The following is a 115,343-nucleotide window of genomic DNA, read 5'->3' as shown; positions in this document are numbered from 1 at the left end:
TGCTGGGGCGCGACGTGACCGTCCAGCCTATGCTGGCGCTGGGCGCCAGCCTGTTCCAGAGCGGTTTTGCCGACTATGCCGTCACGGGCCGCGATGGCGTCGTGGTGGTCAAGGATGCGCATGTCGATGTGAAGATGCCCGTGCTGCGCTTCAATCCCGCCACGGGCCACACGGTGGCGAGTGGCACGGATCCGGCTGCCGCGCTGGAACTGTGGACGCCGGAGCTGTACCAGGAAGATGCGCGCAAGGCCCGTCTGACGCAGCGCGCCGGCGCCGACCTGTCGCTGACGGCCGGCAGCCCGCACGTGAAAGGGGATCTGGCGGTGGCGCAAGGCGCCGTCGTCACGGTCGATCCGGGCCGCCAGATCAGCCTGACGGGCAATGCGCAGATCACCATCGATGGCCGGCTCGAAGCCTGGGGTGGCAAGATCGCCGTCCTGCCCGGCACGTTTGGCACGGGCAATGATGTGGATGTACCGAACGGCAAGGGACAAGCCACGTCGATCTGGATCGGCGACAGGGCCGTGCTCGATGTCGCCGGCCGCGCCACGGTCGCCACCGACATGCGCGGCGACCGCTATGGCCGTGCCGACAAGGGCGGCAGCATTGAAATCGGCGCCCGCTACAAGGCTGATGCGGCCAGCGTCGACGCGGCCGATGCCTTTGTCGTCGTGCGTCCGGGCGCGCTGCTTGACGCCAGCGGCGCGCAAGCCACGCTGGACTTGCCGAACCAGGGCGCCGTCAACGTGGCCGGCAACGGCGGTTTGATTTCGCTCAGTTCGTATAACGGCATCTTTGCCGACGGCACCCTGCGCGCCGTGGCCGGTGGCACCGGTGCGGCCGGTGGCACCCTGGCGCTGGCGCTGGACACGCCCAATTATGGCAAGGTCAACCGCTACAACTTGCAAGGCGACAACGTGGACAACGCGGTGCGCGTGCCGCGCGAACTGCAGCTGGCGCAGGTGCAGGGCGACAGCGCCTTGCCCGAGGACTTGCGCGCCGGCCAGCAGGATGCGGCGCTGCGCTACGGCAGCGCGCGCCTGGGCGCCGACCGCGTGCAGGCGGGCGGTTTCGACAACCTGGCCCTGCATGTGAACGGCATGCTCAGTTTTGACGGCGACGTCAAGCTGTCGCTGGGCCAGAGCCTGCGCCTGAGCGCCACCTCGCTGGGGCTGGCGCAGCAGCCGCCGCAGCCGGATGCCGATGGCCAGGACAAGGCGGGCAGCCTTGCCAGCCAGGTGCACCTGGCGGCGCCGTATGTGCGCCTGGGTACGGCCGTGCGTGCGCAGAAGGACGATTACATCGTGCCCAATGCCGTGAAAGGTTCGAAGAACCTGGGCAAGGGACGCGGCATCCTGGGCGTGCCGCTGGTGGCCGAGGATTCCCTGCTGCAGATCGATGCGGGCATGCTCGATATCGCGGGCGAGGTCAACATGGGTACGCGCGGCACCATTGCGCAGAGCAGCGGCGCCGACCTGGTGGTCGAGCGCGATGCCTTCGAGCAGCTGACCCTGAACAGCCGCGGCGACATGCGCCTGTCGAACAGCGCCGCCCTGTACCAGCCCGGCAACGCCACCCTGGTGGCCGCGCAAATCTACCCGGCCACGGGCGACAGCGGCATGGTCACGGTGGGCCAGCAGAGCGGCATCGACGAATACGGCAACCTCCGCGTCACGCTCGATCCGCTGCGCACGCTCAATATCGGGCGCAGCGGCGACGGCGCCACGCCGAACCAGCCGTTCTCCGTGTTCGGTACCCTGAGCCTGATTGCGCCCACCATCAACCAGCACGGCGTGCTGCGCGCGCCGCTGGGCCAGATCAACCTGGGCGCCGAAGGCTTTGAAGCCAATACGGGCCGCGTCAATCTGTTGCCTGGCAGCCTGACTTCGGTCAGTGCGAAAGGCTTGACGATGCCGTACGGCGGCACGCTCGATGGCTTGAGCTACCTGTATGACGGCAACGATGTCGTGTTCAAGGGCGTGGGCAACGGCCCCGAGATCGCCTTGACGGGCGCCGCCATCGACGTGCAGGCCGGCGCCGTGCTCGACCTGTCGGGCGGCGGCACCTTGACGGGCGCGGCCTTCCTGGCCGGACGCGGCGGCTCCACCGACGCGCGCCTCAATCCGCTGGTGCAGATGAAGCCGAACGGCGGCTTTACCTTGCCCGGCCTGAATACCAACCCCGTGTACGCCATCATTCCCGGCGTGCAGCCTGACGTGGCGCCGTTGACGGCCGAGCAGGGCGCGGGCAAGCCCGCCGCGGGACGCCAGATCACCATCGGCGCGGGCGTGCCCGGCCTGGCGGCCGGCACCTACACCCTGCTGCCGTCGAATTTCGCCCTGCTGCCCGGTGCTTTCCGCGTGGAACTGAATGGCCTGGCCGGCGCCGTCGAGACGGGCGGCACGATTGCCATGCGCAACGGCTCGTTTGCCACGGCGGCGCAGACGGGCGTGGCGGGCACGGCGATCCGCGACGTGGTGGCGCAACAAGCCATCCTGACGCCGGCCGACGTGCTGCGCAGCTATTCGCAATACAATGAAACGGGCTATGCCGCCTTTGCCGTGGCGCAAGCCACGCGCGACGGCGTGCCGCGCGCCGCGCTGGAGCGCGATGCCAAGGGCGTGCGGGTGCAGCTGATCGCCCCATCCGTGCACAGCGTCAAGGATAACCAGACGCCGTTGATGATGGATGGCAGCGCCCTGTATGCGCCGGCCGAGGGCGGCTTCGGCGGCTCCCTGTTGCTGGGCACGGGCAACCATGCGTCGACGCGCTACGAAGTGCTGGCCGACGGCACGGCGCCGCTGGCCGATTTCGATGGCGTGTCCGTGCATGCGTCGCAGATCAATGCCTTCGGTGCCCAGCGCGTGGGCATCGGCGGCTTGCCGCGCGTGAACTACAGCGAATTTGGCACGGGCAGCAACCAGCGCGCCAATATCGCCGCCATCAACGAATCGGCGGGCGGCATCGTGCTGCGCGACGGCGCCGTGCTGAAGGCGGCCGAAGTGTTTCTGGTGACGGCGAGAAAAGACGGCGGCATCATCCTGGAGCAGGGCTCCGGCATCAATACGCTGGGCCGCGGCAAGGCCGCCTGGGATTCGCGCGACGGCTATGTGTACGAGCCCATGGGCAGCGTGCTGGCCGTCTCGAACGGCTGGCTGGACATGCTGCCGACCGCGGCGCCGTCGTCCGAATCGTATGGCCCCGGCATCATCGATATCGGCGCCTGCGCCAAGGCGGGCGGCGCCTGCAGCGGCAGCACCTCGCTGTATTCCGAGGGCACCATCGCGGCCGTGACGGAGCGCGTGTTTACCCTGCGCGACAACGTGCGCTACGGCACGCGCAACCTGGTGCTGGGCATGGGCTCCATCAATGTCGGCAGCGAGGCGTCCCTGGCGGACGCCAGCACCCGCGGCGCCTTGCCCGACGGCCTGGCGCTGAACCAGGGCGTGCTCGACCGCCTGCTGCGCGGCGACACCAGCACGGGCGCACCGGCGCTGGAAAGCCTGGGTTTGACGGCGCGCAATTCCTTCAACTTCTATGACTCGTCGCAGCTGTCGACCATCGACGCGGCCACGGGCAAGTCCTCGCTGTCGCGCCTGGTGCTCAATACGCCGGCCATCTACGGCTATGGCGGCACGGACGCGCTGGCGCGCATCCACACGGATACCCTCGTGTGGCAGGGCGCGACGAATGCGCCCGGCGCCGTCGTCGCCAATGGCCCCGGCACGGGCAGCGGCCGTTTGCAGGTCGACGCCAGGCGCATCGAGTTCGGCTTCACGCCGGACAGCCGTCCCGATACCATCCATAACCTCGACCGTTTGATGCTGGGCTTCGGCCAGGTGGCGTTGAATGCCAGCGAACAGCTGACGGCCAACAACAAGGGCAGCCTGTCCGTCTACCAGTCGCTAAGCGCGTGGGATACGGCCACCAATGGCTACCGTTACAGCGGCGGCGATTTGCTGATCAGCACGCCGCTGTTGACGGGTGCGGCCGGTTCCGTCAACCGCATCACGGCGGGCGGCGACCTCAAGGTGAGCGCACCGGCCGGCGCTACCCCCGCCACCCCTGTCACGCCGACGAATGCGGCGCTGGCCGGCGCCCTGGGCGCGGAAGTGGCGCTCAGCGGCAACAGCGTCAGTGTCGATACCTCGGTGGTTCTGCCAAGCGGAAAGCTGACCCTGTCGGCCGAGCGCGATGTATTGCTGGGCGACAAGGCCAAGCTGGACCTGGCAGGCCGCAAGATCGATTTCTACGACACGAGCAAGTACAGCTGGGGCGGCGACGTGATCCTCGACAGCCGCGCAGGCGATGTTCGCCAGGCGGCCGCTTCCGTGATCGACGTGTCGGCCGTGAATAACCGCGCCGGCAAGCTGAGCGTGGTTGCCACGGGCGACGCGGCGGGCACGGCCGACTTGCGCGGCAGCCTGCTGGGCGGCGCCAGCGGCCATTATGACGCGGGCGGCACCCAGGTAGCCTACGCGGCTGGCGGCGTGGAACTTCGCGCCCAGCATGTTGGCGACTTCGCCGGCCTGAACCAGCGCCTGAACACGGGCAAGGTGTTCGGCAGCCGCAGCTTCCAGCTCAAGCAGGGCAATCTGACCATCGGCGACGAGCTCAAGGCGCGCGAAGTGAGCGTCTCCGTCGATGGCGGCAGCTTGACGGTGAGTGGCCGCATCGACGCCAGCGGCGAACAGGTGGGCAGCATCCGCCTGGCCGGCCGCGACGGCGTCACCATCCAGTCCGGCGCCGTGCTCGATGCGCACGGCACGGTGCTGCGCACGGACAGCTATGGCCAGGTGATCGAGGCGCCGAACCGCGCCGTGATCGAACTGGCCGCGCCAGGCGGCCGCCTGAGCCTGGAAAACGGCGCGCGTTTCGACCTGCGCAGCGGAGACAAGGGTGGCAACTATGGCAGCATCGACCTGAACGCACGGCGCCTGGGCGGCGCCACGGGCGACGATATCGACATCGACGCGGCCGGCGCGCTGAACATCGCCGGCGCGCGCACCATCAACGTCAACGCCTTCTGGCAATACAAGGATGCCCCGGCCGGCACGGGCAAGGATGCGGACGGCCGCAGCTACCAGAGCATCAACCAGGCTTACCTGGACGAGAAACACGCGGACAGCCAGGCCTTCATGGCCCACGCGCTGGCCAACGGCAATTTGATGAACAACAAGCTGCACGGCTTGCGCGGCGACGCCAACGCCTTCCACCTGCGCCCTGGCGTCGAGATCGTCAGCGCCACGCCAGGCGGCGACCTGCATATCGATGGCGACATCGACCTGTCCGGCCACCGCTATGACGGCGTCAATCCGCTGGCGCGCCTGAGCGGCGTGTACGGCTCGGGCGAGGCCGGTGCGCTGGTGCTGCGCGCCGGCGGCAAGCTCAGCGTCTTTGGCAGCATCACCGATGGTTTCGATACCAGCGCCCTGCCAGTCACGGTCGATGACAAGGGCTGGCAGCTGTTGAAAGGCCGGCTGCCGTGGGGCGGCGAGGTCGTCGTGCCGCAAGCGGGCCTGGTGACCCTGGCCGAGGACACGTATTTCAAATCGGGCACGAGCGTCAATTTCGCCGTGCCGATGAAAGCCATGGAGTTGCGCAGCGGTACCTTGCTGGCGGCGCGCGCCACCTTGACGGCGGAGTTGAACCTGCCGGCCGGCAGCGTGCTGGGCGGCGCCGTGCGCAATGCCGACGGCAGCGTGCTGTACGCGGCCGGCACGGTCTTGCCAAAGGCGCTGACCTTGTCGAGCGGGATGCAGCTCGATGCCGGCCTGCGCCTGCCTGGCGCGGCCAGGGTGGCGGCCATGCTGTGGCCGGCGAACGTGGCCCTGCCTTTCCCCGAAGGCAGGCCGTGGGATGTGGCCGATGCCACGAATGCCGTCAATGGCGTGGTGCTGGCCTCGGCGCTGGCGCTGGACAAGGGCAGCGTGCTGCCCGCCGGCACCGTGGTCAGGCTGCCGGGCGACGTCACCATGGTGTCGCTGCGCAGCGCGGATGGCAGCGGCAGCCAGGGCCGCAACCTGGCGCTGGCGCCCATGCTGGCCCAGGGTTCGCAAGCGTGGTCGCTGCGCCTGGTGGGCGGCGCCGATACGGCGGCGGCCGACACGCGCGCGCTGAAACCGCATGCGAAGGACGCCCATCTGATGCTGGCCGATGCGCATTACGGCATGGCCACTGTCCGCGAGCTGGTTCCAGGCACCGGCTTGCCCGCACAGTATGTATGGGGCGACGATGCCGGCCTGTTTGGCGAGATACCGGGCATGCCGATCGACCTGGCCAACTTTGCCAGTGAAGAAGTGCTGCTTGGCTTCAATGAATATGGCGCAATCGTGGTCAAGATTGCCGATGGCACGGAGCCTCAATACGTGCACGTGACTGCGCCGGCGCGCCAGCCCCTGTTCAGCGTGCTGCGCACGGGCACGGGCGACCTCGATTTGCTGGCCGCGGGCGACTTCGACATGCGTTCGCTGTATGGCGTCTACACGGCCGGCACGCAGTCGGCCTCGCCGCTGGTCAATGGCAAGGATCTGTTCAACCTGCCGCGCGGCCTGAACGCCAAGGGCCAGCTGCTCGGTGCGCTGGGCACGGACTTTACGCCGTTTGTCGATGGCGGCAGCCAGAGCCTGTACCGCGCCTGGTATCCCGAGCATGGCGGCAATCTGCTGCTGCGCGCCCAGGGCGACGTCAAGGGCGACACGCTGGGCACCTCCACGCAACGCCGCGAGGATGCCATCGGCTGGCTGCGCGCGCAGCAGGACAGCAGCGACATCGGCACCTGGCTGTGGCGCCAGGGCAGCGGCAGCACGGCGGGCGGCGTGCCGACGGCATGGTGGATCAATTTCGGCACCTATGTCGCGCGTCCCGAAGGCGTCGACCTGTTCTCGGGCTTGCCGGGGCTGTCGGGCTTTACGGGCATCGGCACCCTGGGCGGCGGCAATCTGCTGCTGCAGGCGGGCGGCGACGCCGGCATGCTGGCCTCGCGCGCCGATCCGGGCGGCGAGTTCGCGCCGCGCAGCCAGGGCCTGAACGTGGCCGTGGGCAGCACGGGCAGGGTGACGCCGGACGGCAAGCTGCTGCTGACGGGCGGCGGCGATCTCGATATCCGCATCGGCGGCGGGCTGAACCCCGTGGCCGAGGTGCGCAGCTTCGACAGCAATAGCGACCGGCCGAACCCGAACACGCGTTTCGAACGCCAGGTGCCTGGCCTGAACAGCACGCTCACCAACCTGCGCGGCGCACTGCGCCTGGAAGCGGGCGCCGTGGGCGGCATCGAATTGCGCTTCGACCGCGCCGATCCGACGGAATCGCGGCCGTACGAAACCTACACGGCGGGCACGGCGATCGCCAGCGGCGGGCCTATCCTGGTGCCGGGCGACAGCGGCGTGCGCATCGATGCGCGCGGCGACGTGGTGCTGGGCGGCGTGGCCGATGCGGGCCGCGTGAAGCAACTGGGCTATGGTTCGCCGTTCAGCTACCAGGGCGTGGAGCGCACCGGCGAAGGCTGGAGCTGGTTCTCGCTGTGGACGCCGGCCACGGCCATCGACCTGTTCAGCGCGGGCGGCAACCTGACGCCCACCTCGTCCTGGATCAATGCGATGGCCGGCGACAACCATGCGCCGACGGACGGGCGCTTCGTCATGCCGTCCGTGCTGCGCGCCGTGGCCGCCAGCGGCAGCTTGTACTACGGCAATGCCAGCCTGGGCAGGCTGGGTGATGGCGGCAAGGTGGACATGCCGCAAAACGGCGTGATCCTGGCGCCGTCGCCGGTGGCGCCGCAATTTGTCAGGACGGGCACGGGCCAGCTGGAAATGCTGGCCGCCGACTCCATCCATGCGGCCGGTTATCCGATCACGCCATCGGGCGCCGACCCGCGCCTGCTGCCGAATCCGTTCAATCCGGGCTTCGTCGGCGCGCTGGGCAATGTCTGGTTCGGCCTGCTGCCGCTGCATAACGTCAGCGCCGATGCGTTGGCGCCGGGGGCATTGAAATGGTTTGGTACGTCGTCGAATGGCGCCAGCGATGCCAATCAACAAGTGTATCCGCTGTTCAGCATGACCCCGCCGACGGTCTCCGACTATGTGCCGGCAGGCCAGTTGCCCGCGCACTTCTATGCCAATAGCGGCGACATCGTCGGCCTGCGCACGGGCGGTATCGTGTACCGGGGCAACCTGAAGGGCGTCAGCGGCGCCCTTGGCCTGTGGTACGAGGGCGGCGGCGCCGTGGCCGTGCGTGCCGGACGCGACATCGTCAACTCCGGCACGCCGCTCGGCAACGTCGAGAGCGTACCGGACGGCGCAGCGGGATGGACCGGCCAGCCCTTTGCCAACAGTCCCGAGCTGCCGGAAAAGCCGGTCGTCTTCGGCAGCTCGTCGGCGCGCGGCAACCTGTTCGTGCACCGCCATGCCGACGACGTTTCCGTCGTCAGCGCCGGCCGCGACATCCGCTACAGCACCTTCTATGTGGCGGGGCCGGGCCAGCTCAATGTGAGCGCCGGGCGCGATTTGTACATGGCCGACAAGGCGGAATTGCGCAGCCTCGGCTCCATCGTCCATGTCGGCCAGGACAAGCGCGGCGATGGCGCCGGCATCAGCGTGGCCGCCGGCGTGGGCCGCAATGGTCCCGACTATGCGGCCTTCGCGGCGCGCTACCTGGACCCGGCCAAGCTGGCCGACCCGGGCAAGCCGCTGGCCGACCAGGCCGGCAGCGCCGTGTACGTCTACGGCGGCAAGCTGACCCTGGCCGACTGGCTGCGCGGCCAGTTCGCCTACGGCGGCGACGAGGCGGGCGCTGCCGTCTTCCTCGGCACGAAGCAGGCCGAGCTGGAGAAAGCTGGCCAGCAAACGGGCGGCGTGCGGCGCGACCTGGCGCGCGAATACGCGCAGGTCAGCCAGCTGCACCTGGTGAACTGGCTGACGACGCGTTTTGGCGGCGACAGCGGCCTGGGCATCCGCTACGACCCGGCCACCGATGCGCGCAGCTTCTTTGCCGCCTTGCCGAAGGAACAGCAGCAGGTCTACCTGAGCAATGTCTACTTCGCCGAGCTGAAGGCGGCCGGGCGCGAGTACAACGATCCGGACGGCGTGCGCCGCGGCAGCTATCTGCGCGGCCGCGAAGCCATCGCCACCCTCTTCCCGACGCAGGACAAGGCGGGCAAGAAGATCGAGTACCAGGGCGACCTGACGATGTTCAGCAGCGCGCTGTACACGGTCAACGGATACGGCGGCGTGTACACCAAGCGTCCCGTCGCTGGCGTGCGCTACCTGAGTCCGCAGGAATGGGCCGAGGCGGGCCGTCCCGACTACAACGTGCCTTACGTGACCGTCAACGACACCGGCATCCACACGGATTTCGGCGGCGACATCGGCATCACGGTGCCGGGCGGGCGCGCGCTGATCGGCGTGGACGGCGGCTATGCGCCGGGCGAAGGCTCGGGCGTGCTGACACAGGGACAGGGCGAGATCCAGATGTATGCGAAAGACAGCATCCTGCTGGGCCAGAGCCGCATCTTCACCACCTTCGGCGGCAACATCCTGGCCTGGTCGGCCACGGGCGACATCAATGCGGGCCGCGGCACCAAGTCCACCGTTGTCTACACGCCGCAGCGCCGTACCTACGACAGCATCGGCCTGGTCAGCCTGTCGCCGAGCACGCCGACGACGGGCGCCGGCATCGCCACCCTGAACCCGATCCCGGAGGTGCCGCCCGGCGACATCGACCTGATCGCCCCGCTGGGCAGCATCGACGCGGGCGAGGCGGGCATCCGCGTCTCGGGCAACGTCAACCTGGCGGCCTTGCAGGTGATCAATGCGGAAAACGTTCAGGTACAGGGCAAGTCGGCGGGCCTGCCGACCATCGCTTCCGTGAACGTGGGCGCATTGAGCAACGCCAGCGCGGCCGCCACGCAAGCCGTGACGGCGGCGCAGGACGTGCTGCAGCGCGAACGGGCCGCCACGCGCCAGGCGCAACCGTCGCTGTTCACGGTGAAGGTGCTGGGCTTTGGCAACGAGCAGGCGGACGAGGGCGGTGTTGGCAAGCACCAGGGCGGCGAACCGCAGGCGTCCAGCTATCAGCCGGCCGGCGTGGTGCAGGTGCTGGGCGCGGGGCCGTTGACGGCGCCGCAGCTGCAGGCGCTCACGCCGAACGAGCGGCGCGGCCTGCAACCGTGAGTTTTATGAACATTTGATGACATTCGGCAGTCGCCGCGCGCGGCGGCTGTCTAGGCATCAGTAGATCAGCATTAGCAACAAAAAAACGCCGGCCCAGCGCCGCAACACAGGGCAACCGTTTGATTTTAAGGTGAATGGAAGATGCGTGAGATGAAAAAACAGGGCAAGGGGGCAGCACCCGCGGCACCCGCGACCGCCTTGACGATGCTGTGCCTGGCCATGCTGGCGCTGCCCGGCATGACCTGCGCGCAGGACGCGGTGCCGGCAGCCGCTCCCGTGGCCGCGCCGGAACGGCAGGTGACGATCGAGGAATATCTGGTGCGTGGCAATACCGTGCTCGATGCGCGTGCCATCGAAGAGGCGGTCACGCCCTTCCTGGGACCGGGCCGCACCTTGAAGGACGTGGAAGGGGCGCGCGACGCCCTCGTTGCGGCATATCAAGCCCGCGGCTACCAGTCCGTCTACGTGGACTTGCCGGAGCAGCAGGTGGAGCAGGGCGTGGTGGTGCTGCAGGTGAGCGAAACCAAGGTGGGGCGCTTGCGCGTGGTCGGCGCGCAATACAACTCGCCGCTCGACGTGCGCCAGCAAGTACCGGCCCTGACGGAAGGCAAGGTGCCCGACTTTACCCAGGCGCAAGTGGAGCTGACGGCCCTGAACCGCGGTCCCAAGCGCCAGGTGATGCCGCTGGTCAAGCAGGGCAGCCTGCCCGGCACCATGGACGTGGACTTGAAAGTCGAGGACAGCAGCCCGTGGCGCGCCAGCGTGGGCTTGAATAACGATTACAGCGCCGATACGAAAAAGTTGCGCACAAGCATGTCGGTCGGCCACGACAACCTGTGGCAGATGGGGCATAGCGCCACCATCAGCTTTTTCGGCACGCCGGGCGACCTGAACCAGACCAAGGTGTGGTCCGCCTCGTACGTGGCGCCGATCGGCACGCAGGGCTGGAGCCTGGAAGCGACGGGCTACCAGTCGAACAGCAACGTGGCCAGCACGGGCGGCACCAGCGTGCTGGGCAAGGGCCACGCGCTGGGCATGAAAGTCAACTACACGGTGCCCAACAGCGGCATCTGGTGGCACAGCTTTAGCGCCGGCATCGATTTCAAGGATAACCAGGAAGCGCTGCAGCTGAATGGCGCCGGCTCGAGCATTCCATTGAAGTATGTGCCGCTCAGCGTGGCCTACAACGGCTTTGCGCAGACGGATGCGGCGACGTACGGCCTTGGCCTGTCGCTGGTGGCCGGTACGCGCGCCGCGTTCGGCTACGGCAGCAACAGCGCCGCCTACGACAACAAGCGCTACAAGGCTACACCCAGCTTCCTCGTGCTGAAGGGCGACGCCAACGCCACCACTACCCTGGGCAGTGGCGCGCAGCTGCATGGGCGCATGTCGGGCCAGCTGGCCGATGCGGCGCTCGTGTCGGGCGAACAGATGGCCGCCGGCGGCGCCAATTCCGTGCGCGGCTACCTGTCGGCCGAAGCGACGGGCGACTACGGCGTGTCGGGCACGGTCGAATGGCGCACGCCCCAGCTGACGTATTTCAGCCGCCTGGAAAACTGGCGTTTGTTTGCCTTTGCCGATGGCGCGCGCCTGCGCCTGCGCGATCCGATGATCGAGCAGAAAGACCTGTTCGGCCTGGCCTCCGTGGGCGTGGGCAGCAGCTTCCAGTTCCTGCGCTACCTGAATGGCCGCATCGATTTTGCTTACCCGTTGCGCGATGGCCCGCGCACGCACAAACACGTGCGCCGCATCAATTTCAACCTGTCCGCCAGCTACTGACGGGCCAGCTCACCAGCACTGCACTTTTTTAGACTTTTCTTCGGAGAATCACTGTCATGCAACGTTTTCTTTTTTTGCTCACGATCCTGGGCACGCTCGTTCCCGGCCTGGCGCATGCCTGGTGGCAGCCCGACTGGGCTTACCGCAAACCCGTCACCGTCGACGCGGGCCCGAAGGCGGGCGCCGTGGGCGGCGATCCCGGCCGCATTCCCGTGCTGCTGCGCTTGCATTCGGGTAACTTCAACTTCGAAGGCGTCAGCGACAACGGCGCCGACCTGCGCTTCGTGGCGGGCGACGATAAAACGGTGCTGAACCACCAGATCGAACAGTTCAACCCGCTCTTGGGCATCGCCCTGATCTGGGTCGATGTGCCGGCCCTGACGGCCGGTACGCAGCAGCAGCTGTGGATGTACTACGGTAATCCGAAGGCGCCCGCTTCCGGCAATGGCCAGCGCACGTTCGACCCCGATTACAGCCTCGTGTACCACTTCACCGAGCCTGGCGTGCCTTCGCGCGACAGCACTGCCTACGGCAACCATGCCCAGACGGCCGTGCCGGCGCTCGATGGTTCCGTCATCGGCGCGGGCGCCCGCCTGGGCACGGCACCTCTGATGCTGCCTGCCTCGCCTTCGCTGGCGCTGGCCGCCGGCGCGCCGTTCACCTTTTCCGCCTGGGTACGTCCCGATAACCTGGGCCCGCAGCAAGTGCTGTATGCACGCCGCGATGGCGCCAATGAATTGCTGATCGGCGTAGACCAGGGTGTGCCTTTCGTGCAGGTGAATGGCCAGCGCAGCAAGCCCGGCCAGCCGATCCAGGCCGCGCAATGGTCGCACCTGGCCGTCAAGGCCGACAAGAACAACGTGGCCCTGTACGTAGGCGGCCGTCCGGCCGTGTCGCTGGCCACCGCGTTGCCAGCGTTCACCACCGCCGCCTCGGTGGGCGCCGATGCGCCGCCGGTCGCTGCCGGTACTTCCACCCTGAACAATTTCACGGGCGCCATCGACGAGCTGCGCCTGTCGCGCACGGCCCGCGCCGACGCCCTGCTGCTGGCTGACGCCGTTTCGCAAGGTTCCGAATCGCGCCTGGCCGTGTTTGGCGCCGATGAACAGCAAGCGGGCAAGAGCCATTTCGGCTTCATCATCGCCGCCATGCCGCTCGACGCGTGGATCGTCGTCGGCGTGCTGGGCCTGATGATGGTCTTGTCGTGGATCATCATGATCGGCAAGGGCCGCAGCTATGGCGCCATTTCGCGCGCCAATGCGCAATTCATGCAGTCGTTCCACGAAGCGGCCGGCGCGCCGCTGGACCACCTGGCGCGCAACGGCAAGCTGAGCGCTTCCGTGAAGACGGATTCCTCGCTGTGGCGTTTGTATGACGTGGCCATCGACGAGATGCGCCGCCGCCATGACCGCGGCTATGACTTGAACGCCGTCTCGAATGCGACCATCGGCGCCATCCGCGCCGCCATGGATGGCGTGATGGTGCGCGAAAGCGAACGCATGTCGAAACGCATGATCTGGTTGTCGACCACCATCGAAGGCGCGCCGTACGTCGGCCTGTTCGGCACCGTGATCGGCATCATGCTGGTGTTCGTCGTGGCGGCCATGGCCGGTGCCGTGGATATCAACTCGGTGGCGCCGGGCATGGCGGCAGCGCTGCTGTGTACGGCTGCCGGCCTGGGTGTGGCGATTCCCGCGCTGTTCGGCTACAACTGGCTATCCTCGCGTTCGGACGCCATCGTCGCCGATATGGCCGTCTTCGTCGATGAATTCGCCACGCGCCTGGCTGAAGAGCAGGGCGACGGACGCCAGATGCGTCCCGTGCTGCAACAGGCGTGAGGGGCGCATAACCATGGCCACCTCCGCCAAGTTTACCCCCCGCAAGCGTAGCGGCGGCATCAACATTACGCCCTTCGTCGACGTGCTGCTGGTGGTGCTGGTGATCTTCATTTTGACCAGCAACGCCAGCATTCCCGGCATCAAGGTCGACCTGCCCAAGGCCAGTTCGGCCATGGCGCTGGAAAAACCGAAGACCAAGGCCATCACCATCGACAACGCGGGCCAGATCTTCCTCGACGCCTATCCCGTCACCTTGCCCGAGCTGGAAGAGCGCTTGCGCACGGAAAAGGCCTTGACGCCCGACTTCCCCGTGATCGTGCGTGGCGATGCCGCTGTGCAATACGCGAAAGTGGTCGAAGTGCTGGACTTGCTGCGCCGGATCGACCTGAACCAGGTGGGCCTGGTGACCGGCAAGCCGGCATGAGGAGCGCAAGGTGAAGCGTGACGACATGATGAAGATGGCCGCCTCGGAACCGTCGGGCGTGGCGCAGTGGTGGCGCCGCTGGGGCGGCGTGGCCGGCGGCGCGCTGCTGGCCGGCGCGCTGGCCGCGCTGCTGGCCGGCGCGCTGGCCGCGCTGGTCTGGTATTTGCTGTCGGACACGGCGGCCACCAAGCGCGAAGTGGCGGCTCCGCCCATGCTGATGCTGCCCCCTCCGCCGCCACCGCCGCCGGAACCGGAAAAACTGCCGGAACCGACGCCGGACAAGGTGGTGCCGGAAGTGTCGGAGCCGGAACCGACGCCGGCCGACAAGCCCATGGATGACGCGCCGGAAAGCCCGTCGCCGGACAAGGGCGACCCCGTCACCATCGACGGCGCGGCGCAGGCCGGCAGCGACGCCTTCGGCATCCAGGCCGGGCGCGGCGGCGGCATGACGGGTGGCGGCGGTGGCGGCGGCCTCGGCGCGGGATCGTATGGCCGCTATGTAGCCAACGCGCTGCAGCTGGCCTTTGCCCGCGACCCGCGCACGCGCCAGCTGGCGTTTGCCGACATCCGCGTCGACCTGTGGCTCGATACGGAAGGCAAGACGACGAAGGTGCAGCTGGTGCAAGGCACAGGCAATGCGCAGACGGATGAGCAAGTGCTGGCCATGGTGCGCGATTTCCGCGCCGACGAGCGGCCACCGGCGTCCCTGCGTTTTCCGGCCCGCGTTTCCATTAAAGGTCGGCGCCCGTAAGCGCATGAACTAATTCCTCATTTACCGAAAGAAGCGATGAATTCCTTATTTTCTCCCTCACAGCACCTGCGCCGCCTTCCGCTGGCGCTGGCTGCCCTGGCCCTGAGCGTGGCGGCAGGCGCGGTACAAGCGCAGACGGCACCTGCCGACAGCACCATGGTCAAACTGATCCGCGGCCTGATCCAGAGCGGCGCCCTGAACAAGGATGCCGGCGAGGCGCTGCTGGCGCAGGCGCAGAGCGAAGCACTGGCGCAAGCGCAAGCCCGTCCGGCTGCCGCGCCGGCGGCCCTGGCGCAGGTACAGCCGGGCGATGTGCGCGTGCCGTATATTTCGCAAACCGTGCGCGAGCAGATCCGCGACGAGATCAAGGGCCAGGTCATGGCCGAAGCAAAAGCGGGTGGCTGGGCGGCGCCGAATGAAACGCCGGCCTGGACCAAGCGCATCCGCCTGGAAGGCGATGTGCGCGCGCGCTATGAATCGCGCTATTACGACATGGCCAACAGCAATATCGAGATCGACTGGCGCTCGCTCAACAGCGGCAGCGGCTACGACGTCAATTCGAACACCAACCTGGCCCTGCCGGCGCTGCTCAACACGCGCGAAGACCGCAAGCACTTGCTGCGCGCGCGCGCCCGCCTGGGCATCCTGGCCGACATTTCCGACACCACGCAAGCAGGCATCCGCCTGGCCAGCGGCAATGACGACAGCCCCGTGTCCACCACGCAAACCCTCGGCGGCGGCCTGGGCAAGAAAAACATCTGGCTGGACCAGGCCTGGCTGTCGTACCAGCCCGCTTCCTGGCTGAAACTGACGGCGGGCCGCTTCGACAATCCGTTCGTGTCCGGCGACGAACTGTTTTCCAGCGAACTCAATTTCGACGGCATCGCCGCCAAGGTGCAGCAACCCCTCGGCGACAGCAAGGACGTCACCGTCTTCGGTACCCTGGGCCTGATTCCGCTCGAGTATTCGTCCGACAATGCGCCTAGCCGCAGCCAGGCAAAAATGTCCAGCGAAAACAAGTGGCTGCTCGGTGCGCAAGTGGGCGCTTCGTGGAAGATCAATAGCGACCATCAATTGCGCGGCGCGTTGGCCTACTACAACTTCCGCAACATCAGCGGCGAGTATTCGCAGCCGTGCGCCCTGTACGCGGGCGCCGATGGCTGCAGCACGGACTGGTCGCGTCCGTCGAGCATGCAAAAGGGCAATAGCTTGATGCTGTTGCGCAATATCGCCTTGAATCCGCTGGATCCGGCGAATACGCCGCAGCCGCAATTCGTGGGCCTGGCCTCGAAATTCCGCCTGGCCAACCTGAATGCGCGCTGGGATAGCAAGGTGGCCGGCGGCACGGACTTGCGCATCGAAGGCGATTATGTGCGCAACATGGCTTACGACAAGAACGCCATGTGGGCGCGCGCCAAGGGCGGCATCATGAATAACTTCGGCGGCACGGGCGGCGTGTCGCAAGCCGATTTCAGGAGCGGCGGCAATGCCTACATGCTGCAGGCGACCCTGGGCAAGGCCAGCCCGGCCGCGCGCGGCGACTGGAATGTTTTACTGGGCTACAAGCGCATCGAACCGGATGCCTTGCCTGACGCCTACAACGATTCCACTTTCCACCTGGGCGGCACGAACGCGCGCGGCTACTACCTGGGCGGCGCGTACGCGCTCGACAAGAATACCTGGCTGAATGGCCGCTGGACGTCGAGCCGCGAAGTGTTCGGCTCGGCGCTGTCGATCGACACCCTGCAAATCGAATTGAACGCGCGTTTTTAAGGAGCCACGATGTTGATATCCAACAAAATGCGCTTGCCTTTGCTGCTGCTGAGCTTGCTGGCCGCCGGCACGGCCCAGGCGCAGGGACAGAGGGGGCAGAGCATGGAAGAGCGCCTGCGCGCCGAGTTGCGCAATGTCACGGCGCAATTGCAGCAGACGCGCGGCGAGCTGGAATTGCTCAAAGCCAAGGGCGCACCGGCCGCCAAGGCGGCGCCCGCTGCGCCTGCCAGCGATGGCTTGAAAAAGGAGCTGGCGCGCAGCCAGTCGCAACTGGCGCAGGAGCGCGCGCAGCGGGAAAAACTGGGCGAGCAGCAACAGCGCAGCGCTGCCGCCGCGCAAGAGGCAACGGCCAACCTGGCGCAGTACCGCCAGGCCAGCGAGCAGCTGGCCGCCACGGGCAAGCAGCTGGAAGCGGAGCGTGCGCGTCTCGACGGCGAAGTGACGTCCCAGCGGGGCGCCCTGGCGCGCTGCGAAAGCAAGAATGCCCAGCTGTATGCGGCCGGGCAGGACATCCTGCAAGCGTATGAGGGTCTCAATGTGCTGGACGTCATGCAGGCGCGCCAGCCGTTCGCCGCGCAAAGCCGGGTAAAACTCGAGCAAATCGCCCAGCAGTATGGCGACCAGCTGTATCAGGGCCGCTTTGATGCGCGTCAAACAGAAACACCGGCCGCGCCCGCGCCGGCCCCCCAATAATTTTATTTTGAAATGAATGGAATGACGATGGAACACACCAACAACTTGCTGACCACCCTGAACGCGGAACAAACGGCCGAGGCCATCAAGGCGGCCGGCTGCGCCGTGACCAGCATCGAACACGACGGCGTCGTGCGCCTGCACAGCGCCAGCCATGGCATCGGCTTTCAGGTGCTGTGGGGCAATGAAGCAGCGCCTGGCCAGTATGCGGATCTGACCCTGAGCTGCCCGCTGCGCGTGCAGGGCGGCGACTTGCCGTCCGGCTTGCTGGCCGAATGGCACCGCAGCAAGCGTTTTGCCCGCGTGGCCCAGCATGGCGATTTCGTCGTGCTGGAAATGGATGTGCTGGTCGCCGGTGGCGTCAGCCGCGAGTACCTGAATATCAATCTGCAACTGTGGACGCAGATGATGGGCCAGTTCTTCTTGTTTTTGCGCAACTTTACGCCGGCCGATACGAGCACCACACCGGTAGTCGAGGCCGTCAGCGTGGCAGAAGAGGAAACTGTGCCGGCCTGATAAGCGGGCCAATGGCGGTGAAAAAAGGCCCGTGACGGGCCTTTTTTGCCGCCTGCGGGTCCCAAGTGTCGTATTAAATACTTATTTTTTAGGCATCGCGCATTAAAACTGCTCAAAGAGCGTGTGTGAATCAAGCCAGCAACGGCTGTATGGCGGATAATATTGCCTGTTGCCGATTTGGATACGACCTTTACACAAAAATGCGCCCCATGGATTTTACCCGCGACGAAACCAGTGAAACCCCAGTTGCCCCGGCCAGTGCGCCGGGAGCGCCTTTGCCGTATGCCGTCGCCACCTGGCTGCAGCGGGTGGAGGCTGCCGCCCATCCGAAAGCCGTGCTGACGATTGCCGAGCCGGACCCCAAACTCAACGCGCATCGCTTGATCTACGTGCTGGCGCCCACCAGCGGTGGCCGCCACGTGGCCCTGTGCCTGTACAAGGCGCGGCTGCGGCCGAATGGCGACGTGGCGGCGGCCAGTCCCATCAGCGAGATCTTTTCGCTGCTGTCGGCGCCCCCCACATTCCTGACACCGGCCGACGAAGACCTCGTGCGTTTCTTCGTGGCCATGCGCAGCGGGCAAAATTCGCAGACGGGCAGCGCCACGGAGCCGAAGGGCAAGGTGGGCGCGGCCCTGCTGAAAATGCTGGCCGAGCAAGATAAACTGTTGTGGGCCAATTCTTGGGCCGACGTCGGCAATGGTCTCGTGTACCCGTTGAAGGAAGGTCCCGTGCGTCCCGCCCGCCTGTTCTGGCGCGACGAAGGCAAGACCATGCGCCTGGGCTGGCAAGTGGACCCGCCGGAAGGCGCGAAGCATCATGGCGCTGATCAGATCGACTACATGCTGCCCACCGATCCGCCGTGGTACATCGACAACCTGTCGTGCGGCGTGCTGGAACTGAACCAGGGCGGCTCCGATATTTCCCTGGCCGACTTGCAGGCGCTGGTGGCGCAGGCGCCGCCGTTGAACGCGAACGACAAGGTGCGCGTGTCGCAACTGCTGCTGGCGCAGGGCTTGCAGCATCTGATGCCGCTGCCGCAGCCGCTGCCGCAGCGCTTGCGCAAGGATGTGCCGGCGCAACCGGTCTTGCTGCTCGATAGCGCCATGCTGGCCGATGGCAGCGCGCAGCGCTGGAGCGACTTCGCCGTGCTGTCCTACGACTACGATGGGGAACGCGTTTCGTTCGACCCGTCGCAGCGCGTGGTGCGGCAAGTGGGCGAGGTGACGGAAATTATCCAGAGAAATACGGTCGACGAGGCGCGCGCGCTGGCCACCCTGGCCGAGCTGCAATTCAAGAAGCCTGGCTCCGCGCCCTTGAGCGGTTTGAAGGGGGCCCTGCAACTGCCTTCCCAGGCGGAATGGCTGCGTTTTGCGGAGTCCGGCATCGACGCCTTGCGGAAGCAGGGCTGGATCGTGGAAAAGACGGCCAAGTACCGCTACGACGTGAGCGACGTGGGCGACTGGTATGCGGAAATCGACGACCAGGATCCGGACAGCGGCAACGCCTGGTTCGAGCTGGAACTGGGCATCGTCGTCAATCACGAAAGAGTGCCGCTGCTGCCCGTGCTGGTGCAGCTGATCCGCAACGCGCCCAACGATTTCAACCCGAAAGTCATCGAAGCGCATGCCGACGATGACCAGATGCTGGCGACCTTGCCGGACGGCACGCGCGTAGCCCTGCCGTGGGGCCGTGTGCGCCCCATCCTGAACACGCTGGGGGAACTGTATTTCAGCGACAAGATCAAACATGCGGTGCGCATGTCGACCTTGGACGCGGCACGCCTGGAAGAGCTGGCGCGCGGCCTGGAGATGCAATGGACGGGCGGCGAGCAGCTGCGTGCCATGGGCCGCAAGCTGAGCCAGTTCGGTTCCGTGCAAAAAGTGGCGGCCCCGGCCGGCTTGCAGGCGACCTTGCGCGATTACCAGGCCGATGGCCTGGCGTGGATGCAATTCCTGCGCGACCACGACTTGGCCGGCATCCTGGCCGATGACATGGGACTCGGTAAAACCGTGCAGACCTTGGCGCATATCCTGGTGGAAAAGGAAGCGGGCCGTTTGACGCATCCGGCGCTGGTGATCGCACCGACGAGTTTGATGGGCAACTGGCAGGACGAGGCGGCAAAATTTGCACCCAGCCTGAAGGTGCTGCTGCTGCAGGGCAAGGACCGCGCCCAGCAATTCGACCAGATTGACCAATGCGACCTGGTGCTGACCACCTACGCCCTGTTGCCGCGCGATGAGGAAACCTTGCGCGAGCACGATTTCCACCTGGTCATCCTCGACGAATCGCATTACATCAAGAATACGCGCAGCAAGGCGGCGCAAAGCGCGGGCCTGCTGCGCGCGCGCCACCGCCTGTGCCTGTCCGGCACGCCGCTGGAAAATCACCTGGGTGAACTGTGGTCGCAATTCCACTTCCTGCTGCCGGGCTTGCTGGGCGACGAGAAGACGTTCAACACCCAGTTCCGCCATCCGATCGAGCGCCAGGACGATCCGCTGCGCCGCATGCTGTTGAACCGCCGCATCAAGCCTTTCCTGCTGCGCCGCACGAAGGACAATGTCGCCAAAGAACTCCCGCCGAAGACGGAAATGGTGCGCAAGGTGGAATTGACGGGGCCGCAGCGCGACCTGTATGAAACCGTGCGTCTTGCGATGGATCAAAAAGTACGCGAAGAAATCGACAAGAAGGGCGTGGCGCGCAGCCAGATCGTCATCCTCGAAGCGCTGCTGAAACTGCGCCAGGTGTGCTGCGATCCCCGTCTGGTGAAATCCTTGCCGGCGAAGAAGCAGTCGGCCGGTTCGGCCAAGCTGCTTGACCTGATGCAGATGGTGGAAGACTTGCTCGACGAAGGGCGCAAAATTCTTGTGTTCTCACAATTTACCAGCATGCTGGAATTGATCGAGGAAGAACTCGAGTCGCGCGACATTCCCTACGCCTTGCTGACGGGCGAAACGAAAGACCGGGGCGCGCAAGTGGCGGCCTTCCAGCAGGGCGCCGTGCCGATCTTCCTGATCAGCCTGAAAGCGGGCGGCGTGGGCCTGAACCTGACGGCGGCCGACACGGTCATCCACTACGATCCGTGGTGGAATCCGGCGGCGGAAAACCAGGCCACGGACCGCGCCTGGCGCATCGGCCAGGACAAGCCCGTGTTCGTCTACAAATTGATCGCGAAGGGCACCTTGGAAGAAAAAATCCAGCTGCTGCAGCAAAAGAAATCGGAACTGGCGCAATCGATCCTGGCCGAAGGCGAATCGCAGAAGATGGCCCTCACGCAGGAAGACTTGCAGCAGATTTTCGCCCCGCTGGAAGATTAACGGCGCCGCGCGCTTATACTTGGCGATTCTTTCTCGCCAGGTATACCGCATGCTGCCCTTTCTCCTTTTGCTGCTGGCCGGCGTCATCCTCATGGCGCTGCGTTTCGTCCAGTTGCGCCGCGCCCTGCTGCGCGCGCGGGCGGGCGAAGCGCAGTTCCGCCTGCTGGCCGAAAACGGCCGCGACGCAGCCTTCCTGCTCGACGCCACGACCCTGGAATTACTCTACATCAGCCCCGCCGCGCAGCGCCTGACGGGCCACGACCTGGCCGCCTTGCGCGAACACGCGGCGCGCCTGGCGCAAGACGTGCCGGCCCGGCTGCAGCGCTGGCGCGATGGCGATACCAGCCGCTTGACCTTGCTCCGCGAAGTGGAATTGCCGCACGCCGACGGCCACCTGCTGGCGCTGGAAATCAGCTCGAGCATCGTGCCCGCGGCGGCCGGGCGGGGCGTGACCTTGGCGGGCACGGTGCGCGACGTCAGCGCCGTCCAGGCGCAGGAAGCCGAGCGGGAAAAGGAGCAGAAGCGCTTCGCCTCGATGCTGTCGCATGAATTCCGCACGCCGCTGGCCACCATCGACGGCGCCATCCAGCGGCTCGTCTCGACTTCCACGCAAGCGGACGAGGCCACGCGCAAGCGCTACGTGAAAATCCAGATGGCCGTCGACCGTTTGTTGTTCATGATCGACGACTACCTGTCACCCGAACGCATGGCGGCCATCGGCCGCGAGCGGGCCGCCGACGGCATCGCGCCGCTGGCCTTGCTGCAGCAGGCGGCCGCCACCGTGCCGGCCAGCCACCGCGTGCAGCTGGAACTCGACGAAGACTTGCCGGCCCGGCTACGCTGCGACGTGCCCGGCATGGCCCTGTGCCTGAAAATCCTGTTGGACAACGCCGTCAAGTTCAGCCCGCCGGGCAGCGCCATCGCCGTGTCGGCCAGGCTGGTGCCCGAGGGCGGCGTGGCGCTGTGCGTGCGCGATGCGGGGCCTGGCTTGCGGGAAGAAGAACTGGTGCGCCTGTTCGAGAAAGGTTTCCGTGGAACCTATGCCACGCATCCCGGTGCGGGCCTGGGACTGTACATGGCGCGCGCCGTGGTGGACGTGCATGGCGGGAGTTTGCAGGGGCATAATCTGCCCGAAGGCGGGGCACTTTTCCGGATTTGGCTGCCGCTTCCTGTCTAGACAAGGAAAAGCCTTGCTTCCGCTGAAGGCAACCGTGATAATTCCTTGACGTAAACCTATTGTGCCGTCCATCATGGTGTAGAAGTGCATGGCATGGTTTGCCCTCGGTGTGCTCACTAACGGAAGAATGGCGTAGCAATGACGAAAATACTGATCGTCGAAGACAATCTCGACTACGCCGAAGACATGGCGGAGTTCCTCGTTGAGCTCGAACACGAAGTCCATATCACCAGCTCCGCTGGCGGTATGTGGACTGCGCTCAGCCATGGCAATGTCGGCGTGGTCGTGCTGGACCTGGGCTTGCCCGATGAGGATGGCTTCAACGTCATCCCCCGCATGCGCCAGCTGTATCCGCAAATCGGCGTGCTGGTGCTGACGGGGCGTGTCGCTTTCGACAGCCGCATCCTGGGCTTGCGCCTGGGCGCCGACCACTATCTCACCAAGCCGATCAAATTCCCCGAACTGGCGGCCCACATCGAAGCGCTCGACCGTCGCGTCGGTCCGCAAGATCCCGTGCCCGAGCCAGGCAAGTGGACCTTGAAAGTAAGCGCCCGCCAACTTGAATTGATGGGTTCAGTCATTGCCCTGACGGAAAAGGAATTCAACTTCCTGCACCTGCTGACCATCAACACCCGCCCCGTGCCGCGCGACGTCATCGTGGCCGGCATGGGCGGCGAAGATCCCGATGCGGGCCGCCGCGTCGACATGCTCGTGTACCGCCTGCGCAAGAAAGCCAAGACGGGCCTCGGCCAGGACTTGCCGCTACGCAGCGCGTATGGCGAGGGCTACAGCCTGTCGGCCAGTTTCAACCTGTCCTGATGATCTTGTTGCGCCGCCCGCAAGTGGTCGGCGCAATAAAAGGGGCAGAGTCAACCGGTTTTCCTAGTATTTCAAATAAAACAGGGTCAGAGTCGCGCCTTGTGCAGTAAGTGTGTAAAATCAAGGCCTTAGCCTATCTTTACCGATTCTGCCATGGCCCGTTTGCCCCGCCTCATCATTCCAGCACTGCCCCATTACGTGATCCAGCGCGGCAGCAACCGCCAGCCCGTGTTCCAGGACGCGGCGGACTACGCGCAATTTCTTTCCTGGCTGAAAACGGGGGCAAAAATGTTCAAGGTGGCCATCCACGCCTATGTTTTATTGCCTGATCAGCTACATTTGCTGGCCACGCCGGCCGATGCGACGGGCCTGGGACAGCTGATGCAGTGGTTGGGACGCTATTACGTGCCGTATTTCAACCAGAAATACGGCCGCGAAGGCGCCTTGTGGCAGGGACGCTACAAAACGTCCGTCATCGATCCCGACAATTTCTTCCTCACTTGCTGCCGCTACCTGGAATGCGTACCCGTGCAAACGGGCCTGGCGGGCCAGGCGCTCGATTACAACTGGTCCAGCTATGCCCACCATGCGGGCGTGCGTCCCGATCCCGTCATCACCGACCATGCGCTGTACTGGGCGCTGGGAAACACGCCGTTCGACCGCGAGGCGGCGTATCTGCACCTGTGCGAGCAAGGCCTGGGCAGCAGCCAGGTCAAGGTGGTGGAACAGGCTGTATTAAAGGGCTGGCCGCTCGGTTCCGACGCGTTCAAGCAGGCGCTGGAGCAGAAAATGCAGCGGCAAGTGCTGCCGGCCAAGCGGGGCCGTCCCCGCAAAATCGTGGCCGAGGCGGACATTAATTGAAACCCATTTGCATTTAAAACAGAAAATGGTTCCTTTCTTATCTTTTATTGAAATCGCCACGACTATGTCCCTATTAAATTTTTAGAGCGACGAAATCGAATTTAATTCGACTCCGACCCTAATTATTCTGGTTGAGTTTTTTGTTGCGTTGCACTACTCTAGTTTTTCGATAGTCATATGCAGCGGAGAAGCCCATGAAAGCGCAAGGCCTGTACGACCCAGCCAATGAACACGATGCCTGCGGCGTCGGTTTCGTCGCCCATATCAAGGGCAACAAGACCCATTCGATCGTCGAACAGGGTTTGCTGATACTGAAAAACCTCGATCACCGGGGCGCCGTGGGCGCCGATGCGCTGATGGGCGATGGCGCCGGCATCCTGATCCAGATTCCTGACCAGTACTACCGCGAAGAAATGGCCAAGCAGGGCGTGGAATTGCCGCCGCCTGGCGAATATGGCGTGGGCATGGTCTTCTTGCCGAAGGAACATGCGTCGCGCATCGCGTGCGAACAGGAAATCGAACGCGCCGTGCGCATCGAGGGACAGGTCGTGCTGGGCTGGCGCAACGTGCCCATCGATACGGACATGCCGATGTCGCCCACCGTGCGCGCCAAGGAACCCGTCATTCGCCAAATCTTCATCGGCCGCGGTCCGGACATCATGGTCACCGACGCGCTCGAGCGCAAACTGTATGTGATCCGCAAATCCTCGGGCCACGCCATCCAGGCCTTGAAGCTGCTGCACGGCAAGGAATTCTTCGTGCCGTCGATGTCGGCCCGTACTATTGTGTACAAGGGCTTGCTGCTGGCCGACCAGGTGGGCGTGTACTACAAGGACTTGCAGGATGCGCGCTGCATCTCGGCCCTGGCCCTCGTGCACCAGCGTTTCTCGACGAATACTTTCCCGGAGTGGCCGCTGGCCCACCCCTACCGTTTGATCGCCCATAACGGCGAAATCAACACGGTGAAAGGCAACTTCAACTGGATGCGCGCGCGCGAAGGCGTCATGAAGTCGGCCGTGCTGGGCGACGACCTGCAAAAGCTGTTCCCCCTGATCTATGAAGGCCAGTCCGACACGGCGTGCTTCGACAATGCGCTGGAACTGCTGCTGATGGCCGGCTACCCGATCGCCCAGGCGATGATGATGATGATTCCGGAAGCGTGGGAAAACCACACGACGATGGACGACAACCGCCGCGCCTTCTATGAATACCACGCGGCCATGATGGAACCGTGGGACGGCCCCGCCGCCATGGCGTTTACGGATGGCCGCCACATCGGCGGCACCCTGGACCGCAACGGCTTGCGTCCGGCACGTTACATCGTCACGGACGACGACCTGGTGGTGATGGCGTCGGAATCGGGCGTGCTGCCGATCCCGGAATCGAAAATCATCCAGAAATGGCGCTTGCAGCCTGGCAAGATGTTCCTGATCGACCTGGAAGCGGGCCGCATCATCGACGACCAGGAACTGAAAAACACCTACGCCAACGCCAAGCCATACAAGGCATGGATCAACTCGGTGCGTATCAAGCTCGACGAGATCAAGATGGCCGAAGGCCAAGCCAAGCAAGACCGCGCCCAGGGCGAAAAAGAGCAGCCATCGTTGCTCGATCGCCAGCAAGCGTTCGGCTACACGCAGGAAGACTTGAAATTCCTCATGGCACCGATGGCCGTGGCCGGCGAAGAGGCGACGGGCTCGATGGGCAATGACTCGCCGCTGGCCGTCATGTCGAACAAATTGAAGCCTTTGTATAACTACTTCAAGCAGTTGTTCGCGCAAGTGACGAATCCGCCGATCGATCCGATCCGCGAAGCGATGGTGATGTCGCTCGTTTCCTTCATCGGTCCGAAACCGAACTTGCTCGATACCAACAACGTCAACCCGCCGATGCGCCTGGAAGTGGCGCAGCCCGTGCTGGGCTTTGACGACATGGCCCGTCTGCGCAACATCAGCGCCCACACGGGCGGCAAGTTCAAGTCCTACGAACTGGACATCTGCTACCCGCTGGCCTGGGGCAAGGAAGGCGTGGAAGCCTGCCTGGCGTCGCTGTGCGCGGAAGCCGTCGACGCCGTCAAGTCGGGCCACAACATCCTGATCGTCTCGGACCGCGCCATTTGCGCCGACCAGGTGGCGATCCCTGCGCTGCTGGCCACCTCGACCGTGCACCAGCACCTGGTGAGCAAGGGCTTGCGCGCCTCCACCGGCCTGGTCGTGGAAACGGGCTCGGCCCGCGAAACGCACCACTTCGCTCTGCTGGCCGGCTACGGCGCGGAAGCCGTCCACCCGTATCTGGCCATGGAAACCCTGGTCGAGATGGCGCACGGCTTGCCGGGCGACAAAGCCATCTATAACTACACCAAGGCGGTCGGCAAGGGCTTGATGAAGGTCATGTCGAAGATGGGCATTTCCACGTATATGTCGTACTGCGGCGCGCAAATCTTCGAAGCCATCGGTTTGAACAAGTCGCTGGTGGACAAATACTTCAAGGGCACGGCCTCGAACGTGGAAGGCATCGGCGTGTTTGAAGTGGCGGAAGAAGCGCTGCGCCTGCACGCGCTGGCCTTCGGCAACGATCCCGTGCTGGCGGACAAGCTCGACGCGGGCGGCGAATACGCCTTCCGCGTGCGCGGCGAAGACCACATGTGGACGCCGGATGCAATTGCCAAGCTGCAGCATTCCACGCGTAGCAACAATTTCTCCAGCTACAAGGAATATGCGCAAATCATCAACGACCAGAGCCGTCGCCACCTGACCCTGCGCGGCCTGTTCGAGTTCAAGCTCGACCCGACCAAGGCCATCCCGCTCGACGAAGTGGAACCGGCCAAGGAAATCGTCAAGCGCTTCGCCACGGGCGCCATGTCGCTCGGCTCGATCAGCACGGAAGCGCACGCCACCCTGGCCGTGGCCATGAACCGCATCGGCGGCAAGTCGAACACGGGTGAGGGCGGCGAAGATCCGAACCGCTACATGCAGGAATTGAAGGGTATTCCGATCCGCCAGGGCGACACCATGGCCTCCGTCGTGGGCGCCGAGCAGATCGTCGTCGATATTCCGCTGCAGGAAGGCGATTCCATGCGCTCGCGCATCAAGCAGGTGGCGTCGGGACGTTTCGGCGTCACGGCCGCCTACCTGAACTCGGCCGACCAGATCCAGATCAAGATGGCGCAGGGCGCGAAACCGGGCGAAGGCGGTCAGTTACCTGGCCATAAAGTGTCCGAATACATCGCCAGCCTGCGCTTTTCCGTGCCGGGCGTGGGCCTGATTTCGCCGCCGCCGCACCACGATATCTATTCGATCGAAGATCTGGCGCAGCTGATCCATGACTTGAAGAACGCCAATCCGCGCGCCTCGATTTCCGTGAAGCTGGTGTCGGAAGTGGGTATCGGCACGGTGGCTGCCGGTGTCACCAAGGCGAAAGCCGACCACGTGGTCGTTGCCGGCCATGACGGCGGCACGGGCGCCTCGCCACTGTCGTCCGTGAAACATGCGGGCACGCCGTGGGAGTTGGGTCTGGCCGAAACGCAACAAACGCTGGTCTTGAACGGCTTGCGCAGCCGCATCCGCGTGCAGGCCGACGGCCAGATGAAGACGGGCCGCGACGTGGTCATCGCCGCTCTGTTGGGCGCCGACGAGATCGGTTTCGCCACGGCGCCGCTGGTGGTCGAAGGCTGCATCATGATGCGCAAATGCCACTTGAATACCTGCCCGGTGGGCGTTGCCACGCAAGATCCGGTGCTGCGCGCCAAGTTCTCGGGCAAGCCCGAGTATGTCGTCAATTACTTCTTCTTCGTTGCCGAAGAAGCCCGTCAGTTGATGGCGCAGCTGGGCATCCGCACGTACGATGAACTGATCGGCCGTGTCGACCTGCTCGACAAATCGAAGGCGATTTCGCACTGGAAGGCGCAGGGCCTGGACTTCTCGGCCATCTTCTACAAGCCGGAAACCCCGGACGGCCAAGCCTGCCGCCACGTGGAGTTCCAGGATCATGCGCTGGAAAAGGCGCTCGATCACAAGCTGATCGCGCAAGCGCGCGCGGCGCTGGAAAAGGGCGAGCGCGTCTCCTTCATCTCGCCCGTGCGCAACCTGAACCGCACGGTGGGCACCATGCTGTCCGGCGAAGTGGCGAAGAAATACGGTCACGCCGGCTTGCCGGACGACACCATCCACATTCAATTGCAAGGCACTGCGGGCCAGTCGGCCTGCGCCTTCCTGGCGCACGGCATTACGATCGACCTGGTGGGTGAAGGTAACGACTACGTGGGTAAAGGCTTGTCGGGCGGACGCATCATCGTGCGGCCGAATACGGAATTCCGTGGCTGGGCCGTGGACAACATCATCATCGGCAACACGGTGCTGTACGGCGCCATCGCCGGCGAAGCCTTCTTCAATGGCGTGGCCGGCGAACGCTTTGCCGTGCGCAACTCGGGCGCCACCACGGTGGTCGAGGGCCTGGGCGACCATGGCTGCGAATATATGACGGGCGGCACGGTCGTGGTCCTGGGCAATACGGGACGCAACTTCGCGGCCGGCATGTCGGGCGGCATTGCCTATGTGTATGACCCGGCGGGCGACTTTGCCAGCAAGTGCAACACGGCCATGGTCAGCCTGGACAAGGTGGTTTCTGCCGGTGAACAGCACCTGGACCGCGATGCCTGGCATACGCAGCACCGCGATGGCGTGCCGGAAGCTGACGAGGTCATCCTCAAGCGCCTGATCGAGCGTCACTTCAAGCACACGGGCAGCACGCGCGCCCGCGTCTTGCTGGACGACTGGGCCGCGGCGCGTGGCAAGTTCGTGAAAGTCTTCCCGAACGAATACAAGCGCGCACTGATTGAAATGGCCGCTGACGCCGCCATGGAAGTGCAAGCCGTCGCCGCCTGAGCCAGCTAAGCTCATTGCCAAATGAATGACCAGGGAGCGGCCCAGCCGCTCCCCGCCAGCCAAATACAAAGGAAACATCGTGGGTAAAATTACCGGCTTCATGGAATTCAAGCGCCAGGACGAACACTATCTGGAGCCTGCCGCGCGCCTGAAGAACTACAAGGAATTCGTCTTGCACCTGTCGGACGCGCAAGCGACCGTGCAAGGCGCGCGCTGCATGGATTGCGGCATTCCCTTCTGCACCACGGGTTGTCCCGTGAATAACATCATTCCCGACTGGAATGACCTGGTGTACCGCGGCGCCTACCGCGAAGCGCTCGACATCCTGCATTCGACGAATAACTTCCCGGAATTTACGGGCCGCATCTGCCCGGCGCCGTGCGAATCGGCCTGCACCCTGGGCATCCATGAAGATCCGGTCGGCATCAAGTCCATCGAACATAAAATCATCGACATGGGCTGGGAACACGGCTGGGTCACGCCGCAGCCGGCCCCTTTCAGTACCGGCAAGAAAGTGGCCATCGTCGGTTCCGGTCCTGCCGGCCTGGCGGCGGCGCAGCAGCTGGCGCGCGCCGGCCATGCCGTCACCGTGTTTGAAAAGAGCGACCGGGTCGGTGGTTTGTTGCGTTATGGCATCCCCGACTTCAAGATGGAAAAGTCGCACATCGACCTGCGCGTGAAACAGATGGAAGCCGAAGGCGTGGTCTTCCGCACCAGCGTGCTGGTGGGCAAGGATTTCCCGGCCCACGTCAACAACTGGGCCAAGGAAACCATTTTCCCGGAAGACCTGGAAAAGGAATTTGACGCCGTCATCATGGCCGGCGGCGCCGAGCAGCCGCGCGACTTGCCCGTGCCGGGCCGCGAACTGAAAGGCGTGCATTTCGCCATGGATTTCCTGCCGCTGCAAAACAAGGTCAACGCGGGCGACAAGCTCAAGGACCAGATCAAGGCCACGGGCAAGCACGTGGTGGTGATCGGCGGCGGTGACACGGGTTCCGACTGCGTCGGCACCTCGAACCGCCATGGCGCCGCCTCGGTGGCCCAGTTCGAACTGATGCCGCAGCCGCCGGAACAGGAAAACAAGCCGCTCGTCTGGCCGTACTGGCCGACCAAGCTGCGCACCTCGTCCTCGCACGAGGAAGGCTGCGAGCGCGACTGGGCCGTGGCCACCAAGCGTTTCGAAGGCAAGGGCGGCAAGGTGGAAAAGCTGATCGCCTGCCGCGTTGAATGGAAAGACGGCAAGATGAGCGAAGTGCCGAACTCGGAATTCGAGATGAAAGCGGACCTGGTCTTCCTGGCCATGGGTTTTGTTTCCCCTGTGCAACAGGTGCTGGAAGCGTTCGGCGTCGATACGGATGCGCGCGGCAATGTCAAGGCGACAACGGATGGCGCCGGCTGCTACCAGACCTCGGTGCCGAAAGTCTTTGCGGCCGGCGACATGCGCCGTGGCCAGTCGCTGGTGGTCTGGGCCATCCGCGAAGGACGCCAGTGCGCGCGCGCCGTCGATGAGTTCCTGATGGGGGCATCCCTGCTGCCGCGCTAATTAACGAGCAATTGTTCGTTTTTTGCCAGGGCCACGGCGCGGATCGCGACGTGGCCTTTGTTATTTTTACTTGTCAAGTCAACAGCGGCGAAGGCGATCGGGCAGGGACGCGATGTGCGGGCCAAATTTCCACTACAATATCTGACTTTCGATTCATTAGTGTTGTATTCTTCCCCTTTACGGGGCTGTCCCTAGGGGTGTCTCAGCAGAGGTTGGCGTTTCTGCACTACAATACGCCATTAAAATAGTGAGCTTCGTCGTGCCAAATCTTGTTGAGATCCGTGATTTACACTTTGCCTATGGAGAACGTTCGATTTTATCGGGCCTTCAAATGGATTTCCCACGTGGAAAAGTTGTGGCCGTCATGGGTGGCTCCGGCAGTGGCAAGACGACCGTACTGCGCCTGATCGGCGGGCAGTTGCGCCCCAGTTCCGGCTCCGTGAATGTGGACGGCCAGATCGTGCATACCTTGGGGACCGACGAGCTATATCAGCTGCGCCGCAAGATGGGCATGCTGTTCCAGCACGGCGCCCTGTTTACGGATTTGACGGCGTTCGAAAACGTGGCGTTCCCCCTGCGCGAACACACGGACTTGAATGAAGAGCTGATCCGCACCCTGGTGCTGATGAAGCTGCACGCCGTGGGACTGCGCAATGCGGCGCAATTGAAGCCGGCCGAGATCTCGGGCGGCATGGGCCGCCGCGTCGCGCTGGCGCGCGCCATCGCGCTCGACCCCGAACTGATCATGTATGACGAGCCGTTCGCCGGCCTGGATCCGATTTCCATGGGCGTGACGGCGAATTTGATCCGCAATCTGAACGATGCGCTGGGCTCCACGTCTATCCTGGTATCGCATGATGTGAAGGAGTGTTTCGCCATCGCTGATTATGTCTATTTTCTGTCATCGGGCAAGATCGTGGCGCACGGCACGCCGGCCGAGATGGCCGTGTCGACGCATCCGTACGTCAAGCAGTTCGTCAATGCCGAGGCCGATGGTCCCGTGCCGTTCCATTACCCGGGCAAGTCGCTGGCCGACGACCTGGGCCTGCAGACGGGGGGCGGCCGATGATCGCGCGTTTCCTGGCGGCGATCGGAGCATGGTTGCGCAATTCGGTACAAGACCTCGGCTTCGCCGTGCGGTCGTTTTTCATCATCATCGCCTCGTCGGGCGGCCTGTGGCGCCGTCCGCGCCTGGTGATTGAGCAACTGTTTTTTATCGGTAACCGCTCGCTGGTGATTACCGCCGTCTCCGGCCTGTTTGTCGGCATGGTGCTGGGTTTGCAAGGCTATTACACCTTGACCACGTACGGCGCCGAGCAGTCGCTGGGCTTGCTGGTGGCGCTGTCCCTGACGCGCGAACTGGGTCCGGTCGTCACGGCGCTGCTGTTCGCCGGCCGCGCGGGCACCTCGCTGACGGCGGAAATCGGCCTGATGAAGGCGGGCGAGCAATTGTCGGCCATGGAAATGATGGCCGTGAACCCGATCCAGCGCGTGCTGGCGCCCCGTTTCTGGGCCGGCGTGATCGCCATGCCGATCCTGGGTGCCATCTTCACGGCCGTCGGCATCATCGGCAGCTACCTGGTCGGCGTGGTGCTGATCGGCGTCGATGAAGGCTCGTTCTGGTCGCAGATGCAGGGCGGCGTGGATGTCTGGAAAGAAGTGGGTAATGGCACCATCAAGAGCCTGGTGTTCGGTATTGCGGTGACCTTCATCGCGCTGTTCCAGGGATACCAGGCACAGCCGACGCCGGAAGACGTCTCCGGCGCCACCACGCGCACGGTGGTCATCTCGTCGTTGATGGTGTGGTGGCTCGATTTCATGATGACGGCGTTGATGTTTAGCAAGTAATTGCCGATCAGCGACAAACAGCGGGCCTGGGCAAGATGTTGCGCAGGCGGCAGCAAGTAAAAATTATTTAGGATTGTTTATGCAACGTAAATCTTTGGATGTCTGGGTCGGCTTGTTCGTCTTGCTGGGTGTGGCGGCATTGATGTTTTTGGCGCTCAAGGCCGGCAATATGAGCTCGCTGTCTTTCAGCAAGACGTATACCATTACGGCCAAGTTCGACAATATTGGCGGCCTCAAGCCGCAGGCGCCCGTCAAGGGTGCTGGCGTGGTGGTGGGGCGCGTGGCGGAGATCCGCTTTGACGACAAGACCTACCAGGCGTTGGTGAAACTCGACATCGAAGATGGCTATAAATTTCCGAAAGACAGCTCGGCCAAGATTTTGACGGCCGGTTTGCTGGGTGAGCAATATATCGGCCTGGAAGCAGGCGGCGATCTGGCGAACCTGGCAGAGGGCGACAAGATCGCCCGTACTCAATCGGCCACAGTGCTGGAAGACCTGATCAATCAGTTCATCTACAGCAAGGCAGCGGAAGGAAAGGACAGCAAATGAGCGAGTCGACCAAGCAATCCCAAGGCAGCCTGGCGCGTATCGGCCTGGCCCTGGCCATCGCCGCCAGCGTAAGCGCTTGCGCCACCGGCACCAATCCGCGCGACCCGCTCGAGGGTTACAACCGCGCCATGTTCAAGTTCAACGACACCGTCGACCAGGTGGCCCTGAAACCGGTCGCCACGGCCTACAAGACGGTCACGCCATCGTTCGTGCAAACGGGCGTGGGCAACTTCTTCGGCAACTTGTCCGATGTGTGGAGCGCCGTGAACAACTTGCTGCAAGGCAAGGGCGAGGCGGGCTTGCAAGACGTCGTGCGCGTCAGCATGAACTCGACTTTCGGTATCCTCGGCTTGATCGACATCGCGTCGCAGGCGGGCATTCCCAAGCATAACGAAGATTTTGGCCAGACCCTGGGCTGGTATGGCGTCCAGCCTGGTCCGTACGTGATGCTGCCGCTGCTGGGCCCATCGACCGTGCGCGACACGGTGGCCCTGCCGCTCGATATCACGGGCGACCCATGGCGCTACAAGGATCCGGTCAATGTGCGCAATATCGGCACGGTGACGCGCGTGGTCGACAAGCGCGCCGCGCTGCTCGACGCGACCAACCTGATGGAAGCGGCCGCGCTGGACCGTTATGAATTCATCCGCGACGGCTTCCTGCAGGCGCGCGAAAGCAAGGTTTTCGATGGCGATACGGATCGCCGCGACCGCAAAGTGCCAAAAAACGACACCAGCGATTATGAGCCGGAGTACGAGGCAAAACCGCAACCGGCCAGCGACGTCCCTGCGGCCACGGCCGCCGCGGTTGTGACACCCGCGGACCTCGTAACATCTGGTAGCAATACCGTTGCCGCCGAGACCAAGCCGCAGGAGTAGACTGCGCTACAGGAACACCACGGCTGCGATCAACGCCAGCCGGTGCATAGCAACACCATGAAAGGTAGAACCATGAAATTGATGAAACAACTGCTGGCGATGGCCACCATCGCCTTTGCCACCGCCGCCCAGGCCGCCCCCGCCGTGGAAGCGCCCGACGTATTGGTCAAACGCATCAGCCAGGACGTGATCGACACGGCCAAGAACGACAAGGCCATCCAGGCTGGCGATATCAAGCGCGTCACCGAATTGGTGGAAAGCAAGATCTTGCCGTACGTGGATTTCCAGCGCATGACGGCCCTGGCCGCCGGCCGCCACTGGCGCGATGCCACGCCCGACCAGCAAAAGCAGCTGGCCGCGGAATTTCGCACCTTGCTGATCTACACGTATTCGGGCGCCCTGTCGCAGATCAAGAACGAAACCGTGGAATTCAAGCCGCTGCGCGCCGACCCTAGCGACACGGAAGTGGAAGTGCGCTCGCAAGTGAACGTGGCGCGCGGCGAACCCGTGCCCCTGAACTACCGCGTGGCGAAAACCCCGTCCGGCTGGAAGATCTATGACATCAACGTGCTGGGCGCGTGGCTGGTGGAAACCTACAAAAGCAGCTTTGCCAGCGAGATCAGCAAGGGCGGCGTCGATGGCCTGATCAAGACCTTGTCGGCGAAAAACAAGGCCCTGGCCAGCCGTCCCGCTGCCAAAGCCAAATAATCGGCTATCATATAGCTCCTGACCCAGCTCCAGACCAGCGCAGCCCGACGCCATGCCAGACTCTCTCGACACCTTGCAGTCCCTGACTTCCCTGACCGTGCACAATGCCACTTCGGCATTGGAGCAGGGTCTGGACGCCATTCGCTCGGGGCAGACGAAGTTTGACTTGCGCAACGTCAAGGCCGTCGATTCGGCAGCCGTCTCCGTCATGCTGACGTGGCAACGCGCCGCGCAGGATGCCGGCGGCGTGCTGGAGCTGAAAAACCTGCCGAACAACCTGAAAAACCTCACCAAGCTGTATGGCGTGTGCTCGCTCGTTTCGAGCACCCTGAGCGCCGACGACTGCGCCAGCGCCGGCGGCCACGCCGAACGCAGCCCGTCCGACCTGCATCATCATTGATCCTGTCCCACTCCCCGCATCAGCAGTAGCTTTCAAGCCGGCAGGCCAGCAGCGCCGCCGGATTGATCTCCAAGTGTTCCACGAATTTTCCAACTATAATTGACTGTTGCGCCGTCCTCGCCTGAAGGCGGCGCCCTGCACCGGCCTGCCGGCCTGGATGTCTCCGGCAACTGGCGCATCACACCAGACGCATTACACTTGAAACAAGCACATGACCGCAATTCAAATAACGAATGTAGAAAAGAGCTATAAATCGCTCAAGGCGCTGGGCGGCGTGTCGCTGGCCATCGAGGAAGGCGAATTTTTCGGCCTGCTCGGCCCGAATGGCGCCGGCAAGACGACCCTCATCTCCATCATCGCCGGCCTGATACGCCCCGACGCGGGCACCGTCAAGATCCACGGCCACGATGTCGTCACGGACTTCCGCAATGCGCGCCGCAACCTGGGCGTGGTGCCGCAGGAACTGGTGTTCGACCCGTTTTTCACCGTGCGCGAAACCCTCCGCCTGCAGTCCGGCTATTTCGGCCTGCCGAACAACGACAAGTGGATCGACGAGGTCATGGAAAACCTCGACCTCACCGGCAAGGCCGACACGAATATGCGCGCGCTGTCCGGCGGCATGAAGCGCCGCGTGCTCGTGGCCCAGGCGCTGGTGCACAAGCCGCCCGTCATCGTGCTCGATGAGCCGACGGCCGGCGTCGACGTGGAACTGCGCCAGACCCTGTGGAAGTTCATTTCGCGCCTGAACCGAGAAGGCGGCCACACGGTCGTCCTGACCACCCACTACCTGGAAGAGGCGCAGGCCATGTGCCAGCGCGTCGCCATGCTGAAAACCGGCAAGGTGGTGGCGCTCGACACCATGTCGGCCCTGATCCGTCGCATCGCCGGCTCGCAGCTGCAGGTGCACCTGAAACACGGCGCCCTGCCGGCCGACCTGCAGCACCTGGTGCTGCACCCGGAAGAACAGCAGGCGCCGAACAAGTTCAGCCTGCGCGTCAACGAATACAGCGAAGTCGAGAAAATCCTCGCCCGCCTGCGCGAAGCGGGCGCCGAGATCGATGAAATGCAATTGCAACAAGCCGACCTGGAAGATATCTTCTTGCAGATCATGGATAAAGGTACCGTATGATTTCGACAGGATTTCGCACCCTCGTCTACAAAGAGACGCTGCGCTTCTGGAAAGTGGCGACGCAAACCGTGGCCGCGCCCGTGCTCACGTCGATGCTGTACCTGCTGGTGTTCGGCCATGTGCTCGACGGCCGCGTGGAGCCGAGTCCCGGCGTCAGCTACACGGCCTTTCTGATTCCCGGCCTGGTGATGATGAGCGTGCTGCAAAACGCGTTCGCCAATTCCTCGTCCTCGCTGATCCAGTCCAAGATCACGGGCAACCTGGTGTTCGTGCTGCTCACGCCCCTGTCGCACTGGGAAATCTTCTCGGCGTATGTACTCGCTTCCGTCGCGCGCGGCCTGGCCGTGGGCTTTGGCGTCTTCGCCATCACTTGCTGGTTCGCCGACCTGTCGTTTGTCGCGCCGCTGTGGATCGTCGTCTTCGCCTTCCTGGGCGCCGCCATGCTGGGCACCATGGGCTTGATCGCCGGCATCTGGGCTGAAAAATTCGACCAGCTGGCCGCCTTCCAGAACTTCCTGATCATGCCGGCCACCTTTTTGTCGGGCGTGTTCTATTCGATCCATTCGCTGCCGCCGTTCTGGCAGACGGTGTCGCATTTGAATCCCTTCTTCTACATGATCGACGGCTTCCGCTACGGCTTCTTCGGCGTGTCCGACGTCAGCCCGTGGCTCAGTCTTTCCATCGTCGCCGGCTTCCTCGTGATCCTGGCGCTGGCATCGATTCGCCTGCTGAAGAGCGGCTATCGTTTGCGCCACTAATTGCGGCATATCACATCACTACATTATTCAATATCAAGGACTTATCGTGACCACCACTCCAGAACTGATCCACGGCTACCTGTCGGCCGGCCTCGAATGCACGCACCTCGAAGTGGAGGGCGATGGCCAGCACTTCCAGGCCGTGATCGTTTCGCCCGCGTTTGCCGGCAAGCGTCTGATCCAGCGCCACCAGATCGTCTACGCGGCGCTGGGCGACCGCATGCGCGAAGAAATCCACGCGCTGTCGATGAAAACCCTGACACCTGAAGAATTCCAAGGATAAGCACATGGACAAGCTCCTCATCAACGGCGGCAACCGCCTGAACGGCGACATCGCCATCTCCGGCGCGAAGAACGCCGCCCTGCCCATCCTGTGCGCGGGTCTGCTGACCGCGGGTGACCTGGACCTGACGAACGTGCCGCATCTGCACGACGTGGCCACCATGTTGAAACTGCTGGGCCAGACGGGCCTGAAAGTGCAGCAGGACGGCGACCGCGTGCTCCTCAACGGCAGCGCCATCGATACCCTGGAAGCGCCGTACGAACTGGTGAAAACCATGCGCGCCTCGATCCTCGTGCTCGGCCCCCTGCTGGCGCGCTTCGGCGAAGCCAAGGTGTCCTTGCCGGGCGGCTGCGCCATCGGTTCGCGTCCCGTCGACCAGCATATCAAGGGCCTGGAGGCGCTGGGCGCCGAGATCCGCATCGAAGCGGGTTACATCTACGCCAAGTGCGCCAAGCTGAAAGGCGCGCGCATCGTCACCGACATGATTACCGTCACCGGCACCGAGAATCTGCTGATGGCCGCGACCCTGGCCGAAGGCGAGACCATCCTGGAAAACGCCGCCTGCGAACCGGAAGTAACCGACCTGGCGCACCTGCTGGTGGCCATGGGCGCGAAGATCGACGGCATCGGCACCAGCCGCCTGGTGATCCAGGGCGTGGACGCCCTGCACGGCGCCTCGCACGCGGTGATCGCCGACCGTATCGAAACGGGCACCTTCCTGTGCGCCGTGGCGGCCACGGGCGGCGATATCACCCTGCGCAATGTGCGCACAGATATCCTCGACGCGGCGCTCGACAAGCTGCGCGCCATGGGCCTGACGATGACCTTCGGCGCCGACTGGATCCGCGCCGAGATGTCGGCCCGTCCGAACCCCGTCAGCTTCCGCACCACGGAATACCCGGGCTTCCCGACCGACATGCAGGCGCAGTTCATGGCCGTGAACACCATCGCGAATGGCGCCAGCCGCGTCACCGAGACGATTTTCGAGAACCGCTTCATGCACGTGCAGGAAATGAACCGCCTGGGCGCCGACATCACCATCGAAGGCAACACGGCCATCATCGCCGGCGTCAAGCAGCTGCGCGGCGCGCCCGTGATGGCGACCGACCTGCGCGCTTCGGCGTCGCTGGTGATCGCGGCCCTGGCCGCCGATGGCGAAACGCTGATCGACCGCATCTATCACCTCGACCGCGGCTACGACCGCATGGAAGTGAAATTGTCGGCCGTCGGCGCAAACATCGTGCGCATCAAGTAAAAACAAGAAAAGGAACGAGCATGAACGGATCGAACAACGGTGACAGCTCCCAGCTGATCCTGGCGCTCTCGAAGGGCCGCATTTTTGAGGACACCATGCCGCTGCTGGAAGCGGCCGGCATCAAGGTGCTGGAAAACCCGGAGACCTCGCGCAAGCTGATTTTGGCCACCAACGATCCGAACGTGCGCGTCATCATCGTGCGCGCCAGCGACGTGCCGACCTACGTGCAGTACGGCGCGGCCGATTTCGGCGTGGCGGGCAAGGATGTCTTGCTCGAACACGGCGGCGAAGGCCTGTACCAGCCGATCGACCTGAATATCGCCGCCTGCCGCATGTCGGTGGCGGTGCAGGCCGGTTTTGACTATGAAAAGGCCGTGCACCAGGGCGCGCGCTTGCGCGTGGCCACCAAGTTCGTGCACACGGCGCGCGAGCATTTCGCCGCCAAGGGCGTGCACGTCGACCTGATCAAGCTGTATGGCTCGATGGAGCTGGCGCCGCTGGTCGGCCTGTCCGACGCCATCGTCGACCTGGTCAGCACGGGCAGCACTTTGCGCGCGAACAACCTCGTCGAGGTCGAGCACATCATGGAAATTTCGTCGCGCCTGGTGGTCAACCAGGCTGCGCTCAAGCTCAAGCGCGAGCGCTTGCAGCCGATCATCGAGGCGTTTGAACGCGCTTCGCAAACTAATTCGCAAGCCTAGACTTATTCAGTAGCAGAAAGCCGATTATGCCGATACAGATACGCAAGCTCGATTCAAGCCAGGATGGTTTCCAACAATCGCTCGACACCTTGCTGGCGTTCGAGGCGGGCACCGATGCAGCGATTGAAACGTCGGTCGCAAAAATCCTGGCCGATGTGAAAACGCGCGGCGATGCCGCCGTACTGGAATACACCAACCTTTTCGACCGCATCCCGCATGGCGGCGCGGCGGAAATGGCGGCGTTTGATATTTCGCAAGCCGAATTGCAGGCAGCCCTGAACGGCTTGCCGTCGGCCCAGCGCGAGGCGCTGCAGATCGCCGCGCAGCGCATCCGCGCCTTCCACGAACGCCAGCGCGAGGAATTGCGCGGCTTTAGCTACACCGAGCCCGATGGCACTGTGCTGGGACAGAAGATCACGCCGCTGGACCGGGTCGGCATCTACGTCCCGGGCGGCAAGGCAGCGTATCCATCGTCCGTGCTGATGAACGCCATTCCCGCGCACGTGGCGGGCGTGGGCGAGATCATCATGGTGGTGCCGACGCCCGATGGCGTGAAAAACCAGATGGTGCTGGCCGCCGCCGCAATCGCCGGCGTGACGCGCGTGATCACCATCGGCGGCGCGCAAGCTGTCGGCGCGCTGGCGTATGGCACGCAGACGATCGCCGCCGTGGATAAGATCGTCGGCCCCGGCAACGCCTATGTGGCTGCCGCCAAGCGCCGCGTGTTCGGTATCGTCGGCATCGACATGATCGCCGGGCCGTCGGAAATTCTCGTGCTGTGCGACGGCACGACGGACCCCGACTGGGTGGCGATGGACCTGTTTTCGCAGGCCGAGCACGACGAACTGGCGCAGGCGATTCTGCTGTGCCCGGACGCCGATTACATCGCGCAAGTCGAAGAGAGCATCGCCAAGCTGCTGCCGACGATGCCGCGCCAGGCCACCATCAGCACCTCGCTGCAGGACAGGGGCGCGCTGATCAAGGTGCGCAGCATGGAGGAAGCGTGCGAGATCGCCAACAGCATCGCCGCGGAACACCTGGAAATCTCGGCGGACAACCCGCAGCAGTGGGCCGAGCAGATCCGCCACGCGGGCGCCATGTTCCTGGGCCGCTTTTCGTCCGAGTCGCTGGGCGACTATTGCTGCGGTCCCAATCACGTGCTGCCAACGTCGCGCACGGCGCGCTTTTCGTCGCCGCTGGGCGTGTACGACTTCCAGAAGCGCTCCTCCATCATTTACGTGAGCGAAGCGGGCGCGCAAACCCTGGGCCGTGTCGCCGCCACGCTGGCATATGGCGAAGGCTTGCAGGCGCACGCGCGCAGCGCCGAACTGCGCCTGAAGCCGCAGCCATGACGAAGTTGGCGGAGCAGCCGGACTGGGTCAACCGGGTCTATTGCGAAGATGCGCTGGCGGGGCTGGCGCGCATTCCCGATGGCTCGGTGGACCTGATCCTGACGGATCCGCCGTACAACCTGGGCAAGGATTACGGCAATGCCTCGGACCAGCAGTCGGTGGCCGACTACCTGCGCTGGACGGAACAGTGGATCGATGCGGCGCTGCCCAAGCTGAAGGCCAACGGCAGCCTGTACATCTTTCTGACCTGGCGCTATTCGCCGGAGATCTTCGTCATGCTGAAGCAGCGCATGGCGATGATGAATGAAATCATCTGGGACCGCCGCGTGCCGTCCATGGGCGGCAGCGTGCGCAGCTTTTCATCGGTGCACGACACCATCGGCTTCTTCGTCAAGCGCAAGGATTACTACTTCGACCTTGACGCGGTGCGCATCGCCTACGACGCGGCTACCAAGAAAGCCCGTTCGCGCTCGATCTTCATCGGCGCGAAATGGCTGGAAGTGGGCTACAACCCGAAAGACTTGTGGAGCGTGTCGCGCCTGCACAAGGAACATCCGGAGCGGGCCGACCACCCGACGCAAAAGCCGCTCGAAATCATCGAGCGCATGCTCAAGGCGTCGTGCCCGCCCGGCGGCGTGGTGCTCGACCTGTTCATGGGCAGCGGCACCACGGCCCTGGCGGCCAAGCGCTGCGGGCGCGATTTCGTCGGCTTTGAATTGAATCCCGATTACTGCGCCATCATCGAACAACGGCTGGCGGCGCTGACGCAGGAGCTGGCCGCACCGGCCACATTGGCCGCGTCCAAGCCCGCCAGGGCGGCGGCGAAAAAGTCGGCGGCTGCCAAGAAGCCGGCTGCCGTGAAAAAGCCGCCCGCCGTGAAAAAAGCACCGGCCCGCAAGGCGCGCAGCGCCGCCGTGCCGGAAGACGTCGTCATTTAATTTCATCAGGAGTGTTTGCAGCATGTCTTTCCTCGATCAGCTAATCAGCAACACCGTGCGCTCCGATGTGCGGGCCGTCAAAAGCTACCAGGTCGCCGATGCCAGCGGTTACATCAAACTCGATGCGATGGAAAACCCGTATCCGCTGCCGCCGCAGCTGCGCGAGGAGCTGGGCGCGCGCCTGGCCGGCGTGGCGCTGAACCGCTATCCGCCGTCCTACGCCAGCCTGCAGGCGGCCATTTGCGCCAGACTCGGCGTGCCCGCCGGTTACGACGTCATGCTGGGCAATGGCTCCGATGAACTGATTTCCATCCTGGCCATGGCGTGCGCCCGCCAGGAGCCTGGCCAGCGCGCCGTGCTGCTGGCGCCCGTGCCGGCCTTCGTCATGTATGCGCGCTCGGCGCAGTTTGCCGGCATGGATTTTGTCGGCGTGCCTTTGCAGGCGGACTTCAGCCTGGACATGCCGGCCATGCTGGCGGCGATCGAACAGCATCGCCCGGCGCTGGTCTTCCTTGCGTATCCGAACAACCCGACGGGCAACCTGTTTGCCACTGCCGACATCGAGCGCATCCTGGCGGCCCTCGGCGACACGGGCATCGCCGTCGTCGACGAAGCGTATGAACCGTTCGCGCAGCACAGCTTCATGGGCCGTTTGCCTGAATATGAAAACCTGGTGGTGATGCGCACCGTGTCGAAACTGGGCCTGGCCGGCATCCGCCTCGGCTACATGTCGGCCGCGCCGGCCCTGCTGGCGCAATTTGAAAAAGTGCGCCCGCCGTACAATGTGAATGTATTGACGCAGGCGGCGGCCGAATTCGCGCTCGATCACCTCGATGTGTTGAATGCCCAGGCGGATTTGCTCAACAGCGCTCGCGACGATTTGGCGCTGCGCCTGGCGGAATTGCCGGGCGTAACGGTCTTCCCCTCGAAGGCAAATTTTCTTCTGATTCGTGTGGCTGATTCCGACGATGTTTGCGCAAAACTGCTTGCCCGCAGGGTTTTAATTAAAAATATGAGTAAAATGCATGCTGCGCTGGCCAATTGCCTGCGCATCAGCGTCAGCACCCCGGAAGAAAATTCCCTTTTTTACGATGCCTTCAAGGCATCCCTCGTTTAGCCTATCGCCAGAGCCTCCCATGAACCGCACCGCAGAAATCACGCGCAACACCAATGAGACGCAAGTTCGCGTCGCCCTCAACCTGGATGGCACGGGCCAGCAAAAGCTGAACACCGGTGTGCCCTTCCTCGACCATATGCTGGACCAGATCGCCCGCCACGGCTTGATCGACCTGGATATCGAAGCGACGGGCGACGTGCATATCGACAATCACCATACGGTGGAAGACGTGGGCATCACCTTGGGCATGGCCGTAGCCAAGGCTATCGGCGACAAGAAGGGCATCCGCCGCTACGGCCACGCGTATGTGCCGCTGGACGAGGCGCTGTCGCGCGTGGTGCTCGATTTCTCGGGCCGCCCGGGCATCGAATACCACATCCCGTTTACGCGCGCCATGATCGCCGGCTTCGACGTCGACCTGACCCTGGAATTTTTCCGCGGCTTCGTCAACCATGCGGGCGTGACATTGCATATCGACAACTTGCGCGGCACGAATGCCCACCATCAGTGCGAAACCGTGTTCAAGGCCTTTGGCCGCGCGCTGCGCATGGCTGCCGAGCTCGACGAGCGCGCGGCCGGCATCATTCCATCGACCAAGGGCAGCCTGTAAGCGCCCGCGAACCACTGTAGATTCCGAGATCAAACATGAATAAAATTGTGGTGGTGGATTACGGCATGGGTAATTTGCGCTCGGTGGCGCAGGCCTTGCGTGCCGTAGCGCCGGAAGCCGACGTGCGCATTTCCGGACTGGCGCAAGACATCGACAGCGCAGACCGCATCGTCTTGCCGGGCCAGGGCGCCATGCCCGACTGCATGCGCAGCCTGCGCGAATCAGGTGTACTGGAGGCGCTGCTGCGCGCCGCCGACAGCAAGCCCGTGCTGGGCGTGTGCATCGGCGAGCAAATGCTGTTCGACGGCAGCGAAGAGGGCAATGCGGCCGGTCTGGGCTTGCTACCAGGCAAAGTCGTGCGCTTCCAGCTCGACGGCCAGGTGCAGGAAGACGGCTCGCGCTTCAAGGTGCCGCAAATGGGCTGGAACCAGGTGCGGCAAACGGCGTCCCATGTCATGTGGGATGGCATCGCCGACAACGCGTATTTTTACTTTGTGCACAGTTATTTTGCTCAACCTCAAGAGGCGGCGCACACGGTGGGCGAGACTGTCTATGGCGCGCCGTTCGCCTGCGCCGTCGCCCGTGATAATATTTTCGCGACACAGTTTCACCCTGAAAAAAGCGCTGCCGCTGGCTTGCAGCTGTACAAGAACTTCGTTCACTGGCAACCTTAACGTTAGCTCTCCGGCTTTTTTTCCGCCTCTCACTCACTCTAGACCACACTGACCATGCTGCTTATTCCCGCCATCGACCTGAAAGACGGTCACTGCGTACGCCTGAAACAAGGCGATATGGAACTTGCCACCGTATTTTCCGAAGACCCGGCCGAGATGGCCCGCCATTGGCTGATGCAAGGCGCGCGCCGGCTGCATTTGGTCGACCTGAATGGCGCTTTTGCCGGCAAGCCGAAGAACGAAGGCGCCGTCAAGGCCATCCTGAAGGCGGTGCAAGATTTCGCCGTGGAAAATGACATCGAGGAAATCCCCGTGCAGCTGGGCGGCGGCATCCGTGACCTCGACACCATCGAGCGCTACCTCGACGCCGGCATCACCTACATCATCATCGGCACGGCGGCCGTGAAAAGCCCCGGCTTCCTGCACGACGCCTGCGGCGCCTTCCCGGGCCACATCATCGTCGGCCTCGATGCAAAAGATGGTAAAGTGGCAACGGATGGCTGGAGCAAGATGTCGGGCCACGAAGTGATCGACCTGGCGAAAAAATTCGAAGCCTACGGCGTCGAATCGATCATCTACACGGACATCGGCCGCGACGGCATGATGGGCGGCATCAATATCGACGCCACCGTCAAGCTGGCGCAAGCCGTCAAGATCCCCGTCATCGCCTCGGGCGGCCTGCACAATATCGGCGACGTGGAAGCGCTGTGCGCGGTCCAGGCCGAAGGTATCGAAGGCGTGATCTGCGGCCGTTCCATCTATGAAGGCACGATCGACCTGGCGCAGGCGCAGGAACGCGCCGACGAACTGACCGACGCCGCCGTTTAAGCCTGCCCGGCCGGGGCGTGCGCGTGCATGCCCTGGCCTGGTGACAATCTGGATACCATCATGCTTGCAAAACGTATCATCCCCTGCCTCGACGTGACAAATGGCCGCGTTGTCAAAGGCGTCAATTTCACGGAATTGCGCGACGCCGGCGATCCGGTGGAAATTGCCCGCCGCTATGATGAGCAGGGCGCCGACGAAATCACTTTCCTCGACATTACCGCCTCGAGCGACAACCGTGGCCTGATCTTCGACATCATCGAAGCCGTCGCGTCGCAAGTGTTCATTCCGCTGACCGTGGGCGGTGGCGTGCGCGTGGTGGAAGACGTGCGCCGGCTGCTCAACGCGGGCGCCGACAAGGTCAGCATCAACACCTCGGCCGTGACGAATCCCCAACTGGTGTTTGAGGCGTCGCAAAAGCACGGCTCGCAATGCATCGTCGTCGCCATCGACGCCAAGCAAGTGTCGCCCGGCAAGTGGGAAGTGTTTACCCATGGCGGGCGCACGGCCACCGGTCTGGACGCCTTCGAATGGGCGCGTAAAATGGAAAGCCTGGGCGCCGGAGAGATATTGCTCACCAGCATGGACCGCGACGGCACCAAGGTCGGCTTCGACCTGGGTCTGACGCGCGGCGTGTCCGACGCCGTCAGCATTCCCGTGATCGCCTCGGGCGGCGTGGGCGGCTTGCAGGACCTGGTCGATGGCATCAAGGTGGGCCGCGCGGACGCCGTGCTGGCCGCCAGCATCTTCCATTATGGCCAGCACACGGTGCAGGAAGCCAAGCGGTTCATGGCGCAGCAGGGCATTCCCATGCGTCTGGCGTAAATATCAGCAGTAAATATAGGCAGGATAGAAGAACATGCAAAACGGAACCATCGTAGCAAGCAATGCCAAGTGGCTGAAAAAGGTCAAATGGGACGAGCACGGCCTGGTGCCCGTGATTGCGCAGGAAGCGGGCAGCAATGACGTGCTGATGTTCGCCTGGATGAACCGCGACGCGCTGGCGCGCACGGTGGAGCTGGGCGAAGCCGTATACTGGAGCCGTTCGCGCAAGAAACTGTGGCACAAGGGCGAAGAGTCCGGCCACACGCAAAAGGTGCTGGAAATCCGCCTCGATTGCGACGAAGACGTGGTCTTGCTGAAAATCGAGCAAGCGGGCGGCATCGCCTGCCATACGGGCCGCCATTCGTGCTTCTTCCAGAAATTCGAAGGCGACGAGAAAACGGGCGAATGGCAAGTCACCGACCCCGTCCTGAAAGACCCTGAGACGATTTACGCGGAAAGCAAGAGCAAATGAGTGAAACCCTGAAGCGCCTGGCCGCCGTGATCGAATCGCGCAAGCTGGCCAACGGCGGCGACCCCGCCACCTCGTATGTCGCGCGCCTGTTTGCCAAGGGCGACGATGCGATTTTGAAAAAAATCGGCGAAGAGGCCACGGAAACGGTGATGGCCGCCAAGGATGCGCGCCGCGACAACGACCCGTCGAAGGTCCTGTACGAATGCGCCGACCTGTGGTTTCACAGCTTGGTGATGCTGGCGCAGTTCGACCTGACGCCGCAGCAGGTACTCGACGAGCTGGCGCGCCGCGAAGGCCTGTCCGGCCTGGAAGAAAAGGCGGCACGCAAGGATGAGTTGCGCGACGCCGGCGAAACAGACAAACACTGACCTACTGGAGCGTGCGTGGATAACTGTATTTTCTGCAAGATTGCTGCAAAACAAATTCCTTCGTCCATCGTGTATGAGGACGAGGACTTGCTGGCCTTCAAGGACATCAACCCGGCCGCCCCCGTGCACCTGCTGTTGATCCCGAAGCGCCACGTGGCCAGCCTGTCCGATTGCGACGACAGCCATACGGACATGCTGGGCAAGCTGCTGCGCCTGGCGCCGAAGCTCGCTGCCGAGTTCGGCTGCGCCGTCACGTATGACGCCGATGGCACGCCTGCCGGCGGCTTCAAGACCATGATCAACAGCGGCCCGAACGGCGGGCAAGAGGTGTATCACCTGCACATGCATGTGTACGGCGGTCCCCGCCCCTGGCGCGGTCAACACTGATTTCGCTGCGCGCCGGGTTCACGTGTATACTACCGGCATTGGTCGACGCTATTCGGGCACCGTCCCGCAAGGAGAATGTGATGGGTTCATTGAGTATTTGGCACTGGGTGATCGTTCTGGTCATTGTGATGCTGGTCTTCGGCACCAAGAAACTGGGCAATATCGGCGGTGATATCGGCAAGGCCGTCAAAGGCTTCAAGGATGGCGTCAAGGGCGAAGATGACGCTCCGGCAGCCAATACCCCTCCTGCTGCGCCATCGCAAGTGGCCGACAAAAGCACCATCGACGTCGAAACGAAAGAGAAAAGCAAGTTCTGATAGCGTGGCGGGGCGCTTGCCTCGTCCGGTAACAGCCCTTGTCCGCTTATGATCGATCTCGGTCTCTCTAAAATCGCCATCATCGGCGTGGTTGCGTTGATAGTCATCGGCCCTGAAAAGTTGCCGAGAGTGGCGCGCATGGCCGGTACCCTGTATGGCCGCGCGCAACGCTACCTGAACCAGGTGAAATCCGAAGTTTCGCGCGAAATTGAAATGGAAGAGCTGAAAAACCTGCAGAAGGAAGTGCAGGATGCGGCCCATTCCGTCAAGCAAAGCGTGGAGAAATCCATGCATGGCGTGGAAAACTCGATCTCCGGCAACCTGGCCGAGGTGGAAAACGCCTGGCGCGGCGATGCCAGCTCGTATGAGGGGCATCACGATGCCCATGAAGCCATGCTGCGCGCCACCAACGATGACCTGGCCCGCAAGGCGCGCGAATTCCGCCGCAAGAAGCTGGTGCGCAATTCCGCCATCCCTGGCTGGTACAAGCAGCGCCATGGCGGCAAGCTGCACGTGCAGTCGGCCGCCGCCCGCGTGGCGCGCTTCCGTCCGCGCGCCAGTTCCTCCTCCTTTTACTCATGAGTAGCAAATCCCCGGTGGAAGAAACTTTTATCTCGCATCTGGTCGAGCTGCGCAACCGCCTGGTCAAGGCTTCGATCGGCATCGCCGTCGTCTGCGCCGTGCTGTTTTACTGGCCCGGCCCATCGCATATCTATGATTTTATTGCGGCGCCGATGATCGCCTCGCTGCCGGCCGGCTCGAAAATGATCGCCACCGGCGTCATCTCGCCGTTCCTGGTGCCGATGAAAGTGACCCTGGTGATCGCCTTCATCGTCGCCTTGCCCTGGGTGCTGTACCAGATGTGGGCGTTTATTGCCCCCGGCCTGTACACGCATGAAAAGCGCCTGATCGCGCCGCTGGTCATTTCGTCGTCCCTGCTGTTCATCGCCGGCGTGGCCTTCTGCTATTTCTTTGTGTTTGGCCGCGTCTTCCACTTCATCAGCGACTTTTCGCCATCGTCGATCGCGGTAACGCCCGATATCGAAAACTACCTCGATTTCGTCATGTCGATGTGCCTGGCCTTTGGTGCCACCTTCGAGGTGCCCGTGGTGGTGGTGATCCTCGTGCGCATGGGGCTGGTTTCCATCGCGAAACTCAAGGAAGTGCGTCCCTACATCATCGTCGGCGCCTTCGTGATTGCCGCCATCGTCACGCCGCCGGACGTGGTCAGTCAGTTCTCGCTGGCCATCCCGATGTGCCTGTTGTTCGAGCTGGGCCTGCTGGTGGCACCGATCTTCGTCAAGGCAACCCAGGCGCCGGAAGAAGCGTCCTAGACGGTCTACAATACTCGCAAGCAAAAGCCGCTGACCTCCTTCGGGAGCAGCGGCTTTTTTATCATCAGGGAAGTTGGTGAATGCTTACTGCAGCATCAATTTGCTGAGGATGCCCAGGTTGAGCAGGATCAGGGTGCTCATCATCCAGTACACGTGTTTCATGTCGGCGCCATGGCGCAAGTCCAGGCGTTCCAGGCGGGCGTCGAATTTTTGCTCCAGGGCATCTATTTTGGTATCGAATTTCAGTTCCAGCGCATCCACTCTGGTATCGACCTTTTGCGCCACCAGCTTGATTTCCCCCAGCAGATTGCGCTCCAGCGCCGCCAGCTCGCCATGCACGACCACGGCCGAACCCAGTACTTCACCCAGCGCCGTGGCATGGGCTTCCGCCTGCTGCGTGGGTACGCCGGCCGAGGCGAGGCGTTTGGCGTCATCGAGGGTGTCGAACTGGATGGGCATATGCATGGACGCTCCTGATATCCAGCCTAGCAGGAAAATCGGCAATTGCCAGTGAGGAGTACGGTGGCGCCTGCCTTCCCATGAGCTTAGTGGACCGGCACGCCGGTGCTTTGCGGCAGCGCAAACGCATGCAAAAAGGGCGCCGCGGCGCCCCTTGCAAGGAAAGGATGCGTACGAGTTAATTCATCAGTTCCTTGATGACTTTCACGGGGGCACTGCCGTAGCTGAGGAATTGCTCGTGGAAATCTTTCAGCACGAACTTGTTGCCCAACGCTTGCTTGCGCTGTTCGCGCAAGTCCATGATTTCGCTGTAGCCGCTGAAATAGCTGGTCAGTTGCACCGAACTCAGCTGCACGCGGCGCCATTTTTCCTTGGCTTCACGCTGGGTCTGGAAAGCTTGGCGGGTCAGCAGGTCGAGCGCCTGTGCTTCCGTCATGCCCAGCACGTGCACGCTGTAGTCGAGGATGGTGTTGGTGACGCTGCGCAAGTTCCACTTCGAATACATCAGCCACATTTCCGGCGCGTTATTGCCATAGCCCGATTCGAGCATCATGCGTTCGCCATACACGGCCCAGCCTTCGATCATGGCGCCGTTGCCGAAGATGGACTTGACCAGCGAGGGCGACTTGTTGGCGTACACGAGCTGCGTGTAGTGGCCGGGAATGGCTTCGTGGATATTCAGGATCTGCAAGATCCAGTGGTTGTATTCGCGCAAGCTGCTTTCCGCCTGTTCCGGCGTTTCGCCGTCGAGCGGCGTCACGTTGTAATAGGTGCGGTCCTGCGGACGGTACGGGCCGGGCGCTTCGATGCTGGCGCCGGCCACGCCACGCTGGTAGGCGGGCGTTTCACGCACGACCAGGGGCTTTTTCGGATCCATCGTCAGCAGGTTGTGGCTGGTCACCCATGCCTGCAGCTCGGGAATCTGGCGACGGATTTCCGGCACGAAATCGGCGGCCGCGACGTGGTTGCTGGAGAGCTTGTCGATCACCATGCCGATCTTCGCCGTGCGGTCCGCCGGCTTGACCGTGGCGCCCATGGTTTTCGCCCACAGCTCGTCGGACAGGCTGTCCATGTGCTCAAGCAACTTTTCGCGCGCGGCCAGGGCCTTCTGGTACATCTGTTCGGCGCTCACGCTGGCCTGGATATCGTAGGCAAATTTCTGTTCGTACAGCTCCTTGCCGATGCGGAAGGAGCGCGCGTTGCCGTTCTGCGCCAGCGCGGCATCCTGTTCCGTCAGCCAGGCCGCGTAGCCTTGCACGGCCGTGCGGGCCGCGGCGATGCGCGCGTTGTACAGCTGTTTTTCCGTCGGCGTCAGGATCGAGCCCTGTGCCGTCTTGTTCAAGTCATCGAGCACGCTGAGCACGCCTGCGCTCTGGGCGATGGCCAGCTGCGTGTGTTCGCGCGTGGGATTGACGATGCTGGCGCGCGCGGCCGCATAGTATTGCGGCACGGTGGCGATGCGCTTGAGCAAGGTGCGCAGGCGCTGCGGCTGGGCCGCGTATTCCGTGTTCAGGATGAAGTCGATGGAACCGGCCACGTTGTACTGGGCGGGATTCCATTCGAATTCGCGGAAGGTGGTCAGGTACCAGCGGTCCGATTGCAGTTTATTCGTCAGCAAGGCCAGGTCGGTACGTTGCTTGTCCGACATTTTGCTGGCATTCAGCTTGCCGAACTTGCCCAGCCATTCTTCGATGAAAGCCAGTTGCTTCTGGCGGCTGGCCGCGTCGGGAATGCTCAGGTTGGCGGCGCCATCGTACTTGCCGACGGAAATCGCGCTTTCCGGATCCAGGCGCCACAGGGCCGTGAGGAACTGGCCGCTGAGGTTATTCATGGAACGGTCGCTGCTGTTCTCGCTGGCGACGGCCGCGACCGTGGCTGCCGTGGCGGCGCTGACGACGGCCGCCTTCTTGGCGACGGTTTTTTTCTTGCTGCTGCTGGTGCTGGCCTTGCCGTTTTTCTGCGGCTTCTTGGCGGCGCTGGCCGGTGTCAGGGTAAATGCCATCATCAATGCGGCGAGCGCAACTTTATTTTTTATCAGCATAGTTTATCTCTTGAATATTTTGCCGTTTGTCCTCATCAGAGAATAATAAACTGATAATACAAGTAACAAACAACTATTGAAAGGTTGGCCTTGCTTACCTGGGCGGCCCAAAGATTAGCATTAATTGCCGTCGCTGCGCAGTTTTTTGCGCCGGAGCGCGCGACGCTAGACGACGATGGCGCTGTCGCGCAGCAGTTCCTGATGGTGCGCATTGATGGCCGCCACGGCATCCTTGCCGCGCGCCATGCCGGTGGCGTGGATTTCGATATCTTGCGTGTAGCGCTGGCTGACGCGCACCGTATAGGACTGGAACAGCCAGCTCCAGAAGTTCGTTTCATAGACGGCTTCATCCATGTCGCGCCATTTCACGCCCGTGAGTTTCTTTTTCCACGGCAAGATACCGGAGGCCAGCCACACGCCCGCCTCGTCGTAGTACAGCTGGTAGCTGCGGATCGTCAGCAGGCGGTAGCCGACGATCAGGGCCGAGCCGATCAGCACGACGAAGGCGGCGCGCGCGTTGTACTTGAAGGCCAGCGGCAGGGCGGCAAAAAACAGCAGCACGGCAATCATGAAAGTGCTGACGTAGGCGGTCCAGGATTTGCCGCACAAAAAGGTGGCGCGCTGGCCGGCGCTGGTGGCGATATAGTCGGTCATGGCGTGGGAGAGCAACAGGGAAAATGGATCATCGCATGGAACGCGGCTTCGCCGTTCATTTTTTCAACCCCTCTTGGAGCATGCCCAGCATGTCATTGGCCGACATGCGCGCGGCCGCGTCGCTGCCTTCTAATAAACTGTCGGCCAGGTCGCGCTTGTGCTGGTGCAATTCGACGATGCCTTCCTCGATCGTGTGTTTCGCCACCAGCCGGTAAATGGTGACGGGACGCAATTGCCCCATGCGGTGGGCGCGGTCCGATGCCTGGTCTTCCACGGCCGGGTTCCACCACGGGTCCATGTGGATCACGTAATCGGCCGCCGTCAGATTGATGCCCATGCCGCCCGCTTTCAGGCTGATCAGGAAAACGTCGCCCTCACCCGCCTGGAAGGCATCGACGCGGCGCTTGCGCTCCTGCATCGGCGTGCTGCCGTCGAGATACTGGTAACTGACGCCATGCTGCTCCAGGTGCTGGCGAATGAGGGTCAGATGGTCGACGAACTGGCTGAAGACGAGGACCTTGTGGCGGTTTTCCAGCAAGCCCGACAGCAACTGGGCGAACGCGGCCAGCTTGCTGCTGGCCAGGCCCAGCTCGGGCGCCACGAGCTGGGGATTGCAGCAGGCGCGGCGCAGCTTCATGATTTCCGCCAGGATCTGGATGGCTTTTTTTGACGCCGGCCCTTCCACCATGGCCAGCTTTTCCAGCGCTTCGCGGCGCAAGGATTCGTACAGGGCCGTTTCCTGCGGCGACAATTCCACCTCCAGCACGATTTCCGTGCGCGACGGCAATTCCGACAGCACTTGCGTCTTCGTGCGGCGCAGGATGAAGGGCGCGATCAGGCGGCGCAGCCGCAGGCGCGCGCCGGCCGCCGCCCGTTTATCCTGATCTTTCTCAATGGGACCGGCGAAGCGCAAATTAAACTGGTCCAGGGTCCCCAGCAAGCCGGGATTGATGAAGCGGAACAGGTTCCACAGTTCGCCCAGGTGGTTTTCCAGCGGCGTGCCGCTGGCCACCATGCGGAAGTCGCCCTGCAGGGCCATCACGGCTTGCGAGCGCTTGGTGGCGCCATTCTTGATCGCTTGCGCTTCGTCGAGCACGATCGTATGCCAGCGCACGCCGGCAAACAGCGCCGCTTCCTGCTGCAGCAAGCCGTAGCTGGCCACCACCACGTCGAAGGGCCGCAGGGTGTCGAGCATGTCGGCCCGGTCACCGCTGCCGAACAGTTTGATGTTCAAGGTGGGCGCGAAGCGCTGCGCTTCACTGATCCAGTTCATGCACACGGACGTGGGGGCGACGACGAGGGTGGGGCCGTTGGGCGCGCGCGCCAGGATCAGGGCCAGCGCCTGCAAGGTTTTACCTAAGCCCATGTCGTCGGCCAGGCAGGCGCCCACGCCCCAGTGCGCCAGGCGCGCCAGCCATTCGTAGCCGGCCAGCTGGTAGTCGCGCAAGTCCGCCTGCAAGGTGCTGGGCAGCTGCGGCTGATAGTCATCGAGGGCGCGCAGGCGCAGCAAGTGTTCGCGCCACAATTTGTCGGCCTTCACGCCGCCCGCATCGTTGGCCAGCTCTTCCAGCGCGAAGGCGGCCAGTGGGTGGATGTGCACGCCATCGGCATGCGCTTCGCCATACGCGGCCAGCTCGGACAGCCGACGGTGCAATTCGTCGCTGAGCGCCAGGAACTGGTTGTCGCCCAACGCCACGAAGCGGCTTTTATTGTTCTGCATCAAATCGAGCAGGGCGCGCAAATCCATCACCTTGTCTTCGTCGATCTGCACTTCGCCGCTGGCGGCAAACCAGTCTTTTTCGCTCTTGATGTTCAGGCGCATCTGGCCGCTGTCGATGCGTTTCGACACGCGCATGGTTTCGCCTTCCGGCCACGCCAATACCATGCCGGCGGGATCGAGCGCCTGCAGCTCCACCAGCAATTGCAAGCCCAGCGCAGGCTGGCCCAGCAGCCACTCGCCATGCTCTTCTTCCGCCTCTTCCAGCACCAGACATTTCCCGATGAGCTGACGCTGCGCTTCGCGTTCCGCATTCAGGTCGCGCCGCGCCTGCACGGCCCGGCCCGCCACGTCGGCAAACACGCTTTCGGCGCCGCTGCCGGGCGCGTAATAGGCGCCGTTGTCGAGCAGCGGGCGGACCAAGATCTGCATTTTCAGGCCTTGCTGGTAGGGCAGCAGGTGCACGTGCAGGCGGTGGTCGGCCGTGATCGCTTCCGCGTCGCCGGCGCCGCCGCCAATATCGGACTGCACCGTGACCATGGACGAGATGGCGCCGATGGCCTGCATCACCTGTTTTTCCGCATGCAGGGGCACGGACAGGCCCAGGCCCACGATGGCGCCGATGCGCCGGTGCTCATCGAGGATATGTACCACGCGCAAGCGCGTCGGCGTCTCGCGCTGCACCACGACATTGCTGCCGTTGTCGGGCAGGGGCGGCTGCATGCCCAGCCACAGCTGCCCCTCGTGGGATTTGATCAGGAGTTCCGGCGCGCCGGCGATCAGTTCCACTCTTGTGTCGGGGTGATCGAGCCAGAAGACGAGCGGGTGGCCCACCAGCAAGATGGCAGCCTTGTCCAGCTCGACTTCATAGCGCGGTGCCGACGAATAGTATTGTTTAAAAGGCGCGATGCTGCCCGCCGCGCGCGCGTCCTGCGGCGTGAGGAAATCGATGTCGCCCGCCTCTTCGGCCAGGCGTTTGAGGCCCATGGCGCGGCCCTTGCTCCAGCCGCCGCGCGCGTCGCGCTTCTGCTCGCGCACTTCCACGGCCGTGAGGCCAAAGCGCGGGTCGAACGCCACCAGCCAGACGAGGCGCGAGACGCCGCCCAGCGCTTCGGCGGGCGCGTTCTGCTGCAGGTTGATCAGCGCGCTCAACTGGCGCTGCCACGCTTCCTGGCGCTCGAACCACGGCGCCATGTCCGTCAAGCCATGTTGCGCCCGTTTTGCCGTGGCATAACGCTCCTGCTGCGGCTCGCCCATCAAGCCCAGCAAGCCGGCCGCCTGCGCGGCGATCAGGTCGTAGCCGGCCGCGTCCGCTTGCTGCACCAGCGACCGCAGCTGGTCCTTGCGTTCGCTCAATTGCGGTAGCGCCAGCCAGTAGTACAGCAAGCCCTGGAACAGTTGCGCCTGCAGTGCCGTTTCCCAGCTGCGCGTGGGGATGCTTTCCGCCAACTGCACGCCGGCGCGCACCAGGCGCAAGGTATTGAGTTGCTGGTAGACGATGCTGTCGTGGTTGGGCTGTGCGTGCAGGGCGATATCGAGATAGGTTTCCGCGCTTTTCAGCAGCTTGGCGTCGTTGCCGCGCAGCAGTGCAAGTACATACAGGTGGCCGCCGATGCCCGTAAAGCACAGCTTGCGCTTGCCTGCTTCCTTGCGCAGTCCTTTCAAGGCTGTCTCGAAGCCCGCCACGGCGTGTGCATGTTCGCCGCGTAACAGGGCGATGCTGCTGTCGACAAACAGCGCCTGCGGCCCCTGCTGGCCCGCCAGGTAGCGGGCGGCCGCGTCGAGTTCGCCGCATAGCAGGGCATCTTCGGCCAGGGCCAGCGGCAAGGCAGCGCCGATATGGTCGCCGGCGGCCGCCTGGCGCGCATGGTGGGCGCGCGCGTACGTGCGGATGGCGTGCGCCGTGGCCGGCTCGCGCGGCGCATTGCCCAGCAGTACGGCCAGGATGTCATCCTGCAGTTGCGGCATGACAAAAGACAACATTTCCGGTTCGAACGGGCGGCCGAAAATCTCGATCAGCGGATGCAGCTGCTGCGCTTCATAGCACGCCATGCAGGCGGCCAGGATGGCGGCCACGTGGCGCACCTCGTCATTGCGCAAGAGGGCGATGCGCAGGCGCGCCACGCCTTGCCGGTAGCTGCGCAATTCCACATAGCCATCCCAGTTGCGGCGCACGGGATTGATCAGCTCGATGGCCTGGCACAGGTCGCGAAACACCAGGTGCTCGATGGCGGCGCGCATGGCAGGCCAGCGCAGCCTCGCTTCGCAGGCAAAGCCCCGTCCCACCACCTCGCTGGCCAGCGCCAGACGCGTCAGCCGCTGCAGCATATTGGTCACCACCAGCAGGGAAAACGGCGTGCCGTCCGGTTCGACGACATTGGCGCGCTGCAAGTGTTCATACACGGCATGCTTGCCCACCGGTTCGCCCGTGATCGCCAGCAAGGCCAGGATCATCTGTTCATGCTGCTCCAGAGCGGCGAATTCGTCCAGCAGATGTTGTTCTACATGTTGCTCGTTCATGCGGGCAAATTGGCGATATGCACGGGCGGCTCGCCGGCCGCCACGGGCAGGCCGAACACGCGCTGGTAGAAATACAGTTCCGCGTCCAGGGTGCGCACGATGTTTTCCGCCTTGCGGAAGCCGTGGCCCTCGCCTTCGAGCGGGACATACGCGACGGGTACGCCGCGCGCCTGCAAGGCGTCGACCATCAGCTGCGACTGCTGTGGCGGCACGACCTTGTCGTCGAGGCCCTGGAAGAAGATCATCGGGCGCGACAGTTTATCCGTGTGGTGGATGGGCGAGCGCTCAAGGTACAGCGCCTCGGCTTGCGGCTGCGAAGCGATCAGGTAGTCCGTGTAGCGCGATTCGAACTTGTGCGAATCGTTGTCCAGGCCCTTCAGGTCGGACACGCCATAGTAACTGGCGCCCGCCTTGAAGACGTCGTGGAAGGTCAGCGCGCACAGGGTCGTCAGGCCGCCGGCGCTGCCGCCGCGGATGATCAGGCGCTCGGGGTCGGCCAGACCGTTGGCGGCCAGATAGCGCGCGCCGGCGATGCAGTCTTCCACGTCGACGATGCCCCATTGCCCGCGCAGCGCGTCGCGGTATTCGCGGCCGAAACCGCTGCTGCCGCCATAGTTGACGTCAAGCACGCCGATGCCGCGGCTGGTCCAGTACTGCGTCGCCAGCTTTAATGTATTGCTGGCCATGCTGGTGGGGCCGCCATGGCTGATGACGATGACGGGCGGCAAGGTTCCTGCCGGCGCCTGCACGTCGCCATTGGTGGGCGCATAAAAGAAGGCGTACGCCGTGCGGCCATTGCTGCTAGGAAAACTCAAGCTGCGCGGCACGGACAGATAAGCGAGCGCGGGCAGCGCCGTGATCGACTGCGCCAGCACTTCCAGCTCATGGTTAGCCAAATCGATGCGCGCCAGTTCCAGCGCAATGGTGGGGCTGCCGCCCAGCAGTGCGACGAAGCCGGGGCCCACGCGCAGTTCGCGGATTTCCTGGTAGGGGTGGGGAATCGGCTCGAGTTTGGCCGCCGCCACGTTCAGCTGCGCCAGGTAGCTGATGCCGGCCTGGATATACGTGCAGACGATCTCGTCGTCGGACAGAAAACCGTACATGCTGCCACCGAAGGTCCAGTGCGGCGTGGCAAATTCCGCTTCCATCGGGCACAGCGCCTCGATGTTGGCGCCGTGCAGGCGGTACAGATTCCACCAGCCACTGCTGTCGGAAACGAAGTGCAGCAAGCCGTTCGGCGACCATTCCGGCTGGCAAATCGACTCGCGCGCGCCGCCGGCGATCAGGCGTGGCGAACCGAGGCTGCCATCCGCGTGCACGTCGGCCAGCCACAGTTCCGTGCCTTGCCACGGCAGGCGCGGGTGGTCCCAGCTGATCCAGGCCAGCTGGCTGCCGTCCGGCGACAGGCGCGGCGCCGCATAAAAATCGTGGCCGCGCGCCAGCACCGTTTCGCGTCCGTCGAAGCCGACGGCGGCCAGGCAGTTTTCCGGAAGGGCATGACCTTCTTGCGGATGCTGCTCGCGCACGGCGATCAGGCGGGAGCGGGCCGCATCGACAACGAAGTCCGCATGGCGCGTGCTGCCGCCCGTGGTAAACGCTTCGGGTGCGTCGTCGCCGGCCACACGGTACAGGCAGTTGTCGGCGAAATGCGAGAAATACACGGTATCGCCGGCAACGGCATACGCGCCTCCGCCATACTCATGCACGCGGGTGCGCACATTGAAGGGCGCCGGCGTCAATTCATCGACACGCGCGCCGCGCTGGCGCAGCAGGGTGTTGCGGCCCGCCTCGCTGGCGCGCCCGGCCAGCCAGAACACGTCGGTCCCATCCGCACCGCCCAAGGCCAGCTGCGTCAGCGGCGAGGCGCCGGCGGCCACGATGGCCGCGCTGATCGGCGATGGCCAAATGCCATAAGGGGTGCTGGATGCGGTCGAGGTCATGCGGGCTCCGTATAGTGAGGGGATCAAGGGCCGCCAGGCAGGGTCAGGGCGCGCGGCGGCGTGCATCATCATAATGGAAGGGCAGGCACAACGAAAGTCATCGCTGTGCGCGGCAATTGCTGCAAAGCGGCACCGGAATCAATGAAATGGCGGCGATTGGATGCGATAATACCGCTTCTCCAAGCTATTGATTGCCTTCCATGCCACAATTTGCTCCGCTCCAGAATGATACTTTCCTGCGCGCCCTGCTGCGCCAGCCGACCGAGCACACTCCTGTCTGGCTGATGCGCCAGGCGGGCCGCTACCTGCCCGAATACCGCGCCACGCGCGAGCGGGCCGGCTCCTTCCTGGGCCTGGCAAAGAATCCCGATTACGCGACCGAAGTGACCTTGCAGCCCCTGGAGCGTTTCCCGCTCGACGCGGCCATCCTGTTTTCCGACATCCTGACGGTGCCTGACGCCATGGGCCTGGGCCTGTATTTCGCCGATGGCGAAGGCCCGAAGTTCGAGCGCCCGCTGCGCACGGAACAGGACGTGAAGGCCTTGCAAGTACCTGACCTGGCATCGCTCGACTATGTCTTCAAGGCTGTCACGCAAATCCGTACGGAACTCAATGGCCGCGTGCCGCTGATCGGTTTTTCCGGCAGCCCGTGGACCCTGGCGTGCTATATGGTGGAAGGCGGCGGCTCGAAAGAGTTCCATACCATCAAGAAGATGCTGTACAACCGCCCGGACCTGATGCATCACATCCTGGCAATCAACGCCACCTCCGTGGCGCAGTACCTGAACGCGCAAATTGATGCCGGCGCGCAAGCCGTGATGATTTTCGACTCCTGGGGCGGTGCGCTGGCCGATGGCGCCTACCAGGAATTCTCGTTGGCCTACATGCAGCAAGTGGTGGCGCAATTGAAACGCGACAAGGATGGCGTCCAGATTCCCGCCATCGTGTTTACCAAGGGCGGCGGCCAGTGGATCGAGCAGATCGCCGACATCGGCGCCGATGCCGTGGGTCTGGACTGGACCGTCAACCTGACGCGCGCGCGCCAGCTGGTGGGCCATAAAGTGGGCTTGCAGGGCAATCTCGACCCGGCCATCCTGTTCGCCAGCCCCGAGCAGATCCGCGCCGAAGTGGCGAAAGTGCTCAACGCCTTTGGCGCGCCCTCGGCCGGCACGGGCCACGTATTCAACCTGGGCCATGGCATTTCCCAGTTCACGCCGCCGGAATCCGTGGAAGCCATGGTGGAAGCCGTCCACAGCATGAGCCGCGCCATGCGTAGCGGCCAGTAAGTATCCGTTTTCCCCTGGCGCAGGGGCGGAAAAGGCAGGCTTTCCAGCGGAAGCCTGCCTTTTTCTTTGCTGCGCCCCAGCAAGAAATACCGACTTATGCACAATTTTTTTTGCTGCGGAAATAAGAGGCAGTCGAAAAGCCATGCCCGGGGATGCTCTGCAAGTGCTTGATTATTAAGAAATAAAAAATACCTTGTCCGGCGGACTTTGTTGCTATTGATAAGGTTATTCTTTCGTTTGCCTGCCTTATTCCTTCATTGTCCACAAAGTTATCAACAGATTCTGTGGATAAAATTGAAAAGTATTTTGTTAACCGATACTTAGCGCCGATGTTCAGGTTTCACCTGAAGTGCATGTTGCACTGCATGATAATTGAACAATGTTTCGCCGCTCAGTGCGTAAAAACGAACGCTTGCCCGGCAATTGTCAACTTTGCCGCATGCCACCGGTATTTTTCCCGCTCGGGCGCCTCAAAATGGCGCTGATTTCTGTATAAATAAATTACAAATGGTTCAGTTATGCACAGCGGCGGAAATGCCCCCCGGTTTTCCAGCCTCCCGGGCATCAATTTTTAAGCCTTTGATTTTAAATGGTTAATTTTTCTTGCGTGCCGCTCTTGACGGCGATCGAAATTTTCTATCCACATTTTTCTGAAAGTTAATTTTGCTTTGTCCACAAAGTTATCCACAGAATTTTCTTCAGGCACGATGACACGCTGTCCTGCCTGCCGTTAGGCGTTTGAGGGATGAAACAAGTATCATGGCCCGCTGGCTTGATGCCGGACTTCCCGTGCGCCATTTACCCTGCGGCGCGCTTTTTTATTGAGATAGGCCCACCCCCCATGTCGCAGTGCATTTTGACGTCGTGCATCCTGAAAATCGCGCTCGACACGCCCTTGAACGCCCTGTTCGACTACCGCTGGAACGCGGCGGCGGTAGACGCGGACGCCGGCGCGGACGCTGCCGCGCCGTTGCCGCAAGTGGGGCAGCTGGCGCTGGTGCCGTTCGGCCGGCGCGAAGTGATGGGACTGATCGTCGGCGTCTCCGACAGCACCGACGTGCCTGCCGCGAAACTGAAGGATGTGCTGGCCGTGCGCAGCCAGCTGGCGCCGTTGTCGGAACAATGGCTGGCGCTGGCCGCCTTTGCCGCCGATTACTACCAGCGTCCGCTCGGTGAAGTGGCCTTGCCGGGTCTGCCGAAGAATTTGCGCGTGCTGACCACCGTGGCGCTCGACCGCGCCATCAAGAAGCTGGGCAAGCTGGCCGACGCGCACGACGGCACGCCGCTGAACATGCCGGCGCTCAACCCGGCGCAGCAGGAAGCGGCGGACGCCATCGGCGGCGCCCGGGGTTTCAAGCCGACCCTGCTGTATGGCGTGACGGGCAGCGGCAAGACGGAAGTGTATCTGCAAGCCTGCGCCCAGGTGCTGGCGCGCGAGGACGATGCGCAAATCCTGATCCTGGTGCCGGAAATCAACCTCACGCCCCAGCTGGAAGGCAATATCCGCGCGCGCTTTCCCGGCGTCATGCTGGCGACCCTGCACAGCAGCCTGTCCGAAGGCGAGCGCATGCTGCACTGGCTGGCCGCCCACCAGGGCCAGGCGCGCATCGTGCTCGGCACGCGATTGGCCATCCTGGCGTCCTTGCCGAAATTGAAATTGATCGTCATCGACGAGGAACACGATCCGTCCTACAAGCAGCAGGAAGGCTTGCGCTATTCCGCGCGCGACCTGGCCGTGTGGCGCGCCTGGCAATTGCAGATTCCCATCGCGCTCGGTTCGGCGACGCCCTCGCTGGAAAGCTGGCACCACGCACAGACGGGGCGCTACCGCAAGCTGGAATTGCGCGAGCGGGCCGTCAAGAACGCGGTATTGCCGCGCGTCAAGATTTTGGACATGGAGCGCGACAAGCCGAAAGATGGCCTGACTTCGCATCTGGTAGCCGCCTTGAAACTGCGCATGGAGCGCGGGGAGCAGTCGCTGCTGTTCCTGAACCGGCGCGGCTATTCGCCCGTGATCTGTTGCGAATCGTGCGGCTGGATCAGCAATTGCACGCGTTGCACCTCGTTCATGGTGCTGCACAAGCCCGAACACCGCTTGCGCTGCCACCATTGCAGCCTGGAACTGCGCATTCCCCGCCATTGCCCCACCTGCGGCAACGTCGACCTGCAGCCGCTGGGACGCGGCACGCAGCGGGTGGAAGAGGGCTTGCAGCAATTGTTTCCAGAGGCGCGCATTTTGCGCATCGATGCCGATTCCACGCGCAAGAAGGGCAGCGCACAGGAAGCGTTCGACACCGTGCACCGGGGCGAAGTCGATATTTTGATCGGCACGCAGATGGTGGCCAAGGGGCACGATTTCAAAAAGCTGACCCTGGTCGGCATCCTGAATCCGGACACGGCCCTGTTTTCGCAGGATTACCGGGCCAGCGAACGCCTGTTCGCCCAGTTGATGCAGGTGGCGGGCCGAGCCGGGCGGGCCGCGCAGACGGAAGGGGGCAGCGTATCCGAGGTGCTGATCCAGACGCGCTATGCGCGCCATCCGCTGTACGACGCCGTCGTCAACCACGATTACGACCACTTCGCCACGACCTTGCTGGAAGAGCGGGCGCAGGCGGCGCTGCCGCCCTACCTGTTCCAGGCCCTGCTGCGCGCCGAGGCGCCCGAGCTGGCGACCGCCATCGAGTTCCTGCAGGCGGCGAAAGAGTGCATGGAACACCCGCAGGTGACCATCAATGACCCGATTCCCATGAGCATGACGCGCGTCTACAACGTGGACCGCGCCCAGCTGCTGCTGGAATCGCCCTCGCGGCCGGCCCTGCAGGCGTTTTTAAAAGAATGGCTGGCGGAACTGCGCGCCATGAAGTCACGCGTGAAATGGTCGCTGGAAGTCGACCCGCTGGATATTTGAATTAATGCACTGAGTTAGTTCAGATAGTCGCGCGCCGACTTGACGATCTGCTCGGACAGCAGCTTGGTAAACGGCGTGTCCAGGGTCCACGCATGCCAGCTCAGCGGCACATCCAGGGTGCTGCCCGGCATCAGCTCCACGAGACGGTCTGTTGCCAGCCCCTGGGCGGCCAGGCGCTGCGGCATCAAGCCATAGGCGAGGCCATCCTGGACGCAGCCGCGGCGCGCCGCTTCCACGGGTAAGGTGTGGTGCGGAAACGGTTCACGCATGCTCAATTGTTCAGCAAGGAAACGCGCCAGCAAGCCGTGCTGGCCCACGACGGCCGGTGCCAGTTGCACCGCTTCGGCAATAAAACCATCGCCGAACCAGTGGCCGGCAAACATGGGTGTAGCCACGCACACATAGCGCAAGGTGCCCAGCGGCGTGACGCTGGTGGCGGCCGCCGCGTCGATCGCTGTGCCGGACTCGGCTGCCACGCAGCCAAACACGGAGCCGTCGCGCACCATCTGCAAGGCGCTGTCGCTGTCGGCCAGGCGCACGTCGAGCTGGCAGCGCGGCGGCGCCAGCAGGGCGGACAAGGTGTCGGGGAACCACGTGGCCAGGCTGTCGGCATCGATGGCGATGGCGATTTCCGGCATGCTGACGCTGTTGCCCAGGTCGATGTCGAGCGATGCTTCCATCAGCTTGACGTTGCGATGGTGCACGATCAGGCGCTGGCCCAGGCCCGTCGGCACGGCTGGCTGGCCACGGATGATCAGCAGGCGCCCGCTGGCGTCTTCCAGCGCCTTGATGCGCTGCGAGACGGCCGACTGGGTGATGCCCAGCGCCAGGGCAGCCTTGTCGAAACTGCCATGGCTGGCGACGGCGTCCAGCACGGCCAGCGCGCGATAATCGAGTGATCCCATTAGCTCAGCTTATAAATTTTGAAAATGATTAATTATACTAATGCATATATTGCTGCAAAGTAAAACTTTATTTTCGGCAAACGGGTAGTATCGAACGCTGTGAGCAACCTCAGTGGATGGATAGCACGATGAAGACGATACGAGTGGATGTGGCCGTGATCGGCAGCGGCACGGCCGGCATGACGGCGCACAAGGCGGCGCGCATGCAGGGCAAGCGCGTGCTGATGATCGAAAGCGGACCGTACGGCACGACCTGCGCCAGGGTCGGCTGCATGCCCAGCAAACTCTTGATCGCGGCGGCCGAGGCCGCCCATGCCGTGGCTGCCGCACCCGGTTTCGGCGTGCATCCGGGGCCCGTGCGCATCGATGGCCGGCAAGTGATGGCCAGGGTGCGTAGCGAGCGCGACCGCTTTGTCGGCTTCGTGCTCGACGGCGTCAACGCCATCCCCGACGAGGAAAAACTGCGCGGCCACGCGCGTTTTATTTCTCCCGGCACCTTGCAGGTGGATGAACACACCATCGTTGAAGCTGGCAGCGTGGTGATCGCCACCGGTTCCACGCCCAGCGTACCGCCCGAGTGGCAGGCGGCCGGCGAGCGTGTCATCACCAGCGACGCCGTGTTCGAGTGGACGGACTTGCCGCAATCGGTCGCCGTGGTCGGCAGCGGCGTGATCGGCCTGGAATTGGGCCAGGCGCTGGCGCGGCTGGGCGTGCGCGTGACCCTGTTTGCGCGCGGCAATAAAGTCGCGCAACTGACGGATCCGCTGGTGCTGCGCGAGGCGGATGCCGTGCTGGCGCGCGAACTCGATATCCGGTTCATGACCAAGGTCGCGCACGTGGAAAAAACGCCGGACGGCAGCGGCATCCTGCTGACCAGCAGCGATGGCGCCGGCGTGGAAAAAACCGAGCAGTTCGAGTATGTGCTGGCCGCCATCGGCCGCGCGCCGAACGTGGACAAGATCGGCCTGGAAACGGCGCAAATCGAGCTCGACCGCCACGGCATTCCCCTGCATGACCCGCACACCATGCAGTGCGGCAAAAGCGCCATCTTCATCGCCGGCGACGCCGACAACGAACTGCCGCTGTTGCCCGAGGCGGCCGACGAGGGCCGCATCGCCGGGGAGAACGCGGCCCGCTTTCCTGACATCAAACCTGGCTTGCGCCGCACACCATTGACGATTGCCTTCACGGAGCCGCAGATCGCCACTGTGGGCGCCACGTACCAGCAATTGTGCGTGAGCCATGCGGGCCGTTTCGCCGTGGGCGCCGTGTCGTTCGGTAACCAGGGCCGCAGCCGCGTGATGCTGCAAAACCAGGGCTTGCTGCGCGTGTATGCGGAGTTTGGCAGCAAGCGCTTTCTCGGCGCCGAGCTGATCGGCCCACGGGCGGAACACCTGGGCCACTTGCTGGCTTGGGCGTGCCAGGCGCAGCTGACGGTGCCGGCCATGCTCGACATGCCGTTCTACCATCCCGTCATCGAGGAAGGCGTGCGCACGGCCTTGCGCGAGCTGGCGCTGCACCTGGAAAAAGACCCGGAACACGCGCCCGGCTGCGCCGATTGCTCGCCTGGCGTCTGATGCAATTTTTGTATTTAAACAATTTTGTAGACAAGCGCACATGATTGCGCGATCATCGCTGCCACATTGAAATATTGATTAAAAGCAAAAAACATTTCAATTGGTTCATGCCCACGACTTCCTGATGGTAAAAAGGGTAGCGGCTAGCGATGACGGAGACGATGTGAAAATTCGGCGCATTTATGCGGGAGAACTCGCCCTCGGCGTGGCTCTGCCCTGGGACGTGCATGGCGAAACGGGCGGCTTGCTGGCCAGGCTGGGCCATGTCATCAGTAGCGAGAACCAGATCGCATTGCTGCTGGCGCGCGGCGTCATCGCCGATGCCAGTGCGGACGTGCCGCGCACGGCCACGGAGGCGCCATCGGCCCTGCGCATGCTGAACCTCGTCACCGCAGGCCTGGGCCTCGTCTTGCCGGCCATTGCCGCCGGGCAGGCGGACAGCCACCTGTCCCTGCCGGCGCTGGCGCAGCTGGTGGAAGAGGCCGTTGCACTGGACGCCGACGTGGCACTGGCCTGCATCCTGCACAACCAGGGCGCGGGCGACTTTGCCGTGCGCCACAGCGTCGACACGGCCGTCATCACGGCCTTGCTGGCGCGCGCCCTGAAACTCGACGACGCCGTCGTGCGCAGCGTGGTGCTGGCCGCGCTGAGCATGAATGTGGGCATGCTGGAACGCCATGCGGATTTCCAGCACAAGGCGGGTCCGCTGGACGCCCAGGAACGGGCCTATTTGCGCGCCCATCCGCAAGCCGGTGTCGACCTGCTGCGCGCGGCGGGCGTGACGGACGCCGTCTGGCTGCAGGCCGTGCTGCAGCACCATGAAAATATCGATGGCAGCGGTTATCCGCTGGGCACGCAAGGCGAGGCGATCGGCATCGGTGCGCGCCTGATCATGCTGGCCGACCGCTATTGCGCGCGCGTCTCGAAGCGCAGCTACCGCCAGCCCTTGCTGCCCAACGTGGCCCTGCGCGAAATGCTGATGGCCGACAAGGCCACCCTCGATGCGCCGCTGGCGTCGCTGCTGGTGCGCGAGCTGGGCATCTACCCGGTCGGCACCTTCGTCAAACTGTTGAATGGGGAAATCGGCGTCGTCACGCGCAAGGGCTTGAATGCCACCACGCCGCATGTGCAGTCGCTGATCGGCCCGCGTGGCGCGCGCCTCGAGGTGCCGCTGCGGCGCGACACGCGCGTGGACTTGCACGCCATCCGCGAAGTGCTCAGTGCGGAGCAGGCGGGACTGCAGTTTCGCCCTGATCAGCTGTGGGGCCGCAGCGCCAGAGTTTGATTTAGTTCAGCAGACCCGCATCCAGCCGTCCTTCGGCTGCCAGTTCGCGCATGATGCGCACGGTGTCGATGTCGGATTCCTTGTAGGCGGAACGGCGGAAGTCGTCGTACAGGGCGTTGGCCGCATCGGTGGCCGCGTCGTGGCCGTCGTCGTATTGGAAGCGCACCCACAGGCTCGCTTCGTCGGGCATCTCGATGGTCATGATCAATGACGAGGCGCTGATGTCCTTTTGCGCCGGCACTTCGTAGCGCACCTGCAGTTGCGGTATCAGCACCACCCTGTCGTTGATGACCAGCTCGCCATAGCGCAGGCTGCGCGCGAAACCGGCATCGCTGCGCTCGCTGATCTGGCATTCATCAAGGTGCGGCACGAACAGCTTGGGCGACTCGGCGCGCAAGACGAGGCCGCGCCAGACCTGTTCCAGGCTCAAGGTGTCGATCAGCGGGTTCAAGGGATCGTTGATTTCAATCAGGTGTTCAAATTTCATGGGACTGCCATTCGGTAAGTGGGCGCGCACGGGCGATATAGGCGGAATGGTACTCCAGGCGTGGCATCGCCGCACGCATTGAATCGGCCAAGATGGCGGCATATGGTGATATATCAATGCCATTGCCTGTTTTTCGGGCATGTCCCATCGTGCAAAAGGCGGGCGCGACGCTGTTACAATGGGCTGCTGTTCCCTGCGGAAATACCCTGATGTCCAAAGCACCACAGTTCGGTCTGAATGCGCCCCAAAGCGAAGCGGTTACCTACCTCGACGGCCCTTGCCTGGTGCTGGCGGGCGCCGGCTCGGGCAAGACGCGCGTGATCACGCAAAAGATCGCTCATCTGATCGAAGATCGGGGCTATGACCCGCGCACCATCGCCGCGCTGACCTTCACCAACAAGGCGGCGCTGGAAATGCAGGAACGCATCGCCAAGCTGTTGAAACAGCCGCGCCAGGCCAAGCAGCTGACGGTGTCGACCTTCCACTCGCTGGGCGTGAAGATCCTGCGCCAGGAAGCCAATGGCGTGGGCTTGAAAGACCGCTTTTCCATCATGGACAGCGACGACTGTTTTTCCCTCGTGCAAGACCTCGCCATTACCACCGATAAACAGGTCATTCGCGGTATCCAGAATGCCATGTCCCTGTGGAAAAATGGCCTGATCGACCCGGACATGGCCCTGGCGCAAGCGAAGGATGAGGACGAGGCGAATGCGGCGCGCATCTACCGCAGCTATGTGGCCACCCTGTCCGCCTACCAGGCCGTCGATTTCGACGATTTAATACGCCTGCCGGTGGAACTGTTCCGCAACAACGGCCCCGTGCGCGACAAGTGGCAGCGCCGTTTGCGCTACCTGCTCGTCGATGAATACCAGGATACGAATACGTGCCAGTACGAACTGGTGAAATTGATGGTGACGGGCATCGGCAAGAAGCCGATGTTTACGGCCGTGGGCGACGACGACCAGGCAATCTATGCGTGGCGCGGCGCCACCGTGGAAAACCTGAAAACGCTGGAAACGGATTTCCCCGATTTGCGCGTGATCAAACTGGAGCAGAATTACCGCTCCACCATGCGCGTGCTGAACGCGGCCAATGCCGTCATCGGCAACAATCCTAAATTGTTTGAAAAGTCGCTGTGGTCGGAACACGGCCTGGGCGAGCCGATCAAGGTGCTGGGCATGCAGACGGACGAGCAGGAGGCGGAGCAGGTCGCCATCATGATTTCGGCCGACCATTTCGAGCGCAAGAATAAATTTTCCGATTACGCGATTCTCTACCGGGGCAACCACCAGGCGCGCATCATCGAGCAGTGCTTGCGCAAGGAGCGCATCCCGTACACGATTTCGGGCGGCCAGAGTTTCTTCGACAAGGCCGAGATCAAGGACATCATCAGCTACCTGCGCCTGCTGGCGAATGAAGACGACGACCCGGCCTTCATCCGCGCCGTGACGACGCCGCGCCGTGGCGTGGGCCAGTCGACCCTGGAAGTGCTGGGCGCGTTCTCGGGGCAGTGGCAGTGTTCGCTGTTCCAGGCCGTTTTTAAAGGCGGCATCGAGGCCAAGCTGACGGACCGCCAGCTGGGCCCGCTGCGCGATTTCTGTAACTTCATCAACGACCTCGAATCGCGCGCCAGCCGTCCCGGTGCGGCCGGCAGCGGCGACAACGCGGCCGAAGTGCTCGATGACATGATGAAGGAAATCCACTACGAATCGTATCTGTACGATGCTTTCGAGGAACGCCAAGCGCAAAGCAAGTGGCAGAACGTGCTGGAATTCGTCAACTGGCTCAAGGAACGGGGCCGGGGCGGCAAGGACCGCGACGGCGAAGAAAAGAACGTGCTGGAATTGACGCAGATGGTGGCCCTGATGACCATGCTCGAGGGCAAGGACGAAGAGCAGGATGCCGTGCGCATGTCGACCCTGCACGCGTCGAAAGGCCTGGAGTTTCCGCACGTATTTCTGGTCGGCGTGGAAGAGGGGATTTTGCCGCACAAGGGCGACCCCGACGCGTCGGCCGAAACCATCGCTGCGCGCATCCAGGAAGAGCGCCGGCTGATGTACGTGGGCATCACGCGGGCCCAGCGCACCTTGCACATCACCTGGTGCAAGAAGCGCAAGCGGGCCGGCGAGCAAGTCCATTGCGACCCGTCGCGCTTCATCAAGGAAATGGAACTCGACGTGGGCGACGCCGTGCCGACGGAGGCGGAAGTGATTTCGCCGAAAGAACGTCTGGCGCGCATGAAAGCCTTGCTGGCCGCGCCGAAGGCTTAAGCGGCGTTCACGCTTCCACGGCGCCGTCGGGCGTGGTTTTCGGCACGATGGCCAGCTGCATGCCCAGCGCATCGAGCATCTTTAAAATGGTTTCGAAGCGCGGTTTGCTGCCTTCGCGCAAGGCTTTATAGGCGCCTTCACGCGTGATGTCGGCCCGGGCCGCCACCTTGCCCATGCCGTAGGCGCGCACCACGTCGTTCATGGCGGACTGGAACAGTTCGGCGTTGCCGGTGGCAACGATTTCGCTCATGTAGGCGGCTACGGCGGCCTTGCTGGTCAGATGTTGCGTTGGATCAAATTTGCTCAGGCCTAATGCTTCCAGGTCATCGAGGTCGAAGGTGTCGTGATGAATGTCTTGGTTCATTTCTTTCGTGCTCCTGTCGATGGGCTGGCCGCTGCTTTTTGCTTCCGGATGGCCGCTTGTTGGGCCTTCAATGTTTTCAGAATTGCTTGCGCGTGCTTGATATCGCGTTGCTGGCTCGATTTGTTTCCACCCAACAGCAGCAAGATCAGGGTGCCCAGATTCGTTTCGTGAAAATACACGCGCCAGCCCGGTCCCGTCTGTAAAAAACGCAGCTCGCACACACCTTCACCCACCGGCCGCCAGTCGCCCTTTTTACCGTGCTGCAAATGCTTGATGCGCGCATCGATGGCGGCGGCCGCCACGTCGTGCAGCGAGTCTTCCCAGCGGCGGTATTCAGCCGTCTTGCGCGTGTCGATCAGGTCAGGCAAAGTGGATACGTCCATTGTAATCGTTTGTTCTCATTCGTCAAGCGGTTTGATTCAGCCATAAGGGAAGAATAGGCAGAAATCGCCGCCTGGCCGATGGGGAATGGACGAGGTTTGTGCTGGCTCACGCCGTGACGGCGGTAGAATGCCGCTTTCAGTCAGGAGTCACCGTGAGCACCATGGACAATGCAGAACAGATGGAAGTACGTTTCGTCGATATCGAAATCAAGCTGGCGCAGCAGGAAGACCTGGTCGAGTCGCTGAACCAGATGGTGTACCAGCAGGGCAAGCGCATCGACCAGCTCGAAGCGATGCTGCACAAGCTGGGCGAACACGTACGCGACGGGGCGCAGCAGACGAATGGCGGGCTGGTCAACGAACGTCCGCCGCATTATTGAATCGGCATCGTGACGCGGGGCGCATGAAAACCGTTCATTACTGGCTGGCGCGCTACCATCGGTAGTTGCTGGTGACGCAAGTGTGTCAGGCTGTTATTATTTCAGGCTGGCCCGCGACACAATCGCGGCTCTCTTGCGTTCCTTGAAAGTAGACATGACCCGTCCAACAATGCTCGTCATCGCCGCCAGCCTGATGCTGGCGCCAGCCGCCGCCGTTTTTGCCGCCACCGCGGCTGCAGCGCTGCCTGCTTCGAACCCGTTTGCGCAGGCCAGCAGCCTGCCCTTCCACTATCCGCCGTTCGACAAGGTGCAGGACGCGGACTACGCGCCCGCCTTTACGGCAGGCATGGCCGCCAACCTGGCGGAAATCAACGCGATTGCGAATAACAAGCAGCCAGCGACCTTCGACAATACCATCGTCGCCATGGAACGCTCGGGCCAGCTGCTGAGCCGCGTGCGCACCGTGTTTTCCGTGATGTCCGGCTCGAACACGAATGAGACGATCCAGGGCCTGGAGCGTGAACTGGCGCCGAAGATGGCGGCCCACAGCGACGCGATCATGCTCAACGACAAACTCTTCAAGCGCATCGACAGCCTGTACGCCAAGCGCGCCAAGCTGGGCCTCGATGCGGAATCGAAGCGCCTGCTCGAGCGTTACCACACGGACTTCGTGCGCGCCGGCGCCAAGCTGTCGGCGGCGGACAAGGAAAAGCTGCGCGCCTACAATGGCCAGCTGGCCGCCTTGTCGACCAAGTTTGCGCAAAATGTACTGAAGGAATTGAACGCTTCGGCCGTCGTTGTCGATACGCGCGAAGAACTCGACGGCCTGTCGTCGGCTGCCATCGAAGTGGCCGCCGGCCTGGCCAAGAAGCGCGGCCTCGATGGCAAATACGTGATCGCCCTCGTCAACACGACGGGCCAGGCACCGCTGTCGCTGCTGACCAACCGCGCCGTGCGCGAACGCATCATGGCCGCCTCGCAAGCGCGCGGCAGCCGTGGCGGCGAGTTCGACAATACCCAGGAAGTGCTGGAACTGGCGAAACTGCGCGCCGAACGTGCCGCGCTGATGGGCTACCCGAACTACGCGGCGTATTCGCTGGAAGACCAGACGGCGCACGACACGACCGCCGTGAACGCTTTGCTGGGCGAACTGGCGAAGCCGGCCGTCGTCAACGCGCGCCGTGAAGCGGACGATATCCAGAAGGTCATCGATGCAGGCAAAGGCGGCTTCAAGGTGGGCGCTGCCGACTGGGCCTTCTATAGCGACAAGGTGCGCGCCGAACGCTATAACTTTGACGAAACGCAATTGAAGCCGTACTTTGAAATGCACAGCGTATTGACCCGTGGCGTGTTCTTTGCTGCTGGCAAATTGTATGGCTTGACCTTCAAGCAGCGCACCGACTTGCCCGTCTACACGTCCGACATGCTGGTCTACGACGTTTTCAATGAAGACGGCACGCAACTGGCCATCTTTACGCTTGACCCTTACGCGCGCAGCAACAAGCGCGGCGGCGCCTGGGCGAATGCCTACGTGGGCCAGTCGAGCTTGCTGAACCGCAAGCCGGTGATTGCGAATAACCTCAACATTCCAAAGCCGGAAGCGGGCCAGCCGACCCTGATGACGTTTGATGAAGTCAACACCATGTTCCACGAATTCGGCCATGCGCTGCACGGCATGTTTTCGAACGTGAAATATCCACGCTTTGCCGGCACCAGCGTGCCGCGCGACTTCGTCGAATACCCGTCGCAAGTCAATGAAATGTGGGCGCTGTGGCCGGAAGTGCTGCAAAACTATGCCAAGCACTATCAGACGGGCGCGGCTATCCCGGCCGAACTGCTGGCGAAAGTGACGGCGGCCGACAATTTCAACCAGGGCTATAAAACCACGGAGTACCTGGCATCGGCCCTGCTGGACCAGCGCTGGCACCAGCTGACCCCGGCACAGATCCCGACCGACGTGCTGGCGTTTGAAAAAGCCGCCTTGACGGATGCGGGCGTCGATTTCGCCCCGGCGCCGCCGCGCTACCGCACCACGTACTTCTCGCACGCGTTCGCGGGCGGTTATTCGGCCGGCTACTACGCGTATTTGTGGTCGGAAAAGCTCGACGCAGACACGGTCGAGTGGTTCAAGGAAAACGGCGGCCTGACGCGCAAGAACGGCGACTGGTTCCGGACTAAACTGCTGTCGCGCGGTGGCAGCGCCGATGCGCTCGACATTTACCGCAACTTCCGTGGCCGCGATGCGAAGATCGAGCCGTTGCTGGAACGCCGTGGCTTGAACGGCAAGTAATTTCTTCCCAGCACTGGCCTCGCTGGTGCTGAACATCAATGGCCGCCCGGCAATGGGCGGCCATTTTTATTTGGCGATTTCGCTTGAAAACCGTGGTAAACCGCGCAGTTGGCGTCATGCACCACAGGATCGCCCATGTTGGATGACGCCTGTGTGACAGACTGCTATGATCTGCCACTGGCCCGCGACGCGATCGCGGTTCTTCCCGCGCTTCCTGAAAGATGTCATGATCCGTCCACAACTGCTCGTCATCGCCGCCAGCGTCATGCTGGCCCACGCCGCCCCATCCGCCATGGCTGCCGCCACTGCAAAATCCGCGCCTGCCGCTGCCGTCAGCGCCCAGAACCCCCTGCTCAAAGTGAGCCCGCTGCCATTCCAGATGCCGCAGTTCGGCCTGATCAAGGATGAACACTATGCGCCGGCGTTTGCCGAAGGCATGAAACGCCAGTTGGCCGAAGTCAACGCGATTGCCAGCAACCGCCAGGCGCCCACGTTTGAAAACACCATCGTGGCCCTCGAGCGCACGGGGCAGCTGCTGCACCGCGTGCAAAGCATCTTCAGCAACATGACGTCGACCAATACCAACGCCGTGCTGGAAGCGGTGGAAGTGGACGTGTCGCCGAAGCTGGCCGCGCATGCGGATGCGATCACCCTGAATCCGAAACTGTTTACCCGCATCGACACGCTGTACGCCAAGCGCGACAAGCTGGGCCTCGATGCCGAATCCCTGCGCTTGCTCGAGCGTTATCACACGGACTTCGTGCGCGCCGGCGCCAAGCTGTCCGATGCGGACAAGGAAAAACTGAAAGCCTACAACGCCGAACAGGCGGGCCTGGAAACGGCCTTCGCGCAAAACGTGCTGAAGGAAACGAATGCCAAGAGCATCGTCGTCGACACGCGTGCTGCACTGGCCGGCATGACGGACAGCGATATCGATACGGCCGCCACGGCCGCCAAGGAACGGGGCTTGACGGGCAAGTTCGTCATTGCCCTGGTCAACACCAGCGGCCAGCCGCCACTGGCGGTATTGACGGATCGCAAGACGCGTCAGCGCCTGATGGATGCGTCGCTGAACCGGGGTAGCCAGGGAGGCGAGTTCGACAACCGCGCCATCGTGCTGAAGCTGGCCAAACTGCGCGCCGAACGGGCCACCCTGCTCGGTTACGCCAACTACGCCGCGTACTCGCTGGAAGACCAGACGGCCAAGACCACGACGGCCGTCAACACCCTGCTGTCGGAACTGGCGAAACCGGCCGTCGCCAACGCGCGCCGCGAAGCAGCCGACCTGCAGCAAGTGGTCGATGCCGAGAAGGGCGGTTTCCAGGTAGCGGCGGCCGACTGGGCCATCTACACGGACAAGCTGCGCAAGCAACGTTTCAATTTCGATGAAAACGAGCTGAAACCGTACCTGGAACTCAACAGCGTGCTGAACAATGGCGTTTTCTTTGCCGCCAATAAACTGTATGGCATCAGCTTCAAGCAACGTACTGATCTACCGGTGTACAACCCGGACGTGCGCGTGTATGACGTGCTCGATGCCAACGGCAAGCCGCTGGCCCTGTTCATCGCCGACTTCTATGCGCGCGGCAACAAGCATGGCGGCGCGTGGATGAATGAATACGTGTCGCAGTCAATGCTGATGGGCACGCATCCGGTGGTGGCCAACCAATTGAACATTCCGAAGCCGTCCGCCGGCCAGCCGACCTTGCTGACGTTCGATGAAGTGACGACCATGTTCCACGAATTCGGCCATGCGCTGCACGGCATGTTTTCGAACGTGAAATATCCGCGTTTTGCCGGCACCAGCGTGCCGAGCGACTTCGTCGAGTATCCATCCCAAGTCAATGAAATGTGGGCCGTCTGGCCGGAAGTGCTGCAAAACTATGCCAAGCACTACCAGAGCGGCGCGGCCATGCCGCAGGAATTGCTCGACAAGGTCACGGCGGCGAAGAAATTCAACCAGGGTTTCATGACGACGGAATACCTGTCGGCGGCCTTGCTGGACCAGCGCTGGCACCAGCTGGCGCCGAGCCAGATCCCGACCGACGTGCTGGCCTTTGAAGCGGCATCGTTGAAAGACGCGGGCGTCGACTACGCGCCCGTGCCGCCACGCTACCGCACCAGTTACTTTTCGCACAGCTTCTCGGGCGGCTACTCGGCGGCGTATTACGCCTACCTGTGGTCGGAAAAGCTGGACGCGGAATCGGTCAACTGGTTCAAGGAAAACGGCGGCCTGACGCGCAAGAATGGCGACTGGTTCCGCAGCAAATTGCTGTCGCGCGGCGGCAGCGTCGATGCGCTGCAGCTGTTCCGCGACTTCCGCGGCCGCGATGCCACCGTGGAACCATTGCTGGAACGCCGCGGCTTGAACGCCAAGTAAGACGTCCTCAGCAGAAGCTTGCGTTGCGTTGACATGGCGCACGCAAGCTTTCTGTGCCGGCGGCGTAGAATTGAGTAAGATGTAAACAAGAAGGCAGTCGAAAGAGTATATGAGTCAGCAAGATTTGAATGGCATTACCCTGGAAGGTATCGTGACGCGCCTGCAGGCCCACTATGGTTGGGACGGCTTGGCCAAGCACATCGATATCAATTGCTTCATCAGCGATCCCAGCATCAAGTCGAGCCTGAAGTTTTTGCGCAAGACCCCGTGGGCCAGGAGCAAGGTGGAACAGCTGTACCTGGACACGCAATTTACTGACTGACAGGAAAAAACATGGATAGCAAACTCAAGGAATCGCTGCAACAACTGCAATCGACACTAGCAACCAGCGGCCCCGTCGATGAAGAACTGCATGGTTTGCTGCAAAAACTCGATGTCGACATCAAGTTGCTGATGGAAAAGCGCGCCGCGCAGGAACAGGAAGAAGAGTCGACCACCTATGGCCTGGCCGAGCGCAGCCAGGAATTGTCGGCCAAATTTGCTGTCAAGCATCCGAAACTGGAGCCGGCCTTACGCGAATTGGGTGAAATTTTAGCCAATATGGGCATTTAAGCAAGGCTTGAAAAATGTCGGGCCCGTTCCTGCGGGGAAGGGCCACATTTCCCCAAGTGATTGAAAAATAAACGTTTTTTGTACTGAAATCCAACAGTAAAAAGCAGGCCGTCAGGTTGGAAATGGCCAATTCCGGTACAATCCGTACCCTATGAGCTCCCCTACCAATTTATTTGCGACCGTTCCCAAACGGTCTGCCCGCGCTGCCGTGGCGCCTTTCCTGCCGATGTCGCGTGCCGAGATGGACGCGCTGGGCTGGGACCAGTGCGACGTCATCCTCGTCACGGGCGACGCCTATATCGACCATCCGAGTTTCGGCATGGCCCTGGTTGGCCGCCTGCTCGAAGCGCAGGGTTACCGCGTCGGCATCATCAGCCAGCCGGACTGGCTGTCGGCCGAAGCGTTCCGCATTCTCGGCAAGCCGCGCCTGTACTACGGCATTACCGCCGGCAACATGGATTCCATGGTCAACCAGTACACGGCCGACCGCAAGATACGCTCCGACGATGCCTACACGGCGAATGCGGAACCGAATAAGCGCCCGGACCGCGCCGTCACCGTGTACGCGCAGCGCGCGCGCGAAGCGTATCCCGACGTGCCGGTGGTGATCGGTAGTATCGAAGCGTCCCTGCGCCGCATCGCCCATTACGATTACTGGTCGGACAAGGTCCGCCGTTCCGTCTTGCCCGATTCCAAGGCTGATTTGTTGATTTTCGGCAATGCCGAACGGGCGCTGGTCGACCTGACGCACCGTCTGGCTGCCGGCGAACACATCAAGGATATCCGCGACTTGCGCGGCACGGCCTTCATGGTGCCGGCCGGCTGGCTGCCAGGCGACGACTGGGGCGTGCACAATTCCACCCGCGTCGACGTGCCCGGCAAGGTCGACCCGCATTACAGCCCGTACGAGATGGTGCAGGAAGACAAGACCGCCTGCGCCACGGAAAATGCGTCGAAATCGGCCGAAGTCATCAAGCCGATCCGCATCATGAGTCGCGAAGAGCGCCTGGCCATGGCCAAGGAAAAGCACGACAAGACGGTCGTGCGCTTGCCTGCGTATGATGTCGTCAAGGATGACCCCGTCATGTATGCGCACGCGTCGCGCGTGTTCCACCTGGAATCGAATCCCGGCAATGCGCGCGCCATGGTGCAGGCGCACGGCGAACGCGATGTGTGGCTCAATCCGCCGCCGCTGCCGCTGGCCATGGACGAGATGGATGGCGTGTACGACATGAATTACGCGCGGGCGCCGCACCCGAGCTATGGCAAGGCGCACATCCCCGCCTGGGAAATGATCCGCTTCTCCGTCAACATCATGCGCGGCTGCTTCGGCGGCTGCACCTTCTGCTCGATCACGGAGCATGAAGGGCGCATCATCCAAAGCCGTTCGGAACCGTCGATCCTGCGCGAAATCGAGCATATCCGCGATAAAACCAAAGGCTTTACGGGCACCATTTCCGATATGGGCGGCCCGACGGCGAATATGTACCGCCTCGCCTGCAAGGAAAAAGAGATCGAAGTGTCGTGCCGCCGCCTGTCCTGCGTGTACCCGTCGATCTGCGTGAACCTGGGTACGGATCACAGCAAGCTCATCTCGTTGTACCGCAAGGCGCGCGCCATTCCCGGCATCAAGAAAGTGCTGATCAGCTCGGGCTTGCGCTACGACCTGGCCGTGCGTTCGCCCGAGTACGTCAAGGAACTGGTGACGCATCACGTCGGTGGTTTGCTGAAGATCGCTCCTGAGCACACGGAAGAGGGCACTTTGTCGAAGATGATGAAGCCCGGCATCGGCGCGTATGATGAATTCAAGGAAATGTTCGACCGTTTCTCGCTGGAAGCAGGCAAGAAGCAGTATTTGATCCCCTACTTTATCGCCGCCCATCCGGGCACGACGGACGTGGACATGCTGAACCTGGCCCTGTGGTTGAAGAAAAACAATTTCAAATTGGACCAGGTGCAAACCTTCATGCCCACGCCGATGGCGATGGCGACGACCATGTATCACACGCGCAAGAATCCTTTGCGCAAGGTTACGGCAGACTCGGAAGTGGTGGAAACGGCCCGCAGCGGCAAGATCCGCCGCACCCATAAAGCGTTCCTGCGCTACCAGGACCCGGCCAACTGGCCGATCCTGCGCGAAGCGCTGGTCAACATGGGCCGTGGCGACTTGATCGGCAATGGCGACAAGCATTTGATTCCGGCCTGGACCTCGTCCGAGTCGGGCGGTCTGGCCGCAGGCGAGCGCAGCCGCCAGACACATGGCGCCGGCACGCCGGACAAGTTCAAGGTCACGCCGGGCAAGAACCGCATCGCCCTGGGCGGCACGGCCGCCGCGCCGAAGGCGACCGCCGTCGAATCGAAAGTGCGTCCATCGATCCTGTCGACCATCAAAACGAAGGCCAAGCCGGCCGCCGTGCCGATGGGCCGTGGCAGCAAGCCGCCAGCCAAGGGCGCTCATGCCGCACCGGCACGGGGCGGACGCAAGTAAGCCAGCGGCACTGTCCCCTGCATCGACTGAAAACCCGGCAACGCATACAGCGTTGCCGGGTTTTTTGCCATCTGCGCACCAGGATGGAGCGCAAAAGATGAGGGAACAGCAGGATTTTTACCAATATTTAAAAATTGAATAGAGCAAAAGGCAATTTTCCCTTGTGGCAACTTGGTGTTTGAAAATATACTCGTTGAATATTTAGCCGTACGGCAACAATGCTGCCATTCTGGCAAGCGCCAGCGTACGCGACTCCCAGCGTTTAGATGAAAAGAGATGCCAATTGAACTGCCTTTCCTGCCAGGCCGAGAATAAGCCGGGCGCAAAATTCTGCTCTTCCTGTGGCACCACGTTCGCCGCCCCGCTGCCAGGCAAATCCTGTGGCCAGTGCGGCCATGATTGCAAGCCAGATGCCAAGTTCTGTCCCAAGTGCGCGTTCAGCTTTGCCGTGGCGCCCGTTGCCGCAGCGGTGCCGCCGCCGCTGCCAGAACCCATCATCGAGCCTGTGATTGAACCCGTCATTGAACCCGTCATTGAACCCCTGCCCGTGGCTGAGCCTATTGCGCCGCCGCCGCCCGTGCTGGAAAAGCGCCGTGCCGACCCAGTCCCAGTCCCTGCACCGGCGCCAGAACCTGCTGCCGTACCCACCAGCGTGCCCGACACGCCGGCTGACAGCCAAACGGGTGGCAACCGCATGAAACTGATCGCCGCAGCCGTCGCGGTGGTCGTGGTCGTGGCTGCCGCAGGGGGATACTATTACCTGTCAGGCAAGCCTTCCGCGCCCGCGCCAGTCCCCGCACCGACGGTTGCTGCCGAGGACGCGACGGCTGCCGCCGAGCAGCCGCTGGCCATCGATGACGCTGCGCTCGATGGCGGCACGGCGGGCGACCTTGCCGCAACACCTGCAGCCGAGCCTGAGCCTGAGCCAGCAGTAGCTCCTGCTCCGGCACCCGAGCCGGCTCCAGCACCGGCCCCGGCCCCTGTCGTGGAAAAACCGGCCAAGCCCGTCAAGGTGACCCCGCCACCGGCGCCTGTCAAACAGACGACCGGCCTGGAAAGCGTGATCACGGACAGCCTGTCGGAAGCGAGCCACTGCATGAGCCAGCGCAAATACGACTGTGCCATTGCCAACGCGAATGCCGTGTTGCGTATGGACACTGGCAACCGCCATGCGCAGGACATCAAGCGCAAGGCGAAAGAAGCGCAGGACAAGGCGCTGTCGCAGATCCAGATCGAGTAAGCGGCGCTGCTTGCCTTCCATTCATATTTCGACCCTCCTGGAGAATGACATGAAAAACTTGAAACAAATGGCCAAGCCCCTGGTGGCGATGCTGGTCGTATCCTCGATGCTGGCCGGCTGCGCCGCACCGGGCGGCCCTGGCGCTACCGGCACCCCCACCGCAGGCACGGAAGCGGCGAGCGGCGAATGCAATACGGCCATGCTGGCCGGCATCGGCGCCGTCGTGGGCGGCTTGCTGGGCGGTGGCAACAACACCGTGCGCGGCGCGGCCCTGGGCGCCAGCCTGGGCGCGCTCGCCTGCGTGGCCCTGAATTATCAAAGCCAGCAAGTCAAGACGGCGCAGCAGGTGCAGACGGACTACAAGGTGGCCAACAAGGGCAAGCTGCCCGAGCAGTCGACCCTGGTGAAATACGAAACGGGCTTTACGCCGTCCTCCGTGCGTCCGGGCCAGAAGGCGCAGACCAATTCGTACATCGAAGTGGCGGCCGGCACGCGCGATCCGAACCCGCTGGTGGAAGAGGAATTGAGCCTGTACAAGCCAAATGGCGACCTGATCAAGACCGTGCGCAAGGTGGTCAGCAGCAATAACGGCAGCGGCGCCTACAAGGGCGGCTTCTCGATTCCTATGCCAGAAGGCGTACCGCAGGGCATTTACCCGGTGCGCACGGCCCTGTACCTGAATAGCAAGCGCGTCGGTGGCCAGGACGTCAAGCTGCAGATCGTCCAGCGCCAGGCGCCCGCGAGCGAGCTGCAACTGGCGCGCGCCTACTGACACTGATTGCCACGGGGTGGCCATGCCGGCCGTCCCGTTCCCCGATTTATCCCCATCCAGGCTAGACATGACCATTTCCACCGCAGCACCTCAACCTCTTCCGTTTTCCTCCGCCGTGGGCTCGCTGATCGAAGCGACCGATGCCATCAAGAACTTCCGCGCGATTGCCTTGCTGGCGCTGACCTTCATCAGCGCCGTGCTCGTCGGTGGCGTGCTGACGATGCTTGCCGGCGGCATGAGCAGTCCGCTGCTGGCCTTTTTCGGTGGCTTGATGGCCTTCCTTGTGATGTTTTACGGTTCCAACGCCGTGGGCATCATGCTGATGCGCGACGCGCAAGGCCAGCCTGGCATGAGCCTGGTTGATGCCGTGCTCGTTTCGCTGGTCACGAGCCACCGCCTGATCGCGGTCGTCTTCCTTGAATTCTTGATCGTGCTGGCGGCCATGATCGCCATCGCCATCATCTTGTTCGTCTGCAAGATCCCTGTGCTCGGCCCAGTGCTGTACACGCTCGTCTTCCCGCTGTCGGCCATCGTGCTGGGCGTGCTGGTGTTTGCGCTGTTCTACGTGATGCTGCCGCTGGCCGGCCCTGCCGCTTGGTCGGGCGCCACCGTGTTCCAGATCATTGCCCGCCTGAACCTGATCGTGCGCACCAAGCTGGTGTCCGTGATCCTGCTGGAAGTGCTGCTGTTCCTGATCACGACGTTTGTGGCGCTGCTGATCTTTGGCGTGGTCGGTACCGGCGTGTCGCTGACCAGCGGCATGTCCGCTGGCATCCTGGGCCTGGGCGGCCAGATGAACATGTATTCCCTGGCTTCGGGTCTGAGCGGCGGCTCCGGCTACATCATCGCAGCAGGCCTGGGCGGCGGCTTGCTGCTGGCGGCCGCGGCCGTCGTGCCTGGCCTGATCTTTACCAAGGGCGTGTGCATCATTTACCTGAACGCGACGCGCAATGTCGATTTCAGCGCCTCGGAAGCGAGCCTGAACGACGGCCTGGCCACGGTCAAGAAAAAAGCCGAGGAAGCGCGTGAACGCGCGCGTGCCCTGGCCGAGCAGGCGACTGCCCCTGCCACGCCAGCCGCTGCCGCTGCGCCGGCTGACATCCTGCAATGCCCGAGCTGCAAGGCGCCGGTCGCATCCGACGATGCGTTCTGCGGCGAATGCGCGCATAAACTCAAGTAAGGCACACCATGGCTCACTTCTGCACCAAATGCGGCACCGCTTATGTTCCCGGCGCGCGCTTCTGCGATGAATGCGGCAAGGCCGTCAACCCTGCACCGGTGCCAGCGCCCGCTCCTGTACCGGCATCCGCACCAGCCGCGACGCCGGCGCTGTCCGGCGTGAAGCGGCGCCATGTGGTGATCGCCGGCGGCGTGCTGGCTGCAGTCATCGTGGCCGGTGGCGCGCTGGCGTGGCTGCTGGCGCCAGAGGCGGCCTCGGCCGGCAGTTTCAGCCGCGCCATCGATGCCCATCTGGCAGCAGACGAGGCGGCGCGCGACAAGTTGCTGTGCCTTACCAACTTGCCGTACCAGAAGGAAGAGATCCGCGTGGCGTCGTACGACAGTTCCACTCGGCAATGGTTGGATATCCTCGTGCGTAGCGGACTGTACAGCGCTCCCGTGGAGCAAAGCAGCGGTGGCTGGGTTGCGCAATCGCAATTTGTCTACGCGCTGGCCGCTCCGGGCAAGGCGGCCTTGCGCGGCGACAAGCTGTGCGTGGCCAAGGGCTTGAAAGTGGCCAAGGTCAGCGGCTACGACCAGGTGCGTGACCTGGGCGCACAGCACGTGGCGATGGCCAAGGCCACCCTGGCATTGACCGATGAGGCAGCGTGGTTCGCCAAGTCGGCGGACCGGGCGCTGATCCTGCAGCGCTTGCCGGATGGCGACATGGAAGTGCGGTTGCCTCTGGCGCTGGTCGACAAGCAATGGCAAGTCATCGACGAAGCGCAGATGAGCCAGGCGGCCATGACCGGTGTGATAGGCAAAGCGCCGGCCGGGCAGGGCGCGGGCATGCTGGACAAGCTGAAGAGCGCGTTCCGCTTTGGCGGCCACCCGGCGGTGGGGAAATGGCAGGCGGCGATGGGCAATGTCCTGGAATTTACAAGTGACAGCGTGATCAATAACGGGACGTCGACCAAGGCCACCTTCACCACCAAGGGCAATACCGTGACGATCGCGCCCGAAGGCGCGGGCGAAGCGGCCATGGACATTATCGTCAGCGACGATGGCAGCACGGCGCAGATCAGCATGGGCGGCATGCGGGTGACGACCCTGCGGCGCGTGCGCGATTAAGCATCTGTCAGGCGGCGCAGCTTGCCGCCTGATCTGCTTCCCCGAGCCCGGCCATGCCGGGTTTTTTTACGTCCGCAGGCAGCGGTGTGTACGCCCATTTGTCTTGACATCAAGATAGTTTGCATCCACACTGGCTTTTTATCTTGATATCGAGATAGTTGCATGAGCTCTTCTTTTGCCCGCCCCGCCTGGGGCGATATTCTGCTCACGGCGCTGGCGCCCCTGATCTGGGGTTCCACGTATATCGTCACGTCCGAACTGCTGCCGCCGGACCGGCCCTTCACGGCGGCCCTGATCCGCGTGCTGCCGGCCGGCTTGCTGTTGCTGCTGGTCATGCGGCGCCTGCCCGTGCGGCGCGACTGGATGCGCGTGCTGATCCTGTCCGCGTTGAATATCGGCGTATTTCAGGCGCTGCTGTTCGTGGCCGCCTACCGCTTGCCGGGTGGCTTGGCGGCCGTGGTGGGCGCCATCCAGCCGCTGCTGGTGATGGGCCTGGCCTGGGGCGTGGAAGGGCGCCGTCCGGCCCGCCTGGCCTTGGGTGCCAGCGTGCTGGGCGTGGCCGGCATGGGCGTTTTATTGTTGTCGCCGCGCACGGTATGGGAACCGATCGGCATCGCTGCCGCGCTGGGCGGCACGGCCTGCATGGCGGCCGGCACCTACCTGACGCGGCGCTGGAAGCCAGACTTGCCCGTGCTGGCGCTGACGGGCTGGCAATTGTTGCTCGGCGGCCTGATGCTGGCGCCCGTCGCCTGGCTGGCCGATGCGCCCTTGCCGGCGCTGTCCCTGCAGCAAGTGCTGGCCTACGCCTACCTGTGCCTGGCCGGCGCCCTGCTGGCGTACGCCTTGTGGTTCCGCGGCATCGCCAGGCTGTCGCCCGTGGCCGTGTCTTCCCTGGGACTGCTCAGTCCCCTGATGGCCGTCGTGCTGGGCTGGGCCTTGCTGGGCCAGGCCATGACGGGCTGGTCAATGCTGGGCTTGCTGCTGGTGCTGGCCAGTGTGCTGGCGGTGCAGTGGGCCAGCGTCCGGCCGGCAGCGGATCAGGCCGCTGCCAGGCGCCAGATGCCGTAAGGGTTGCGGAACAGGTCGTCGTCCGCGTAGGGCTGGCCAGCGGCCACGTGCACGCGGTAGCGCGGCGCATCGGCCGCTGCGCGGAAAGTCTGGCCGTCCAGCATGTGGGGCGCTTCGCCAAACAGGTAGCGCGTAAACGCCTGCAGCACTTGCGCGGGCGCTGCATTGTCCTCGCGCGCAATGATGGCGTCGTGCAAGCCCAGATTGTGCATGCCGCAGGTGTAGCAATTGTCCGCGTCGCCGACATAGGCCACCAGCGCGGCATGCGCGCTGTCCAGGTGCAGATACTGCGTAAAGTCCAGCCAGGCGTCCGGCGCATGCGCGCTGCCGCTGCTTTCCACCTTGACGCCCAGGCCGCCCGCCCGCAGCAGGCAGGCGGCCGCCAGCATCATCGCCTCGGCATTGGCGCGCGAGCCGCCTTCGCCTTCCAGGTAGACGACTGACCGGTGCGTGCCGATCGCCTGCATGGCGGGCGTGTCGCGCCAGTGGTAGCCAGCCGCGGCAAACGCCTGCGGCATGCGCTGGTCGGCCTGTTCTTGCAGCACCGTGCAGCTGAAACCTGAATCGATGTGCAGCAGCACCCGCCCCGTAAACAGATAGCCGTCGCCGTGCTCCATGAGCGCGTGACGCAGTGCATCGTGATCGGTCCACGGGCCGGGGATGCACAGGACGAGTGGTGGTGGTGGGGGCGGCGCTGGGTGCATGGCATGGTCCGGGATGGGAAAGCCATTATTCTAGAGGATTTACCAAGATGGCGAGTCTGTCAAGAAAACGCCGCCCCCCCATGAGCGGTGCCGTTCCCGCGCCTTTTTGCTGCACCGCACATACAGTTTTGCTTGCACTGATATGGGGCATTGAGGCACTATTCGCTTCGCGCAAACGTTTGCGCGCAACGAATTTCCTAAAAAGCATGCAGTACACGTGCTTGACCAACAACTCTGGAGACGCCCATGACATCCCGTATTCGCCTGAAAATGATTGCCGCCGTTGTCCTCGTGTGTGCCTTGCCCGCCGTGCCGGCGATGGCGCAGACGCCAGCCAAACCAAAGGTGGCGCTGGTGATGAAGTCCCTCGCCAATGAATTTTTCCTGACCATGGAAAATGGCGCCAAGGCGCATCAGAAGGCCAATGCCGCCAAGTACGACCTGCTGTCGAACGGCATCAAGGATGAAACGGATACGTCGAGCCAGATCAAGCTGGTCGAGCAAATGATCGTCTCGCGCGTCAACGCGCTGGTGATCGCCCCGGCCGACTCGAAAGCGTTGGTGCCGGTGCTGAAGAAAGCCATCGACGCGGGCATCATCGTCGTCAATATCGACAACAAGCTCGACGAAGGCGCCCTGAAAGAGAAGGGCATCAGCGTACCGTTCGTTGGCCCGGACAACCGCAAGGGCGCCAAGGTGGTCGGCGACTACCTGGCCAAGCAGATCAAGAAGGGCGATCCGGTCGGCATCATCGAAGGCGTCTCCACCACCTACAACGCGCAGCAGCGCACCCTGGGTTTCCAGGACGCCATGAACGCGGCCGGTGCCAAGGTCGTCAGCGTGCAATCGGGCCAGTGGGAAATCGCCCCTGCCAACACGGTGGCGGCCGCCATGCTGAACGCCAACCCGAATATCAAGGCTTTGCTGTGCGGTAACGACAACATGGCCATCGGCGCCATTTCCGCCATCAAGGCGGCCGGCAAGACGGGCAAAGTGCTCGTCGTCGGCTACGACAACATCAACGCCATCAAGCCGATGCTGGCCGATGGCCGCGTGCTGGCTACCGCCGACCAGTTCGGTTCGCAGCAAGCCGTGTTCGGCATCGAGACCGTGCTGAAAGCCCTGGCGCAGAAGAAGAAACAGGCCGAGCTTGGTGGCGTCATCGAAACCAAGGTCGAACTGGTCGCCAAGGGCGCCAAGTCCTGATCGTTTGATCCCGCCGGGGCCGGCCCCGCTTGCTCACCGAGCAGGCGATGCCGGCCCCGCCGCCACTACCGCGGAGTTTTATCATGCCCACCGACATTCCACCGGCGCCAGCCGCCATTCCCCTGTTAACGCTCGATAACATCGGCAAGTCCTATGTCGGCCCCGTGCTGGGCGGCGTGGGCCTGCGCTTCGCCCCTGGCCAGGTGCTGGCGCTGACGGGCGAGAACGGCGCGGGCAAGAGTACCTTGTCGAAGATCATCTGCGGCCTGGAGCAAGCTACCACGGGCACGATGCTGCTCGACGGCAAGCCCTACCAGCCCGCCTCGCGCGGCGCCGCCGAGGCGCTTGGCATCCGCATGGTGATGCAGGAACTGAACCTGATTCCCACCCTGTCGATCGCGGAAAACCTGTACCTGAAAAACCTGCCGCAGCGTTTCGGCTTCATCGACCGTACGCGCCTCGGGCGCGACGCGCGTGAACAGATGGAAAAAGTGGGCTTGGGCGGACTCGACCCGTGGACCCTCGTGGGCGAACTGGGCATCGGCCACCAGCAAATGATCGAGATCGCGCGCAATCTGATCGGAGCCTGCCGCCTGCTGGTGTTAGATGAGCCGACGGCCATGCTGACGCACCGCGAAGTGGAATTGCTGTTCCTGCAAATCGAGCGTCTGAAGGCCGACGGCGTGTGCATCATCTATATTTCGCACCGCCTGGAAGAACTCAAGCGCGTGGCCGACCGCATCGCCGTGCTGCGCGATGGCCAGCTCGTGTGCGATGACGATATCGCGGGCCATTCCGCCGCCGACCTGGTCAGCCTGATGGTGGGCCGTTCGGCCGACGACGCTGTCGACCTGAGCGGCCGCAGCATCGGCGCACCGCTGTTGCGCGTGCGCGGCCTGACGCGCGGCAAGGTCGTCAACCCGACCTCGTTCGACTTGCGCGCCGGTGAAATCCTCGGCATCGCCGGCCTGATCGGCTCGGGCCGCACGGAATTGCTGCGCCTGATCTTTGGCGCCGACCGTGCCGATGCCGGTGACGTGTTCCTCGGCGACAGCGAGGTGCCCGCCGCCTTGCACTCGCCGCAGGCAGCAGTGAAAGCCGGCATCGCCATGATCACGGAAGACCGCAAGGGACAAGGCTTGCTGTTGCGCCAGTCCATCGCCGTCAACACGACCCTCGCGTCGCTCGACACCGTCAGTGGCGCAGGCTGGCTCAACGACGCGGCCGAAGCATCGGTGGCCGACGATTACATCCAACGCCTCGGCATCCGTTCGCGCAACAGCGCGCAAACGGTGGCCGAATTATCCGGCGGTAACCAGCAAAAGGTGGTGATCGCCCGCTGGCTGTATCGCGACTGCCCCGTCATGCTGTTCGACGAGCCCACGCGCGGCATCGATATCGGCGCCAAGTTTGATATTTATCAGGTGCTGGCCGAACAGGCGCGCCAGGGCAAGGGCCTCGTCATTGTCTCGAGCGACTTGCGCGAACTGATGCTGATCTGCGACCGCATCGCCGTCATGAGCGCCGGCAGCATCGTCGACACCTTCGAGCGCGGCGCCTGGAGCCAGGACGCGCTGCTGTCGGCTGCCTTCTCCGGCTATTTGACCCCCACTTCCACTCCAGCTGCGGCCTGATCCGCCGGAAAGATTCCCATGACCACCAATTCCTCTCCTTCGTATCTGCAGCGCAGCCTGGCCGACCTGAAAAACTATGCGGGCCTGATCGGCGCCCTGGTCGCCATGTGCGTGCTGTTCTCGTTCGCCAGCGAAAACTTTTTCACCCTGGCCACCTTGAGCACCCTGTCGAACAATATCCCGACCCTCGTCGTGATGGCTGTCGGCATGACGTTTGTCCTGATCATCGGCGGCATCGACTTGTCCGTCGGTTCCGTCATGGCGCTGGCCGCGTCCGTGCTGTCGCTGGCCGTCGTGCACTGGGGCTGGCCCGTGTGGAGCGCGGCCCTGCTGGGCATGTTCGTTGCCGCCCTGTGCGGCGCCACCACGGGCCTGATTTCCGTCGGCTGGCGCATACCCTCGTTCATCGTCTCCCTGGGCGTGCTGGAAATGGCACGGGGCCTCGCGTATCAAGTGACGAACTCGCGCACGGAATACATCGGCAGCGCCGTTGACGGCATCAGCTCGCCGATCGCGTTTGGCCTGTCGCCCGCTTTCATCGCCTCGATCGCCATCGTCGTCATCGGCCACCTGGTGCTCACGCGCACGGTACTGGGCCGTCACTGGATCGGCATCGGCACGAATGAAGAAGCCGTGCGTTTGTCCGGCATCAACACAAAACCGTCAAAAGTACTGGTGTTTGCCTTGATGGGCTTTCTCGCCGGCGTGGGCGCGCTGTTCCAGGTATCGCGCCTGGAAGCGGCCGACCCGAACGGCGGCGTGGGCATGGAATTGCAAGTGATCGCCGCCGTCGTGATCGGCGGCACGAGCCTGATGGGCGGACGCGGTTCCGTCATCAGCACGTTCATTGGTGTGCTGATCATTTCCGTGCTGGAAGCGGGCCTGGCGCAAGTGGGCGTGTCGGAACCCGTGAAACGCATCGTCACGGGCCTGGTGATCGTCGCCGCCGTCGTGCTCGACACCTACCGCCGCCGCGGCGAGCGTTCATAATAGCCGCCCATGGCAACCATCAAACAAGTGGCGCAGGCGGCGGGGGTGTCGTTTACCACCGTGTCGCACGTCCTCAACAATACCCGTCCCGTCAGCGACGAGGCGCGCCGCGCCGTGCTGGCGGCGGCGGAGGCACTGCATTACGTGCCCAGCGCGCTGGCGCGCTCCCTGCGCAGCCGCAGCACGGGCACCATCGGCCTGATCATTCCCAACAATACGAACCCGTATTTCTCGGAAGTGGCGCGCGGCATCGAGGACAGTTGCTACGCGGCCGGCTACAGCGTGATTTTGTGCAATTCCGATGACGACCCCGTCAAGCAGCGCGACTACCTGAACGTGCTCTTGACCAAGCGCTGCGACGGATTGATCCTGTCCGCGCTGGCCGACAGCGATGGCGAACTGCTGCGCAAGATGAAGGTGCCGGCCGTGCTGCTCGACCGCGCGCCCAGCGACCTGTCCATCGATGCCGTGGCCGTCGATAACCGCGCCGGCGGCGTTCTGGCCGCGCGCCATTTGCTGGGCCTGGGACGCCGGCGCCTCGCCTGCATCGCCGGTCCCCGCGAAGTGAGCATTTCCAACGACCGCATAGCCGGCGTGCGCAGCGCCATGGCGGAGGCGGACGTGGCCCTGGCCGACGCCCTGTGCCGCCACGCGGACTTTACCAGCGCGGGCGGCTATGCGGCCGCGCTGGACTTGCTGGCGCTGCCGCCAGGCCAGCGCCCCGACGCCTTGTTCTGCTGCAATGACTTGATGGCCTTTGGCGCCCTGCGCGCCGCCGCCGAGCGCGGTATTGCCGTGCCCGTGGACCTGGCTGTCGTCGGCTTCGACGATATCGACCTGGCCAGCTTCGTGCATCCGGCCTTGACCAGCGTGGCGCAAAACACGCGCGAGCTGGGCCACATCACGGCCGCCTGCCTGCTGGCGCGCATCGCCGACCCCGCCTTGCCGCGCCAGCAGCGCAGCATCGCACCCGAGCTGCACGTGCGCGGCTCCAGCGTGGCCGCCACGCTACCTTCTTCCGCACCTACTTCTTCACCTGCAACTGAACTGATGGGAATGACATCATGATCGTGGTTATCGGCAGCATCAATATGGACCTGGTCTTGCGCGTACCGCGCATGCCCCTCCCCGGCGAAACCCTGACGGGCGGCGCTTTCCGTACAATTCCTGGGGGCAAGGGCGCCAACCAGGCCGTGGCTTGCGCACGCCTGAGCGGCAATGTGGCGGGCGCCCAGCAAGTGGCCATGGTTGGCTGCGTGGGCGACGACGCGTTTGGCGCGACGTTGCGCGCGGCGCTGGTGGGCGACGGTATCATCGACAGCCACATCACCACCTTGCCGGGCGTGGCCTCGGGCATCGCCTCGATCCTGGTCGACGACAATGGCCAGAACAGCATCGTGATCGCCGGCGGCGCCAACGATCTGCTCAGCCCCGCGCACATTGACGCAGCGCAAGGTTTGATCGAACAGGCGGACATCGTCGTGCTGCAGCTGGAAACGCCGATGGCCACCGTCGTGCATGCGATCAAACTGGCCCGTTCGCTGGGCAAGACCGTGGTGCTGAACCCGGCCCCGGCGGCCAGCTTGCCGGACGGCGTGCTGGAACTGGTCGACTACCTGATTCCGAATGAAATCGAAGCGGCCATGCTGGCTGGCGTCAGCCCGGATGGCGCGGATGCCAAGGCGCTGGCCGCCGCGCTGCAAAAGCTGGGCAGCGACAACGTCATCATCACCTTGGGTTCCAAGGGCGTGCATGCGGCCCTGTATGGCGGCGATTACACGTTCCCGGCCGAAGTGGTGCAAGCCGTCGACACGACGGCCGCCGGCGATACCTTTATCGGCGGTTTTGTGGCGGGCCTGGCGTCCGGCATGGACGAGGCGGAAGCGATCCAGCAAGGCCAGCGCGCTGCCGCCTGGAGCGTCACCAAGCCCGGCGCGCAAACCTCGATCCCCCACTTGCACGAGTTGTTCTGAGACCATGAAAAAATCACCGCTGCTTAATATTGCGCTGTCGCAACTGATCGCTTCGCTCGGCCATGGCGACATGCTCGTCATCGGCGACGCGGGCTTGCCGTCGCAACCGGGCGTGCCCCTGATCGACCTGGCCCTGACGCGCGGCATCCCCGGCTTCATCGATACCGTCAACACGGTATTGAGCGAGATGCAGGTGGAATACCATTTGCTCGCCAGCGAGTTGCCGCAGCACAATCCGGCCATGGCGGCGCAGGTGGCGGCCCTGGCCTTGCCCGATGCGCGCCAGGTGACGCACGAGGAGTTCAAGCAATTGAGCAAGGGCGCGCGCGCCATCGTGCGCACGGGCGAGTGCAGTCCGTACGCCAACATCATTTTGGTGGCCGGCGTCGTGTTTTAACGCAAACAATGGTGAGTTTGTTTGCCAAAAACATCAACGCTATTGTCCTCACTGAAATAATTATCCATTGGCAAAAGGGGCGGCTACAATAGCCTTGCCCCTGCCAGCTCGGCAGCTTCCTGGTGTTCCGCCATGCCGATGAAAGCCCCCGACGCTTTCCGCTTTGTCTTGCCGCTCGCCGGCAGGCTGGCGCACGGCTGGCGCTGCCTCTTCTTCTTCTGCCTGCTGCTGTGCCTGGCTACGCCTGCACGGGCGCTGGAACCCGTCTCCCTGCAGCTCAATTTCACGCACCAGTTCCAGTTTGCCGGCTATTACGCGGCCATCGAGCAAGGCTATTACCGCGAGGCGGGGCTGGACGTCAAACTGGTCGAAGGCGGTGGCGGGCAGTTGGCCGAGGCGGCCGTGCTGGCGGGCCAGGCCGAGTATGGCGTGGGCAACAGCACCTTGTTGCTCAGCCGGCTGGCGGGCAAGCCCCTGGTGGTGCTGGCCGTCGTGTTCCAGCATTCGCCCAGCGTGCTGCTGATGCGCCAGCAGGGCGGCGCGCCCGACGTGCGCAAGCTGGTGGGCGCGTCCGTGATGATCGGTGCGGCCGGCGATGTGGCCCTTGCCGCCGATGAAGTGTCGCTGTTCCTGGCGAAAATGGGCGTCGCGCCGCAGCAGATGCGCCACTTGCCGCCCAGCTATCGGATCGAGGATTTGATCAATGGCAAGGTCGATGCGATTGCCGCGTACTCCACCAACGAACCGGACTACCTGGACCGGGCAGGCTTTTCCTATTACCAATTTACGCCGCGCACGGCCGGCATCGATTTCTACGGCGACAACCTGTTTACCAGCGAGCACGAACTGCGCCGTCATCCCGAACGCGTCAAAGCGTTCCGCGCGGCCAGCCTGCGTGGCTGGCAATATGCGATGGCGCATCGCGAGGAAATGGCGCGCGTGATCCTTGCCAAGTACAGCCAGCGCCACGACCGCGCGCACCTGCTGTACGAGGCGCAGCAGATGGAATTGCTGCTGCAGCCCGTGCTGGTGGAGCTTGGCTACATGAATCCCCAGCGCTGGCAGCACATCGCCGACACCTATGCCAGCATGGGCGTGCTGCCGCGCAATGCCACGGACAGCCGCGCCTACAAGGGTTTTTTGTACCGCCCCGTGCCGGGCGCCGACCTGGGCTGGCTGTATCTGTCGCTGGGCCTGGCGGGCAGCCTGCTGGCCGTCTCGGCCGCCTTTCACTTCAACAACCTGGCACGCGAGCGCCGCCGCACGGAGGAAACCATCCGCCAGGGGGAATTGCGCTTTCGCACCATGTTCGAGGAAGCGCCCATGGGCATCGCCCTGATCGATACCGTGAGCGGACAGTTTCTCGACATCAATCCACGCTACCTGGCCATCAGCGGACGTAGCCTGGAACACATGAAGCAAACGAGCTGGATGGAGATCAGCCATCCCGACGATGTGCCCGGTGAGCTGGAGCAGGTGGCGCAGTTGCTGGCGCGCAGCTTGCACGGCTTTCGCCATGCCAAGCGCATCGTGCGGCCCGATGGCGGCGTGGTGTGGGTCGACGCGTCGGTGACGGCCATCGCCACGGCGCGCCATGGCGGTCCGCACCACTTGTGCATGCTGGAAGACGTGACGGACAAGCGGCAAACGGAAGCGCTGATCTGGCAGCAAGCCAATTTCGATACCCTGACGCAATTGCCGAACCGGCGCATGTTCCACGAACGCTTGCGCCAGGCCTTGGCCCAGGGCCGGCGCGATACGAGCCGCGTGGCCATCCTGTTCATCGATCTCGACCATTTCAAGGAGGTCAACGATACCCTCGGCCACCACCAGGGCGATATCCTGCTGATCGAGGCGGCGCGGCGCATCCGCGTGGGCGTGCGCGAGACGGATACGGTGGCGCGCCTGGGCGGCGATGAATTCACGGTGATCCTGTCCGACCTCGATGATTTGCAGCAAGTCGACCGCATCGCGCGGCAGATACTCGACGGCTTGCTGGCGCCGTTCCTGCTGGGGCAGGAGCAGGCGTTCGTCTCGGCCTCGATCGGCATCACCCTGTATCCGGACGACGCGGGCACGATCGAGGACTTGCTCAAGCATGCGGACCAGGCCATGTATGTGTCGAAAGGGGCGGGGCGCAACCGCTACAGCTACTTTACGCCCGCCATGCAGGTGGCGGCCGTCAACCGCATGCGCCTGGGGGCGGACTTGCGCACGGCCTTGCGCGAGCAGCAGATGCAACTGTATTACCAGCCCATCGTCGAGCTGCACAGCGGCAAACTTGCCAAGGCGGAAGCCTTGCTGCGCTGGCACCATCCGCAGCGGGGTGTGGTATGCCCGCCGGATTTCCTGGCGCTGGCCGAAAGCAGCGGCCTGATCGTGGAGATCGGCGACTGGGTGCTGTGCACGGCGGCCGCGCAACTGCTGCGCTGGCGCGCGCAGGGCCAGGTCATTGGATTGCCGGGGCTGCAACTATGCCTGAACCAGTCGCCGCTGGAACTGCAGCGCGAAGTGGAGGCGCCCGGCACCTGGCTGCGTCAGCTGATGGCGCTCGATGTGCCGGCCTCGGCCATCGTGCTCGACATGCGCGAAGATGTACTTTTGCCAGGTGGCAATAGCATGGCGCCACGCCTGCAGCACTTGCGCGAAGCGGGCTTGCAGATCGCCCTGGACGACTTCGGCAGCGGCCATGCCTCGCTGACGCAGCTGCAGCAGTGCGGCATCGATTACCTGAAGCTCGATGGCGTGCTGGTGCGCAAGCTGGCACCCGGCAGCAGCGAGCTGGTGCTGTGTGAAGCCATCGTCACCATGGCCCACAAGCTGGGATTGCAAGTCATCGCCGAAGGGGTGGAGACCGAAGAGCAGCGCGCGCTGCTGCTGGAGATCGGCTGCGATTTTGCGCAAGGCGAGCTGTTTGCGCCGCCGCTGGCCATCGTAGCGTTCGATGCGCTGCTGCACGCGCAGCGGCCCTTGCACCCTTGAAACAGGCATCGTCCGCCACCAGATTTCATCCAGGCCTGCGGGACGGGGCTCCCGGCTTGAACGGGCTTATACTCGACGGGCTGGCGCCTGCGCCCGGCTTTGCTGTCACCGGTAGCTAACGGGGTGCGCAGGCAATATTTCTTCCATTCACTCAACTCGAGGTGACCTCATGGGCATTTTCAGCAATATCTACAACAAGATCTTCCACCATTCGTCCGACGCTGCCCCGGCAGCCACGCCGGCCGCCGCCACGACAGCACCTGCCGCAGCACCGGCGGCCGCACCTGCACCTGCTGCGCCAGCGGCTGCCGTGCCCGTGGTGGACGTGGAAGTGGTGCTGGTCGACCTGGCCAGCAAGAACGCGGAAAAACTCAATTGGCGCACGTCCATCGTCGACCTGATGAAATTGCTTCAACTCGACAGCAGCCTGGCGTCGCGCAAGGAATTGGCGCAAGAGCTGCATTTCACGGGCGACACCAACGATTCAGCCAGCATGAATATCTGGCTGCATCGCCAGGTGATGATCAAGCTGGCGGAAAACGGCGGCAAGGTACCGGAAGAACTGAAAAATTAAACACCTGGCGGCGGCAGGGGTATCCACTGTCACCGCTATCCAATCGCGTGGGAACTGCCTATCATGGAGTTCCCATGATGTCGTGATAGCTAAAACTAATTGAAACTATTGTGACAATCAATTTCGAATATGGGTTAAAACCCCTTACACTAGAGTCTTACTGATTCACCACACGAGAGGAAATGAAATGTCGCTGATCAATACCCAAGTTAAACCATTCAAGGCAACCGCATACCACAATGGCAAATTCGTCGACGTGACGGAAGCGTCGCTGAAAGGCAAGTGGTCGGTATTCGTCTTCTACCCAGCCGACTTCACCTTCGTTTGCCCAACCGAACTGGAAGATCTGGCCGATCACCACGCTGAATTCCAGAAGCTGGGCGTCGATGTCTACGGCATCTCGACCGATTCGCACTTCGCGCACAAAGCATGGCACGACACCTCGGACGCGATCAAGAAAGTGCAATACGCACTGATCGGCGACCCAACCGGTACCCTGTCGCGCAATTTCGAAGTCATGATCGAAGAAGAAGGCATGGCACTGCGCGGTACCTTCGTCATCAATCCAGACGGCTTCATCAAAGTTCTGGAAGTGCATGACAACGGCATCGGCCGTGACGCATCGGAACTGTTGCGCAAAGTTAAGGCAGCTCAATACGTTGCCGCTCACCCAGGCGAAGTTTGCCCAGCCAAATGGACGGAAGGCGCAGCAACCCTGACCCCATCGCTGGACCTGGTCGGCAAGATCTAAGTCTCGATGCAGCACGTAGCAAACAAGTAGTTACCGCGATGCCGGACCGGGCGTCCGGCCCGGCATTCGCCTAAATATTTGTAAAGGAAGAAAAAATCATGTTAGATGCAACCCTCAAAACCCAACTGAAATCCTACCTGGAAAAAGTGGTGTATCCGCTTGAGCTGGTCGCTTCTCTCGATGACAGCGCAAAAGCCCGCGAGATGAAGGAATTGCTCCAGGAGATAGTCCTGTTGAGCGACAAGATCACGCTGGTCGAGCGCCTTGACGCTGGCGTACGGGCCCCGTCGTTCAGCATCAACCGTACCGGCTCGGACATCGGCGTGCGTTTCGCTGGTGTGCCGCTGGGCCACGAATTTACCTCGCTGGTGCTGGCGCTGCTGCAAGTGGGCGGCCACACCATCAAGTTCGACGATGCCGTGATCGAGCAGATCCGCAACCTCGACGGCGATTACGAATTTGAAACGTTTATTTCGCTCTCCTGCCATAACTGCCCGGAAGTGGTGCAGGCCTTGAATGCCATGGCCGTGATCAACCCGCGCATCAAGGTCACCACCATCGATGGCGGCGTGTTCCCGAAAGAAGTGGAAGAACGCCAGATCATGGCCGTGCCGATGATGTTCCTCAATGGCGAACACTTTGGCCAGGGACGCACGAATGTCGAGGAAATCCTCGCCAAGCTCGACACCAACGCCGGCGCTCGCCAGGCCGAAGCGTTGAACAAGAAAGACGTGTTTGACGTGCTGATCGTCGGCGGCGGCCCAGCCGGCGCGGCAGCGGCCATCTACGCGGCCCGCAAAGGCATCAAGACGGGCGTCCTGGCCGAGCGTTTCGGCGGCCAGGTGCTCGACACCCTTGCCATCGAGAATTTCATTTCCGTCAAGGAAACGGATGGTCCGAAGTTCGCCATGGCGCTGGAACAGCACGTCAAGGAATACGAAGTCGACATCATGAACACCCAGCGCGCCGCGAAATTGACGCCGGGCAAGTTGGTGCAGATTGAAACGGCGAATGGCGCCATCTTGAAAGCCAAGACCGTCATCCTGGCCACCGGTGCCCGCTGGCGCGAAATCAACGTGCCGGGCGAAAAGGAATACCGCAACCACGGTGTTGCCTACTGCCCGCACTGCGATGGTCCTTTGTTCAAGGGCAAGCGCGTAGCCGTGATCGGCGGCGGCAATTCGGGTGTGGAAGCGGCGATCGACCTGGCCGGTCTCGTGAAACACGTGACCCTGATCGAGTTCGGCGCGGAACTGCGTGCCGATGCGGTGCTGCAACGCAAGCTGCACAGCCTGCCCAACGTGACGGTGATTACGTCGGCGCAAACGACCGAAATCCACGGCGACGGCAAGATCGTCAATGGCTTGAGCTACACGGACCGGGTCAGCGGCGAGTCGAAGAAGGTCGAGCTGGAAGGCGTCTTCGTGCAAATCGGCCTGGTGCCGAACACGGAATGGCTCAGAGGCACGGTAGCGTTGTCGCGCCACGGCGAAATCGAAGTGGATGCACGCGGCCAGACCTCGATCCCCGGCGTGTTTGCGGCCGGCGACGTCACCACGGTGCCGTACAAGCAGATCATCATCGCCACCGGCGAAGGTGCGAAGGCAGCCCTGTCCGCCTTTGACCATCTGATCCGCTCGGACGACGACGAAGTGGTGGAAGAGTCGGCAGCGAAAGAAGCGTTGACGGCATAAGTATTGAGTTGTATCAAAAAACCGGAACGGTCGCGAGGCCCTTCCGGTTTTTTTTACGCCTGGCGCCTTACATCTTGAATGCCAGCCCCACGCGCACGTTGCGCCCTTCGCCGTAGTACGAGGAGTTCGAATTGACCTGGTATTGCTTGTCGAACAGGTTATTCACATTCACGGACACGCTGACGGTTTTGCTGAACGCGTATTGCAGCATGGCATCGGCCAGCACATAGCTGCCCTGGCGGATGATGGGGTCGCCCGGCAAGGCCAGGTAGGACATATCGGAGCGCGTATGGTTTTGCCAGCGCACGCCGCCGCCCACGTTCAGGCCGCCCGCGCCGGCGCCGCCCAGTTCCGGCAAGCGATAGCTGGTGAAGACTTTGAAGGTGCTTTGCGGCACTTCCGTATTGAGTTGCTTGCCGTCGGAATCGGCGCTCATGTTGCGCGCAAAGCCGGCCATGCCTTGCCAGTTGGTGGCCAGCTGGCCCGCCACTTCCAGTTCCAGGCCGCGGCTGGTCGTGCCCGTGGCGGCGCGGTAGGCTTGCGAACCGTCCGGCGCAAAGGCGCCGGGGATCGACACGGCAAAATTGTCTTGCTTGGTTTTGTACAGGGCGGCCGTGACGTTGAGGCGGTTGTCCAGCAGTGCGCCTTTCACGCCCGCTTCGTAGCTGTTGCCCAGCAGGGGATCGAGGTAGCTGCCATCGGCGCCCTTGTTGTTTTGCGGCTGGAAGATATTCGTGTAGCTGCCATACACGGACCAGTCGCGGCTGACGTCGTAGACGACGCCGGCGTAGGGCGTGAACTCGCCCGTTTCCTGGCGGCTGCTACGGTCCGTGACCTTGCTGTCGTACGGCGTTTCCGATTGCGCACGCTTCCAGCTGGTGACGCGCGAACCGAGCACCAGCGCCAGGCTGTCGGTCGCCTTGATGCGCGCCGTGGCGTAGACGCTGTTGGTGCGCTCGGTGGAATGGATGTTGCTGTTGGGCGGATTGTCCGGTTTCACGGGCGTATTGCCATCCCAGGTGAAAATATTCTCGATGACCTTGCTCCAGCCGGGGAAGGACCAGCGGCCGTGGCCTTGCGTATCGTTGCGCGTGCGCGAACTGGTGGCGCCCAGCACCAGTTCATGGCGGCGGCCGAACAGGTCGACGGGGCCATTCGCATAGATGTCCAGCGTATCTTGCACAGGTTCGCCTGCCCACAGGGCCGACCACAGCCCCACGCCTGTGCCGGTGACCTTGTCGATGCCGAATTCATCGGTCCAACCCGGCACTTCCGTGTAGTCGCTGCTGTCGCGCGTCAGCGTGGCCTTGGCGCGCCAGCCGTTGCCGAACTGGTGTTCCAGGCTGGCAAAGTAACTGCGGTTTTCGCGGTCGGTGGACGCCCAGCGCGCGCCCGAGGAATCGGAGCGGCGCCAGTGCGTGCGCGTGCCGTCCGTGTAAAAGAAGGGGCGGCCCGAGCGACCCACGCCTGTGGCGTTGTAGTCTTGCCAGGCAAAACCGAGGGTGGCCAGCGTATTCGGCGCCAGGTCCGCCTCGACGATGCCATAGAGCACTTTGCGCTTTTCCTTTTCATAGTCGACTTGCGACTGGTTTTCCTGCACGGCCGCCACCAGACGCGCGCGCACCGTGCGTGCCTCGTTGACAGGGCCGGCAATATCGGCTTCGCCGCGGCGGTAATCCCAGGTGCCGCCCGTCAGCTTGAGGCTCGCTTGCGGCGTGGCCGTGGGACGCTTGCGTACCAGGTTGATGGTGGCGCCTGGCGTGCCGATGCCGTTCATCAGGCCGGTGGCGCCGCGCACCACTTCGGCGCGGTCATAGATCACCATGTCATTCGTCTGGAAGATGCCCACGTAATCCGTAAACAGCCGCGCCACCCCGTCGACCTGCATGTTTTGCACGCTGGCGCCGCGCGCAAAGAAGCCGTTGGTATCGCTGCCGGACGGACCGTATTGCACGAAGGTCAGGCCCGTGGTGCGCTTGACGAGGTCTTCCTGCTGCACGATGTTTTGCTCGTCCATCTGCTGGCGCGTGACGACGCTGACGGACTGAGGCGTTTCGCGGATCGACAGGGGCAAGCGCGTGGCCGTCTGCATCGACGCCGTGGTGTAAGAGGCGCTGCCTTCTGTGGTGCCGTCACGTTCCTGCGCCGCGCTGACGGTGACGGGCGCCATGGTCTTTTCCGGCGCGGCAATGCTCCCGGCGCGGATGATCACGTCGTTACCTTCCACTTGCGCCACCAGGCCCGTACCGGCCAGCAAGCGTTCGAGCGCCTGGCGCGGGGACAATTGCCCGCTGACTGCGGGTGCCTGCTTGCCGGCCACCAGGTCAGGGTGCACCATCAGTTGCAATCCCGCCTGGCGCGCCAGGGTATTCAAGGCCGTGCCCAGCGCCTGCGCCGGCACGGCCACCGTGACGACGGATTCCGTGGTCAAGGCCTGGGCGTGCAGCGAGGGCGTGGCGCCGATGGCGGCCAGGGCGATGGCCAGGGTGAGGGGAGCGAGGTGGAACGGGGAAACGGTACGCGGGCAAGACATCGGGGCTCTTCTCCAAAAGTAAACATAAATACGAATCATTACCAATGAAGACGCACGAACTGCCAAACAGTTGAGGTCAATCGCAAAAAAATTTACGGCGCGGCCGTGATGACGGTGCTGCCGCCTTCTTCGTGCAGGCGCAGGGGCAGCACTTGCGGCAGGGCGCGGCGGAAGGATGCCACTTCGCGCAGTTTGAAACTGCCGTTCAGGCGCAGTTCGCCCACGGCCGCATCGCCCAGGCGCAAGTGCGTCGGGCCGTAGCGTTCGAACTCGGCCAGGGCTACACGCAGTGGCGTGTTGTTGAAATGCGCACGGCCTTCGCGCCACAGCAGGGCATCCTCGGGCGTGGCATTCGTCAACGCTCCCAGCTTGCCCGCCGCATCGCTACGCACGGCCTGGCCCGCCGTCAGCACCAGCGGTGCGCCGTTGCCCGCCACGCGCACGATGCCATGTTCCACTTGCACATTGGCGCCATCGCCGTACAGGCCGCTATGCGTATGGCGCACGCTAAAGCGCGTGCCCAGCACGGTGACGCGTACGGGGCCGGCCAGCACCTCGAACGGGCGGGTCTTGTCGGGCGCGACCGTCAACAGGGCCTGGCCTTCCGGCAGGCGCACTTCGCGGCGCTGGCGGTACAGGGTGACGTCGGCGCGCGTGGCTGTGTCCAGGCGCAAGGTACTGCCGTCGGGCAATTCCACGGTCAATTGTTCGCCGCGCGCGCTGGCAAAGCTGGCGCTGTAGACGGGCTGATGCAGCCAGTATTGCCAGCCGCCCGCCAGCACGGCGCAAACGACGGCGGCGCCAGCCAGGCGCATGGGCTGGCACAGTTGCATCAGCCAGGCAAGGCGGGGCGGCGATGGCGCCGCCTTGCTGACGGGTACGGGACGCAGGCGGGCGATGGTGGCGTCCGGCAATGCACCGAGGCCATACCATGCGCGGGTCAGTTGTGCGTAGGCAGCTGCATGCGCCGCGCTGGCGGCCAGCCATTGCTGGAAGGCCGCTTCCTCGCGATCGTCGAGGCCATCCTGGCGGCGCACCAGCCAGTCGGCGGCCTGCACGTCCAGCGCGGGCTGTTGCGCGAGGAAGGCGGCGCTGTCGTGGCGATCCGATGGTCTCATGGCTGCGTCTCCTGCATGCGCTCTTCCACGGCCTTGCAGGCGAGCACGCCGCGCATGATGTGCTGCGCCACCATATTGCGCGAAATGCCCATCTGGTCCGCCACTTGCTGGTGCGACAGGCCATCGAAACGGTTCAGGATGAATGCTTCGCGGCAGCGCGGTGGCAAGGCTTCGATGGCGCGGGCGATGGCCGTGGCATATTCCTCATAGGCATAGATTTCTTCCGGCTGCGCATGCGCGGGCGCAGAAGGCTGCTGCGTTTCCAGCAAGATGTCGAGCTCGTCATGGTCGCGCACGGCGCGGCGGCGGTGGCCATCGATCAGCAGGCGGCGCGCCGTCTGGTGCAGCAGGGCGCGTGGCTCGGCGATGGCTTGCCCCGCGCGCTGCATGCTGAGGAAGCGGGCATAACTTTCCTGCACTACGTCAGCGGCGGCCGCCCGATCCTTCAGGCTGCGCAGGCAAAAATTCAGCAGTTCTCGGTAATAACGTGCAACCACGGGAGACAGTCGGCAGGAAGGGCAGGACGGCGTTGCTAACATGCCGTAAATGATAACGATTCTCATTGTAGCAGTGCCCCAACGCCGCTGTCGATGCCGCGCTTCCGTGCCGTGGTGTTTATGCTGAAGCTCAGCTGCCCGCGTACTGCGGATTGGCGGCCACATACACCTGGATACCGTCGACGGCCATGTCCTTCGGCGCGATGTCGCTCAGGGCGAAGACGGTCTTGTTGCTGAAAGTTTGCACGTGCCACGTAAAACGCTGGCCGGCGCGCGCGATGGTGACGGTTTCGCCGCGCGTGACGTTGATGTGGCGCGTGTCGGGCTGCAGCTCGATGCTGCGCTGGGCGGCGGCGCGTGGGGCGCTGCTGCCGTAGTCGGCGGCCGTGCCCGTGGGGCCGGCAGCGATGGCGGAGGTGGCAAAGGCGGCGCACAGGATGGCCAGGGCGCGGCGGTGGGTGTTCAACATGCTGATCTCCAAGAATAGGCTGGACGCGGTGAATAACCGCGCCGTTTTATGGTGGTGGCTGCACCGGGATCGCCGGTTTTTGCAACACGGCATCGTAAGCTGTCCTTGGTCGATCTGCAAAGCTGTATTTCCTGTCTATATTTCCACCGTCGCCGCCAGTGGCACGTCGGGCGCCAGGTGGCTGGTCAGCACGATGCACTGGCGCGCCAGGCGGGATGGCTCGGCTAAGCGCTGGCGCAAGTACGCCATGGCGGAGGCATCGAGGCCATTGAACGGTTCATCGATCAGCAGCAGGCGCACGGGCAAGGCCAGTGCCAGCGCCAGTTGCAGTTTTTTATGCTGGCCCAGGGACAGGGCGGTGATGCTCTGCTGCAAGGTGGACGTCAGGGCAAACGCGCTCAACTCGTCGTTCAGCAGGGACTGGTCGCAGCCCGGATACAGGGCCAGGTGCAGGTCGAGAAACTCGTGCACTTGCAGCCAGGGCAGGGCGGGTAGGTCGCCGCCGCAATAGAAAGCTTGCGCGCGGTAGGCTAACGGCATGCAGCCGCTGTCGATATCGTCCAGGCGGATAGCGCCGCGCGCGGGCAGCAGGGCGCCGCCCGCCAGCTTCAGCAAGGTCGTCTTGCCGGCCCCGTTCGCGCCACGCAGCCAGTTGATGCCGGGGCCGCATTGCAGATTGAATCCCTGGAAGACGCTGTGCGTGGGAAAGTGAAAATCAAGGTGCTCGATGTGCAGCACGGGAGAAGGCAGGTTCAATTCCATAATTCGCTTCCGATGGCGCTCAAGGCAAGGATGGACAGGACGACGAGGACGACCCGCCCGCGCGCCGTCAGGCGGGGCAGGCCGACGATGGCCAGCAGGGCGGCGCTGGCAGTGAGGGCATACACGCTGGTCACGCGCTGCTGCAGGACTGACGGATCGATGACGTACAGCAAGAAAGCACCCGCCAGCAGCACGGCAAACGCCGGCAGCAGACTGGCCGCGCAGGCCAGGCGCGTCAAGCCCGTGCTGGCCAGGGGCCAGGCGTCCAAGGTGGGACGCAGCACGGCGATCTGCTCGCGCACGGCCTTGTCGCCCCGGTCCGTCAGAATGACCAGGCTGGCGCTGGCCAGCAAGCCAAGCAGCGGCGCGGGCACGAGCGGTGTGCGCAGCAGCCAGGCCAGCATGCTGGCGCCAGCCGTGGCCAGCAGCACGCTTTGCTGCAGGCCGATCACATTTTCGTTGCGCCAGAACGGCAGCCAGAACAGCTGGCGCCACAGGAATACGCTGTGCCAGCGGTGGCGTTGCGGCACGTAGGTCGTCATCGTGGGCGGGCGCGCCCCTTGGGCGGGGCGGGGTGCGCGCAGGCGCAGCGCGATGATGCCGCTCGTCAATATCCACGCCAGCAGCCAGATGATGAGGGTGGCGGCCATGCCGGGCGCGACGATAGTGCGCAGCCAGGGCGGCGACTGTATCAGCCAGATGGCGGCCGAGACGGCATAGGCGAGGCCCAGCGGCAGCATCAGCAGGCCGGCCACGGCGATGTCGGCCTGCCAGCGCAGGCGCGGCGGCAAGGGCAGTTGGCGCAGCCAGGCGGCGGTACTGGCCGGCAACAATCGCTTGCGCAGCAGCCACGCGGGCAGGCACGTGAGCAAGGCTTGCGCGGCCAGCAGGCTCAAAGCGGCGGGCCAGGGCAGTGTCATGGCGAGAAAGCCGGGCAGGGCGATGACGCTGAGCAGACCCAGCAGGACGGGACCGGCCAGGAACACGAGAATTTCCATGGAACTGGCCAGGCTGGCGGCAAATTGCAGCAAAGCATGATGGGCCAGGCGCAGTCGCAGGGCGAGGTAGGGGTGAATACTACGGGGCAAGCGCATGCGGGCAGGGGTGGAGTCAGGGTAGCGCTGATTCTAGAGCATTTGCTGTCCAGAAATGGGAAAAGCCCTTCGGTTCTGGGAACCAAAGGGCTTTTCTTTTATTGGCGGAGCGGACGGGACTCGAACCCGCGACCCCCGACGTGACAGGCCGGTATTCTAACCAACTGAACTACCACTCCAAGCTCGTATGATCTGTGTTGCTGATCCATGAAGCACTGGATAATTTTCTGTTTTGGTGGTGGGTGCTGAGAGGCTCGAACTCCCGACCTACGCCTTGTAAGGGCGCCGCTCTACCAACTGAGCTAAGCACCCGCATACCCAGAAAACTATCCTGACGTTTGTCACCACGTCTGGAAGAGGCACTATTATAGGGGGCGCTTTCGTGCTTGTGCAACTATTCTTGACGGCGAATGGCAGTTTTTTTGCTGAAAAGCGCAAAAATGTTCAGGCGAGGGGGGATAGGCGTGTTTTTGGCTTCTGAAATGGGAAAAGCCCTTCGGTTCTGGGAACCAAAGGGCTTTTCTTTTATTGGCGGAGCGGACGGGACTCGAACCCGCGACCCCCGACGTGACAGGCCGGTATTCTAACCAACTGAACTACCACTCCAAGCTCGTATGATCTGTGTTGCTGATCCATGAAGCACTGGACAGTTTTCTGATTTGGTGGGTGCTGAGAGGCTCGAACTCCCGACCTACGCCTTGTAAGGGCGCCGCTCTACCAACTGAGCTAAGCACCCGTTGCTTGTCTCAGAAAACCATCCCGACGTTTGTCACCACGTCTGGAAGAGGCGCTATTATAGGACGGCTAAAATCCTTCTGCAAGCGCTTTTTTCACATTATTCCGTGATATTCCACTGCGACAGCATCCACGCCATATTGAATGCGTTCTCGGCAATGGCGTTGTAGCGGCCCGACGCACCGCCGTGGCCGGCACCCATATTCGTTTTCAGCAGCAGGGGATTGCCATCCGTCTTATATGCGCGCAGCTTGGCCACGTATTTTGCCGGTTCCCAGTACATGACCTGGCTGTCGTTCAGGCCCGTCGTCACCAGCATGGCGGGATAATTCTTGCGCGCAATGTTGTCGTATGGCGAGTAGCTGAGCATGTAGTCGTACGCGGCCTTCTGGTTCGGGTCGCCCCATTCCAGATATTCTCCCGTGGTCAGCGGCAGGCTGGCGTCCATCATGGTGTTCATCACGTCGACAAACGGCACGGCTGCGTGCACGGCGTGGAACAGGTCGGGGCGCATGTTGACGACGGCGCCCATCAGCAAGCCGCCCGCGCTGCCGCCCTGGATGATCAGGCGGTTCGGGCTGGTCCATTTTTCGCGCACCAGATAGTCGGCGCTGTCGATGAAGTCATTGAAGGTGTTTTTCTTCTTCATCAGCATGCCGTCCTCATGCCAGGCTTCACCCATGTCGGTGCCGCCGCGGATATGCGCCTGCGCATAGATGACGCCCCGTTCCAGCAGGCTGATGCGGCTGATGGCAAAACTGGCTTCCGTGGAAATGCCATACGAACCATACGAGTACAGCAGCAGCGGCGCGGAACCGTCGAGCTTGACGCCTTTCTTGTAGACAATCCACAGCGGCACTTGCACGCCATCGCGCGCCTTGACCCACAAGCGCTGCGTCGTGTAGCGGCTGCCGTCAAAGCCGCCGACGATTTCCTGCTGCTTGAGCACCGTGCGCTTGCCATCCTGCATGTTGACGTCGATGACGGTGGGTGGCGTAACGGGAGACTGGTAAGACATGCGAAATTGCGTGGCGGAAAACTCCGGCGTACCGGCCGCCGTGGCCAGGTAGACGGGGTCGTCGAACTGCACCGTCTTCCAATTCTTTTGCGCAAAATCAAGGATGCGGGCGCGGTTCAGGGCGCGCGCCTTTTCCATCACCACCAGGTAACCCTGGAAGACGTCGATGGACTGGATCACGGCATACTTGTTGTGCGGCACGACCGGCTTCCAGTTCTTCGGCTGCGGCGCGGACAAGGGCGCGCTGACGACACGGAAATTCTTCGCCTCCTTGTTGGTCAGAATATACAGCTGGCCGTCGCGGTGCTCGATGCCGTAGCGGTGGCCTTTTTCACGTTTCAGCACGGATTGAAAGATGCCTTGCGGCTTGCTCGTTGGCAGCAGCAGCACTTCGCTGGTATCCGTGCTGCCCGAGGTGAGCACGAAGAATTGCTTGTCGCGCGTGCGACCCACGTTGATGGCGAACTGTTCCACCGGCTCGTGGTAGACCTGTTGCGGCGCACCGCCCAGGGCCAGGCGGAACAATCGATCCGAGCGCTTGGTGGTAGCGTCTTCCTGCGCCAGCATCAGGGTGGCGTTGTCCGCTGCCCACGCCAGCGATGTCACGCGCGGCATGCTGTCGCCCAGCAGTTTGCCCGTTTTCAAATCCTTGACATGCAACTCGTACTGGCGGAAACCCGTCGTGTCGGTGGTGTAGGCCAGCAACTGTTCATTCGGGCTGACGCTGAAGGCGCGCACGGCAAAGAATTTGTGGCCTTCGGCCAATTGATTCTGGTCCAGCAGGATTTCTTCAGCCGCCTGCGCATCGTAGGCGCCACTGGCGCCGACGGGGCGGCGGCAGTGAATCGGGTATTGCTTGCCCGCTTCCACGCGCGTGTAATAGTAGAAATTGCCCTGGCGCGCGGGCACGGACAGGTCCACTTCCTGCATGCGGCCCTTGATTTCCGCATACACCTTGTCGGCCAGCGGCTGGATCGGCGCCGTGACGGCGGCCGTGTAGGCGTTTTCCGCATTCAGGTAGTCGATCACGGCAGGATCGGTTTTCTTTTGCAGCCAGCGGTAGTCATCCGTGACGACCGTGCCGTGGCGCGTTTCCTGCCAAGCCGTCTTGGCGGCGACCGGTGCACTGGTGGTTATGGTGGTGGTGTCGGCCAGCGCGGATGGCGCCAAGGTGGAGAGAAGCACGGCCGGCAGGATGGATGAGCAGACGGCCAGTCGGCGTAAGACGTGAGGTACAGTGGACAAGGCAACTCCCTAGGTTTCGTTGTTGTGCAGCGATTCTATTCTTGCTAAATAGAAAAGCCAATCATGATTTCAATCAATACCGTCCCATTGCTTGCATCCACTGGCATTTGCAGCGATACTGTATATAATTACAGTATCCGATAGCATCCCGCCGCGAGGTGTCCTTGACCGCATCTGCCCCTACATTGCCTGAAACCCGCCGCTGGATAGCCCACTTGGACATGGACGCCTTCTTCGCCTCTGTGGAACTGTTGAAATATCCGGAATTGCGCGGCGAAGCCGTCGTCATCGGCGGCGGGCGCTTGCAGCAGCCCGTGCTGCAGGAAGATGGCACGCGGCAATTTGCGCGCATGCGCGACTACGTGGGGCGCGGCGTCGTCACCACCTCGACCTACGCGGCGCGCGCCTTTGGCGTGTTTTCCGCCATGGGCATCATGAAGGCGGCCAAGCTCGCGCCCGACAGCATCCTGCTGCCGGCCGATTTCGAGGCTTACCGCGAATATTCGGCCCGCTTCAAGCAGGCCGTGGCCCGGTTGTGCCCCATCATCCAGAACGTGGGCATCGATGAAATCTATGTCGATCTGACCGAATACGGTGAGCAGGCGCCGGCCATGGCGGCGCACCTGAAGGCGGCGGTGTCCGAGGCGACGGGCCTGTCGTGCTCGATCGGCCTGGCGCCGAACAAATTGTTGGCGAAAATCTGTTCTGACCTGGAAAAACCCGACGGGCTCACCATTTTGTCGCCCGAAGATATCGCCACGCGCGTGTGGCCCTTGCCGGCGAAAAAGATCAACGGCATCGGCCCGAAGGCGACGGCCAAGCTGGAAGCCTTGGGCATTGTCACCATCGGCGAGCTGGCGCAGGCCGACATGGCCATGCTGCGCACGCAGTTTGGCGACCTGTACACGGGCTGGCTGCGCCAGGCGGCGCTGGGCATCGATGAGCGGCCCGTGCAGACGAGCCGGGAAACCAAGTCCGTCAGCCGCGAAACGACGTTCGAGCGCGACTTGCAGGTGGTGCGCGACCGCGCCACCCTGTCGGAAAAGCTGGAAAGCCTGTGCACGCGCGTGGCCGGCGACCTCGACAAACAGTCGCTGGCGGGGCGCACGGTGGGCATCAAGCTGCGCTTCGAGGATTTCAGCACCGTCACGCGCGACATCACCTTGCCCAGCGCCACGGCGGACGCCGCCGCCATCCTGCGCGCCAGCCGCGATTGCTTGCGGCGCGTGCCATTTGAAAAGAAAATCCGCCTGCTGGGCGTGCGCATCTCGACCTTGTCCGATCCGGCCAGCGTGATGCGGCAGGCGCCAGCCCAGGCGGAGCTGTTTCCCGCCCTGTAGCGGCATTCTCCACGCATCAACAACACCACGCCAGTCCGCGCTTTTGACGGCATTCCCGTGTCGAAAGTGTAGAATGGCGTTCCCCTGGCACTACTGAAACAAACGGAAGACAAAAACTATGTGGTTCAAGAATCTTCAGATTTACCGCCTGCCCGCACCATGGGCCTACACGCCAGAACAACTGGAAGAGGCCTTGTCCTCGAACAAATTTACGCCGGCGACCAGCATGGATCTGATGCGCCAGGGCTGGGATACGCCACGCCCGAACGGCGGCCTGGTCCACGTGGTCAACAAGCAGATGCTGATCCTGCTGGGCACGGAAAAGAAACTGCTGCCAGCGACCGTCATCAACCAGGTGGCCAAGGCCCGCGCTGCCGAGATGGAAGAAGCGCAAGGGTTTGCGCCTGGTAAAAAGGCCATGAAGGAATTGAAGGAACGCGTGGCCGACGAGCTGCTGCCGCGCGCCTTCAGCATCCGCAGCAACGTCTGGACGTGGATCGATCCCGTCAATGGCTGGCTGGTGGTCGATGCCGCCAGCCCGGCAAAAGCCGATGAAGTCATCAAGCTGCTGCTCAAAGCCGTCGACAAACTGCCGCTGGAAAGCCTGCGCGTGCAGCGCTCGCCCGTGGCGGTGATGACGGAATGGCTGCAAGCGGACGATGCGCCGGCCGGCTTCACGGTCGACATGGATACGGAATTGCGCGCCACGGGCGAGAGCAAGGCCACCGTGCGCTACGTGCGCCACACGCTGGAAGCGGACGACGTGCGCCGCCATATCGCGGCCGGCAAGCAGTGCACGCGCCTGGCCATGACGTGGAACGACAAGATTTCGTTCGTGCTGACGGAGTCGCTGGCCATCAAGAGCGTCAAGCCGCTGGACGTGATCAAGGAAACGGAATCGAGCACGAAGAACGACGAAGAGCGTTTCGACGGCGACGTGATGCTGATGACGGGCGAGCTCTCCAAGCTGATGGCCGACGTGGTCGAGGCATTGGGCGGCGAAGCGACTGCATAAGCGCAGTCATGCCGGTACGGAAAAGGAGCTGCGGCTCCTTTTTTTTCGCCTATGCAATGTGTTGCTGCATAAAAAAAGCGCCTTGCACGGTGAGGTGCAAGGCGCTTTCGAGACAAGCTAATTTACAACGTCAAATTAGAACTTGTAGTTGCCGGTGATGTAGAACGAACGCATCATTGGATCGGCGTAGCGTGGGTCGAAACCAACCTGGTGGCCCGACGAAGAGCGCAGCGACAGCGGCGGTGCACGGTCGAACAGGTTTTTGATGCCTGCGCGGATCGTGGTTTGCTTGTCAAAGGCGAAACGCGCTTGCCAGTCGAACGTGGTGTACGACGGAACTTGCAGGCGGAAATCCTTCACTTCTTTTTTGGTGGCCACGTCGTACACGGTAGCTGCCGCATCGGTGTAGCCGTTACGGTAGTTGACCGTTACCGTGTTGCTCAGGCGGCCCGTATCCAGGGTCGTCGTCAGCTTCATCAGGTTGCGGAACGTGACTTCGTTGGTATCGCCGAAGAAGTCCATGTTGCTGGTGTAGATATTGTCGCTACCAGCTTTGGTGTAGTTCGCGTGCAACATGTGCGTACCGCTCAGTTGGGCGGTCAGCTTGCCGAAGTCAAACTTGTGGTTGGCCGACAGATCCCAGTCGATACCACGGTATTCCTTCTTGCCGATGTTGACCGACAGTTTCTTGAACGCGTAGTAGGGATTGCCGGTCGACGGTTCGATATATTGCGTGAAGCTCGTCGCGTACTTGACTGGATCGGCAAATGCCTGCGCTTCGGTGATTTCCGATACGGCATTACGCAGTTTCACATCCCACAGGTCGGCGCCGAACGAGAAGGCCGCGCTAGGCTCGACACGGAAGCCCAGGGTGAACTGTTTCGATTTTTCCGATTGCAGCTCAGGATTACCTTCCGACATGGCGTTGTATTGCGTTGCTTCCGCGCGGCACAGTGCCGTACCTGGGTAAGGGCAATCAAATTTCTTGGCAGTAAAGCCTGCAGTGACCAATGGCTGTGCCAGGTCCAGCATGCTTGGCGCCTTGAAGCCCGTGCCGTAGGAACCGCGGATCAGCACGGTTTGTACCGGCTGCCAGCGTGCCGATACCTTGTAGGTATTGGCGCTGTCTTTTTTGCCGACAGTTTTGCTGTTCAGCTTGTCATCGATCGCCTTGACGGCATCGTAACGGCCGCCAACGGTCATTTCGAACGACTTGGTCAGCGGTGCCAGCAATTCGACGAAAGCGCCATAGGTATCGCGGCTCAAGTCGTAGGCAGGCGAGGTGTTGAAGTTGTAGATATCTTTCGACGTGCCGTTGCTGTCTGGCGACTGCTCATAGCGGTAGGTGCGGTAATCGCCACCGATACCCAGGCTGGCCTTGCCGCCTGGCAGGTCGAACAGTTCACGCGAACCGTGCGTGTCGACGCCGCGCATGGTGGTCGATGCGGTACGGATCGAACCGATGAACTGCGCGCCAGCGATTTGCGACTGCACGGATGGCTTTTGCGTTGTTGCAAACGGATTGAAATCCGGATTGGCGAGGATGTCCTTGAAGCCTTGATTTGTTGCGTAACCGCCCGTGTAGCGCTCGTCGATCGAGTTTTGCGACCAGGTCAGGCCGCTTTCGAAGTTCCAGGCGCCCAGTTCACCTTCCACGCCCACCACCATGTGCTTGGTTTCGGTGATGGTGTTGCTGGCGCGCAGACCGAAGTCCGTCGTACGGTAGTTGGCGGTGACCGACTTGACGTCGGCACGTTGCGCTGGCGTCAGGTAGGGCGACACATAGGTGTTGTACAGCGCGCTGTCCTTGGCGATCGAAATCGGAATCGGATTGGCGGCGATACGCGCGGTCAGGTCGAAGCGCGAGTAGGCGACTTCGGCGAACGCGTTCAGGTTGTCGTTCAGCTTGTACGTGCCTTTGGTAAACAGGCTGTCGCGTTTCGATTGCGGCACGATTTCCACGGTGGAACCGGTGTCGAAACCGCAAGCGCGTGCATTGCTGGTGGTGAGGTCGAAACCTGTAGGGCATTCGCCGGTCATCTCCAGGTAAGGCGTGAATGCGGTCGAGACACTGTCTTTTGTCTTGTAGGCAACGGTGGCGCCTGCTGGTGCAGCCGAGGTGCTGGTGCGGTCCCAGATGTAGTTCTTGCCGCCGCGGGCGAATTTCAGGTACGAGCTATCGGCGAACGTACGGTCGGTAGCGCGCAGTTTCGACTGCTCGTCGTGGCGGTACGAGACCAGCACGTTGAAGCGGTCTTCGTCCAGGTCTCCGAAACCATAGGTGACGCTGGTATTCCAGGTGTTGCCGCCCTTGGCTTCCGGAGCGCTGTAAGTGGCTTCCAGGGTGGCGCCTTGCTGGTTTTTCTTCAGGATGAAGTTGACTACGCCGGCGATGGCGTCCGAGCCGTACAGGGCCGAAGCGCCGTCGGTCAGGACTTCGACGCGCTCAACGGCGCTCATCGGGATGGCGTTCAGGTTGACCGTGGTGCCGGAACCTTGTGGCGCGATGCGGCGGCCGTTCAACAGCACCAGGGTGTAGGTCTCGCCGATACCGTGCAGCGATGCGCTGGTATTGCCGCCCGAATTCGAACCAGCGGCGACTGCGCCGATGGTGAAGCCTTGCATGGCTGGCAGTGCCTGGATCAGGTCGGCTACCGAAGTGGCGCCCGATTTGGCGATCGCTTCTTGCGACAGGCGCTGTACAGGCAAGGCGCCTTCGACAGCGATACGCTTGATGCTCGAACCGGTAATTTCAACTTTTTGAATTGCTTCGTCCGCCATGGATTGGCCAGAGAACAAGACGCTACCTGCCAGAACGGTCAGGGCCAGGCGTACGCTGCGCACGCCAATTTTTTCTTTAAATGCCATTGTAACAATTACTCCGTAGTAGTTTTAATAACGACAAGCAGTACACGAGCACGTATAAGCCATCGGATAGATGACCAGCAGTGCTCGTGTACGGTAGGCGGAACCACGTCGGTGGGAAGTGGAAGACTACTTAGCGCAATATTGTTATAAATGCACTTTTGACTTGTCGAGGCGAACATTATGTCGTCTCAGCAAGAAAAAATGCATATCAACCGTGTCGGATTTGGCAATAAATTATGGATACAGAAGAATATTCAAGTTAATTGTTAAATTGCAGTTTTATATTTAATAATATCGGTGTTTTTAAAAATGATGAATGGCGTTTTTTTACAACATAAAATTATTGTATTGGCAATTTGATGTTTTACCTGCAATAATTCGACGAAATCTGCGGCTTTGCAGAATTTTTGAAAGGCAAAAAAACGTAAAAAAAGCCCGTTAAAACGGGCTGGTCGAATTGTGACAGCGTGCCAGTCAGACCGTGTGTCGGTCTGACTGTCGTGCGCTGTCGGGCATTGGCTTACAAGGGCTGGAATACGCCGGCGGCGCGGTTCTTTTGCACATTGTCCCAGGCGAAGATCTGGCCATTCATGGCCACGTACACGCCGGCTGGCAAGGTTTGCGCCACGCCGCAGGCAAAGCCCAGGTTGAACAAGGCATCGGAGTTGTCGATTTCGTAGGGAATCATGGCCCCCGTCAAAATCACCGTTTGCTGCAGGTTCGCCGCGCCCAGCACTTGCGCTGTTTCGCGCATGGTGTCGGTGCCGTGGATGATGACGATGGCTTTCTCCTGCGCCGCGCGGCACGAGGCCAGCACGCGCTGACGGTCCGCATCCTGCATGTCGAGCGAATCGAGCAGGGGCAATTGCTCCAGCGCCACGGGCGCCGTCATGCGCGCGCGGGCAATCGCTGCCGGCAAATGACTGTCGGAAAAGCCCAGGGTACCGTTCAATTCGTTGTAGTGTTTGTCGAAAGTGCCGCCAGTGGCGAGTATGCGCAAAGTCATGATGTGGTCACGATGTCAGTGGAGAATGACGCGCATGATAGCGTGGATTGGCAACGTTGCGTGAATGCTGCCGCAGATGGGGCAGCGTGCTTGCCGCCTTGCTACTGCGCCGCATCTGGAAAATTTGGCCATCTGTGAGTACACTGGTTTCTTTGTTTGCCTGCCACCCCGACTCCGTATGAAAGCGCTCGCTCCCGGCACCGTCATTTTTCACCGCCACCGCGGTTACGGGGTGATCACGTCCGTCAATTTGCTGACGGGCTGGATCGCCGCCCGTTTCGGCAGCGAAGCGCGGACCCTGGACCTGAACCTGTCGACCGACGATGTGCAGTTTGCCGATGGCGAAGCGATCCTGTTTCGCCGCGCGCCGCCGGACCGCATGCCGCACGCGCGCCTGATGGCCATGGTGCGCGAACTGCATCAGGCCGGCTATCAAAAACTGTATCTGTATTCCTGGCCCAAGCCGTCGGGCCTGCACTGGCGCTGGCATTTGTTTACGGGACCGCGCGACTGGATGCAACGCCCCTGGCGCGAAGGCTGGTATGGTTCGGGCGCCGATTACAACGTCAACCCCGTGATGGGCTGGGGCGACACGCCCGGCGCCACCACTGGCGAGTTGATCGATGCCCTGGCCCGTTTCGATCCGCAAGGCCTGGCGCAGGCGCTGGGACGCGACGACGACCATAGCGACTGGTTTGGCCGCATCTGCGACGCCTTATTGCCCCATTACATGTACAGCCTGGACATGCAGCGCACGCCAGGCGAACCCTTGCCCGAGATGCCGCCCGTGCCGGTCGTGGCCGTGCGCGCGGGCGTGGCGCCGTACCGTGGGCCGGACATCGCCTGGCCGCCCGGCTGGGCCGGCCTGTGGCGCGGCCGGCACGTGCAGCCCGCGCCCGCCATCCGCATCACGGGCGAGCCGGACCTGTTGAAGGGCTTTCAGCGCTCCTGAGGGGCTTGCCGCGCATGCTGCAATGCTTCGGGATTGAGCAGGCGCGTGCATTGACCCTGCGTAAAATCAACGATGTTTTGCAAGGCGTAGCGGAAATACAGCTCATAGCTGTCACGCTCGACGTAGCCCAGGTGTGGCGTGGCCAGCACGTTCGGCAGCAGCAGCAATGGCGAGCCTGGCGGCAGCGGCTCGTCCGTAAACACGTCCAGCGCGGCGGCGCCCGGGCGCCCCTGTGGCAGCGCCGCTTCCAGCGCGCCATCGGCGACCAGCTCGGCGCGGCTGGTGTTGACGAACAGGGAAGTGGGCTTCATGCGCGCCAGGTCCAGGCTTGTTACCAGCCCGCGCGTGGCGTCGGACAGGCGCAGGTGCAAGGTCAAGACGTCGGCTTGCTCGAAGAAGGCCTCGCGCGACTCTGCCGCCGTATCGCCGGCCGCCACGGCCGCGGCGCGGCTCGCTTCGCTGCCCCACACGAGGATGGTCATGCCGAAGGCGCGGCCATAGCCGGCGATCAATTGACCGATCTTGCCGTAGCCCCAGATTGCCAGGGTGCGCCCTTTCAATACCGTGCCGAGGGTGTTGCGCGTTGGCTCCAGCGACGACGTCTGCCACAGTCCCTCTTGTAAATGTTGCGCGTACGGCACGATCTTGCGCTGCGCCGCCATGATCAGCGCCCACGTCAGTTCGGCCGGCGCCGTGGGCGAGCCGATGCCTTCCGCGATGGCGATGCCCAGCTCGGTGGCGGCCGGCACATCGATGTGTCCGCTGACCTTGCCCGTTTGCGAAATCAGTTTCAAATTCGGCAGTTTCGACAGCAAGGCCCGGTTGAAACTGCTGCGTTCGCGGATCAGCACCAGCACGTCGAACGGCGCCAGGCGGATCGCCAGCTGGCCCAGGCCCCGCGCCGTATTGCTGAACACTTTGACCTCGTGGCCATCGAGCAACTGGAAACAATCGAGGCCGCGCACGGCATCCTGGTAATCATCAAGTATGGCAATTTTCATGGTGGATGGCCGATTTTAGTGAGGATTTGGTAGGGAAATAACAGGATACGGGAAATGCTGAATAGCCTACTACATTAGTCAAGCTATTCTCCTACATTTTTGCGAGAATAGCTGTTTAGCGGGTGTACAATCGCCGGCACTTTTGAAGCTTCCTGATTATAGTTATAGCGCAAACTGTTCCTGCAGCCTGGGTGCATGATCCAGGTAAACGACACCAGAGCCCTGCCCGCGTGAGCACACCGCCCGCAGTGAGCCGCAGCCACCTCTCGACGATGCTGCCCGTCTTGCCGGAACGACCAGAATTTCTTTTATTGGTATTGGAGGTAATATGAATCAGCCCGTCATGGGTGGCGTCGCCGCACTCAACGTCCCAGCTTATATTAAACAACAGAAACTGATCAACTGGGTGGCCGACATTGCCGCGCTGACCAAGCCAGATCGTATTTACTGGTGCGATGGTTCGCAAGAAGAGTACGAGCGCCTGTGCGCTGAAATGGTTGCCAGCGGCACCATGAAAAAACTGAATGCCGAAAAGCGCCCGAATTCTTACCTGGCCTGCTCCGATCCGAGCGACGTGGCCCGCGTCGAAGACCGCACGTATATCTGCTCGGCAACGAAAGAAGCGGCCGGCCCGACGAATAACTGGACCGAGCCTGGCGAGATGCGCCACACCTTGAACGGCCTGTTCGACGGCTGCATGCGCGGCCGCACCATGTACGTCGTGCCCTTCTCGATGGGCCCGCTGGGCTCGCCGATCGCGCACATCGGTGTGGAACTGTCCGACTCGCCGTATGTCGCCGTCAACATGAAGATCATGACCCGCATGGGCCGTGCCGTGTACGACGTGCTGGGCACCGATGGCGAGTTCGTGCCGTGCGTGCATAGCGTGGGCGCACCGCTGGCTGCTGGCCAGGCTGACGTGAAATGGCCGTGCAACAGCACCAAGTACATCGTGCATTTCCCGGAAACGCGTGAAATCTGGTCCTTCGGTTCGGGCTATGGCGGTAACGCCTTGCTGGGCAAGAAATGTTTCGCCCTGCGCATCGCCTCGAACATGGGCTACCAGGAAGCGCAAGCATCGGACAACAATCCGGGCTGGCTGGCCGAACACATGCTGATCCTCGGCGTGGAATCGCCGGAAGGCAAGAAGCACTACGTGGCGGCGGCGTTCCCCTCGGCTTGCGGCAAGACCAACTTCGCCATGCTGATCCCGCCGGCAAGTTTTAACGGCTGGAAAGTGACCACCATCGGCGACGATATCGCCTGGATCAAGCCGGGCGCGGATGGCCGCCTGTATGCCATCAATCCGGAAGCGGGCTACTTCGGCGTGGCGCCGGGCACCAACGAAAAAACCAATTACAACTGCATGGCCTCCATGCGCGACAACACGATCTTCACCAACGTGGCGCTGACGGACGACGGCGACGTCTGGTGGGAAGGTTTGACGAAAGAAGCGCCTAGCCATTTGATCGACTGGCAGGGCAAGGACTGGACGCCAGCGTCCGGCACCAAGGCGGCGCACCCGAACGCACGCTTCACTGTTGCGGCAACGCAAAACCCGGTGATCGACGCGGCCTGGGACGACCCGGCCGGTGTGCCGATCTCGGCCTTCATCTTTGGCGGCCGCCGCTCGACCACCGTGCCGCTGGTCACCGAAGCGCGCAACTGGGTTGAAGGCGTCTACATGGCCGCCACCATGGGTTCGGAAACAACGGCCGCCGCCGTGGGCCAGATGGGTGTCGTGCGCCGCGATCCATTTGCCATGTTGCCGTTTATCGGCTATAACATGAGCGATTACTTCCAGCACTGGCTGGACATGGGCGTCAAGGTGGGCAAAGTCAACCCGGCTGCCCTGCCGAAGATCTATTGCGTCAACTGGTTCCGCACGGACGAGGCTGGCAAATTCGTCTGGCCTGGCTTCGGCGACAACATGCGCGTGCTGAAATGGATGCTTGAGCGTATCGAAGGCAAGGCGGGCGGCGTGGAAAACCTGTTCGGCACGACGCCGCAGTATGGCGATCTGAACTGGGATGGCTTGCCCTTCACGCAGCAACAGTTCGACACCATCACCTCGATCGACAAGGCCGCGTGGGTGGAAGAGTTGAAATTGCATACGGAGTTGTTTGAAAAACTCGCGTATCATCTGCCGCAGGAATTGGCAGATCACAAGGCTGCGCTGGAAAAGCGGCTGGGTGCATAAA

The 115,343-nt window shown here is 62.9% G+C and carries 88 protein-coding genes, 4 tRNA genes and 1 pseudogene (1 of these 93 only partly in view); 69 read left to right on the top strand and 24 right to left on the bottom strand.

The genetic code is table 11. The annotated features are described in order from the left end of the window. From AC3IQ7_RS00695 to tatC, 38 genes are all read left to right on the top strand, one after another. Positions 1 to 10,169: the 3' portion of a filamentous hemagglutinin family protein gene (locus tag AC3IQ7_RS00695; protein ID WP_489208082.1), read on the top strand. The gene continues 3,496 nt to the left of window position 1, outside the view; the window shows 10,169 of its 13,665 coding nt (coding positions 3,497-13,665); the start codon falls outside the window, past its left edge; it ends in the stop codon at positions 10,167 to 10,169. A gap of 141 nt (positions 10,170 to 10,310) precedes the next feature. Continuing rightward, positions 10,311 to 11,948: a ShlB/FhaC/HecB family hemolysin secretion/activation protein gene (locus tag AC3IQ7_RS00690; protein ID WP_489208081.1), complete on the top strand. Its 1,638-nt coding sequence runs from the start codon at positions 10,311 to 10,313 to the stop codon at positions 11,946 to 11,948. Positions 11,949 to 12,004: 56 nt separating this feature from the next. Continuing rightward, positions 12,005 to 13,786: a DUF2341 domain-containing protein gene (locus AC3IQ7_RS00685; RefSeq protein ID WP_489208080.1), complete on the top strand. Its 1,782-nt coding sequence runs from the start codon at positions 12,005 to 12,007 to the stop codon at positions 13,784 to 13,786. Positions 13,787 to 13,799: 13 nt separating this feature from the next. Then, entirely contained in the window at positions 13,800 to 14,210 is a 411-nt protein-coding gene (locus AC3IQ7_RS00680) for an ExbD/TolR family protein (RefSeq protein ID WP_489208079.1), read from the top strand. Positions 14,211 to 14,220: 10 nt separating this feature from the next. Continuing rightward, a complete protein-coding gene (locus AC3IQ7_RS00675) occupies positions 14,221 to 14,961 on the top strand; it encodes an energy transducer TonB family protein (protein ID WP_489208078.1) in 741 nt (246 codons plus the stop codon). Between the two features lie 36 nt (positions 14,962 to 14,997). After that, the gene (locus AC3IQ7_RS00670; RefSeq protein ID WP_489208077.1) at positions 14,998 to 16,734 is read left to right on the top strand and encodes a putative porin; all 1,737 of its coding nucleotides are present in this window, start codon (positions 14,998 to 15,000) and stop codon (positions 16,732 to 16,734) included. Positions 16,735 to 16,743: 9 nt separating this feature from the next. Beyond that, entirely contained in the window at positions 16,744 to 17,427 is a 684-nt protein-coding gene (locus AC3IQ7_RS00665) for a hypothetical protein (RefSeq protein ID WP_489208076.1), read from the top strand. A 27-nt stretch (positions 17,428 to 17,454) separates the two neighbouring features. Next, positions 17,455 to 17,943 carry a YbjN domain-containing protein gene (locus AC3IQ7_RS00660; protein ID WP_233516233.1) on the top strand — a complete coding sequence of 163 codons (489 nt, stop codon included), beginning with the start codon at positions 17,455 to 17,457 and terminating at the stop codon, positions 17,941 to 17,943. A gap of 209 nt (positions 17,944 to 18,152) precedes the next feature. Beyond that, complete coding sequence (locus tag AC3IQ7_RS00655) at positions 18,153 to 21,257, top strand: DEAD/DEAH box helicase (RefSeq protein ID WP_322429324.1); 3,105 nt, start codon at positions 18,153 to 18,155, stop codon at positions 21,255 to 21,257. A gap of 49 nt (positions 21,258 to 21,306) precedes the next feature. After that, positions 21,307 to 22,434 carry a PAS domain-containing sensor histidine kinase gene (locus AC3IQ7_RS00650; RefSeq protein WP_489208075.1) on the top strand — a complete coding sequence of 376 codons (1,128 nt, stop codon included), beginning with the start codon at positions 21,307 to 21,309 and terminating at the stop codon, positions 22,432 to 22,434. A 138-nt stretch (positions 22,435 to 22,572) separates the two neighbouring features. After that, positions 22,573 to 23,253, top strand: a complete 681-nt coding sequence (locus tag AC3IQ7_RS00645) for a response regulator transcription factor (protein WP_034780956.1) — start codon at positions 22,573 to 22,575, stop codon at positions 23,251 to 23,253. A gap of 153 nt (positions 23,254 to 23,406) precedes the next feature. Then, positions 23,407 to 24,114 (top strand): transposase, encoded by a 708-nt coding sequence (locus AC3IQ7_RS00640; RefSeq protein ID WP_489208074.1) that lies wholly within the window; start codon positions 23,407 to 23,409, stop codon positions 24,112 to 24,114. A gap of 194 nt (positions 24,115 to 24,308) precedes the next feature. Next, complete coding sequence (locus AC3IQ7_RS00635; protein ID WP_489208073.1) at positions 24,309 to 28,997, top strand: glutamate synthase-related protein; 4,689 nt, start codon at positions 24,309 to 24,311, stop codon at positions 28,995 to 28,997. Positions 28,998 to 29,076: 79 nt separating this feature from the next. Further along, on the top strand, positions 29,077 to 30,540 hold the full coding sequence (locus AC3IQ7_RS00630) for a glutamate synthase subunit beta (RefSeq protein WP_489208072.1): 1,464 nt from the start codon (positions 29,077 to 29,079) through the stop codon (positions 30,538 to 30,540). Positions 30,541 to 30,799: 259 nt separating this feature from the next. Next, entirely contained in the window at positions 30,800 to 31,609 is an 810-nt protein-coding gene (locus tag AC3IQ7_RS00625) for an ABC transporter ATP-binding protein (protein WP_034781028.1), read from the top strand. After that, entirely contained in the window at positions 31,606 to 32,388 is a 783-nt protein-coding gene (mlaE, locus tag AC3IQ7_RS00620) for a lipid asymmetry maintenance ABC transporter permease subunit MlaE (protein ID WP_034780952.1), read from the top strand. The genes AC3IQ7_RS00625 and mlaE overlap by 4 nt, the downstream gene beginning before the upstream one ends. 79 nt (positions 32,389 to 32,467) lie before the next feature. Then, entirely contained in the window at positions 32,468 to 32,938 is a 471-nt protein-coding gene (mlaD, locus tag AC3IQ7_RS00615) for an outer membrane lipid asymmetry maintenance protein MlaD (RefSeq protein WP_070219660.1), read from the top strand. Beyond that, entirely contained in the window at positions 32,935 to 33,816 is an 882-nt protein-coding gene (locus AC3IQ7_RS00610) for an MlaA family lipoprotein (protein WP_322429327.1), read from the top strand. Before mlaD ends, AC3IQ7_RS00610 begins: the two co-directional genes overlap by 4 nt. 72 nt (positions 33,817 to 33,888) lie before the next feature. Beyond that, the gene (locus AC3IQ7_RS00605; protein WP_099379207.1) at positions 33,889 to 34,524 is read left to right on the top strand and encodes an MlaC/ttg2D family ABC transporter substrate-binding protein; all 636 of its coding nucleotides are present in this window, start codon (positions 33,889 to 33,891) and stop codon (positions 34,522 to 34,524) included. A 52-nt stretch (positions 34,525 to 34,576) separates the two neighbouring features. Beyond that, positions 34,577 to 34,924, top strand: coding sequence for an STAS domain-containing protein (locus AC3IQ7_RS00600; RefSeq protein ID WP_034780949.1), 348 nt, complete (start codon positions 34,577 to 34,579; stop codon positions 34,922 to 34,924). Between the two features lie 211 nt (positions 34,925 to 35,135). After that, positions 35,136 to 36,053 carry an ABC transporter ATP-binding protein gene (locus AC3IQ7_RS00595; protein ID WP_099379208.1) on the top strand — a complete coding sequence of 306 codons (918 nt, stop codon included), beginning with the start codon at positions 35,136 to 35,138 and terminating at the stop codon, positions 36,051 to 36,053. Continuing rightward, entirely contained in the window at positions 36,050 to 36,811 is a 762-nt protein-coding gene (locus AC3IQ7_RS00590) for an ABC transporter permease (protein ID WP_099379209.1), read from the top strand. Before AC3IQ7_RS00595 ends, AC3IQ7_RS00590 begins: the two co-directional genes overlap by 4 nt. 46 nt (positions 36,812 to 36,857) lie before the next feature. After that, positions 36,858 to 37,094: a BolA family protein gene (locus tag AC3IQ7_RS00585; protein WP_034753824.1), complete on the top strand. Its 237-nt coding sequence runs from the start codon at positions 36,858 to 36,860 to the stop codon at positions 37,092 to 37,094. A gap of 4 nt (positions 37,095 to 37,098) precedes the next feature. Next, positions 37,099 to 38,349, top strand: a complete 1,251-nt coding sequence (murA, locus tag AC3IQ7_RS00580) for a UDP-N-acetylglucosamine 1-carboxyvinyltransferase (protein WP_035823107.1) — start codon at positions 37,099 to 37,101, stop codon at positions 38,347 to 38,349. Between the two features lie 20 nt (positions 38,350 to 38,369). After that, positions 38,370 to 39,050 carry an ATP phosphoribosyltransferase gene (gene hisG / locus AC3IQ7_RS00575; RefSeq protein WP_099379210.1) on the top strand — a complete coding sequence of 227 codons (681 nt, stop codon included), beginning with the start codon at positions 38,370 to 38,372 and terminating at the stop codon, positions 39,048 to 39,050. A gap of 26 nt (positions 39,051 to 39,076) precedes the next feature. Beyond that, on the top strand, positions 39,077 to 40,402 hold the full coding sequence (gene hisD / locus AC3IQ7_RS00570) for a histidinol dehydrogenase (RefSeq protein WP_099379211.1): 1,326 nt from the start codon (positions 39,077 to 39,079) through the stop codon (positions 40,400 to 40,402). Beyond that, complete coding sequence (locus AC3IQ7_RS00565) at positions 40,399 to 41,340, top strand: DNA-methyltransferase (protein ID WP_489208071.1); 942 nt, start codon at positions 40,399 to 40,401, stop codon at positions 41,338 to 41,340. The genes hisD and AC3IQ7_RS00565 overlap by 4 nt, the downstream gene beginning before the upstream one ends. Before the next feature lie 22 nt (positions 41,341 to 41,362). Next, entirely contained in the window at positions 41,363 to 42,457 is a 1,095-nt protein-coding gene (gene hisC, locus AC3IQ7_RS00560) for a histidinol-phosphate transaminase (RefSeq protein ID WP_489208070.1), read from the top strand. A 19-nt stretch (positions 42,458 to 42,476) separates the two neighbouring features. Next, entirely contained in the window at positions 42,477 to 43,067 is a 591-nt protein-coding gene (gene hisB, locus AC3IQ7_RS00555; RefSeq protein WP_010402123.1) for an imidazoleglycerol-phosphate dehydratase HisB, read from the top strand. 35 nt (positions 43,068 to 43,102) lie between these two features. Then, positions 43,103 to 43,741 (top strand): imidazole glycerol phosphate synthase subunit HisH, encoded by a 639-nt coding sequence (hisH, locus tag AC3IQ7_RS00550; RefSeq protein ID WP_099379214.1) that lies wholly within the window; start codon positions 43,103 to 43,105, stop codon positions 43,739 to 43,741. 54 nt (positions 43,742 to 43,795) lie between these two features. Further along, positions 43,796 to 44,569, top strand: coding sequence for a 1-(5-phosphoribosyl)-5-[(5-phosphoribosylamino)methylideneamino]imidazole-4-carboxamide isomerase (gene hisA / locus AC3IQ7_RS00545; RefSeq protein ID WP_230542019.1), 774 nt, complete (start codon positions 43,796 to 43,798; stop codon positions 44,567 to 44,569). A gap of 60 nt (positions 44,570 to 44,629) precedes the next feature. Continuing rightward, on the top strand, positions 44,630 to 45,391 hold the full coding sequence (gene hisF / locus AC3IQ7_RS00540) for an imidazole glycerol phosphate synthase subunit HisF (protein WP_070219637.1): 762 nt from the start codon (positions 44,630 to 44,632) through the stop codon (positions 45,389 to 45,391). A 34-nt stretch (positions 45,392 to 45,425) separates the two neighbouring features. Further along, the gene (gene hisI, locus AC3IQ7_RS00535; protein WP_034753847.1) at positions 45,426 to 45,863 is read left to right on the top strand and encodes a phosphoribosyl-AMP cyclohydrolase; all 438 of its coding nucleotides are present in this window, start codon (positions 45,426 to 45,428) and stop codon (positions 45,861 to 45,863) included. Beyond that, positions 45,860 to 46,231 (top strand): phosphoribosyl-ATP diphosphatase, encoded by a 372-nt coding sequence (locus tag AC3IQ7_RS00530; RefSeq protein WP_034753849.1) that lies wholly within the window; start codon positions 45,860 to 45,862, stop codon positions 46,229 to 46,231. The genes hisI and AC3IQ7_RS00530 overlap by 4 nt, the downstream gene beginning before the upstream one ends. A gap of 15 nt (positions 46,232 to 46,246) precedes the next feature. Further along, the gene (locus tag AC3IQ7_RS00525; protein ID WP_099379215.1) at positions 46,247 to 46,618 is read left to right on the top strand and encodes a histidine triad nucleotide-binding protein; all 372 of its coding nucleotides are present in this window, start codon (positions 46,247 to 46,249) and stop codon (positions 46,616 to 46,618) included. Between the two features lie 80 nt (positions 46,619 to 46,698). Beyond that, on the top strand, positions 46,699 to 46,935 hold the full coding sequence (gene tatA / locus AC3IQ7_RS00520; protein WP_034780931.1) for a Sec-independent protein translocase subunit TatA: 237 nt from the start codon (positions 46,699 to 46,701) through the stop codon (positions 46,933 to 46,935). Between the two features lie 48 nt (positions 46,936 to 46,983). Continuing rightward, on the top strand, positions 46,984 to 47,517 hold the full coding sequence (tatB, locus tag AC3IQ7_RS00515; RefSeq protein ID WP_099379216.1) for a Sec-independent protein translocase protein TatB: 534 nt from the start codon (positions 46,984 to 46,986) through the stop codon (positions 47,515 to 47,517). Further along, positions 47,514 to 48,269: a twin-arginine translocase subunit TatC gene (gene tatC, locus AC3IQ7_RS00510; protein WP_099379217.1), complete on the top strand. Its 756-nt coding sequence runs from the start codon at positions 47,514 to 47,516 to the stop codon at positions 48,267 to 48,269. Before tatB ends, tatC begins: the two co-directional genes overlap by 4 nt. A gap of 84 nt (positions 48,270 to 48,353) precedes the next feature. On the opposite strand, the gene AC3IQ7_RS00505 is transcribed toward tatC, so the two are convergent. The 5 genes from AC3IQ7_RS00505 to AC3IQ7_RS00485 form a co-directional block, all read right to left on the bottom strand. After that, a complete protein-coding gene (locus AC3IQ7_RS00505) occupies positions 48,354 to 48,734 on the bottom strand; it encodes a hypothetical protein (protein WP_489208069.1) in 381 nt (126 codons plus the stop codon). 172 nt (positions 48,735 to 48,906) lie between these two features. Beyond that, positions 48,907 to 50,766 (bottom strand): DUF885 domain-containing protein, encoded by a 1,860-nt coding sequence (locus tag AC3IQ7_RS00500; protein WP_489210563.1) that lies wholly within the window; start codon positions 50,764 to 50,766, stop codon positions 48,907 to 48,909. Positions 50,767 to 50,934: 168 nt separating this feature from the next. Continuing rightward, positions 50,935 to 51,423: a hypothetical protein gene (locus AC3IQ7_RS00495; RefSeq protein ID WP_322429336.1), complete on the bottom strand. Its 489-nt coding sequence runs from the start codon at positions 51,421 to 51,423 to the stop codon at positions 50,935 to 50,937. A gap of 55 nt (positions 51,424 to 51,478) precedes the next feature. Further along, positions 51,479 to 55,660, bottom strand: coding sequence for an SNF2-related protein (locus AC3IQ7_RS00490; RefSeq protein ID WP_489208068.1), 4,182 nt, complete (start codon positions 55,658 to 55,660; stop codon positions 51,479 to 51,481). After that, the gene (locus tag AC3IQ7_RS00485) at positions 55,657 to 57,600 is read right to left on the bottom strand and encodes a dipeptidyl-peptidase 5 (protein WP_489208067.1); all 1,944 of its coding nucleotides are present in this window, start codon (positions 57,598 to 57,600) and stop codon (positions 55,657 to 55,659) included. The genes AC3IQ7_RS00490 and AC3IQ7_RS00485 overlap by 4 nt, the downstream gene beginning before the upstream one ends. 200 nt (positions 57,601 to 57,800) lie before the next feature. On the opposite strand from AC3IQ7_RS00485, the gene hemE reads away from it, so the two are divergent. After that, entirely contained in the window at positions 57,801 to 58,886 is a 1,086-nt protein-coding gene (hemE, locus tag AC3IQ7_RS00480) for a uroporphyrinogen decarboxylase (protein WP_489208066.1), read from the top strand. An 841-nt stretch (positions 58,887 to 59,727) separates the two neighbouring features. Beyond that, positions 59,728 to 61,794 carry a primosomal protein N' gene (locus AC3IQ7_RS00475; RefSeq protein WP_489208065.1) on the top strand — a complete coding sequence of 689 codons (2,067 nt, stop codon included), beginning with the start codon at positions 59,728 to 59,730 and terminating at the stop codon, positions 61,792 to 61,794. 14 nt (positions 61,795 to 61,808) lie between these two features. Here the strand turns inward: AC3IQ7_RS00475 and AC3IQ7_RS00470 are convergent, their stop codons facing one another. Then, positions 61,809 to 62,699, bottom strand: coding sequence for an ArgP/LysG family DNA-binding transcriptional regulator (locus tag AC3IQ7_RS00470; protein ID WP_099379224.1), 891 nt, complete (start codon positions 62,697 to 62,699; stop codon positions 61,809 to 61,811). Between the two features lie 128 nt (positions 62,700 to 62,827). On the opposite strand from AC3IQ7_RS00470, the gene AC3IQ7_RS00465 reads away from it, so the two are divergent. Further along, positions 62,828 to 64,276, top strand: a complete 1,449-nt coding sequence (locus AC3IQ7_RS00465) for a dihydrolipoyl dehydrogenase (protein WP_099379225.1) — start codon at positions 62,828 to 62,830, stop codon at positions 64,274 to 64,276. Positions 64,277 to 64,439: 163 nt separating this feature from the next. Beyond that, positions 64,440 to 65,561 (top strand): HD-GYP domain-containing protein, encoded by a 1,122-nt coding sequence (locus AC3IQ7_RS00460; protein ID WP_233516234.1) that lies wholly within the window; start codon positions 64,440 to 64,442, stop codon positions 65,559 to 65,561. Position 65,562: 1 nt separating this feature from the next. Here AC3IQ7_RS00460 and AC3IQ7_RS00455 read toward each other — a convergent pair whose 3' ends face one another. Next, the gene (locus AC3IQ7_RS00455) at positions 65,563 to 66,048 is read right to left on the bottom strand and encodes an SRPBCC family protein (protein WP_099379226.1); all 486 of its coding nucleotides are present in this window, start codon (positions 66,046 to 66,048) and stop codon (positions 65,563 to 65,565) included. A gap of 209 nt (positions 66,049 to 66,257) precedes the next feature. Between AC3IQ7_RS00455 and AC3IQ7_RS00450 the strand changes: the two genes are divergently transcribed. Beyond that, complete coding sequence (locus AC3IQ7_RS00450) at positions 66,258 to 68,318, top strand: UvrD-helicase domain-containing protein (protein ID WP_489208064.1); 2,061 nt, start codon at positions 66,258 to 66,260, stop codon at positions 68,316 to 68,318. 7 nt (positions 68,319 to 68,325) lie between these two features. Here the strand turns inward: AC3IQ7_RS00450 and AC3IQ7_RS00445 are convergent, their stop codons facing one another. Together AC3IQ7_RS00445 and AC3IQ7_RS00440 are read right to left on the bottom strand one after the other, a co-directional pair. Further along, the gene (locus AC3IQ7_RS00445; protein ID WP_141171090.1) at positions 68,326 to 68,682 is read right to left on the bottom strand and encodes an addiction module antidote protein; all 357 of its coding nucleotides are present in this window, start codon (positions 68,680 to 68,682) and stop codon (positions 68,326 to 68,328) included. Next, on the bottom strand, positions 68,679 to 69,065 hold the full coding sequence (locus AC3IQ7_RS00440) for a type II toxin-antitoxin system RelE/ParE family toxin (RefSeq protein WP_489208063.1): 387 nt from the start codon (positions 69,063 to 69,065) through the stop codon (positions 68,679 to 68,681). The genes AC3IQ7_RS00445 and AC3IQ7_RS00440 overlap by 4 nt, the downstream gene beginning before the upstream one ends. A 161-nt stretch (positions 69,066 to 69,226) precedes the next feature. Between AC3IQ7_RS00440 and AC3IQ7_RS00435 the strand changes: the two genes are divergently transcribed. The 12 genes and pseudogenes from AC3IQ7_RS00435 to AC3IQ7_RS00380 all read left to right on the top strand — a co-directional run bounded on the left by AC3IQ7_RS00435 (position 69,227) and on the right by AC3IQ7_RS00380 (position 82,584). After that, complete coding sequence (locus AC3IQ7_RS00435; RefSeq protein WP_489210561.1) at positions 69,227 to 69,445, top strand: SlyX family protein; 219 nt, start codon at positions 69,227 to 69,229, stop codon at positions 69,443 to 69,445. 154 nt (positions 69,446 to 69,599) lie between these two features. Next, positions 69,600 to 71,735, top strand: coding sequence for a M3 family metallopeptidase (locus AC3IQ7_RS00430; protein WP_489208062.1), 2,136 nt, complete (start codon positions 69,600 to 69,602; stop codon positions 71,733 to 71,735). Between the two features lie 226 nt (positions 71,736 to 71,961). Then, positions 71,962 to 74,115 (top strand): M3 family metallopeptidase, encoded by a 2,154-nt coding sequence (locus AC3IQ7_RS00425; protein ID WP_099379229.1) that lies wholly within the window; start codon positions 71,962 to 71,964, stop codon positions 74,113 to 74,115. A 109-nt stretch (positions 74,116 to 74,224) separates the two neighbouring features. Continuing rightward, positions 74,225 to 74,437: a VF530 family protein gene (locus tag AC3IQ7_RS00420; RefSeq protein WP_034780902.1), complete on the top strand. Its 213-nt coding sequence runs from the start codon at positions 74,225 to 74,227 to the stop codon at positions 74,435 to 74,437. Positions 74,438 to 74,448: 11 nt separating this feature from the next. Next, on the top strand, positions 74,449 to 74,727 hold the full coding sequence (locus AC3IQ7_RS00415) for a DUF4404 family protein (RefSeq protein ID WP_099379230.1): 279 nt from the start codon (positions 74,449 to 74,451) through the stop codon (positions 74,725 to 74,727). Positions 74,728 to 74,953: 226 nt separating this feature from the next. Continuing rightward, positions 74,954 to 77,215, top strand: a complete 2,262-nt coding sequence (locus tag AC3IQ7_RS00410) for a YgiQ family radical SAM protein (RefSeq protein ID WP_233516245.1) — start codon at positions 74,954 to 74,956, stop codon at positions 77,213 to 77,215. A gap of 283 nt (positions 77,216 to 77,498) precedes the next feature. Next, positions 77,499 to 77,588, top strand: a pseudogene (locus tag AC3IQ7_RS00405) (zinc-ribbon domain-containing protein); the annotation flags it as partial. Positions 77,589 to 77,762: 174 nt separating this feature from the next. Further along, a complete protein-coding gene (locus AC3IQ7_RS00400) occupies positions 77,763 to 78,455 on the top strand; it encodes a hypothetical protein (RefSeq protein ID WP_489210570.1) in 693 nt (230 codons plus the stop codon). A 49-nt stretch (positions 78,456 to 78,504) separates the two neighbouring features. Continuing rightward, positions 78,505 to 79,227 (top strand): hypothetical protein, encoded by a 723-nt coding sequence (locus AC3IQ7_RS00395; protein ID WP_099379232.1) that lies wholly within the window; start codon positions 78,505 to 78,507, stop codon positions 79,225 to 79,227. Between the two features lie 67 nt (positions 79,228 to 79,294). Next, a complete protein-coding gene (locus tag AC3IQ7_RS00390; protein WP_489208061.1) occupies positions 79,295 to 80,407 on the top strand; it encodes a hypothetical protein in 1,113 nt (370 codons plus the stop codon). An 8-nt stretch (positions 80,408 to 80,415) separates the two neighbouring features. After that, a complete protein-coding gene (locus tag AC3IQ7_RS00385) occupies positions 80,416 to 81,516 on the top strand; it encodes a zinc ribbon domain-containing protein (RefSeq protein ID WP_489208060.1) in 1,101 nt (366 codons plus the stop codon). A gap of 162 nt (positions 81,517 to 81,678) precedes the next feature. Continuing rightward, a complete protein-coding gene (locus AC3IQ7_RS00380; RefSeq protein WP_489208059.1) occupies positions 81,679 to 82,584 on the top strand; it encodes an EamA family transporter in 906 nt (301 codons plus the stop codon). Here AC3IQ7_RS00380 and AC3IQ7_RS00375 read toward each other — a convergent pair. Next, complete coding sequence (locus tag AC3IQ7_RS00375; protein ID WP_489208058.1) at positions 82,554 to 83,288, bottom strand: hypothetical protein; 735 nt, start codon at positions 83,286 to 83,288, stop codon at positions 82,554 to 82,556. The genes AC3IQ7_RS00380 and AC3IQ7_RS00375 overlap by 31 nt on opposite strands. A gap of 246 nt (positions 83,289 to 83,534) precedes the next feature. Between AC3IQ7_RS00375 and AC3IQ7_RS00370 the strand changes: the two genes are divergently transcribed. The 10 genes from AC3IQ7_RS00370 to ahpF all read left to right on the top strand — a co-directional run bounded on the left by AC3IQ7_RS00370 (position 83,535) and on the right by ahpF (position 95,489). Beyond that, positions 83,535 to 84,494, top strand: coding sequence for a sugar ABC transporter substrate-binding protein (locus AC3IQ7_RS00370; RefSeq protein WP_489208057.1), 960 nt, complete (start codon positions 83,535 to 83,537; stop codon positions 84,492 to 84,494). A gap of 83 nt (positions 84,495 to 84,577) precedes the next feature. After that, entirely contained in the window at positions 84,578 to 86,128 is a 1,551-nt protein-coding gene (locus AC3IQ7_RS00365; protein ID WP_489208056.1) for a sugar ABC transporter ATP-binding protein, read from the top strand. Positions 86,129 to 86,146: 18 nt separating this feature from the next. Continuing rightward, a complete protein-coding gene (locus AC3IQ7_RS00360; RefSeq protein WP_099379238.1) occupies positions 86,147 to 87,118 on the top strand; it encodes an ABC transporter permease in 972 nt (323 codons plus the stop codon). Between the two features lie 9 nt (positions 87,119 to 87,127). Next, on the top strand, positions 87,128 to 88,186 hold the full coding sequence (locus AC3IQ7_RS00355; RefSeq protein WP_489208055.1) for a LacI family DNA-binding transcriptional regulator: 1,059 nt from the start codon (positions 87,128 to 87,130) through the stop codon (positions 88,184 to 88,186). Continuing rightward, a complete protein-coding gene (gene rbsK, locus AC3IQ7_RS00350) occupies positions 88,183 to 89,091 on the top strand; it encodes a ribokinase (protein ID WP_489208054.1) in 909 nt (302 codons plus the stop codon). Before AC3IQ7_RS00355 ends, rbsK begins: the two co-directional genes overlap by 4 nt. A gap of 4 nt (positions 89,092 to 89,095) precedes the next feature. After that, positions 89,096 to 89,488: a D-ribose pyranase gene (rbsD, locus tag AC3IQ7_RS00345; RefSeq protein ID WP_035823039.1), complete on the top strand. Its 393-nt coding sequence runs from the start codon at positions 89,096 to 89,098 to the stop codon at positions 89,486 to 89,488. A gap of 132 nt (positions 89,489 to 89,620) precedes the next feature. Beyond that, entirely contained in the window at positions 89,621 to 92,470 is a 2,850-nt protein-coding gene (locus tag AC3IQ7_RS00340; protein ID WP_322428935.1) for an EAL domain-containing protein, read from the top strand. A 169-nt stretch (positions 92,471 to 92,639) separates the two neighbouring features. Next, positions 92,640 to 93,044: a DUF3597 domain-containing protein gene (locus tag AC3IQ7_RS00335; protein WP_322428936.1), complete on the top strand. Its 405-nt coding sequence runs from the start codon at positions 92,640 to 92,642 to the stop codon at positions 93,042 to 93,044. 187 nt (positions 93,045 to 93,231) lie between these two features. Then, positions 93,232 to 93,795 carry an alkyl hydroperoxide reductase subunit C gene (gene ahpC, locus AC3IQ7_RS00330; RefSeq protein WP_099379243.1) on the top strand — a complete coding sequence of 188 codons (564 nt, stop codon included), beginning with the start codon at positions 93,232 to 93,234 and terminating at the stop codon, positions 93,793 to 93,795. Between the two features lie 98 nt (positions 93,796 to 93,893). Next, positions 93,894 to 95,489 carry an alkyl hydroperoxide reductase subunit F gene (gene ahpF / locus AC3IQ7_RS00325; protein ID WP_489208053.1) on the top strand — a complete coding sequence of 532 codons (1,596 nt, stop codon included), beginning with the start codon at positions 93,894 to 93,896 and terminating at the stop codon, positions 95,487 to 95,489. A gap of 67 nt (positions 95,490 to 95,556) precedes the next feature. Here ahpF and AC3IQ7_RS00320 read toward each other — a convergent pair whose 3' ends face one another. The 11 genes from AC3IQ7_RS00320 to AC3IQ7_RS00270 all read right to left on the bottom strand — a co-directional run bounded on the left by AC3IQ7_RS00320 (position 95,557) and on the right by AC3IQ7_RS00270 (position 104,960). Further along, a complete protein-coding gene (locus tag AC3IQ7_RS00320; protein ID WP_489208052.1) occupies positions 95,557 to 98,022 on the bottom strand; it encodes a TonB-dependent siderophore receptor in 2,466 nt (821 codons plus the stop codon). A gap of 92 nt (positions 98,023 to 98,114) precedes the next feature. Next, complete coding sequence (locus AC3IQ7_RS00315; protein ID WP_489208051.1) at positions 98,115 to 99,140, bottom strand: FecR family protein; 1,026 nt, start codon at positions 99,138 to 99,140, stop codon at positions 98,115 to 98,117. Continuing rightward, positions 99,137 to 99,637: a sigma-70 family RNA polymerase sigma factor gene (locus AC3IQ7_RS00310; RefSeq protein WP_489208050.1), complete on the bottom strand. Its 501-nt coding sequence runs from the start codon at positions 99,635 to 99,637 to the stop codon at positions 99,137 to 99,139. Before AC3IQ7_RS00310 ends, AC3IQ7_RS00315 begins: the two co-directional genes overlap by 4 nt. Before the next feature lie 130 nt (positions 99,638 to 99,767). Further along, positions 99,768 to 100,106: a CzcE family metal-binding protein gene (locus tag AC3IQ7_RS00305; protein WP_322428941.1), complete on the bottom strand. Its 339-nt coding sequence runs from the start codon at positions 100,104 to 100,106 to the stop codon at positions 99,768 to 99,770. Between the two features lie 135 nt (positions 100,107 to 100,241). Next, positions 100,242 to 100,868 (bottom strand): ABC transporter ATP-binding protein, encoded by a 627-nt coding sequence (locus AC3IQ7_RS00300; protein WP_322428942.1) that lies wholly within the window; start codon positions 100,866 to 100,868, stop codon positions 100,242 to 100,244. After that, positions 100,859 to 101,956, bottom strand: a complete 1,098-nt coding sequence (locus AC3IQ7_RS00295; RefSeq protein WP_322428943.1) for a hypothetical protein — start codon at positions 101,954 to 101,956, stop codon at positions 100,859 to 100,861. The genes AC3IQ7_RS00300 and AC3IQ7_RS00295 overlap by 10 nt, the downstream gene beginning before the upstream one ends. A 108-nt stretch (positions 101,957 to 102,064) precedes the next feature. Then, positions 102,065 to 102,141 (bottom strand) — tRNA-Asp (locus AC3IQ7_RS00290). Positions 102,142 to 102,198: 57 nt separating this feature from the next. After that, positions 102,199 to 102,274, bottom strand: a tRNA-Val gene (locus tag AC3IQ7_RS00285). A gap of 217 nt (positions 102,275 to 102,491) precedes the next feature. Further along, positions 102,492 to 102,568, bottom strand: a tRNA-Asp gene (locus tag AC3IQ7_RS00280). A 54-nt stretch (positions 102,569 to 102,622) separates the two neighbouring features. Continuing rightward, a tRNA-Val gene (locus AC3IQ7_RS00275) sits at positions 102,623 to 102,698 on the bottom strand. 99 nt (positions 102,699 to 102,797) lie between these two features. Continuing rightward, a complete protein-coding gene (locus AC3IQ7_RS00270) occupies positions 102,798 to 104,960 on the bottom strand; it encodes a S9 family peptidase (protein ID WP_489208049.1) in 2,163 nt (720 codons plus the stop codon). Between the two features lie 185 nt (positions 104,961 to 105,145). Here AC3IQ7_RS00270 and dinB point away from each other — a divergent pair, with 185 nt between their 5' ends. Both dinB and AC3IQ7_RS00260 read left to right on the top strand, forming a co-directional pair. Next, positions 105,146 to 106,300: a DNA polymerase IV gene (dinB, locus tag AC3IQ7_RS00265; protein ID WP_099379250.1), complete on the top strand. Its 1,155-nt coding sequence runs from the start codon at positions 105,146 to 105,148 to the stop codon at positions 106,298 to 106,300. Positions 106,301 to 106,418: 118 nt separating this feature from the next. After that, the gene (locus AC3IQ7_RS00260; RefSeq protein ID WP_034754435.1) at positions 106,419 to 107,315 is read left to right on the top strand and encodes a recombination-associated protein RdgC; all 897 of its coding nucleotides are present in this window, start codon (positions 106,419 to 106,421) and stop codon (positions 107,313 to 107,315) included. 135 nt (positions 107,316 to 107,450) lie between these two features. Here AC3IQ7_RS00260 and AC3IQ7_RS00255 read toward each other — a convergent pair whose 3' ends face one another. Further along, positions 107,451 to 110,183, bottom strand: a complete 2,733-nt coding sequence (locus AC3IQ7_RS00255) for a TonB-dependent receptor (protein WP_099379251.1) — start codon at positions 110,181 to 110,183, stop codon at positions 107,451 to 107,453. Positions 110,184 to 110,703: 520 nt separating this feature from the next. Further along, the gene (locus AC3IQ7_RS00250) at positions 110,704 to 111,189 is read right to left on the bottom strand and encodes an asparaginase domain-containing protein (RefSeq protein WP_034781194.1); all 486 of its coding nucleotides are present in this window, start codon (positions 111,187 to 111,189) and stop codon (positions 110,704 to 110,706) included. Between the two features lie 178 nt (positions 111,190 to 111,367). Between AC3IQ7_RS00250 and AC3IQ7_RS00245 the strand changes: the two genes are divergently transcribed. Then, positions 111,368 to 112,141 carry an L-asparaginase gene (locus AC3IQ7_RS00245; protein WP_489208048.1) on the top strand — a complete coding sequence of 258 codons (774 nt, stop codon included), beginning with the start codon at positions 111,368 to 111,370 and terminating at the stop codon, positions 112,139 to 112,141. Here AC3IQ7_RS00245 and AC3IQ7_RS00240 read toward each other — a convergent pair. Next, positions 112,129 to 113,142 (bottom strand): D-2-hydroxyacid dehydrogenase family protein, encoded by a 1,014-nt coding sequence (locus AC3IQ7_RS00240; protein ID WP_489208047.1) that lies wholly within the window; start codon positions 113,140 to 113,142, stop codon positions 112,129 to 112,131. The genes AC3IQ7_RS00245 and AC3IQ7_RS00240 overlap by 13 nt on opposite strands. A 328-nt stretch (positions 113,143 to 113,470) precedes the next feature. On the opposite strand from AC3IQ7_RS00240, the gene AC3IQ7_RS00235 reads away from it, so the two are divergent. Next, on the top strand, positions 113,471 to 115,342 hold the full coding sequence (locus tag AC3IQ7_RS00235) for a phosphoenolpyruvate carboxykinase (GTP) (protein ID WP_322428948.1): 1,872 nt from the start codon (positions 113,471 to 113,473) through the stop codon (positions 115,340 to 115,342). Position 115,343 lies beyond the last annotated feature (1 nt).

This window comes from Janthinobacterium sp. GL_088, from assembly GCF_057837845.1.
This window is presented reverse-complemented; position numbering and strand designations above follow the sequence as displayed.

Coding starts and splice junctions, on each gene's coding strand:
- AC3IQ7_RS00670 (WP_489208077.1), top strand. CDS start 14,998: ATGAATTCCTTATTTTCTCCCTCACAGCACCTGCGCCGCCTTCCGCTG.
- hisA (WP_230542019.1), top strand. CDS start 43,796: ATGCTGCTTATTCCCGCCATCGACCTGAAAGACGGTCACTGCGTACGC.
- AC3IQ7_RS00415 (WP_099379230.1), top strand. CDS start 74,449: ATGGATAGCAAACTCAAGGAATCGCTGCAACAACTGCAATCGACACTA.
- AC3IQ7_RS00255 (WP_099379251.1), bottom strand. CDS start 110,183: ATGGCATTTAAAGAAAAAATTGGCGTGCGCAGCGTACGCCTGGCCCTG.
- ahpC (WP_099379243.1), top strand. CDS start 93,232: ATGTCGCTGATCAATACCCAAGTTAAACCATTCAAGGCAACCGCATAC.
- AC3IQ7_RS00665 (WP_489208076.1), top strand. CDS start 16,744: ATGTTGATATCCAACAAAATGCGCTTGCCTTTGCTGCTGCTGAGCTTG.
- AC3IQ7_RS00610 (WP_322429327.1), top strand. CDS start 32,935: ATGAGCGAGTCGACCAAGCAATCCCAAGGCAGCCTGGCGCGTATCGGC.
- hisG (WP_099379210.1), top strand. CDS start 38,370: ATGAACGGATCGAACAACGGTGACAGCTCCCAGCTGATCCTGGCGCTC.
- AC3IQ7_RS00505 (WP_489208069.1), bottom strand. CDS start 48,734: ATGCATATGCCCATCCAGTTCGACACCCTCGATGACGCCAAACGCCTC.
- AC3IQ7_RS00240 (WP_489208047.1), bottom strand. CDS start 113,142: ATGAAAATTGCCATACTTGATGATTACCAGGATGCCGTGCGCGGCCTC.
- murA (WP_035823107.1), top strand. CDS start 37,099: ATGGACAAGCTCCTCATCAACGGCGGCAACCGCCTGAACGGCGACATC.
- AC3IQ7_RS00450 (WP_489208064.1), top strand. CDS start 66,258: ATGTCCAAAGCACCACAGTTCGGTCTGAATGCGCCCCAAAGCGAAGCG.
- AC3IQ7_RS00340 (WP_322428935.1), top strand. CDS start 89,621: ATGCCGATGAAAGCCCCCGACGCTTTCCGCTTTGTCTTGCCGCTCGCC.
- hisD (WP_099379211.1), top strand. CDS start 39,077: ATGCCGATACAGATACGCAAGCTCGATTCAAGCCAGGATGGTTTCCAA.
- AC3IQ7_RS00600 (WP_034780949.1), top strand. CDS start 34,577: ATGCCAGACTCTCTCGACACCTTGCAGTCCCTGACTTCCCTGACCGTG.
- AC3IQ7_RS00485 (WP_489208067.1), bottom strand. CDS start 57,600: ATGACCTCGACCGCATCCAGCACCCCTTATGGCATTTGGCCATCGCCG.
- AC3IQ7_RS00245 (WP_489208048.1), top strand. CDS start 111,368: ATGAAAGCGCTCGCTCCCGGCACCGTCATTTTTCACCGCCACCGCGGT.
- hisI (WP_034753847.1), top strand. CDS start 45,426: ATGCAAAACGGAACCATCGTAGCAAGCAATGCCAAGTGGCTGAAAAAG.
- AC3IQ7_RS00430 (WP_489208062.1), top strand. CDS start 69,600: ATGACCCGTCCAACAATGCTCGTCATCGCCGCCAGCCTGATGCTGGCG.
- AC3IQ7_RS00305 (WP_322428941.1), bottom strand. CDS start 100,106: ATGTTGAACACCCACCGCCGCGCCCTGGCCATCCTGTGCGCCGCCTTT.
- rbsK (WP_489208054.1), top strand. CDS start 88,183: ATGATCGTGGTTATCGGCAGCATCAATATGGACCTGGTCTTGCGCGTA.
- AC3IQ7_RS00410 (WP_233516245.1), top strand. CDS start 74,954: ATGTCGCGTGCCGAGATGGACGCGCTGGGCTGGGACCAGTGCGACGTC.
- AC3IQ7_RS00495 (WP_322429336.1), bottom strand. CDS start 51,423: ATGACCGACTATATCGCCACCAGCGCCGGCCAGCGCGCCACCTTTTTG.
- AC3IQ7_RS00455 (WP_099379226.1), bottom strand. CDS start 66,048: ATGAAATTTGAACACCTGATTGAAATCAACGATCCCTTGAACCCGCTG.
- AC3IQ7_RS00375 (WP_489208058.1), bottom strand. CDS start 83,288: ATGCACCCAGCGCCGCCCCCACCACCACCACTCGTCCTGTGCATCCCC.
- AC3IQ7_RS00260 (WP_034754435.1), top strand. CDS start 106,419: ATGTGGTTCAAGAATCTTCAGATTTACCGCCTGCCCGCACCATGGGCC.
- AC3IQ7_RS00440 (WP_489208063.1), bottom strand. CDS start 69,065: ATGGACGTATCCACTTTGCCTGACCTGATCGACACGCGCAAGACGGCT.
- AC3IQ7_RS00590 (WP_099379209.1), top strand. CDS start 36,050: ATGATTTCGACAGGATTTCGCACCCTCGTCTACAAAGAGACGCTGCGC.
- AC3IQ7_RS00360 (WP_099379238.1), top strand. CDS start 86,147: ATGACCACCAATTCCTCTCCTTCGTATCTGCAGCGCAGCCTGGCCGAC.
- AC3IQ7_RS00320 (WP_489208052.1), bottom strand. CDS start 98,022: ATGTCTTGCCCGCGTACCGTTTCCCCGTTCCACCTCGCTCCCCTCACC.
- AC3IQ7_RS00335 (WP_322428936.1), top strand. CDS start 92,640: ATGGGCATTTTCAGCAATATCTACAACAAGATCTTCCACCATTCGTCC.
- AC3IQ7_RS00595 (WP_099379208.1), top strand. CDS start 35,136: ATGACCGCAATTCAAATAACGAATGTAGAAAAGAGCTATAAATCGCTC.
- AC3IQ7_RS00315 (WP_489208051.1), bottom strand. CDS start 99,140: ATGAGACCATCGGATCGCCACGACAGCGCCGCCTTCCTCGCGCAACAG.
- tatA (WP_034780931.1), top strand. CDS start 46,699: ATGGGTTCATTGAGTATTTGGCACTGGGTGATCGTTCTGGTCATTGTG.
- AC3IQ7_RS00490 (WP_489208068.1), bottom strand. CDS start 55,660: ATGAACGAGCAACATGTAGAACAACATCTGCTGGACGAATTCGCCGCT.
- ahpF (WP_489208053.1), top strand. CDS start 93,894: ATGTTAGATGCAACCCTCAAAACCCAACTGAAATCCTACCTGGAAAAA.
- AC3IQ7_RS00685 (WP_489208080.1), top strand. CDS start 12,005: ATGCAACGTTTTCTTTTTTTGCTCACGATCCTGGGCACGCTCGTTCCC.
- AC3IQ7_RS00470 (WP_099379224.1), bottom strand. CDS start 62,699: ATGGGATCACTCGATTATCGCGCGCTGGCCGTGCTGGACGCCGTCGCC.
- AC3IQ7_RS00605 (WP_099379207.1), top strand. CDS start 33,889: ATGAAATTGATGAAACAACTGCTGGCGATGGCCACCATCGCCTTTGCC.
- hisC (WP_489208070.1), top strand. CDS start 41,363: ATGTCTTTCCTCGATCAGCTAATCAGCAACACCGTGCGCTCCGATGTG.
- AC3IQ7_RS00365 (WP_489208056.1), top strand. CDS start 84,578: ATGCCCACCGACATTCCACCGGCGCCAGCCGCCATTCCCCTGTTAACG.
- AC3IQ7_RS00425 (WP_099379229.1), top strand. CDS start 71,962: ATGATCCGTCCACAACTGCTCGTCATCGCCGCCAGCGTCATGCTGGCC.
- AC3IQ7_RS00645 (WP_034780956.1), top strand. CDS start 22,573: ATGACGAAAATACTGATCGTCGAAGACAATCTCGACTACGCCGAAGAC.
- AC3IQ7_RS00250 (WP_034781194.1), bottom strand. CDS start 111,189: ATGACTTTGCGCATACTCGCCACTGGCGGCACTTTCGACAAACACTAC.
- tatC (WP_099379217.1), top strand. CDS start 47,514: ATGAGTAGCAAATCCCCGGTGGAAGAAACTTTTATCTCGCATCTGGTC.
- AC3IQ7_RS00445 (WP_141171090.1), bottom strand. CDS start 68,682: ATGAACCAAGACATTCATCACGACACCTTCGACCTCGATGACCTGGAA.
- AC3IQ7_RS00635 (WP_489208073.1), top strand. CDS start 24,309: ATGAAAGCGCAAGGCCTGTACGACCCAGCCAATGAACACGATGCCTGC.
- AC3IQ7_RS00420 (WP_034780902.1), top strand. CDS start 74,225: ATGAGTCAGCAAGATTTGAATGGCATTACCCTGGAAGGTATCGTGACG.
- tatB (WP_099379216.1), top strand. CDS start 46,984: ATGATCGATCTCGGTCTCTCTAAAATCGCCATCATCGGCGTGGTTGCG.
- hisH (WP_099379214.1), top strand. CDS start 43,103: ATGAATAAAATTGTGGTGGTGGATTACGGCATGGGTAATTTGCGCTCG.
- mlaE (WP_034780952.1), top strand. CDS start 31,606: ATGATCGCGCGTTTCCTGGCGGCGATCGGAGCATGGTTGCGCAATTCG.
- AC3IQ7_RS00565 (WP_489208071.1), top strand. CDS start 40,399: ATGACGAAGTTGGCGGAGCAGCCGGACTGGGTCAACCGGGTCTATTGC.
- AC3IQ7_RS00385 (WP_489208060.1), top strand. CDS start 80,416: ATGGCTCACTTCTGCACCAAATGCGGCACCGCTTATGTTCCCGGCGCG.
- AC3IQ7_RS00465 (WP_099379225.1), top strand. CDS start 62,828: ATGAAGACGATACGAGTGGATGTGGCCGTGATCGGCAGCGGCACGGCC.
- AC3IQ7_RS00530 (WP_034753849.1), top strand. CDS start 45,860: ATGAGTGAAACCCTGAAGCGCCTGGCCGCCGTGATCGAATCGCGCAAG.
- AC3IQ7_RS00680 (WP_489208079.1), top strand. CDS start 13,800: ATGGCCACCTCCGCCAAGTTTACCCCCCGCAAGCGTAGCGGCGGCATC.
- AC3IQ7_RS00355 (WP_489208055.1), top strand. CDS start 87,128: ATGGCAACCATCAAACAAGTGGCGCAGGCGGCGGGGGTGTCGTTTACC.
- AC3IQ7_RS00235 (WP_322428948.1), top strand. CDS start 113,471: ATGAATCAGCCCGTCATGGGTGGCGTCGCCGCACTCAACGTCCCAGCT.
- AC3IQ7_RS00475 (WP_489208065.1), top strand. CDS start 59,728: ATGTCGCAGTGCATTTTGACGTCGTGCATCCTGAAAATCGCGCTCGAC.
- hemE (WP_489208066.1), top strand. CDS start 57,801: ATGCCACAATTTGCTCCGCTCCAGAATGATACTTTCCTGCGCGCCCTG.
- AC3IQ7_RS00395 (WP_099379232.1), top strand. CDS start 78,505: ATGAAAAACTTGAAACAAATGGCCAAGCCCCTGGTGGCGATGCTGGTC.
- hisF (WP_070219637.1), top strand. CDS start 44,630: ATGCTTGCAAAACGTATCATCCCCTGCCTCGACGTGACAAATGGCCGC.
- AC3IQ7_RS00300 (WP_322428942.1), bottom strand. CDS start 100,868: ATGGAATTGAACCTGCCTTCTCCCGTGCTGCACATCGAGCACCTTGAT.
- AC3IQ7_RS00690 (WP_489208081.1), top strand. CDS start 10,311: ATGCGTGAGATGAAAAAACAGGGCAAGGGGGCAGCACCCGCGGCACCC.
- AC3IQ7_RS00370 (WP_489208057.1), top strand. CDS start 83,535: ATGACATCCCGTATTCGCCTGAAAATGATTGCCGCCGTTGTCCTCGTG.
- hisB (WP_010402123.1), top strand. CDS start 42,477: ATGAACCGCACCGCAGAAATCACGCGCAACACCAATGAGACGCAAGTT.
- mlaD (WP_070219660.1), top strand. CDS start 32,468: ATGCAACGTAAATCTTTGGATGTCTGGGTCGGCTTGTTCGTCTTGCTG.
- AC3IQ7_RS00655 (WP_322429324.1), top strand. CDS start 18,153: ATGGATTTTACCCGCGACGAAACCAGTGAAACCCCAGTTGCCCCGGCC.
- AC3IQ7_RS00640 (WP_489208074.1), top strand. CDS start 23,407: ATGGCCCGTTTGCCCCGCCTCATCATTCCAGCACTGCCCCATTACGTG.
- AC3IQ7_RS00380 (WP_489208059.1), top strand. CDS start 81,679: ATGAGCTCTTCTTTTGCCCGCCCCGCCTGGGGCGATATTCTGCTCACG.
- AC3IQ7_RS00660 (WP_233516233.1), top strand. CDS start 17,455: ATGGAACACACCAACAACTTGCTGACCACCCTGAACGCGGAACAAACG.
- rbsD (WP_035823039.1), top strand. CDS start 89,096: ATGAAAAAATCACCGCTGCTTAATATTGCGCTGTCGCAACTGATCGCT.
- AC3IQ7_RS00650 (WP_489208075.1), top strand. CDS start 21,307: ATGCTGCCCTTTCTCCTTTTGCTGCTGGCCGGCGTCATCCTCATGGCG.
- AC3IQ7_RS00390 (WP_489208061.1), top strand. CDS start 79,295: ATGACCATTTCCACCGCAGCACCTCAACCTCTTCCGTTTTCCTCCGCC.
- AC3IQ7_RS00435 (WP_489210561.1), top strand. CDS start 69,227: ATGGACAATGCAGAACAGATGGAAGTACGTTTCGTCGATATCGAAATC.